This is a genomic window from Brevundimonas sp., assembly GCF_029945885.1.
In the GTDB taxonomy this organism is placed as follows: domain Bacteria; phylum Pseudomonadota; class Alphaproteobacteria; order Caulobacterales; family Caulobacteraceae; genus Brevundimonas.
The window spans coordinates 1-89,235 of record NZ_JAQSDK010000001.1 but is presented as its reverse complement, the minus strand read 5'-3'; the positions used below and the strand labels follow the sequence as shown (position 1 = coordinate 89,235).

Annotated in this window: 88 protein-coding genes and 1 pseudogene; 43 read left to right on the top strand and 46 right to left on the bottom strand. The window is 67.6% G+C overall.

From position 1 onward, the window contains the following. Nucleotides 1-1,335, top strand: a 1,335-nt coding sequence (locus PSV00_RS00440; RefSeq protein WP_300443516.1) for a gamma-glutamyltransferase family protein, incomplete at its 5' end; no start/stop codon positions are given. Between the two features lie 115 nt (nucleotides 1,336-1,450). On the opposite strand, the gene PSV00_RS00435 is transcribed toward PSV00_RS00440, so the two are convergent. Further along, nucleotides 1,451-2,458: a hypothetical protein gene (locus PSV00_RS00435; protein WP_300443513.1), complete on the bottom strand. Its 1,008-nt coding sequence runs from the start codon at nucleotides 2,456-2,458 to the stop codon at nucleotides 1,451-1,453. 47 nt (nucleotides 2,459-2,505) lie between these two features. Next, complete coding sequence (locus PSV00_RS00430) at nucleotides 2,506-3,450, bottom strand: Hsp33 family molecular chaperone (protein ID WP_300443510.1); 945 nt, start codon at nucleotides 3,448-3,450, stop codon at nucleotides 2,506-2,508. Nucleotides 3,451-3,583: 133 nt separating this feature from the next. On the opposite strand from PSV00_RS00430, the gene PSV00_RS00425 reads away from it, so the two are divergent. From PSV00_RS00425 to PSV00_RS00400, 7 genes and pseudogenes are all read left to right on the top strand, one after another. Continuing rightward, on the top strand, nucleotides 3,584-4,993 hold the full coding sequence (locus PSV00_RS00425) for an SDR family oxidoreductase (protein ID WP_300443507.1): 1,410 nt from the start codon (nucleotides 3,584-3,586) through the stop codon (nucleotides 4,991-4,993). Beyond that, nucleotides 4,878-5,570: pseudogene (locus PSV00_RS15285) on the top strand (HAD-IB family phosphatase); the annotation flags it as partial. The gene PSV00_RS00425 and the pseudogene PSV00_RS15285, both read left to right, overlap by 116 nt. A gap of 132 nt (nucleotides 5,571-5,702) precedes the next feature. Continuing rightward, nucleotides 5,703-6,932: a phosphoglycerate dehydrogenase gene (serA, locus tag PSV00_RS15280; RefSeq protein WP_366944624.1), complete on the top strand. Its 1,230-nt coding sequence runs from the start codon at nucleotides 5,703-5,705 to the stop codon at nucleotides 6,930-6,932. A 90-nt stretch (nucleotides 6,933-7,022) separates the two neighbouring features. Further along, complete coding sequence (locus PSV00_RS00415) at nucleotides 7,023-8,843, top strand: autotransporter domain-containing protein (RefSeq protein ID WP_300443502.1); 1,821 nt, start codon at nucleotides 7,023-7,025, stop codon at nucleotides 8,841-8,843. 219 nt (nucleotides 8,844-9,062) lie between these two features. Then, nucleotides 9,063-9,695, top strand: coding sequence for a M23 family metallopeptidase (locus PSV00_RS00410; RefSeq protein WP_300443499.1), 633 nt, complete (start codon nucleotides 9,063-9,065; stop codon nucleotides 9,693-9,695). Nucleotides 9,696-9,883: 188 nt separating this feature from the next. After that, nucleotides 9,884-10,846, top strand: a complete 963-nt coding sequence (locus PSV00_RS00405) for an ATP-binding cassette domain-containing protein (RefSeq protein ID WP_300443496.1) — start codon at nucleotides 9,884-9,886, stop codon at nucleotides 10,844-10,846. Next, the gene (locus PSV00_RS00400; RefSeq protein WP_300443493.1) at nucleotides 10,843-12,267 is read left to right on the top strand and encodes an ABC transporter permease; all 1,425 of its coding nucleotides are present in this window, start codon (nucleotides 10,843-10,845) and stop codon (nucleotides 12,265-12,267) included. Before PSV00_RS00405 ends, PSV00_RS00400 begins: the two co-directional genes overlap by 4 nt. Nucleotides 12,268-12,609: 342 nt before the next feature. On the opposite strand, the gene rpsU is transcribed toward PSV00_RS00400, so the two are convergent. Next, nucleotides 12,610-12,876 carry a 30S ribosomal protein S21 gene (gene rpsU / locus PSV00_RS00395; protein ID WP_201104539.1) on the bottom strand — a complete coding sequence of 89 codons (267 nt, stop codon included), beginning with the start codon at nucleotides 12,874-12,876 and terminating at the stop codon, nucleotides 12,610-12,612. 233 nt (nucleotides 12,877-13,109) lie between these two features. Between rpsU and PSV00_RS00390 the strand changes: the two genes are divergently transcribed. Continuing rightward, nucleotides 13,110-13,781: a COQ9 family protein gene (locus PSV00_RS00390; protein ID WP_300443490.1), complete on the top strand. Its 672-nt coding sequence runs from the start codon at nucleotides 13,110-13,112 to the stop codon at nucleotides 13,779-13,781. Between the two features lie 163 nt (nucleotides 13,782-13,944). Here PSV00_RS00390 and PSV00_RS00385 read toward each other — a convergent pair whose 3' ends face one another. Continuing rightward, nucleotides 13,945-15,018: a 5-(carboxyamino)imidazole ribonucleotide synthase gene (locus tag PSV00_RS00385; RefSeq protein WP_300443488.1), complete on the bottom strand. Its 1,074-nt coding sequence runs from the start codon at nucleotides 15,016-15,018 to the stop codon at nucleotides 13,945-13,947. Further along, nucleotides 15,019-15,507 (bottom strand): 5-(carboxyamino)imidazole ribonucleotide mutase, encoded by a 489-nt coding sequence (gene purE / locus PSV00_RS00380; RefSeq protein WP_300443485.1) that lies wholly within the window; start codon nucleotides 15,505-15,507, stop codon nucleotides 15,019-15,021. A gap of 193 nt (nucleotides 15,508-15,700) precedes the next feature. Between purE and PSV00_RS00375 the strand changes: the two genes are divergently transcribed. Next, the gene (locus PSV00_RS00375; protein ID WP_300443483.1) at nucleotides 15,701-16,264 is read left to right on the top strand and encodes a GGDEF domain-containing protein; all 564 of its coding nucleotides are present in this window, start codon (nucleotides 15,701-15,703) and stop codon (nucleotides 16,262-16,264) included. An 18-nt stretch (nucleotides 16,265-16,282) separates the two neighbouring features. Here PSV00_RS00375 and PSV00_RS00370 read toward each other — a convergent pair whose 3' ends face one another. The 3 genes from PSV00_RS00370 to PSV00_RS00360 are packed head-to-tail and all read right to left on the bottom strand — an operon-like array spanning nucleotide 16,283 to nucleotide 17,622. Beyond that, nucleotides 16,283-16,507 (bottom strand): DUF465 domain-containing protein, encoded by a 225-nt coding sequence (locus PSV00_RS00370; protein ID WP_300443481.1) that lies wholly within the window; start codon nucleotides 16,505-16,507, stop codon nucleotides 16,283-16,285. Between the two features lie 39 nt (nucleotides 16,508-16,546). Continuing rightward, the gene (locus PSV00_RS00365; protein ID WP_300443479.1) at nucleotides 16,547-17,011 is read right to left on the bottom strand and encodes a TIGR02444 family protein; all 465 of its coding nucleotides are present in this window, start codon (nucleotides 17,009-17,011) and stop codon (nucleotides 16,547-16,549) included. After that, nucleotides 17,008-17,622, bottom strand: a complete 615-nt coding sequence (locus tag PSV00_RS00360; protein WP_300443466.1) for a UbiX family flavin prenyltransferase — start codon at nucleotides 17,620-17,622, stop codon at nucleotides 17,008-17,010. Before PSV00_RS00360 ends, PSV00_RS00365 begins: the two co-directional genes overlap by 4 nt. A 115-nt stretch (nucleotides 17,623-17,737) precedes the next feature. Here PSV00_RS00360 and PSV00_RS00355 point away from each other — a divergent pair, with 115 nt between their 5' ends. Continuing rightward, nucleotides 17,738-17,911: a DUF465 domain-containing protein gene (locus tag PSV00_RS00355; RefSeq protein ID WP_300443464.1), complete on the top strand. Its 174-nt coding sequence runs from the start codon at nucleotides 17,738-17,740 to the stop codon at nucleotides 17,909-17,911. 88 nt (nucleotides 17,912-17,999) lie between these two features. Here PSV00_RS00355 and PSV00_RS00350 read toward each other — a convergent pair whose 3' ends face one another. After that, nucleotides 18,000-18,665 (bottom strand): cell cycle transcriptional regulator TrcR, encoded by a 666-nt coding sequence (locus PSV00_RS00350; RefSeq protein ID WP_300443462.1) that lies wholly within the window; start codon nucleotides 18,663-18,665, stop codon nucleotides 18,000-18,002. Between the two features lie 214 nt (nucleotides 18,666-18,879). Here PSV00_RS00350 and PSV00_RS00345 point away from each other — a divergent pair, with 214 nt between their 5' ends. Continuing rightward, nucleotides 18,880-19,494, top strand: coding sequence for a beta/gamma crystallin-related protein (locus PSV00_RS00345; RefSeq protein ID WP_300443459.1), 615 nt, complete (start codon nucleotides 18,880-18,882; stop codon nucleotides 19,492-19,494). A 12-nt stretch (nucleotides 19,495-19,506) separates the two neighbouring features. Here the strand turns inward: PSV00_RS00345 and PSV00_RS00340 are convergent, their stop codons facing one another. Then, nucleotides 19,507-20,481, bottom strand: a complete 975-nt coding sequence (locus tag PSV00_RS00340) for an NAD(P)H-quinone oxidoreductase (RefSeq protein WP_300443456.1) — start codon at nucleotides 20,479-20,481, stop codon at nucleotides 19,507-19,509. Nucleotides 20,482-20,562: 81 nt separating this feature from the next. Here PSV00_RS00340 and PSV00_RS00335 point away from each other — a divergent pair, with 81 nt between their 5' ends. Next, entirely contained in the window at nucleotides 20,563-20,769 is a 207-nt protein-coding gene (locus tag PSV00_RS00335) for a DUF1192 family protein (protein WP_300443453.1), read from the top strand. Nucleotides 20,770-20,857: 88 nt separating this feature from the next. Continuing rightward, nucleotides 20,858-21,391: a DUF1465 family protein gene (locus tag PSV00_RS00330; protein ID WP_300443450.1), complete on the top strand. Its 534-nt coding sequence runs from the start codon at nucleotides 20,858-20,860 to the stop codon at nucleotides 21,389-21,391. 150 nt (nucleotides 21,392-21,541) lie between these two features. On the opposite strand, the gene PSV00_RS00325 is transcribed toward PSV00_RS00330, so the two are convergent. The 3 genes from PSV00_RS00325 to rpmE all read right to left on the bottom strand — a co-directional run bounded on the left by PSV00_RS00325 (nucleotide 21,542) and on the right by rpmE (nucleotide 24,491). Next, nucleotides 21,542-22,276 carry a hypothetical protein gene (locus tag PSV00_RS00325; RefSeq protein ID WP_300443447.1) on the bottom strand — a complete coding sequence of 245 codons (735 nt, stop codon included), beginning with the start codon at nucleotides 22,274-22,276 and terminating at the stop codon, nucleotides 21,542-21,544. A gap of 293 nt (nucleotides 22,277-22,569) precedes the next feature. After that, complete coding sequence (locus PSV00_RS00320; RefSeq protein ID WP_300443445.1) at nucleotides 22,570-24,126, bottom strand: L,D-transpeptidase family protein; 1,557 nt, start codon at nucleotides 24,124-24,126, stop codon at nucleotides 22,570-22,572. 140 nt (nucleotides 24,127-24,266) lie between these two features. Beyond that, complete coding sequence (gene rpmE, locus PSV00_RS00315; RefSeq protein ID WP_300443442.1) at nucleotides 24,267-24,491, bottom strand: 50S ribosomal protein L31; 225 nt, start codon at nucleotides 24,489-24,491, stop codon at nucleotides 24,267-24,269. A 134-nt stretch (nucleotides 24,492-24,625) separates the two neighbouring features. On the opposite strand from rpmE, the gene PSV00_RS00310 reads away from it, so the two are divergent. Next, nucleotides 24,626-26,476 (top strand): ABC transporter transmembrane domain-containing protein, encoded by a 1,851-nt coding sequence (locus PSV00_RS00310; RefSeq protein WP_300443439.1) that lies wholly within the window; start codon nucleotides 24,626-24,628, stop codon nucleotides 26,474-26,476. Here the strand turns inward: PSV00_RS00310 and PSV00_RS00305 are convergent. From PSV00_RS00305 to PSV00_RS00285, 5 genes are all read right to left on the bottom strand, one after another. Further along, on the bottom strand, nucleotides 26,473-27,477 hold the full coding sequence (locus PSV00_RS00305; protein WP_300443436.1) for a glycerophosphodiester phosphodiesterase family protein: 1,005 nt from the start codon (nucleotides 27,475-27,477) through the stop codon (nucleotides 26,473-26,475). The genes PSV00_RS00310 and PSV00_RS00305 overlap by 4 nt on opposite strands. Nucleotides 27,478-27,532: 55 nt before the next feature. Further along, nucleotides 27,533-28,339: an inositol monophosphatase family protein gene (locus PSV00_RS00300; RefSeq protein ID WP_300443433.1), complete on the bottom strand. Its 807-nt coding sequence runs from the start codon at nucleotides 28,337-28,339 to the stop codon at nucleotides 27,533-27,535. 140 nt (nucleotides 28,340-28,479) lie between these two features. Further along, nucleotides 28,480-29,046 (bottom strand): elongation factor P, encoded by a 567-nt coding sequence (gene efp / locus PSV00_RS00295; RefSeq protein ID WP_300443430.1) that lies wholly within the window; start codon nucleotides 29,044-29,046, stop codon nucleotides 28,480-28,482. A 97-nt stretch (nucleotides 29,047-29,143) separates the two neighbouring features. Continuing rightward, on the bottom strand, nucleotides 29,144-29,386 hold the full coding sequence (locus PSV00_RS00290; protein ID WP_300443426.1) for a helix-turn-helix transcriptional regulator: 243 nt from the start codon (nucleotides 29,384-29,386) through the stop codon (nucleotides 29,144-29,146). Beyond that, nucleotides 29,386-29,886, bottom strand: coding sequence for a DUF2975 domain-containing protein (locus PSV00_RS00285; RefSeq protein ID WP_300443424.1), 501 nt, complete (start codon nucleotides 29,884-29,886; stop codon nucleotides 29,386-29,388). The genes PSV00_RS00290 and PSV00_RS00285 overlap by 1 nt, the downstream gene beginning before the upstream one ends. A gap of 92 nt (nucleotides 29,887-29,978) precedes the next feature. On the opposite strand from PSV00_RS00285, the gene PSV00_RS00280 reads away from it, so the two are divergent. Further along, nucleotides 29,979-30,917 carry an ABC transporter ATP-binding protein gene (locus tag PSV00_RS00280; RefSeq protein ID WP_300443421.1) on the top strand — a complete coding sequence of 313 codons (939 nt, stop codon included), beginning with the start codon at nucleotides 29,979-29,981 and terminating at the stop codon, nucleotides 30,915-30,917. After that, nucleotides 30,917-31,642 (top strand): ABC transporter permease, encoded by a 726-nt coding sequence (locus PSV00_RS00275; RefSeq protein ID WP_300443418.1) that lies wholly within the window; start codon nucleotides 30,917-30,919, stop codon nucleotides 31,640-31,642. Before PSV00_RS00280 ends, PSV00_RS00275 begins: the two co-directional genes overlap by 1 nt. A gap of 1 nt (nucleotide 31,643) precedes the next feature. On the opposite strand, the gene bfr is transcribed toward PSV00_RS00275, so the two are convergent. Both bfr and PSV00_RS00265 read right to left on the bottom strand, forming a co-directional pair. Continuing rightward, nucleotides 31,644-32,144, bottom strand: a complete 501-nt coding sequence (gene bfr / locus PSV00_RS00270) for a bacterioferritin (protein WP_300443415.1) — start codon at nucleotides 32,142-32,144, stop codon at nucleotides 31,644-31,646. A 13-nt stretch (nucleotides 32,145-32,157) separates the two neighbouring features. Beyond that, complete coding sequence (locus PSV00_RS00265; protein ID WP_300443412.1) at nucleotides 32,158-32,343, bottom strand: (2Fe-2S)-binding protein; 186 nt, start codon at nucleotides 32,341-32,343, stop codon at nucleotides 32,158-32,160. A gap of 121 nt (nucleotides 32,344-32,464) precedes the next feature. On the opposite strand from PSV00_RS00265, the gene thiE reads away from it, so the two are divergent. The 3 genes from thiE (at nucleotide 32,465) to PSV00_RS00250 (ending at nucleotide 35,826) form a co-directional block, all read left to right on the top strand. Next, nucleotides 32,465-33,124, top strand: a complete 660-nt coding sequence (thiE, locus tag PSV00_RS00260; protein ID WP_300443409.1) for a thiamine phosphate synthase — start codon at nucleotides 32,465-32,467, stop codon at nucleotides 33,122-33,124. A 69-nt stretch (nucleotides 33,125-33,193) separates the two neighbouring features. Then, nucleotides 33,194-34,879, top strand: a complete 1,686-nt coding sequence (locus PSV00_RS00255) for a sensor histidine kinase (protein WP_300443407.1) — start codon at nucleotides 33,194-33,196, stop codon at nucleotides 34,877-34,879. 68 nt (nucleotides 34,880-34,947) lie between these two features. Beyond that, nucleotides 34,948-35,826 (top strand): hypothetical protein, encoded by an 879-nt coding sequence (locus tag PSV00_RS00250; RefSeq protein WP_300443404.1) that lies wholly within the window; start codon nucleotides 34,948-34,950, stop codon nucleotides 35,824-35,826. A 233-nt stretch (nucleotides 35,827-36,059) separates the two neighbouring features. Here PSV00_RS00250 and PSV00_RS00245 read toward each other — a convergent pair whose 3' ends face one another. From PSV00_RS00245 to PSV00_RS00235, 3 genes are all read right to left on the bottom strand, one after another. Then, the gene (locus PSV00_RS00245) at nucleotides 36,060-36,560 is read right to left on the bottom strand and encodes a DUF6702 family protein (RefSeq protein WP_300443401.1); all 501 of its coding nucleotides are present in this window, start codon (nucleotides 36,558-36,560) and stop codon (nucleotides 36,060-36,062) included. Beyond that, entirely contained in the window at nucleotides 36,557-38,947 is a 2,391-nt protein-coding gene (locus PSV00_RS00240; RefSeq protein ID WP_300443398.1) for a M1 family metallopeptidase, read from the bottom strand. The genes PSV00_RS00245 and PSV00_RS00240 overlap by 4 nt, the downstream gene beginning before the upstream one ends. A gap of 153 nt (nucleotides 38,948-39,100) precedes the next feature. Then, nucleotides 39,101-40,291 carry an acetyl-CoA C-acyltransferase gene (locus tag PSV00_RS00235; protein ID WP_300443395.1) on the bottom strand — a complete coding sequence of 397 codons (1,191 nt, stop codon included), beginning with the start codon at nucleotides 40,289-40,291 and terminating at the stop codon, nucleotides 39,101-39,103. Between the two features lie 154 nt (nucleotides 40,292-40,445). On the opposite strand from PSV00_RS00235, the gene PSV00_RS00230 reads away from it, so the two are divergent. Beyond that, a complete protein-coding gene (locus tag PSV00_RS00230) occupies nucleotides 40,446-41,990 on the top strand; it encodes a CHASE domain-containing protein (protein WP_300443392.1) in 1,545 nt (514 codons plus the stop codon). Here the strand turns inward: PSV00_RS00230 and PSV00_RS00225 are convergent, their stop codons facing one another. After that, complete coding sequence (locus PSV00_RS00225; protein ID WP_300443389.1) at nucleotides 41,991-42,827, bottom strand: thioesterase family protein; 837 nt, start codon at nucleotides 42,825-42,827, stop codon at nucleotides 41,991-41,993. Between the two features lie 201 nt (nucleotides 42,828-43,028). Between PSV00_RS00225 and PSV00_RS00220 the strand changes: the two genes are divergently transcribed. Both PSV00_RS00220 and PSV00_RS00215 read left to right on the top strand, forming a co-directional pair. Beyond that, nucleotides 43,029-43,520: a helix-turn-helix domain-containing protein gene (locus PSV00_RS00220; protein WP_300443386.1), complete on the top strand. Its 492-nt coding sequence runs from the start codon at nucleotides 43,029-43,031 to the stop codon at nucleotides 43,518-43,520. Nucleotides 43,521-43,604: 84 nt separating this feature from the next. Next, nucleotides 43,605-44,753 (top strand): zinc-binding dehydrogenase, encoded by a 1,149-nt coding sequence (locus PSV00_RS00215; protein ID WP_300443383.1) that lies wholly within the window; start codon nucleotides 43,605-43,607, stop codon nucleotides 44,751-44,753. 49 nt (nucleotides 44,754-44,802) lie between these two features. Here PSV00_RS00215 and PSV00_RS00210 read toward each other — a convergent pair whose 3' ends face one another. From PSV00_RS00210 to PSV00_RS00180, 7 genes are all read right to left on the bottom strand, one after another. Next, complete coding sequence (locus tag PSV00_RS00210; RefSeq protein WP_300443380.1) at nucleotides 44,803-46,737, bottom strand: S9 family peptidase; 1,935 nt, start codon at nucleotides 46,735-46,737, stop codon at nucleotides 44,803-44,805. 90 nt (nucleotides 46,738-46,827) lie between these two features. Beyond that, nucleotides 46,828-47,403: a hemerythrin domain-containing protein gene (locus PSV00_RS00205; RefSeq protein WP_300443377.1), complete on the bottom strand. Its 576-nt coding sequence runs from the start codon at nucleotides 47,401-47,403 to the stop codon at nucleotides 46,828-46,830. Next, nucleotides 47,396-48,547, bottom strand: a complete 1,152-nt coding sequence (mnmA, locus tag PSV00_RS00200) for a tRNA 2-thiouridine(34) synthase MnmA (protein WP_300443522.1) — start codon at nucleotides 48,545-48,547, stop codon at nucleotides 47,396-47,398. The genes PSV00_RS00205 and mnmA overlap by 8 nt, the downstream gene beginning before the upstream one ends. 178 nt (nucleotides 48,548-48,725) lie before the next feature. Continuing rightward, nucleotides 48,726-49,010 (bottom strand): DUF1153 domain-containing protein, encoded by a 285-nt coding sequence (locus PSV00_RS00195; RefSeq protein ID WP_300443519.1) that lies wholly within the window; start codon nucleotides 49,008-49,010, stop codon nucleotides 48,726-48,728. Between the two features lie 174 nt (nucleotides 49,011-49,184). Continuing rightward, nucleotides 49,185-50,642 (bottom strand): flagellar hook protein FlgE, encoded by a 1,458-nt coding sequence (gene flgE / locus PSV00_RS00190; RefSeq protein ID WP_300443374.1) that lies wholly within the window; start codon nucleotides 50,640-50,642, stop codon nucleotides 49,185-49,187. Nucleotides 50,643-50,715: 73 nt separating this feature from the next. Further along, nucleotides 50,716-51,405: a flagellar hook capping FlgD N-terminal domain-containing protein gene (locus PSV00_RS00185; RefSeq protein ID WP_300443372.1), complete on the bottom strand. Its 690-nt coding sequence runs from the start codon at nucleotides 51,403-51,405 to the stop codon at nucleotides 50,716-50,718. A 3-nt stretch (nucleotides 51,406-51,408) separates the two neighbouring features. Continuing rightward, the gene (locus tag PSV00_RS00180; protein ID WP_300443369.1) at nucleotides 51,409-53,010 is read right to left on the bottom strand and encodes a flagellar hook-length control protein FliK; all 1,602 of its coding nucleotides are present in this window, start codon (nucleotides 53,008-53,010) and stop codon (nucleotides 51,409-51,411) included. 402 nt (nucleotides 53,011-53,412) lie between these two features. On the opposite strand from PSV00_RS00180, the gene flgK reads away from it, so the two are divergent. From flgK to PSV00_RS00150, 6 genes are all read left to right on the top strand, one after another. Continuing rightward, nucleotides 53,413-55,530 carry a flagellar hook-associated protein FlgK gene (gene flgK / locus PSV00_RS00175; protein ID WP_300443366.1) on the top strand — a complete coding sequence of 706 codons (2,118 nt, stop codon included), beginning with the start codon at nucleotides 53,413-53,415 and terminating at the stop codon, nucleotides 55,528-55,530. Further along, on the top strand, nucleotides 55,530-56,450 hold the full coding sequence (locus tag PSV00_RS00170) for a flagellin (protein WP_300443364.1): 921 nt from the start codon (nucleotides 55,530-55,532) through the stop codon (nucleotides 56,448-56,450). Before flgK ends, PSV00_RS00170 begins: the two co-directional genes overlap by 1 nt. Nucleotides 56,451-56,592: 142 nt before the next feature. Then, a complete protein-coding gene (locus PSV00_RS00165; protein ID WP_300443362.1) occupies nucleotides 56,593-57,708 on the top strand; it encodes an ABC transporter permease in 1,116 nt (371 codons plus the stop codon). A gap of 35 nt (nucleotides 57,709-57,743) precedes the next feature. Next, the gene (locus tag PSV00_RS00160; protein WP_300443360.1) at nucleotides 57,744-58,508 is read left to right on the top strand and encodes an ABC transporter ATP-binding protein; all 765 of its coding nucleotides are present in this window, start codon (nucleotides 57,744-57,746) and stop codon (nucleotides 58,506-58,508) included. Nucleotides 58,509-58,521: 13 nt separating this feature from the next. Next, nucleotides 58,522-59,460: an MlaD family protein gene (locus PSV00_RS00155; RefSeq protein ID WP_300443358.1), complete on the top strand. Its 939-nt coding sequence runs from the start codon at nucleotides 58,522-58,524 to the stop codon at nucleotides 59,458-59,460. Nucleotides 59,461-59,465: 5 nt separating this feature from the next. Further along, nucleotides 59,466-60,071, top strand: a complete 606-nt coding sequence (locus PSV00_RS00150) for an ABC-type transport auxiliary lipoprotein family protein (protein WP_300443356.1) — start codon at nucleotides 59,466-59,468, stop codon at nucleotides 60,069-60,071. Between the two features lie 17 nt (nucleotides 60,072-60,088). Here PSV00_RS00150 and PSV00_RS00145 read toward each other — a convergent pair whose 3' ends face one another. The 6 genes from PSV00_RS00145 to PSV00_RS00120 all read right to left on the bottom strand — a co-directional run bounded on the left by PSV00_RS00145 (nucleotide 60,089) and on the right by PSV00_RS00120 (nucleotide 65,173). Then, entirely contained in the window at nucleotides 60,089-60,931 is an 843-nt protein-coding gene (locus PSV00_RS00145; protein ID WP_300443353.1) for a hypothetical protein, read from the bottom strand. Nucleotides 60,932-60,972: 41 nt separating this feature from the next. Continuing rightward, nucleotides 60,973-61,632, bottom strand: coding sequence for a 3-oxoacid CoA-transferase subunit B (locus PSV00_RS00140; protein WP_300443350.1), 660 nt, complete (start codon nucleotides 61,630-61,632; stop codon nucleotides 60,973-60,975). Between the two features lie 72 nt (nucleotides 61,633-61,704). Beyond that, the gene (locus PSV00_RS00135; RefSeq protein ID WP_300443348.1) at nucleotides 61,705-62,079 is read right to left on the bottom strand and encodes a four helix bundle protein; all 375 of its coding nucleotides are present in this window, start codon (nucleotides 62,077-62,079) and stop codon (nucleotides 61,705-61,707) included. Between the two features lie 36 nt (nucleotides 62,080-62,115). Continuing rightward, the gene (locus PSV00_RS00130; protein ID WP_300443346.1) at nucleotides 62,116-62,820 is read right to left on the bottom strand and encodes a CoA transferase subunit A; all 705 of its coding nucleotides are present in this window, start codon (nucleotides 62,818-62,820) and stop codon (nucleotides 62,116-62,118) included. Nucleotides 62,821-63,008: 188 nt separating this feature from the next. Next, nucleotides 63,009-63,791 (bottom strand): DUF1365 family protein, encoded by a 783-nt coding sequence (locus PSV00_RS00125; RefSeq protein WP_300443343.1) that lies wholly within the window; start codon nucleotides 63,789-63,791, stop codon nucleotides 63,009-63,011. Beyond that, nucleotides 63,788-65,173, bottom strand: coding sequence for an FAD-dependent oxidoreductase (locus PSV00_RS00120; protein ID WP_300443341.1), 1,386 nt, complete (start codon nucleotides 65,171-65,173; stop codon nucleotides 63,788-63,790). Before PSV00_RS00120 ends, PSV00_RS00125 begins: the two co-directional genes overlap by 4 nt. A 178-nt stretch (nucleotides 65,174-65,351) precedes the next feature. Here PSV00_RS00120 and PSV00_RS00115 point away from each other — a divergent pair, with 178 nt between their 5' ends. From PSV00_RS00115 to PSV00_RS00065, 11 genes are all read left to right on the top strand, one after another. Next, a complete protein-coding gene (locus tag PSV00_RS00115) occupies nucleotides 65,352-66,389 on the top strand; it encodes a cyclopropane-fatty-acyl-phospholipid synthase family protein (RefSeq protein ID WP_300443339.1) in 1,038 nt (345 codons plus the stop codon). A 21-nt stretch (nucleotides 66,390-66,410) separates the two neighbouring features. After that, a complete protein-coding gene (locus PSV00_RS00110; protein ID WP_300443336.1) occupies nucleotides 66,411-66,824 on the top strand; it encodes a DUF2177 family protein in 414 nt (137 codons plus the stop codon). 130 nt (nucleotides 66,825-66,954) lie between these two features. Beyond that, nucleotides 66,955-67,881, top strand: coding sequence for a DUF459 domain-containing protein (locus PSV00_RS00105; RefSeq protein WP_300443333.1), 927 nt, complete (start codon nucleotides 66,955-66,957; stop codon nucleotides 67,879-67,881). A gap of 2 nt (nucleotides 67,882-67,883) precedes the next feature. After that, nucleotides 67,884-69,158 carry a GDSL-type esterase/lipase family protein gene (locus PSV00_RS00100; RefSeq protein WP_300443330.1) on the top strand — a complete coding sequence of 425 codons (1,275 nt, stop codon included), beginning with the start codon at nucleotides 67,884-67,886 and terminating at the stop codon, nucleotides 69,156-69,158. Beyond that, nucleotides 69,159-70,565 carry an MBOAT family protein gene (locus tag PSV00_RS00095; RefSeq protein ID WP_300443327.1) on the top strand — a complete coding sequence of 469 codons (1,407 nt, stop codon included), beginning with the start codon at nucleotides 69,159-69,161 and terminating at the stop codon, nucleotides 70,563-70,565. It abuts the gene before it with no gap. Nucleotides 70,566-70,580: 15 nt separating this feature from the next. Further along, the gene (locus PSV00_RS00090) at nucleotides 70,581-71,144 is read left to right on the top strand and encodes a hypothetical protein (protein ID WP_300443325.1); all 564 of its coding nucleotides are present in this window, start codon (nucleotides 70,581-70,583) and stop codon (nucleotides 71,142-71,144) included. 63 nt (nucleotides 71,145-71,207) lie between these two features. Next, the gene (locus PSV00_RS00085) at nucleotides 71,208-73,679 is read left to right on the top strand and encodes a prolyl oligopeptidase family serine peptidase (protein ID WP_300443321.1); all 2,472 of its coding nucleotides are present in this window, start codon (nucleotides 71,208-71,210) and stop codon (nucleotides 73,677-73,679) included. A 225-nt stretch (nucleotides 73,680-73,904) separates the two neighbouring features. Then, nucleotides 73,905-74,621: a flavodoxin family protein gene (locus PSV00_RS00080; RefSeq protein WP_300443318.1), complete on the top strand. Its 717-nt coding sequence runs from the start codon at nucleotides 73,905-73,907 to the stop codon at nucleotides 74,619-74,621. Between the two features lie 4 nt (nucleotides 74,622-74,625). Next, on the top strand, nucleotides 74,626-75,891 hold the full coding sequence (locus PSV00_RS00075) for a bifunctional alpha/beta hydrolase/OsmC family protein (protein WP_300443316.1): 1,266 nt from the start codon (nucleotides 74,626-74,628) through the stop codon (nucleotides 75,889-75,891). 104 nt (nucleotides 75,892-75,995) lie between these two features. Beyond that, nucleotides 75,996-76,535 (top strand): sigma-70 family RNA polymerase sigma factor, encoded by a 540-nt coding sequence (locus PSV00_RS00070; RefSeq protein WP_300443314.1) that lies wholly within the window; start codon nucleotides 75,996-75,998, stop codon nucleotides 76,533-76,535. Further along, nucleotides 76,525-77,166 (top strand): DUF1109 domain-containing protein, encoded by a 642-nt coding sequence (locus PSV00_RS00065; protein WP_300443312.1) that lies wholly within the window; start codon nucleotides 76,525-76,527, stop codon nucleotides 77,164-77,166. Before PSV00_RS00070 ends, PSV00_RS00065 begins: the two co-directional genes overlap by 11 nt. A gap of 6 nt (nucleotides 77,167-77,172) precedes the next feature. On the opposite strand, the gene PSV00_RS00060 is transcribed toward PSV00_RS00065, so the two are convergent. From PSV00_RS00060 to PSV00_RS00045, 4 genes are read right to left on the bottom strand one after another with little or no spacing between them, the layout of a single operon-like run. Next, nucleotides 77,173-77,646 carry a DoxX family protein gene (locus tag PSV00_RS00060; RefSeq protein ID WP_300443310.1) on the bottom strand — a complete coding sequence of 158 codons (474 nt, stop codon included), beginning with the start codon at nucleotides 77,644-77,646 and terminating at the stop codon, nucleotides 77,173-77,175. Next, on the bottom strand, nucleotides 77,639-78,412 hold the full coding sequence (locus PSV00_RS00055; protein ID WP_300443307.1) for a DNA-binding domain-containing protein: 774 nt from the start codon (nucleotides 78,410-78,412) through the stop codon (nucleotides 77,639-77,641). Before PSV00_RS00055 ends, PSV00_RS00060 begins: the two co-directional genes overlap by 8 nt. Beyond that, on the bottom strand, nucleotides 78,405-79,301 hold the full coding sequence (locus PSV00_RS00050) for a DUF692 domain-containing protein (RefSeq protein ID WP_300443304.1): 897 nt from the start codon (nucleotides 79,299-79,301) through the stop codon (nucleotides 78,405-78,407). Before PSV00_RS00050 ends, PSV00_RS00055 begins: the two co-directional genes overlap by 8 nt. Before the next feature lie 13 nt (nucleotides 79,302-79,314). Then, on the bottom strand, nucleotides 79,315-79,614 hold the full coding sequence (locus PSV00_RS00045) for a DUF2282 domain-containing protein (protein WP_300443301.1): 300 nt from the start codon (nucleotides 79,612-79,614) through the stop codon (nucleotides 79,315-79,317). A 386-nt stretch (nucleotides 79,615-80,000) separates the two neighbouring features. Here PSV00_RS00045 and PSV00_RS00040 point away from each other — a divergent pair, with 386 nt between their 5' ends. Further along, nucleotides 80,001-81,455 carry an integrase arm-type DNA-binding domain-containing protein gene (locus PSV00_RS00040; RefSeq protein WP_300443299.1) on the top strand — a complete coding sequence of 485 codons (1,455 nt, stop codon included), beginning with the start codon at nucleotides 80,001-80,003 and terminating at the stop codon, nucleotides 81,453-81,455. A 256-nt stretch (nucleotides 81,456-81,711) separates the two neighbouring features. Here PSV00_RS00040 and PSV00_RS00035 read toward each other — a convergent pair whose 3' ends face one another. From PSV00_RS00035 to PSV00_RS00025, 3 genes are read right to left on the bottom strand one after another with little or no spacing between them, the layout of a single operon-like run. Continuing rightward, complete coding sequence (locus PSV00_RS00035; protein WP_300443296.1) at nucleotides 81,712-82,692, bottom strand: hypothetical protein; 981 nt, start codon at nucleotides 82,690-82,692, stop codon at nucleotides 81,712-81,714. A gap of 16 nt (nucleotides 82,693-82,708) precedes the next feature. After that, on the bottom strand, nucleotides 82,709-85,276 hold the full coding sequence (locus PSV00_RS00030; protein WP_300443293.1) for a S8 family peptidase: 2,568 nt from the start codon (nucleotides 85,274-85,276) through the stop codon (nucleotides 82,709-82,711). A 56-nt stretch (nucleotides 85,277-85,332) separates the two neighbouring features. After that, nucleotides 85,333-86,352: an ATP-binding protein gene (locus tag PSV00_RS00025; protein ID WP_300443290.1), complete on the bottom strand. Its 1,020-nt coding sequence runs from the start codon at nucleotides 86,350-86,352 to the stop codon at nucleotides 85,333-85,335. Between the two features lie 393 nt (nucleotides 86,353-86,745). Here PSV00_RS00025 and PSV00_RS00020 point away from each other — a divergent pair, with 393 nt between their 5' ends. Together PSV00_RS00020 and PSV00_RS00015 are read left to right on the top strand one after the other, a co-directional pair. After that, complete coding sequence (locus tag PSV00_RS00020; RefSeq protein ID WP_300443287.1) at nucleotides 86,746-87,042, top strand: metalloregulator ArsR/SmtB family transcription factor; 297 nt, start codon at nucleotides 86,746-86,748, stop codon at nucleotides 87,040-87,042. A gap of 2 nt (nucleotides 87,043-87,044) precedes the next feature. Then, nucleotides 87,045-87,521 (top strand): SRPBCC family protein, encoded by a 477-nt coding sequence (locus PSV00_RS00015; protein ID WP_300443285.1) that lies wholly within the window; start codon nucleotides 87,045-87,047, stop codon nucleotides 87,519-87,521. A gap of 35 nt (nucleotides 87,522-87,556) precedes the next feature. On the opposite strand, the gene PSV00_RS00010 is transcribed toward PSV00_RS00015, so the two are convergent. Both PSV00_RS00010 and PSV00_RS00005 read right to left on the bottom strand, forming a co-directional pair. Further along, nucleotides 87,557-88,171 (bottom strand): class I SAM-dependent methyltransferase, encoded by a 615-nt coding sequence (locus PSV00_RS00010; protein WP_300443282.1) that lies wholly within the window; start codon nucleotides 88,169-88,171, stop codon nucleotides 87,557-87,559. Nucleotides 88,172-88,254: 83 nt separating this feature from the next. Further along, on the bottom strand, nucleotides 88,255-88,800 hold the full coding sequence (locus PSV00_RS00005) for a hypothetical protein (protein ID WP_300443279.1): 546 nt from the start codon (nucleotides 88,798-88,800) through the stop codon (nucleotides 88,255-88,257). Nucleotides 88,801-89,235: the final 435 nt, after the last annotated feature.

The following is an 89,235-nucleotide window of genomic DNA, read 5'->3' as shown; positions in this document are numbered from 1 at the left end:
GTGCCCGGCACGGTCGACGCCTGGTGGAGCGCGCACCAGCGCTACGGCAAGCTGCCGTGGAAGGACGTGCTGCTGCCCGTCGCCGAGCTGTGCGAGGAAGGGGTGCCCATGCCCCAGCTGATCGCCTGGTATCTGGAACGCAATATGGCGGGCTTTGACGCCTCGTCAGCGCTGATCGAGGAGAACGACAACCGCAAGAAGGTCTATGCCGCGATCGGCCGGACCCCGGCGGTCGGCGAGGTGTTCGCCAATCCGTATCTGGGGCGCACCCTGCGGCTGATCGCCGAGGGCGGGCGCGACGCCTTCTATGACGGGGTCATCGCCGACCATATCGAACGCTATTTCCGCCGCATCGGCGGCTGGATGACCCGGGCCGACATGGCCGCCCACCACACCGAATGGGTCGAGCCGATCCGCACCAACTACCGGGGTGTCGACGTCTATGGCCTGGGTCCCAATACCCAGGGCCTGTCGACCAACCAGATCCTGAACGTCTGCGAACAGTTCGACCTGAAGGGGATGGGGTTCCAGTCGGCCGCCTCGATCCACCATCAGGCCGAGGCCAAGCGGCTGGCCTTCGAGGACCGGGCCCGATGGTTCGCCGATGCCCGCTTCAGCGCGACGCCGGTCGACTGGCTGAACTCCAAGGCCTATGCCGCCGAACGGGCCCGGCTGATCCGGCCCGACCGGGTCATGGACCGGGTCTTCCCCGGCGATGCGCCGACCCAGGGCGACACCACCTATTTCAGCGTCGCCGACAGCGACGGCATGATGGTCAGCTGGATCCAGTCCAACTATCGCGGCATGGGCTCGGGTCTGGTCGCCGACGACGGTCAGGGCAATCCGCTCGGCTTCATGTTCCAGGACCGGGGCGAGCTGTTCGCCCTGACCGACGGCCATCCCAATATCTATGCGCCGGGCAAGCGGCCGTTCCACACCATCATCCCCGGGTTCGCCTGCAAGGGGGGCGAGCCGTGGATGGCCTTTGGCGTCATGGGCGGCGGCATGCAGCCCCAGGGCCAGGCCCAGATCATCATCAACATGGTCGACTATGGCCTCGATCCGCAGGAGGCCGGCGACAGCCCGCGCTGGCAGCATGAAGGCTCGTCCGAACCGACGGGCCAGCCGGCCGAGGGCGTCGGGACCCTGTTCCTTGAAACCGGTGTTCCCGCCGCGTCAAAGGCGCAACTCGAGGCCATGGGCTGGGTTCTGGGCGGCCCCAACGGCGGCTTCGGCGGCTACCAGAACGTGGTGCGTCAGGTGAACGCCAGCGGCCCCTGGACCTATGGCGCGGCGACCGAGATGCGCAAGGACGGGATCGCGCTGGCGTACTGAGCGGGGGGGACGACGGTCGACCTGGCCGGCCGCCGGACCTTCCCGGGCCACGGTTTCGAGACGACTTCGGGGCTGCACAAGGTCGTTCCGGCCACGGCCGTCAGCCGGTGGCCGGTCAGGGCCTGATGCGTTCCGGTGGAGTCCGGTCGGCCAATGCCCGGGCGATCAGCTGGTCGCCGGTCGCCGCCGGGGAGGCGAAGGCCTGCTCCGGCCAGTCCGGCATCAACCGGTCCAGCGCGAGCATCAGACCCAGTCCTTCGTCCTGGCTCCAGTGGCCGCCGCCGCCGCGCACGAAGGCTGTGGCGGCGTCCGGCAGCAGGCCGCCGCCCTGCGGGTCGGTCAGCCACATCCAGGCGGCCCAATTGCCGGTCCCCTCCAGCGTCAGGAAGACATCATCGGCCTCGCCATACAGGGCGTCGCCGCCGGTGAACCAGCGGGCGCGACGCTCCGCCATCTGTCGGAAGGCCGCGGCCAGGGCAGTACGCACGTCGCTCACGTCCGCGATCGACGCCGCCCTGTAGAACAGGTCCCGTTCGACCTCATAGGCGGGCCGATAGCCGGGTCGGTCACCAAAGCGGTCCTGGACCACATCGTCGTCGCTGTCTTCGGGCAGGCCACGCGCCAGAAGATCGTCGACCCGCGCGCCCAGACCGGCGGCCTGCTGGGTATGGGCGAACTCATGCATAAACACGACCATCGACAGGCGGTCGCCGTCGCGCGGTTCGGTGCGATCTGCCCGCCACAGCGACGGCAGGGCCATGATGAAGAACATCCCGCCGTCCGACGTCGGCGACGCGAAGGCCAGTCTCTGCGCTGGAACCGTCGCCCCGTCCGGAAGACTGATGCGGCCGTCATGCGGTGCGCCGAGGGCGCTGTAGCGCCGTGATCCCGCCTGGATGTCACCGTCCGGATCGGGTGTCAGCGTGTAGGCGCAGCGGGCATCAAACAGCGTGATGACCGGGGTGACGGGTCGGGAAATCCTCAGTCGCCGGTGATCAAGCGTGTCCCACGCCGAAAGTGCCTGCTCAGTCCAGGTCCGGGGCTCGCCGACGAAACGGCAGGGCGACGCGGCGGCGGGCGAAGCGGCTGTCAGGGCGGCGGAGAGGAGCAGGGCGGCGATCATGAAATCGCATTGGCGGACTCCCCCATGAACCTCAAGTGAACTTCTGTTCAGGAGAGCGCGGGGTCGGCGGCAGGGCCGTCAGCCGCGATCTCTGCCGGCTCCAGCTCATAGACGGTCGAGCAGTATTCGCAGGTGACGCGGATCTTGCCGTCATCCTCGATCATGTCGGCCAGTTCGGTCGGGTCGAAGGAGGCCAGGACCGAACCGATACGGTCCATCGAACAGCGACAGACGGCCTTCAGCGGGCGGGCGTCCTCGAGCCGGACGCCGTCCTCGTGGAACAGGCGGAACAGCAGGATTTCAGGCGTGACCGTGGGGTCGAGGAGTTCGTCGTCGGCCAGGGTCTGGAACAGGGCCCGGGAGCGGTCCCAGACCTCCTCGGTCGAGCCGCGGGCGTCGTCGGCGGCGATGATCTGGATCATGGCCCCGCCCGCGCGCCAGTGGGTTCCGGTGGCGTCGGTGACGGCACCGACGGCGAGCTTGACCCGGGTCGGAACCTGTTCGGACTGCTGGAAATAGTGTTCGGCGCACAGCGACAGGCTTTCGCCCTCGATCGGGGTGATGCCCTGGGTGCGTTCGAAATCGGGGCCGCGATCCAGAGTCATCACGAACAGGCCCTTGCCCAGCAGGGCCTGGGCCCCCGGGCGGGAGAAGCCGGTCGAGGCGGCGGCGACCGCGTCCGGATCAAAGCGGCAGAAGCCGCGCATGGTGCCGTCGGTGTCATAGTCGGCGACGACGAAACGCACCGGACCGTCGCCCTGGGCCTGGACGATCAGCCGGCCCTCGAATTTCAGGCTGGAACCGACGAGGGCGGCCAGGGCGCAGGCCTCGCCCAACAGGGCCGCGACGGGCTCCGGATAGATATGGGCGGACAGGATGGTGTCGACGGTCTCGCCCAGGCGCACCAGCCGACCACGCACCGGCCAGCCTTCGATCTGGAAGGCGGCGGCGATGTCGTCGACTGGAGTCGAATCGGGCGCGTGATCGGTCACGGAGGGTCCTCGCAGGCGGCGTGGGGGAAGCGATGCAAGATAGGCACCCGTCTCGCCGATAGTAAGGGGGACATGATACGGTGGAGGGCCGCCGGGGTCGTCCCGCTCCGGCCGAACCCGTCGAGGCCAGATCATGTCCGCGAAGCCGACCCTCAAGCCGCTTGATCAGCAGGCCGTGGTGATCACCGGAGCCACATCCGGCCTGGGTCTGGCCACGGCGCGCCGGGCGGCGAAGGCGGGAGCCTGTGTGTTTCTGGTTGCGCGCAGCGAGGCGGATCTGAAGGCCCTGTGCGAGTCGCTGCAGGCCGAGGGCGCGCGATGTGCCTATGCCGTGGCGGATGTGGCGGATTTCGACGCCCTGTCGGCGGCGGCCGACAAATGCCGGCGGCTGTTCGGCGGGTTCGACACCTGGGTCAACAATGCCGGGGTGTCGATCTTCGGCCCGATCCGCGAGACGACTCTCGAGGATCAGCGGCGCCTGTTCGAGACCAACTACTGGGGCGTGGTCAACGGTTCGATGGTGGCGGCGGACCATCTTCGGACCCGACCGGGCGGCGGGGTCATCATCAATGTCGGGTCGATCCTGTCCGATGCGCCGATGCCGGTCCAGGGCGTCTATTCGGCGTCAAAACATGCGGTGAAGGGGTTCACCAACGCCTTCCGGATGGAGCTGATGCGCGAGCAGACCCCGGTGATCGTCAGCCTGGTCAAGCCGGCCGCGATCGACACCCCCTATTCGCGCCACGCCCGGAACCTGACCGGACAGGCGGTCCACAATCCCCAGCCGGTCTATGCGACCCATGTCGTGGCCGACACCATCCTGTACTGCGCCACCCATCCGGTTCGCGAGATCACCGTCGGTGGGGGCGGGCGACTCATAGCCGCGTTCTACTCGGCCGTGCCGGGTCTGGCGGAACCTCTGTTCGCCCGGTTCGCTCCCAGTCTCATGCGGGACCGCGGTTCCGCCTATCAGCCGTATGAGGACGGGCTCCATGAGTCCGCCGATGACGGCCTCGAGGAAAAGGTTCACTATCCAATGGTTCGACAATTCAGTGTCCTGGCCGAAGTCCGCAAACATCCCGGCATCACGACGGCCGTCGTGGCGGTGCTGGCAGGGGTCGGACTCGCCACCCTGCTGCTGAACCAGCGCTCGGGACCGACCCGGTTCGAGACCCTGCGCGGCCGGATCGATCCGCGCGGCTGGCTCGACACCGGCGCGCTGCGGGATCAGTTCGATGACCTTGCCCGCAACATCCGGCAGGGTCTCGACGAGGCGGGCGAACGCGCCGGCGATCTGGGTGAGGATACCCGGGACAAGGCCGGCCGCTGGTATCGCGACGCACAACGCAGCTCGCGCAAATCACTCAAGCGAACCGGCAAGACGGCGCGGCGCTATGCCGACAAGGCGGGCGGCTACGCCCGCAGCCATGCCCGGGAGGGCGGGGCCCTGCTGGCCATCGCCACGATCGCCGCCGCCATCGGGGCCGTGGCGCTGGAATCCCGCCGCGCCAACGCCCCGACACGCAGTTCGACCCGCTACTGACCGCATAGGCCATTGCTGCAAGTGCGAAGGTGAGTCAGGTTGGGGCATGACCCACCGTCCGACCTTCGTGTTTGATTTCGACTCAACGCTTGTCGCGTTTGAGTCCCTTGATGAGCTGGCCGATCTGGCGCTCGACGGCAGCGCGGAGAGTGACCGGATCCGCGCCGATATTGCCCGGCTGACCAACCTGGCCATGACCGGGGAGATCGCCTTTGGCGAGGCCCTGCGACAACGGCTGGCCCTGCTGCCGCTAACCGCGACGCATGTCGCGGCCCTGGCCGAACGGTCGATTGATGCGATGACCCCGTCGATCGCCCGCAACCGCGACTTCTTCCGCAGCCATGCGGGCCGTATCGTCATCGTCTCCGGCGGTTTCCGCGAGATCATCGCCCCGGTGGCCGAGGCGCTCGGCGTGCCGGCAGATCGGGTTCTTGCCAATGACCTCGTCTATGATGCCGAGGGCCGGATGACGGGGGTCGACGACGCCAATCCGCTGGCCGGGGCCGGCGGCAAGGTGGAGGCCCTGACGGGGCTGGGCCTGACCGGGCCGGTGGTGATGGTCGGGGACGGCTGGACCGATTTCGAGGTTCGTCAGGGCGGGGTGGCCGACCGATTCTATGCCTTTACGGAAATTGTGCGGCGCGAGACCGTGGTCGCCGCCGCCGACGGCGAGGCCGGCTCGCTGGACGAGGTTCTGCACGCCGAGGGCATCGCCGGGCGCTGGTCCTATCCGCGCAACCGGATCCGCATGCTGCTGCTGGAGAATATCCACCCGGCAGCGGTCGAGCGTCTGGAAGAGGCCGGCTATTCGGTCGAGAGCCTGAAGGGGGCGCTGGACGAGGACACGCTGATCGCGCGACTGAAGGGGGTCCATGTTCTGGGCGTCCGCTCCAAGACCCAGGTCAGCGCCCGGGTGCTGGAGGCGGCGGATCGGCTGATGGCGGTGGCGGCCTTCTGCATCGGCACCAACCAGATCGATCTGGATGCCGCCGCTGACCATGGCGTGGCCGTGTTCAATGCGCCCTATTCGAATACGCGCTCGGTGGTGGAACTGGCCGTCGGCCTGATGATCGTGCTGATGCGGGACGTGGCTGACAAGAACGCGGCCATGCACCGGGGCGAATGGAACAAGTCGGCGACCGGCTCGCGCGAACTGCGCGGCAAGACCCTGGGCATCGTCGGCTACGGGGCCATCGGCTCGCAGTTGTCGGTGCTGGCCGAGGGGCTGGGCATGCGGGTCGTGTTCCACGACCTGACCGAGCGTCTGGCCCTGGGCAATGCGCGACGGATGCGGTCGCTGGGGGCTTTGCTGGCCGAGAGCGACGTGGTCAGCCTTCACGTCGATGGCCGGGCCGAGAATGCGGCCCTGATGGGGGCGGCCGAACTGGGCCGGATGAAGCCGGGGGCCCTGCTGCTGAACCTGTCACGGGGTCATGTGCTGGACGTCGGGGCCCTGGCCCAGGCGCTGGGATCGGGACGAATCGGCGGGGCGGCGGTCGATGTCTTCCCGGAGGAGCCCGCGACCAATGCCGAACCTTTCGACAGTCCGCTCAGAGGATTGTCGAATGTGATCCTGACGCCACACGTGGGCGGATCGACCGAGGAAGCCCAGGAGGCGATTGCCGAATTCGCGGCCGACCGGCTGCTGGGATACCTCAATCGTGGCGACACGACCTTCTGCGTCAACCTGCCCAATGTTCAGTTGTCGGAGGTGACCGGCGCGCACCGGATTCTCCATATACACCGGAACCAGCCGGGGGTTCTGGCCGACCTCAACAGGGCGCTGGCCGGTGCGGGGCTCAACATTCTCGGGCAACATCTGAAGACCGATGAGCGGACCGGCTATGTGATCACCGACGTCGATCGTGACTATGAGCCCCGTGCTCTTGAGGCGGTCAAAGAGGTCGTCGGAACGCTGAAGTTCCGCATGTTGCACTAGAAGCTTCCGTCGCGGCATCTTGCGCGAGGCTGAAAGCAGCGCAGAGTGGGCTCCAACGACCGCGTATCGACGGTTGAGGGAGGTTTTCTGATGTCTCGTTTCCTGAGTAGCGCTGCGCTCGCAGCTCTTACGGTCGCGGCCGCCTGTGCGGTGGCCGGTGCCGCCAGTGCCCAGAGCTATGGCCGACTGGTCGTGTTTGGCGACAGCCTGAGCGACAACGGCAACCTGTATGCCGCCACCGGCAATACGACGCCGACCTCGCCCCCCTATTACCTGGGTCGATTTTCGAACGGGCCGGTCTTCACCGAACTGCTGGGCTTCAACGCCGGCCGGTCGGCCCTCGGTGCCCCGGTGACCGGCAGCATCAACTATGCCTACGGCGGCGCACGTTCGGACAGTTCGGCCTTCCCGCCGGGGATGCGCAACCAGCTGCTGGCCTATACGGGCGGCGGCGGCACCTTCGGGTCCAATGATCTGGTCAGCATCCTGGGCGGGGCCAACAACCTGCTGCAGGGCGTTCCTGTCGCAGCGGTCGCCGTCAATCCGACCGGTACCCTGGGCGCGATGGCGATCAGCGCGGCGACCGACATCACCTTCATCACCAACAGTGTGGCCGCGGCCGGCGCGGGGACCATCCTGGTCTCCAATCTGCCCCGGCTGAGCGTGACGCCGCAGTTCAACCAGGGACCCGGCCTGCCGGCGGCGGCGCTGGCCGACTACGGCGCATCGACGTTCAACGGGGCGCTTCTGACCGGTCTGATGACCACGGCCGCGGCCAATCCGAACACCAACATCATCATGATGGACCTGTTCAAGGTCGGCAGTGTGATCACCGCCGATCCGGGAGCCTTCGGCCTGACCAATGTGCAGGACACCTGCTTCAACGGGTTGACGGTCTGCGCCTCGCCGGATTCGTATTTCTACTGGGATACGGTGCACCCGACGGCGGCAGGGCATCGTCTGCTGGCGGCCCTGTCGAACGACTATCTCTATTATGGCGACATCGGTGCCCAGTCGACGGTGCAGGGCGAGACCGCCTTCCGCCAGCGCGAGGACATGCTGGACCTGTCGAGCGAGGCCGTCTCGGGTCACGCGCCCTGGGAGGCCGGGACCCGGCTGATGTTCGGGGTTCTGACCGACAGCGTGAAGACCGACGCCCGCGGCTCCGTCGCCGAGACCGATGCTGACGGCTGGGGCGGACGCGTGGCCATCGATCATGTGTCCAGCGCGAACTGGCGCGTCGGCCTGGCCGGATCGTTCCGCACCACGGACGTCAAGGCCGGGGCGATGTCCTTCGACCAGCGCAGCTACGGCTTTGATGCCTATGCCGGCTGGCGGTCGGGCAATATGTTCGCCAACGCCAGCGCCGGCGCGGCGATCGAGAAGTTCGACAATATCGAGCGGCTCACCTCACTGGCGCCGATCGTCCATACGGGCGAGACCGACGGCGGCAGCCTGGGCGCACGCGTGCAGACCGGCATCTGGTACGACATGGGCGGTATCGCCATCTCGCCGCGCGTGGGAGTGACCTGGGTCAAGACCACGGTCAACGGCTATAACGAGACCGGCGCGGCCGCCGAATATGCCTATCAGGACCGCGTCCTGCAGGGCGTCAGTGGCGAGATCTCGCTGCGGGCCGAAGGTGGCGGTGAGGGCATGTCCTTCTACGTCGAGGGCGGCTATCGCGATGGTCTGTCGGAGAGCTTCGACCCGGTCCGGGTCGGGATCGCCGGCAATCCGGCCCAGATCCTGGACCGGGAGTTTGACGATCCGTTCGGCGGCTCCTTCCTGGCCTCGGCCGGGCTGGAAACCCACATGGGTCCGGTCAAGGTTTCGGCCGGCTATCGCGGGCGGTTCGGCGACAAGGCCGACAGCCACAGCGGGGCCCTGACCTTCAGCCTGCCGCTCTAGAGCAGACTGAACCATCAGACCGGGGGGCGCGTCACCGCAGGGTGGCGCGCCCTTCGCTTGTTCCACCCCTGCGACGACCTGACGCTGGCGACGCCCCAAAGTCGCCCCATGGAGTCTTAGAACGGCGGCCTTACCGGCGTCGTTCGCCCCGGTGCGCCGCAGGCGGACCCGACGACGTCCCATCCCGCTCCCTGAGCCGAAGCCGGAGACGTCGCCTCCATGCGAAGCCTGTTGCCGACCGCACGGTCGATTCTGATTCATACCGGCCAGACCGCCATCCTGGCCGGTATGGCTGTCCTGGCCATGGCCGCCGCCCCGGTGGGCGTGTCGGTGCAGGCGACCGAGGCCGCCGCCGTGTCCGCCGAGACCCCGGCCCGCCCGCCGCTGCGCGCCGTGGCCGAGCCTGCCGGGCCGGTAACCCGTCAACTGCTGTTCAGCGCCCCGGTGCGCGGCTATGGCGTCAACTCGCCCTACGGTCTGCGCAAACTGGCCGGAGAGGCGCGGGCCCGGGCCCACAAGGGGGTCGATATCGCCGCGCCCAAGGGGACCCGCGTGCAGGTGAGCGCCGAGGGCCGGGTGCTGCGCACCGGCTATGACGCCGGCGGCTTTGGCAATTTCATCGAGGTCAGCCACCCGAACGGCATGACCAGTCTCTATGGCCATCTGAGCCGGATCGATGTGGCCTCGGGTATGACGGTCGAGTCGGGTCAGCGCATCGGCCTGGTCGGCTCGACCGGCTATTCGACCGGTCCGCATCTGCATTTTCAGATCGAACGCAACGGCCGGATCGTCGATCCGTCGCGCGTCGTTGGACGGTCGTTCGACGTGGTGGTCAAGTCCGGCAAGGCCTGATCTCCCGGCGGGGATATCCCGGCAGCGCTGGATCGGTCCCTGAGACCCGAAGATCGTCGCTCCCCGGGGTCTCACCCCGCAGGAGCGGGGTGGGGCGCGAGCTGATCAATCATACGTTGTGGGTCCCTTTCAGGTAGCGAGACCGGCGCCGGGCTTGCTAGGTTGGCCGTCACGATCCGGGAGGCGACATGACGGCGGCACTGACACTCGACGGACTGAGCAAGCGATACGGCGATTTCCAGGCCGTGCGCGATCTCAGCTTCCAGGTCGAGAAGGGCACGATCTGCGGCTTCCTGGGCCCCAATGGCGCGGGCAAGACCTCGACCATCCGCATGATCCTGGGCCTGCAGTCGGCCAGTGCCGGACGGATCGACATCCTCGGCTCGAACGACGGCCGCAAGGTGCGCGACCGGATCGGGTTCCTGCCGGAGGAGCGCGGTCTCTACAAGAAGATGACGCCGGTCGAGGCTATCGCCTTCTTCGGCTCGCTGAAGGGGCTGCCGGCCAGCGAGGGTCGCCGTCGCGCCCGCGAGATGCTGGACGCCCAGGGGCTGGGCGAGTCCAAGCGCAAGAAGATGAAGGAGCTGTCCAAGGGCATGTCCCAGAAGGTTCAGCTGATCGCCGCCGTGGTGCATCGCCCCGAGTTCGTGATCCTGGACGAGCCCTTCTCGGGCCTCGATCCGGTCAACCAGCAGGGGCTGGAGAGCATTATCCGCGATCTGGCCGCCAACGGGGCCACCGTCCTGTTCTCGACCCATGTGATGCAGCACGCCGAACGGCTGTGCGACAAGGTCGTACTGATGGCCCGGGGTCAGAAGGCCTTCGAGGGCACGGTGACCGAGGCGCGGGCGACCTCGCGCCGGTTCCTGGAACTGGAGGGGAAGATCGCCCCGGAGCAGGCCGCCGCCCTGCCGGGCGTGGCCCATGTCGATACGGTTTCGGATCTGGACGGGGTGCGGGTGCTGAAGGCCCAGCTGTCGCCGGGCGGCCAGGGGCAGGAGGCGCTGAAGGCGGCCTTCCTCGGCGGTCTGGACGTGCGGCGGTTCGAACTGCGTGAGCCCAGCCTGCATGACGCCTTTATCGACCTGACCGGGGACCATCCCGACCAGGACCAGTCGGTGAAGGCCGCCCAGGCGGAGGTCGTTCGATGAAACGTATCCTGTTGATCGCGCGCCGCGAATACGGTGCCTATGCCCGCACGGTCGGCTTCTGGCTGTCGCTGCTGGCCTTTCCGCTGTTCGCCGTCCTGGGCGGCGGCATTCCGCTGCTGATCAAGTCGTCCGAGCCGGTCAATGAAGTGGTGCTGATCGAGGAGGGGCCGGCGGCGACCGGCCTGGCGTTGGCGGTGCGCGAGGCGCTGCAGGCCGATATCGATCGACGTTCGGCCCAGGCCGAGGAGGCTACCCAGGCCGCCCAGGCCATGGTCCCGACTGGTCCAGAGGCCGGAGCGGAGACCGCGGCGGCCAGTCCCATGCTGAACAGCGCGAGTTCCAGCGCCGTGGCGGCCCTGGGGCGATCGCGTATTCGCCTGGTCGACGCCCCCGCCGACATGGCCGCGGCCGCGCCGGGGTCCGATCAGGATGCGGTCGTGAAACGCTATCTGGGGGATGAGACTCCCAAGGCCGACCGGCTGGATGCGGTCGTCTTCCTGACCCGTGTCGATGGCCGCCCCGCTGCCCGGGTGTGGACGGCCGGCACGACCAACAGCACGGTCGAGAGCTTTGTGCGACGTTCTTTGCGCACGGCCAACAGCCGCCAGGTGTTCGAGGCCGCCGGCATCGACCCCGCCGTGGTGGCCGAGACCGAGCGGTTCGAGCCCGAGGTGATGGCCTTTTCGCCCAAATCGATCAGTGGCGGCGAGCTGTCGTTCCGGGACCGCGCCCCGGCCTTCATCGGTCTGGCCTCGGGCTTCATCCTGTGGTCGCTGATCATCACCGGAGCCTCGATCCTGCTGAACAGCGTGATGGAGGAGAAGTCGAACCGGATCCTCGAGGTCCTGCTGTCCTCGGCCTCGGCGACGGAGATCCTGACCGGCAAGGTGCTGGGCGTGGCCCTGCTGACGCTGACGGTGATGGCCGCCTGGGGCGGGATCGGCGCCGTCAGCCTGATATCCTTCGCCCCGGACCGGGCGGGCGACATCGGTCAGGTGCTGCTACACGGCGGGATGCTGGGCTATTTCGCGGCCTATATGGTCGGCGGTTATCTGATGTATGCGGTGCTGTTCGCCGCCATCGGGGCCTTCTGTGAGACGCCGCGCGACGCCCAGACCCTGATGGGGCCGATCATGATGATCCTGGTGGTGCCGATCCTGGTCATGCAGATGGCCCTGCAGACGCCCAATGCCCCGGTGGTCCAGATCCTGTCCTGGGTGCCATTCTTCACCCCCTTCCTGATGCTGGCCCGGATGCACAGCGCCCCGCCGATGATCGAGATCGTCGGCACCATGGCGGGTATGTTCGTCACTGCCCTGTTCATGGTCTGGGTCGCCGGTCGCGCCTTCCGTGCCGGAGCCCTGTCGGACATCAAGCTGAGCTGGAAGAGCTTCGTCGGGGCGGTGAAGGGCGGGCGGTAGGACCTCTTCGTCGTCGTCATCCTTCGGCGCTTCAGCGCCGCGACCGGAGGACCCAGCGGCACCGAAGGTGATCTGTTCAGCCAGGCTGTTCGCGACAGGGTCGCGCTCTCGCGCGCCGCTGGGTCCTCCGGTCTCGGCTACGCCTCGCCGTAGGATGACGACAGCGAAGAGTGAAGCGGTGGAGGGGCCCGATCGCGTCTGAAGCCGACAGCCCCGCCGTCTCGCCGGCTTTGCCGTCGATCCACCTCCCCATCGCTTCGCGACAGGGAGGAGACAATCGCACAAGGAAAAGGCCGCTCCGGTTGCCCGGGGCGGCCCTTGAAATCCTGGAGTGGCGTTCGCTTAAGAGCGGTTGCCGCCGCCGGCAGCACCGGGACCCGGCACGCGGGGCTTCGGAGGCGGCAGGAGGCCTTCGCGCTGCATACGCTTGCGCGCCAGCTTGCGGGCCCGACGGACAGCCTCGGCCTTTTGACGGGCGCGCTTCTCCGAAGGCTTCTCATAATGCACGTGGCGCTTCATTTCACGGAAGCTGCCTTCGCGTTGCATTTTCTTCTTGAGGGCTTTGAGCGCTTGATCGACGTTATTATCGCGAACGAAAATCTGTACCAGGGTTATCTCTCCTTTGACCGCCCGCCGCGTCCTTTCAAAGGGAGACGGGCAGACAAATAAAATCGTGCACCGCCGAGCATGGCCCACGGGTGAAGGCGGGCTGATACACGAGAGCCCCCCCCGTGTCCAGATCGTCGCGGCGGGAGATCGTGGCTCGCGAACCCCGCCCGGAAGGCCTATTCTGCGGGCTGGAGACCGTGATTTCACTCTAGTCGAAGGCCGTTGGGCGCGCCATGACCGCATCGCAGACCTTGCCCCCCGAGGGCGACTGGGCCGACCGGATGGAGCAGGCGGTGCTGGACTCCGCCGTCGCTCTGGCCCCGAAGCAGGGGTGGAATTCAGCGATGGTGCGGGCGGCCTGCGCCGCCGAGGGCCTGTCGCGGGGCGATGAGGAGCTTTTGCTGCCCAATGGGGCGCGCGATCTGGCGGTCCTGCTGTCGCGCCGTCATGACGCCCGGGCCCTGGCCGAGCTGGCCACGGTCGAGGCCCAATCCCTGAAGATGCGCGAGCGAATCGCCCGGGCCGTGTCGGCGCGGATGGAGGCGGGGGCCGCCGATCTTGAGGCCACGCGCCGCTGTGCCGCCTTCCTGGCCCTGCCGACCAATGCCGATCTGGGGCTGAAACTGGCGTGGGAGAGCGCCGACCACCTGTGGCACTGGGCCGGGGACACGGCGACGGACTGGAATCACTATTCCAAGCGCACCATCCTGTCGGGGATTCTCATCCCTGCGTTGACCCTGCGCTGGTTCGACGGACGCGAGGCGGCCGAGGCCTTTGTCGCCGCGCGGATCGAGAACGTCATGGCCTTCGAGAAATGGAAGGCGGGCAAGGATTTCGACGCCCCGATGAAGCGGGTGACGGAGATGCTGAGCCGGATGCGCTACGGGGCGAAGGTCGAAACCTGACCTTTCGTCATCCTCCGGCAAGCGGCGCAGCCGCGCAGACCGGGGGACCCAGCGGCGCCGAAGGCGAGACGGTGGAGGACGCAGCCGCGCTCGCGGCAGTTTCGCGCTCACGCGCGCCGCTGGGTCCCCCGGTCTCGCTGCGCTCGCCGGAGGATGACGACAGTTAAAGAGGCTTCACCCGGTTCACATGGGCCATCTTGCGGCCGGGGCGGGCCTCGGCCTTGCCGTACAGGTGCAGGCGGGCGTCGGGTTCGGCGGCCAGGGCCGGCCAGGCGTTGACGGCCTCGCCCAGCAGATTGGTCATCTCGACCCGGGCGTGGGCCGTGGTCGGGCCCAGCGGCCAGCCGGCGACGGCGCGGATATGCTGTTCGAACTGGTCGCAGACACAGCCATCCTGGGTCCAGTGGCCGGTGTTGTGCACGCGGGGGGCGATCTCGTTGACCAGCAGGGTTCCGTGTCCGAGGTCGAACAGCTCGATGCCGATGACCCCGACATAGTCGAGCCCTTCCAGCACGGCGGTGGCGATGGCGCGGGCGCGGGTGTCGGTCTTCGTATCGACCGCGGCCGGGGCCAGGGTGGTGGCCAGCACGCCGCCAGCATGGTGGTTCTGGCCCAGCGGATAGACGGCGATAGTGCCGTCGCGGCCGCGGGCGGCGATGATCGACAGTTCGCGGGTGAAGTCGGCCTTCGCCTCGAGGATGGCGGGGACCTCGCCGATGGCCTTCCAGGCGGCGGCGGCCTGTTTGGCGGTGCGGATCCAGGCCTGGCCCTTGCCGTCATAGCCGTCGCGGCGGGTCTTGAGCAGGGCGGGCAGGCCCAGGCGGGTCACGGCGGCAGTCAGGTCGTCGAGGCTGTCGACGGCGGCGAAATCGACCGTGGTGGCCCCGACGGCGTTGAGAAAGGTCTTTTCCACGACCCGGTCCTGGGCCGTGGACAGGGCGGTGGGGCCGGGCGCGACCAGGGCCCCGCCTCCGGCCAGGGTTTCGATAGAGGCGGCGGGGACGTTCTCGAACTCGAAGGTGACGACATCGCAGACCCGGCCCATGACGTTGAGGGCGGTGGGGTCGTCATAGGCGGCGACGATCTGGCCGCGCGAGACGCGCCCGGCGGGGCTGTTTTCCTGTGGATCGAGGATGACGACGTCGAAGCCCAGCCGCGCGGCGGCCTGGGACAGCATCCGGCCCAGCTGGCCGCCGCCGAGGATGCCGAGGGTGGAGCCGGGCGGAAGCGGGGCCACTCAGTCCTCGACCGTCTCGTGGACCGACTCGGTCAGGGCCTCGCGGTAGCCGGCGAGGCGACCGGCCAGGGTCTCGTCGGACAGGGCCAGGATCTGGGCGGCCAGGATGCCGGCATTGGTGGCCCCGGCCTCGCCGATGGCCAGGGTGGCCACGGGCACGCCGCCGGGCATCTGGACGATGGACAGCAGGCTGTCGAGGCCGCTGAGGGCTTTCGACTGGACCGGCACGCCCAGCACCGGCAGTTCGGTCATCGCGGCGGCCATACCGGGCAGGTGGGCGGCTCCACCGGCCCCGGCGATGATGACCTTGAAGCCCGCGGCCTGCGCCCCCGAGGCGAAGTCGAACAGGCGTTTGGGCGTACGATGGGCGCTGACGACCTTCGCCTCCCAGGCCACGCCGAGGCGGTCGAGGGTTTCGGCGGCGCGCTTCATCGTCGGCCAGTCCGAGCGGCTGCCCATGATGATCGCCACGGGCGGTGTCGTCGCCATATCGCCAAGCTCCCCCAGGCCCGCCGTGCGGCGTTCCTGACTATGGACTGGGGCGCAATCGGGTCCGATACCGGCTGGATCGCGCTCCGGGAAAGAGGCCGGTTACAGCACACGCGTTGCGCCCGCAACCGAGGGCAGTAGCATGGGGGTCCGACGCGACGGCTGAGTCGCGCCGCCGGGAGTTTTTCTGACCGTGAGCCAGACGGCCGCTATTGACCTGAATATCGAGATCGAACGCCTGCGCGCCGAGGTCGAGAGCCTGCGGGCGCGGGCCGAGGCGGCCGAGGCGGCGGCGGACACCGATGTACTGACCCCCGTCCTGAACCGGCGCGGCTTCATCGGGGCGATGAACCGGACCATGGCCTATTGCCAACGCCATGGCGTGCCGGCTGTGCTGCTGTATCTGGATCTGGACGGGTTCAAGCGGGTCAATGACGAGCTGGGCCACGCCGCGGGCGATGCCGCCCTGGTTCAGGTGGCCGAGTTGATGCTGACCAATCTGCGCGAATCGGACGCCGTTGGACGGCTGGGCGGCGACGAGTTCGGCCTGCTGATGCTGAACGCCGGGGTCGAGGAAGGCCGCGAGAAGGCCCTGAAGCTGTCGGCGGCGATGGACGATGAAGGCTTCACCTGGGAAGGCACCCGCGTCGCCCTGGGCGGCTCGTTCGGGGTGCGCGGCTGGACCGATCACAGCGATGCCGAGGTCTGGCTGGCCGAGGCCGACGCCGCCATGTGGGTGCGCAAGAAGGCGCGCTGAGCCCCGGTCGTCAGCCGGTCAGGCGATGATGTCAGGCAGGATGCGGTTCTCGACCTTGGCGATTTCGTCGCGAAGCAGGAGTTTCTTGCGCTTGAGGCGGGCAATCCGCAGCTGATCCGGAATCGGCAGCTGACCCAGGGCGTCGATCGAGGCGTCGAGGTCGGCGTGTTCGGTCTGCAGGGTCTTGAGCCGCGCCAGCAGGGCGAGCTGATCCTCGTTCAGATAGGGTAGGTCATCATTCATGGTTCGGCCCCGGCGTCGCTGCTTATAACCGAGGGCGGCTCAGGCCGGAAGCCGTTCGGCCAGACGTACCAGGGCCGCGCGTGGCGTCACCGCCCCCCAGGTCCGGGCGGCGGCGACCAGGGCGGTGATCGGTGGCTGTGGCGCGGCGTCCGGCGCGGGGGCCAGAGCCTCGAGCGCGGCCAGCAGATGGCGTTCGGCCGCCAATTCGATGGCCTTGACCTGGGTCCGGACGGCCTCGCGTGCCGGATCATCGATGTCCGGGATCGGGGCCCTGAGCGTGCGGCGTACGGCGCGCAGCGGGGCGACGGCGGCCAGGTCCCAGGCGCGGGCGGTATCGGCGGCGGCCTCGATCGTCTCCGCGTCCGGGCGGCGGCCGGTGGTGGCGGTCCAGGCGGCCCACAGCAGCAGGGGGACATTCTGTTCGTGGAGGTCCTGCAGGCCGAGGCAGGTCTCTGACACCCCCTCGGTGCCATAGGCGCGCACGGCCCAGTCCCACAGGGTCATGGCGCGGTCGGCCCCTTGAGACCGCCCCAGCGCCGCACCGCGGCCCAGTCGAGGCCGAACAGGTCCAGGGCGCGACCGACCGACTGGTCGACCATCTCGTCGATCGATGCCGGGCGGGCATAGAAGGCGGGCAGGGGCGGGGCGATGATGGCACCCATCTCGGCCAGGGCGGTCATGGTGCGCAGATGGCCAAGGTGCAGCGGGGTCTCGCGCACCATCAGCACCAGGGGGCGGCGCTCCTTGAGGGTCACGTCGGCGGCGCGGGTCAGCAGGGTCGAGGTCACGCCGGTGGCGATCTCGCCCATGGTGCGGACCGAACACGGGGCGATGATCATGCCCAGGGTCCGGAAGGAGCCCGAGGCAATGGTGGCCCCGACGTCGGTCAATTTGTGCACGACGGTGGCCCGGGCCAGCAGATCGTCGGGGCTGAGGTCGGTTTCCTGGGACAGGGTCAGCAGGGCTGCGCGGGTCACGACCAGATGACTTTCGACGCCGAGTTCAGCCAGGGCGTCGAGCGTCCGTGCGCCGTGAATCACGCCGGATGCGCCGGAAATCCCGACCACGATACGGGGCGGATGGCTGCGTATGGCTCCGTTCACATCTTCGGCCATTTTGGGGTCCAGGGTCTCCGTGTCCGGACGGTCGGCAGGGTCACCCATTTGTGATTCCACAGCCGCCTCCGTCAGGCGTTCATTGTGTGGTCCCTTAGACATGGAGGCGCAAGCCATGACCATTGAGGCTCGTATTCGCGAACTGGGAAACCGGCATCGTTCACTGGATGAGACGATCCAGCGGGAACGGATCCGACCGTCCGTGGACTCGTTGCAACTCAGGGAACTCAAGACGCGGAAATTGAAGCTCAAGGAACAGATTACCAGCCTGGAGGCGCGAACGGGCTAGGCTCCGCGTCTCCGGAAAACACAAACGGCCCCGGGAGCGATCCCGGGGCCGTCCTGTTTTGTCCTCCCCGATGGGGGAGGAACAAAGCCTAGTCCTTGGTGCCGAACACCGAGGCGGCGGTGGGCTCGGCCCCGCGACGCTCGCGCGCCTCGGGCACGAACTCGGGCTCGGCCGGTTCGGCCTCGACCGGCTGCATGGTGGCCCCGCCCTTCTTGGCGTCGTCCCTGGCCTTCTTGTCGGCGGCCTTCCTGACCAGTTCGTCGAGGGCCAGCTGGCCGACGAGGCCCAGGGTCACCGGATCGACCGGCTTGATGTTGGCGCTGTTCCAGTGGGTGCGGTTGCGCACGCTGTCGATGGTCGACTTGGTCGTGCCGAGCAGTTTGGAGATCTGGGCGTCGGTGACCTCGGGGTGGTTGCGCACGAACCAGGAGATGGCGTCCGGGCGGTCCTGACGGCGCGAGACCGGCGTGTATTTCGGGGCCGGCTTGTGGGCCTTCATCAGTTCGGCGTGGCGGCTGACCACGGCACTCATCCGATAGGTGTCGTCGGCCTGGGCACGGTCGAGTTCCTCGCGGCTCAGCTGGCCGTTGACGAGGGGGTCGGCCCCGCGGATGTCGCGGGCCACGTCGCCGTCGGCGATGCCGCGGACTTCGAGCGGGTGCAGGCCGCAGAAGTCAGCGATCTGGTCAAAGGAGAGGGAGGTGTTGTCCACCAGCCAGACCGCAGTGGCCTTGGGCATCAGGATTTCGGTCATGAACGTAGTCCGGTTCTTGTCTGGTCAGCCCGGTCGCCGGGCTCTGGATACGACGGCGCCCGGCCTTTCGACCGGGCGTGCATCGTCACGATATAGGCTGTTTCGCGGGAAAAGAAAATGAAGACCGTCAGCGCCATACAGCCAAGGTTCATCTGCGGCGACCGATGCTGGCCCTAACGGCGCGATCCGCAGCCGCAATCAGATGGAGGGACCCATGTTGATCACCAGCCTCGCCGCCCTGGCGGCCCTGACGACCGCGCCCCAGCAGGCCGCGCCGCATGATTATCAGGAGCCGCAGCGCGTTTCGCCGCGCGGCAGCTACAGCCGCAGCTGCAGCGGCGACTACGTCAACCAGGGCCGGCTGTATGCCGACTGCCGGGACACGCGCGGCAATGTGCGCGGGACGTCGATCGAGCTGAACCGCTGTTCCAGCCATGACATCGGCAATGACAACGGCCTGCTGGTCTGCGGCCCGGTTCGCGGCCAGTACGAGGACCGGCGCGGCGATAATGGCCGTGGCCGTGGCGATCGCTGGGACGATCGCAATGACCGCAACTATCGCGGTGGCCGCAGTTCGATCACCGTCTATCGGGATGCCGATTTCCGCGGGGCCTCCTACAGCTTCGACGGCGAGGTCGTGAATCTCGGCAATACCCAGTTCAACGACGTCATCAGCTCGATGCGGTTCCGTGGCGAATGGGAGGTCTGCACCGACGCCTACTTCCGTGGCCAGTGCCAGACCTTCAGCGACGACGTTCGCAATCTGGGCCGGTGGGGCATCAATGACCGGATCTCGTCGATGCGTCCGCTCCGCCGCGACCGCCGCTGACCCCTGTCGGCACTAGCCGATCGTCAGCACCACCTTGCCGACGTGCTCGCCCGCCTCCAGCCGGAGGTGGGCGAGGGCGGCCTCGGCGAGGGGGAAGACCGCCTCGACCGGCGGGCGCACGGCCCCGGCGGCGACCCAGGGCCAGGCCACGGCCTCAACCGCGGCTATGAGCCTTGCCTTCTCGTCGGCGGGACGGGCCCGCAGGGTTGAGCCGGTCAGGACGATCCGCTTCATCATCACGCGCGCCAGATCGATCTCGGCCCGGTTGCCCGACAGGGTGGCGATCACCACCCAGCGCCCGAATGGCTTCAGCGCCTCGAGGTTGAGGGCGGCATAGTCGGCCCCGACCATGTCCAGAACCACATCGGCCCCGCCGAAGCCGGCGATGGCGGCGGCCATGTCATCGGTCGTGGCGTCGAGGCTGAGGTCGGCCCCAAGGGCCCGGGCGGCGGCGGCCTTGGCTGATCCGCGCGAGGTGGCGATAACGCGGGCCCCGGCGGCCCGGGCCATCTGGATGGCGGTGACGCCGATGCCGCTGGTCGCGCCGTGCACCAGCAGGGTCTCGCCCGCCTTCAGGCCGCCCGACTCGAACACATTGGTAAAGACGGTGCAGACGGTCTCGGGCAGGGCTGCGGCCGCGATCCAGTCCAGTCCATCGGGGACGGGCAGGGCGTGGCGCGCATCGACCACCGCATATTCGGCATAGCCGCCGCCGCCCAGCAGGGCGCAGAGGCGATCGTCGAGCGCCCAGCGCGACACGCCGTCACCGATCTGGTCGACCTCGCCCGCGACCTCGAGGCCAAGGATGTCCGAGGCCCCGGGCGGGGCCGGGTAGCGGCCGAGCCGCTGCAGGATGTCGGGACGATTGACCCCGGCGGCGCGGACGCGAATGCGGATCTGGCCCGGTCCGGCAACCGGTTCGGGCCGGTCCGTCATGACCAGGGCCGTCGCGGGGCCTGATCCGCCGGTGATTTCCACTGCCTTCATCCGAAACATCCCGCTCTTGCAATCGTCTGTGTCCAGGCGTTCAGATAGGGCTTCGCGCGGTCCATAGCCAAGGAGGCGACGATGACTCTGGAAGACCTTGAGCCCCGGCCGCAGCGCGGGGCGGCCCTGACGGCGCTGGCGCGCGAGGATCTGGACCTGTTCTCGGTCGAGGAACTGGGCGAGCGGGTCGAGGCGCTGGAGGCGGAGATCGCCCGGGCCCGCGCGGCCATGGACGGCAAGTCCTCACGCAAGAGCGCCGCCGACGCGCTGTTCAACTTCCGCTCGTAGCCGGGCGTGGCCCGTGGCATGACGATTGCTGGTCTGACATTGATGGCCCCGATATGGGCCGACAGTGATACGGACGCCTGTGCTTTCCATGAGTGTATTTGAGTTGATGGCCAGCGACGACAACATCCTTTCCACCTCGGGCCGCAGCCGCGCTGCGGTTGTCGACGGTTTCGCGCGCTCGGAACTGTTCGACCGGACGTTCCGTGAAGGGATGGAGCTGGTCGAGGAAACCGCCGCCTATCTGGACGGTGACGGCCGCCGCGAATCCAAGATGCTGTCGCGGGCCGTGGCCCTGGCCTATGCGGGCGAGAGCATGAAGCTGACCACCCGGCTGATGCAGATTGCGTCCTGGCTGCTGATCCAGCGCGCCGTGCGCGAGGGCGACATGGCCTCGGAAGCCGCGTGTGAGCCGCGCTACCGGCTGAACGAACCCAAGGCCGAGATCGACCCGACCCATCCCGAACTGCCGATCGCCCTGGTCGAATATCTGGTCCGGGCCGAGAAACTGTTCGGCCGGGTCCTGTACCTGGACCGCCGCATGTATCTGGACGGTCCCGAGGAAGAGGCCGAGAATCCCGTGCTGAGCCAGATGGGCAAGCTGGAAGCGGCGTTCAGGCTTTAGGGGGCGGGACGGCATCAGGCCTTCAGCTGACCTCTTCCACCATCCCGAGACAGACTGTCCCCTGATCAGCTCGCTCAGCCCCGGAGCGGGATCATTCTGTCTGGTGATGGAGGCGAAATCGGCTGGGCATCGGCCATGACGGCCGGCCGGCTACATCGGCGGGGTCACGCCGTCCTTGCCCATCGCCACAAAGCCGGCAGACGTCGTCCCCTGCGGTATAACGGCGTACACCTTCTGTCCAACCGCCAAGGAAGGCCTTTCGGTCGGTTCGAAACGCACGATCGGCGTTCCCTCGGGAATAGTGACGTTTGCCGTGCCGCCCTCGTAGGAGATGGTCAGCATACGGCCACCGGACGACGCTTCACTGCCGGCAACCGTGCCGTTGGTCATGGCGCTCTGGGCCTGGACGGTCCCGTTGGTCATCGCGCTCTGGCTCGCGACCGTGCCGTTGGTCATCGCACTCGACACGACCGGGCCGCCACCGCGTGATGCGACAACGCCGGGTACGTCCCACGCATAGTGACCCTCGCCGGCGCCGCGCATCGATTCAGGAAAGATCACCAACTCCAGCGCACGAAGCGCCGTCTTCGGACCCGTTGTTGCGGTCCCGACGAAATCGCCGTCCTGGAGGGTCGAAAGGCTGGACGCTACAACCCAGACAAAACGCGTTGTCGCCGCAACCGGCACGGCGACCGTTCGGCCATCCCAGGTCTGAACCGTCAGCGAACCGTCTGTCACGGACTGGACTGTGCCGCGCACCCGCACGGTGCTGTTGGTCGCGTCGGCGACCTCGACAGCGGGGCTTGTCGGCTCCGGGGCAGAGCATGCCGCGAGCATCGCCAGCACGGTGGAGACAAGGGCCAGGTTTCTAATCGGTGTCATCATGCATCCGTTCGTCGGAGAGGGTCGGCGTTCGACACCGGGGCCGTTAGGATAATGCACCTTCGTGGCGGTGCCGCCCTGTTCCGGCGTCTGCGACGAATGGTCCACGATCCTGTGCCGTGCGCCGGCAGCGAACCCGACCCAGGCAAACCGGCGGCGTTTCCCGGCGCTGATCAGGGTCGCGCGGGCGTAGTCGGCAGAACGGGCCTTTCCTTGAGGGATAGCGCCGGGGTCAAATGCCGCTCGCTACCCATTGCGGACGTTTGGCCGTGTCGGCGCAGTCGGGAAATGCGTACCTACGGCCCGACGTCGGTGGCGACGCGGGCACCGTCATCGACCGGCCGGGGCAGGCTGACGGCGATACCGAGAGCCTCGGCCAGCTTGTCGTCGCGGCCGTAGACATCCTCGCGGAAGGCGACGCGGCCCTGACCGTCGACGAAGGCGGTCCAGTACAGCAGGCGCACGCTGATTTCGCGGCCGGTCTGGATGCGCTGGGTCTCGCGGCTGTCCTGGGCGGCGTCGAACTCGGCCAGTTTCTCGGGATCCGGTGACAGCAGCAGGCGGGCGAACTCGACCGCGCCCTGGACGCGGACGCAGCCGTGGCTGCGCTGGCGCATCGACAGGTTAAAGGCCGATTTGGACGGGGTGTCGTGCAGGAAGATGGCGTAGCTGTCGCGCAGCTCGAACTTCACATAGCCGAGGGCGGCCGTCGGTCCGGCGCGCTGGATCACCGTGCCGTTGGAAATATACATGTTGTTGGCGGCCAGATAGCCGGGGCCGCGCGGCAGGATCTCGTTGCGGGCGATCGAGGCCGGGACATACCAGGGCGGATTCGCCACGACGGAGGCGAACGGCTTTTCGAGACTGGGGGTCTGGTTGGCCGGTGAGCCGACAACCACGCGGTTGGAGTGAACCGGCTTGCCGTCCTTCCAGTAGACCATGATGGCGGCGGCGGTGTTGACCTCGATCCGCTCGGGCGCGAGGTCGCGGGCGAGCCAGCGGCGGCGCTCGAGGTTAAGGGCGATCTGGCGGGCGCGATCCTCTGCCGAGGCCGACAGGGAGCGCTGGGTGCCGGCACCGATGCGGGCGTCGGAGGCCAGGCCGTGACGGGTCTGGAAGCTGCGCACAGCGGTCTGGAGCTCGGGACCGTAGAAGGTTCCGGCCAGGGTCAGGCGGGTGCCGGCGGCGGCGTCGAGGTCGCCCTCGGCCACCAGGCGGCGGATCAGGGGCTGGATGCGTGGATCGCTGGTATCGGGCTCGATGGTCGGGCCGGCGGCGAACAGGGGCCAGCCGCCCCCGTCACGAATCAGGCGGCGATAGCGGACATAGCCGGCGGACAGATTGGCATAGCCAATGTCGGTCGGGGCCAGGCCCTCATACCAGTCGACCAGGGTGTTGCGGGTGATGGAGTCGGCCAGGCCGGTGGGCAGGTCGATGCGATTTTTCTGCATCTCCCACAGGTCCTCGACCGTCTCGGGGCGGATACGCCCTTCGGACAGGACCCGGGCATAGCCGAGGGCCGCGACCGTGGTGCGCATCTCGGTCGCGGCGGGATCGACGGCCAGGGCGGGAAAGTTGAAAAAGTCAGTCTGGGACAGGCCGTGACGCTCGGCCCGGCTGGCGGCGGTCTGCAGGGCGCGCAGGCGGTCGGCGTTCCAGACCGGACGCCAGCCGGTCAGCTCGTAGAAGGCGCGGACGTCGCCCTGGAAAGCGGCAGGCAGCCGGGCCAGCTGATCGTTGAAATTGTCATAGAAGGCATTCGCGCCCGGGTCGCGGACCTGTGCCGTCGCGGCGGTCGACGCCGTGGTCAGGGCCGCAGCGGCCACGCCAAATCCCAATTGCCTTCGGTTCATCTCGGTCGCTCTTGCTCAGCCGCGCGGTGGACAGGGTGTCCTCGCCCCGGCCGAACGCCCCCATGGTATCGGCGTTCCGGACAAACAAAAAGCGCCGGTCCTGCGACCGGCGCTTTTCGTGGCCCTGAAGCCTCAGTCGACTACTTCTTGATGAAGCCGCCGAACTTGTTGTTGAAGCGCGAAACGCGACCGCCGCGGTCCAGCAGGTGGGCGTTGCCGCCGGTCCAGGCCGGGTGGGTCGAGGGATCGATGTCCAGGTTCAGCGTCGCGCCTTCCTTCTGATAGGTCGAGCGCGTCTGGTAGGACGTGCCGTCAGTCATCACCACGGTGATGAAATGGTAGTCGGGGTGCGTGTCCGCTTTCATGGTCGTCGTCCGGTCTCTGCGCGATGACGATGCCGACCGTCGGTGCGCGTCAATGAGAAAACCCGCCGAAGGCTCCGGCGGGAAGAAGGGGCGGCGTTTACACCGGGGGGCGTTCCGGGGCAAGAGGCGGGCGCATGACCCAGTCTCCGCCGCCCATCGCCCCGTCGTTTGAAGCCGAGGGGCGTCCCGGTGCCGGTGCCCTGCTGGTCGAGCAGATGGGCGAGGCCGGGGCCAAGCGGGCCAAGGCTCGCAGCGTGCGGCCGCTGGGGCGGTTGCTGCCCTATCTGATGCGGCACAAGGCCCATGCGGCGATCGCCGTCTTCTGGCTGCTGTTGTCGACCGCCGCCTCCCTGGCCCTGACAGGGACCGCGCGCGGGGCGATCGACAACGGTTTTGATCAGGGCGGTCGCGACCTGAACCTTTGGTTCCTGGTGCTGGGAGCCAACGCCCTGTTCCTGGGGCTGGCCACGGCGATCCGCTATTTCTACGTCACCAAGACCGGGGAACGGGTCATCGCCGACCTGCGCACCGGCCTGTTCGACCGAATCCTGACACTGGATCCGTCCTTCTATGCGCGGATGCGCACCGGCGAGGTGCTGTCGCGGTTGACCACGGATATCGCCCTGGTCGAGACCCTGCTGACGACCTCGGTCTCCTTTGCCCTCCGTAATGCCCTGACCATGATCGGCGGGGTGATCCTGCTGTCGGTGGTCAGTCTGAAGCTGACCGGGCTGGTGCTGCTGACCGTGCCCTTCCTTCTGGGGCCGTTGTTCCTGTTCGGGCGGCGGGTGCGCAAGCTGACTGTCCGCGCCCAGGACGAGTTCGCGGGGGCCGTGGGCTTCGCCGGCGAGAGCGTCGACGCGATCGAGACGGTCCAGGCCTTCGGCCGCGAAGCCAGCGCCATCGAACGGTTCGGCGCGGCGGTTGAGCGGGCCTTCGCCGTGTCGCTGGTGCGGATCAAGGCCAGGGCTTTGATGACGGCGATGATCATCGTGGTGATGTTCGGCGGCGTGACCCTGGTGTTGTGGCTGGGGGCCCAGGACGTGATCGGCGGGCGGATGACGCCGGGGGCCCTGCTGCAGTTCGTGCTGCTTTCGGTCTTTGTGGCCGGGGCCGTGGGCGCGCTGGGCGAGAGCTGGGGCGATGTGCAGAAGGCGGCCGGGGCCATGGAGCGGATCGACGAACTGATGCGCGCCACGCCGGGCATCGCCGCTCCGGCCTCGCCGCGCGCCTTGCCGGAGCCGCCGCGCGGCGAGGTGTCGATGTCGGCGATTGATTTCGCCTATCCGGGCCGCCCCGACCTGGCGGCGCTGAAAGGGTTCAGCCTGACGGTACGCCCCGGCGAGACCGTGGCCCTGGTCGGGCCGTCGGGGGCGGGCAAGAGCACCGTCTTCCGTCTGTTGCTGCGCTTCTATGATCCGCAGGCCGGTGTGGTCTCGGTCGACGGGGTGGATGTGCGCGAGGCCGACCCGGTGGCCGTGCGCCGCCGCTTCGCCTGGGTGTCGCAGGAAGCGCCGTTGTTCTCGGGCTCGGCGCTGGAGAATATCCGTTTCGGTCGTGAGGCGGCGACCGAGGACGAGGTGCGGGCCGTGGCCGACAAGGCCCAGGCCCTGGGCTTTATCGACGCCCTGCCGGAGGGCTTCGACACGCCGCTGGGCGAACGCGGCAAGAGCCTGTCCGGTGGGCAGCGCCAGCGGCTGGCCATCGCCCGGGCCCTGGTGCGCAATGCCCCGATCCTGCTGCTGGACGAGGCGACCAGCGCCCTGGACGCCGGCAATGAACAGCTGGTGCAGGCGGCGCTGGACGCGGCCATGGAGGAGCGCACCACCCTGGTCATCGCCCACCGACTGGCCACGGTGTTGCGCGCCGACCGGATCGTGGTGATGGAGGACGGGGCCGTGGTTGACGAGGGCACCCATGCCGAGCTGATCGCCCGCGGTGGCCTGTATGCCCGTCTGGCCGAGCTGCAGTTCCGCGCTGATTAGCGGGCGACGGCCACGGCGGCGGCGGGAAAGTCGCTGAAGGCGGCGTCGAGGCCGAAGTCGCGGAAGGCCGTCAGCCAGGCCGTCAGGTCGGCGGCCCCCGGCGGCAGGAATTGCGCCTCGGCGCGGAAGGTCCAGGCGGCGACCTTGAGGCCCGCGGCATGGGCATCGGCGATCAGGGCGGTCTGCGGGCGGTCCAGATCAGGCGCGATCATCGCCGCCTCGACCCCGATCCAGCCGGCATAGGTCGCCACGGTCGTCAGGCCCGCCGGCGTGGCCATGGCCGCATAGGTCAGGTCCGGTCGGTCGACCGGGCCGTCGGCGACGCTCATCAGCTGCAGCCGGGGGGCGTCGATCCGGGCGGCAAGCCGTTTCAGCGGGCCGACCTCGAAACACTGGATCAGGATTGGGGCGTCGGCCCCGGTCAGGCCGTTGGCCTCCAGCACGGCGACGAAGGCGTCCTCCATCGGCAGGCCGGCGGCGGCGAAATGCGACGGATGCTTCAGTTCGGGCGCGACGCCGATCACGCGACCCGTCCGCTCCGTGCCCGCCCGGGCGATATCGATGACCTGCTGGAAGGTCAGGATCGACCCGGTCCCGTCGTAGGCGGTATTGGCCGGGCGCACGGCGGGCAGGCGTTCGCGGGCGCGCAGGGTCTGCAGTTCGGCGAGGGTGAAGTCCTCGGTGAACCAGCCGGTGACCACCTGACCGTCGACGGTGCGGCGGGTCTGACGATCGGCGAATTCGGGATGGGCGGCGACGTCGGTGGTTTCGCCGATCTCGTTCTCGTGGCGGACGATCAGGACGCCGTCGCGGGACATGACCAGGTCAGGCTCGATGACGTCGGCCCCCTGGTCGATGGCCAGGTCATAGGCGGCGCGCGTGTGTTCGGGGCGTTCGCCGGACGCCCCGCGGTGGGCGATGACCTGGAGGAGAGGTGCGGGAGTCGGCAAGGCGGCGGGTCCGGCAAGAATGGCGAGGGCCGACAGGATGATCTGAAACATGGGCCCAGGGTAGAGGTTCTGGACGACGGTGTGATGACCGTCGTTTGCGCCGGGATCAGGTCGCCTGGAGGATCTTGCGCAGCTGCGGATGGATCTCGCTGTTGGAGGCGATGATCTGTTTGCCGTTCATCGGGTCACCGTCGATGTCGATGGACGAGACGATGCCGCCCGCCTCGGTGACGAACAGGATGCCGGCGGCCACGTCCCAGCGCTGCAGGTTGCGCTCATAATAGGCGTCGAACCGTCCGGCGGCGACCCAGGCCAGGTCCAGCGCCGAGGAGCCGAGGCGGCGGATGCCGGCGACGCGCTGGCCGACCGCGTGGATGTCCTTGATCGACTGGGCGTGGCCCGTCTTGCCGATGAAGGGCAGGCCGGTGGCGATCAGGCTTTCGCTCATGTCGCGACGGCCCGAACAGCGGATACGCTGGTCGTTCAGATAGCAGCCCTTGCCCTTTTCGGCCCAGAACAGCTCGTTGGCGACGGGGTTGTAGGTGACGCCGGCGACGATCTCTGAGGTGCCGTCCGGCGCGCGCCGCTCCAGCCCGACCGTGATGGCGAAATGGGGGATGGCGTGCATGAAATTGGTGGTGCCGTCGATCGGATCGACAACCCAGGTATGGCTCTTGTCGGTGCCGTCCATCATGCCGCGTTCCTCACCCAGGAAGCCGTAGCCGGGGCGGGCCTTCATCAGCAGTTCGTAGAGGGTGTCCTCGGCCTTGATGTCGGCGGCGGTGACGAAATCACCGGGGCCCTTGCGCGAGATCTGCAACTGCGAGACCTCGCCGAAATCGCGCAGCATCGGGCGGGCGGTCTTGCGGACCGCGTCCAGCATGACGGAAACGAGGGCGGAGGCGAGAGCCATGGGGGAATCTCCTGGTCCGCAGCTCCTGAAAAGGCGTGTTGCCCGGAGGTGCGGAGAAGTTCAAGGGGTAGGGATTAGGGCTTAGGGCTTAGGGCTTAGGAAGCAGGCGGTTCTAAGCCCTAAGCCCTAATTTCCAAGCCCTAGTCAGCGCGGCGGACGTATTCGCCGGTCGCGGTGTCGACGATGATCTTCTCGCCCACGCCCATATAGGGCGGGATCATGATGCGCACGCCATTGTTGGCGATGGCCGGCTTGTAGGAGGACGAGGCGGTCTGGCCCTTCACCGTGGGTTCGGTCTCGACGACTTCCAGATTGACCTGGTCGGGCAGGGACAGGCCGATGGGCCGATCCTCGTGCATCTCGATCGTCACCTTCATGCCGTCCTGCAGATAGGCGATGCGATCCTCGCCGACCCAGTCCTTCTGCAGTTCGATCTGCTCGTAGTTCGTGTCGTCCATGAACACGAGGGCGTCGCCCTGCTCGTACAGATAGGAGAACTCCTTCTGTTCCAGCGTGACGCGTTCGACCTTGTCTTCCGAACGGAAGCGTTCGTTCAGCTTGTTGCCGGTCTCGAGGTTCTTGGCCTCGACGTTGGCGAAGGCCCCGCCCTTGCCGGGCTTGACGTGGCTGGCCTTGGTCACGACCCACAGGCCGCCGTTGTGCTGCAGGACCATGCCGGGCTTGATGGTGTTGCCGTTGATTTTCATCGGTGTCTCGGAAGGAATTGGGCGCAGCCTGCGACGGCGCGCGAACGGGCGCAGTCCGTAGAGGATGCGGTGCCATCCGGCAAGGTGGCGGCCCGGATCAGCCTGGATCGTCGTCCGGCACGGCCAGATCGGCCGGGTCCAGGTCATAGTCCAACAGGTCGCCGGGGCGGCAGCCGAGGGCGGCGCACAGACGGGCCAGGGTGCTGAAGCGGATGCCCTTGACCTTGCCCGAACGGAACAGCGACAGCTGGGTCTCGCTGAGGCCGATCTCGGCCGCCAGGTCCCGGGCCTTCAGTCCCTTCTTCACGATCAGGGCGTCGAGGGTTACGCGGACCGGCATCAGACCATCTCGTCCAGCTCGGCCTGGATGTGGCCGGCCTGTTCGACGACGCCCGCCAGCAGGAACAGGGCCCCACCGATCATGCCCAGGGTCATGCCCGGAACATCGAAATAAACCCAGCCGCCGCGTCCCCCCTCGATGATCCGGATCAGGTTGGTGATGCCGAAGACGCTGAGCAGGCCGCCGACCCCCAGCGACAGGCCAACCCGGCGCAGGGCGCTGACCAGGGTCGGCTGGATCAGGCGGCCTTTCGCCAGCTGGCCCATGGCCGAGCCGATCGACCAGACGGCGAACAGATAGAAGAGGGTGGGCAGGGTCCGGATGACCTCCGTCCGCCATAGCGACGGCGTTCCGGCATAGTCGCCCCGGGCCATCAGAATACCGGGGGCCACCCCATACATCAGCAACAGCAGGGCTCCGACGCTGACCACCATGAAGACGGCCAGCCAGCGGAATTGCCTGCACATGGTGCGGAAACGGGTCAGGTCGGTCCGGCTCATGCGGCGCTCCAAATCTGTCTTTTCTTTAATCTTGACTTAAAGACCGGTCGTTTGCAACTTTATCTAAGAGTTAAACAAAACGAGCCTGGATCATGAAGGTCGCCATCGAGACAGAGGGTCTGACCCGTCGCTTCGGCCGACACCTGGCGGTCGACGCCGTGTCAATGTCGGTCCCGGACAGGGCCGTCTACGGCTTCCTCGGACGCAATGGGGCAGGGAAGACGACGACGCTGAAGATGCTGTTGGGCCTGATCCGACCCAGCGCCGGGACGGCCCGGATCACCGGCATCGATGTGCGGCGCGATCGCATCGGCGCGGCGCGGAGGGTGGGCGCGCTGCTGGAGGCGCATGGCTTCTACGGCAATCTGACCGGTCGGGAGAATCTGGCGCTGACCCGGACCCTGCTGGGCCTGCCGGCCGCGGAGATCGACCGGGTGCTGGAGGTGGTCGAGATGACCGATGTCGCCCGTCGGCGGGTGTCGGACTATTCCCTGGGCATGCGCCAGAGGCTGGGGCTGGCGCGGGCCCTGCTGGGGGCACCGTCGGTGCTGGTGCTGGACGAGCCGACCAACGGGCTGGACCCGGACGGCATCGCCGATATGCGGCGGTTCCTGAAGGCCCTGCCGGAGCGCACCGGGGCGACCGTTCTGCTATCCAGCCATCTGCTGGGCGAGATCGAACAGACCGCCAGCCATATCGGCATCCTCCATGAGGGGCGGCTGGTGCTGGAGGGGCCGCTGGCGCGGCTGAAGGCCGACCTGGCTCCTGAAATCGCGCTGCGGGTCGATGATGCGGCGCGGGCTGCGGCGGTGCTGCGCGGTCATGATCTGACCCTGTCGGAACAGGGCGGGGAACTGGTGGCGCAGCTGCGACGCGGCGACGACCATGACCGCGCCTGCGCCGGACTGAACCGCGCCCTTGTGGAGGCCGGGGTGGCGGTGTTCGCCATCGGGCCCCGGGCCCGCTCGCTGGAAGGCATCTATCGTCAGGTGTCGGCCGTGGATCCCGCCCGTCTCAAGGAGACCGTCTGATGCTGGCCGTCCTGTCCGTTGAACTGCGCAAGCTGAACCGGTCGCTGGCCCTGGTGCTGGCGTTGGCCGCCCCGTCCTTGATCGGAATTTTCATCTTCTTCAACATGCTGCGCGGGGCGGAGGCCCAGCCCTGGGACCGTCTGCTGATGGGCTCAACCGGGATCTGGGCCTTCTTCATGTTGCCGATGAGCGTGACCGCCCTGACGGCCCTGGTCGCCAATATGGAGCACGGGCCGCGGTCCTGGGATCATCTGCGGGCCCTGCCGTTGCCGCGCTGGCAGATCTATGCAGCCAAGGCGGTCTGCGTTCTGGGGCTGGTGGCGGTGATGAGCCTGCTGAATCTGCTCCTCACCATCGGGGCGGTATCGGTTGCGGCGGCGATCAAGCCTGCGCTGGCCCCGACCGGGACGCTGGATGTTGGCGGCAGTCTGGTGCTGTGGGGCAAGGTCTGGCTGGCCGGTCTGCTGATGGTGGCCCTGCAGTTCTGGACCGCCCTGCGGTTCGCCAGCTTCGTGCCGGCCCTGGTGCTTGGGATCGGCGGGACCTTCTTCTCGGTGGTGGCCACGGCGGCGAAACAGGGCGTGTTCTTCCCCTGGCAGATGCCGGTCAACATGCTGGCGACCGACAGCTGGCGGGTGACCACCGCCCTGAGTCTGGGCGGTGGTCTGGGGCTGGTGGTGCTGATCCTGGCGGTGGCCCATCTCGGCCGGCGCGAGGTGCTGTAGATCAGTTGCCGGTGGCGCTGCGGTCGGGGGCGATCTCGGTCATGGCGGACTGCAGATAGTTGGGCTCGCCCAGCTGTTCGATCAGTTTGAACTGGGCCTCGAGGAAGTCGATATGCTCCTCGGTGTCGGCGAGGATCTCGGTCAGGATCTGGCGGCTGATGTAGTCGGCCCCGGCCTCGCACTGGGCGATACCGTCGATCAGGGTCTTGCGACCGCCCAGTTCCAGCTGCAGGTCGGCCCCGAGGCATTCGATCGCGGCCTCGCCGATCTTCAGCTTGTGCAGGTCCTGCATATTGGGCAGGCCGTCGAGGAACAGCACCCGCTTGATCAGCTTGTCGGCGTGTTTCATCTCGCCGATCGATTCGTCGTAGATGACCTGGCCGAGGTGTTTCAGACCCCAGCTCTCGAACATGCGGGCGTGCAGGAAATACTGGTTCACCGCCGTCAGCTCGTTGGTCAGCACCGCATTGAGGGTGCGAATGATCGCGGGGTCGCCCTTCATGGTCTTCGCCTTGCTATTCGGCGGCCAGAGCGAACGCCTGTCGGCTGTCCTGAATCATCTGCCGCATCTCGCAAACACATTTAGCACACTGGGCGGCGCACTGGTTGCTGGCGAAGATTTCGCGCGGCCGGGTCGCCCCGGCCTCGATGGCGAAGGCGACGTCACGCTGGCGCAGGCCGTTGCAGTTGCAGACATACACGGAAGGCGATTCCCGTCGGGTGTTGATAATGGTTCTCTATAGCACCAATACAAGCGACTGCAAATCGTTCGCATTGTTGACCGGGCGTTGACGTGCGCGCCTGATTGTCCCAGCGAGAGCCATGGCCCGCACCCCCCCGATCCCGCCCCGTCCGCCCTGTCGCCTGTATCTGATCACGCCGCCGGCCATCCCGGACCTCGACGCCTTTGCGCGCGATCTGGAGGCGGCGCTGGACGCCGGCGAGGTGGCGGCGCTGCAGATCCGGCTCAAGGAGGCCGATGATGCGACCGTGCTGGCGGCGGTGGCGGCGCTGAAACCGGTTGCCCAGGCGCGGGGCGTGGCCGTGATTCTCAATGATCGACCGGACCTGGCGGCCTGTTCCGGCTGTGACGGCGTCCATCTGGGCCAGTCTGACGCCTCCGTGGCCGAGGCTCGCCGGTTGATGGGCCCGGAGGCCATGATCGGCGTGACCTGTCACGACAGTCGCGAACTGGCGATGGAGGCGGCCGAGGCGGGGGCGGACTATGTCGCCTTCGGGGCCTTCTTCCCGACCGCGACCAAGGCGACGACCCATCGTCCCGAACCGGAGGTTCTGACGATCTGGCAGGAGACGGTCGAGATTCCCTGCGTGGCGATCGGTGGGATCACCGCGGCCAATGCCGCAGACCTGGCGCGGGCGGGGGCGGATTTCGTGGCGGTCAGCGCCGCGGTCTGGAGTCATCCGCAGGGACCGGGAGCGGCCGTGGCGGAGATCGTCGCCGTCCTGACGGTGAATCCCTGAATTTCAGGGGATATTAGTGAAGCCTGTGCATGGCTACAGGCTGAATTTGGTGTGCCGAGACCTGACCCGATGACTGCGAGCCCTGCGGACCCGTCCGCTGACCCTGTCCGAAAGGAGCCGGTTGCCGCCCGCACGGCCCGCGCCGGACGGAGCAGCGCGGCCGCCTTTTTCAACGAGCCGCTGGCCCCGGTTATCGCCGCCGTCGGGGTGGTTATCCTCGTGGTGCTGGCCATCGAGTTCTCGCGCTCGGCCGGTCTGGTCGCCGCCCTTTGGGGGGCCGGGGGGCTGGCGGTCGTGGTCTGGCTGCGCAATGCCCGCGGCCCGATGTACGACCTGTGTTTCGGCAGTCTGATCGCGGTCGGGGTGCTGGTCGGGGAATTCCTCGCCGGTAATCCAACGTCGCTGGCGATCATGTTCACCGCGGCCAATATGATCGAGATCGTCGGGGCCGTTCTGCTGGCCCGGCGGTTCGCCCCGAGCCTGAATCTGTCCAGCGTTGAGGGGACCGGCCGGTTCCTGCTCAGCGCCGCCGTCCTGGCCCCGATTCCGGCCGGACTGTTTACCTCGGCCTTTCTGAGTGTGCTGAACGGGGCCGATTTCGCCTATTCGTTCGGCACATGGTGGCTGGGACACGCGATGGGAATCGCCGTCATCGGTGCCTTCGGCCTGGCCGTGACCCGTCGCAATCTGGCGATGATCGCCCGGCCGATGAAACTGCTGGAGACGGTTCTCCTGTTGGCGCTGCTGACCGCCGTCAGCACCGCCATCTTCTCGCGGCTGAGCCTGCCGCTGGGGTTTGTCGTCCTGCCGATCCTGCTGGTCATCGCCGTGCGGTTGCGGGTTCTGGGGCTGACGGCAGCGCTGCTGATCGTCACCATCCTGGCGGTCGGCGGCAGTATGGCGGGTTTCGGCCCCTATGCCGTGCGCTTCCAGGGCGCGGATCGCGCCCTGATGGCGCAGATGCTGGTGCTTCTGGGCTATCTGCCCGTGCTTCTGGTCGCCTCGCTGCTGGAGGAGCGCGACCGGCTGGCCGATCGTGCCCGGGCGGGTCAGGCCCGCGCCGAACGGGCCTCGGAGGCCAAGTCACGGCTGCTGGCCAATGTGGCCCATGAGGTCAAAAGCCCGGTCGGGGGCATCATCGGCATCGGCGAGCTGTGGCAGACCGGGCAACTGGGTCCGATCACCCCGATCCAGGCCGAGATGGCCGAGATGCTGGTCAAGACCGCGCGTCAGGTCGAGGCCCTGTCCCATGACCTGCTGGATGTGGCCCGGGCCGAGTCCGGCGCGGTCAAGGTCGAGCTGCGCCCCACCGATGTGCGTGGGGTGATGGAGGATGTGCGCCGGGCCGTGGCGCTGCGGCCGGAGTCCCGTGACCTGAAGCTGGAGCTGGTGTGTCTGGGCGACGGGTTGGTGGCCCTGGCCGATTCCCAACGTCTGGCCCAGGTGGTGGCCAACCTGGCCTCGAACGCGGTCAAATACGGAGCCTCGGGCGGGTCGATCGTCTTCCGGGCCAGCCGGGTCGATCACGTCGTCCGCATCGAGATCATCGACAAGGGACCCGGCCTGTCGGCTGATAAACAGGCGCAGTTGTTCGAGCCGTTCAACCGGCTGGGGCTCGAGCGAACCACGGTCGAGGGGCATGGCATCGGTCTGGCCCTGGCCAAGCGGCTGACCGAACTGCAGGGCGGCACCATCGGGGTGATTTCTCAAACCGGTGAGGGGGCCACCTTCTGGATCGAACTGCCCGCGGCCTGATCCGGCCAGGGACGGCCAGCTGGCCTCGAGGTCTTGTGATCGCCCCGATCCGGAGCGATGGTCCGGATATGAAAATTCCCAGCTCCGCCGCCATCCTGCTGCTGCTCGCCACGCCGGTCGCCGCCCAGAGCCCGCCGTTGACCCAGGCACCGTCAGCCACCGACCTGACCCGGGCGCTGAACGGCGGCCCGCCCTTCGTCGCCCCGACACCCGCCCCGACACCCGCCCCGACACCCGCCCCGACGCCAGTCCCGACGCCAGTCCCGGCACCCGCCCCGACGCCAGTCCCGGCACCGGCACCGGTCAGGGGCCCTGCGCCGACACCGACGCTCGTCCCGGCTCCGGCACCGGCACCGGTCAGGGGCCCTGCGCCGACACCGACGCTCGTCCCGGCTCCGGCTCCGGCACCGGTCAGGGGCCCTGCGCCGACACCGACGCTCGTCCCGGCTCCGGCTCCGGCACCGGTCAGGACACCTGCGCCGACATCGACGCCGGAAGCGCGACCGGCTCCGGTGGCAACGGTCCCTGTGATCGCACCCGTCGCCCCGGTCGTTGCAAGGCCGGAACCGGTGGGCCCGGCCTATCGTCCGCTGGACGCGACGGCCCGTGCGGCCCTGCCGTTCCGCCTCGACCTGCCCGAGGGGTTCGATCTCGATACCGGTCGGCCGGGGCCGGACTTCACCATCTATTCGGTGCGGCGCGGGACCACGCCGTTCGTGATGATCTATGCCGGTCCGGCGTCGCAATTCCCGATCTATGACGGCCAGTTGGCCGAAGTAGCGGGTCGTGCCTCCGTCGTCGTCACCGAGGCGGACGGGCGGCATGCGATGGAGCATCTGTTCCAGCGGGCCACTGCGCCTCGGGAAATCCATGTCTGGGTCGCCAGCCTGGAGGGGGCTGACCGGGCCCTGGCCGAGCGGATCGCCCAGTCGGTGGATCTGCGCTAGGCGGGGGTTCCGTTTGCGGGCTTGCCGGATCGGCCACCGCCTGCAATCCTGCGACTCATTCGCATTTGCGGGAGTCGTCAATGATCCTTCTGGTCACAGGTTGCCGCGCCATTGCCCGGCTGATGGCCCCGGAGGCACGGCCGCGACCGGCGGGTCCGGCGGCCTGCCCGTCGCGCAACACGAGTGTCAGCAACCTCAAGCCCGGGCCTACCGGGCCGGGCTGACCGCCGGGTTCAGGGCTGGAGCCGGACGCTGCGGGCCGCGTCGCCGGGCCGGAAGACCAGGCTGCGGGTCACGCCGGCGGAACGGATATTGACCTGCTGTTCCTGGTCGTCGTGGACGCCGGGGAAGAAGTCGAGGTCGACCGTGATCTGATGCGCGCTGCTCCCAGGCGGAACCTGTCCGGCGAAACGGATCCGGATATTGTCGCCGGCCAGGTCAGTGGCAGTGCGCGTCAGCGCCACGGTTCGACCGTCGATGTCGAGGCGGAAGCGCGCGGCCAGATGATCCTCGAGTGCCGCAACCGCGGCCGGATCGTCGAGACTGGGCTGGGCCCCGGGGGCGATGGAGACCAGGGCCGGCTCGACGTCATGAGCGGCGAAGCGGTGCTCGACCCGGACCGCGCCCGAAACCCCGTCGATCTCGACGACGGTCAGGCCGTCATGGCCGCGATGGGCCAGGGCCGGGGTCGCCATACCCAGGACCAGAAGGGCGCTCAGCAGCAGGCGTTTCATCGGCGGCTGGACCGGGTCGCGGTCGAGTCCGGGCTGACCTCGACGTCGGAATCGCGCATGCGGTTCTCGCCGGCCGGACGCTCGCCCGACAGGCGCAGCGACTGCTGGTCGATGCGGCGCGGATAGGCGTTGTTGGCGCGGTCGGCGTCGGCGGTCTCCCACAGGGGGTCGATCTCGGCCCCGGTCAGGGTCTTCGACGACACATGCTGCCAGACGACCTGGCGGCTGTTGCGACGCCAGATCTCGGCCGGGATGCGGATCGTCTCGTCCGAGCCGTCGCTGTAGGTCAGCTTCAGGATCACCGGCATCACCAGGCCGCCGACGTTGGTGAAGGTGAAGCGGTAGATGTTGTCGTCGAAGCCCTGGGCGGCGCGGCGGTCGGCGTCGGCGCGGGCGGCGGCGGTGGCGGCCTCGCGGCGTTGGGCCGCGGTGACGGTGAAGCGATCGGTCTCGTTGTAGAAGTCACGCACGGCCGGATCGCGTTCGATCACCGTCTCGATGCCGCGGTTGCCGGTCACGGTGGTCGGGACCGGTTCGCCGGCGAAACGCTCACGGTCGGCGCGGGCCCGGGCCTCGGGATCGGCCGGGGCGAGGCGGACGGCGGTGACACCGTCCAGAGAGATGTCGACGTGGTCCGTCGAATAGAACCAGCCGCGCCAGAACCAGTCCAGGTCGACACCCGAACTCTCCTCCATGGTGCGGAAGAAGTCATAGGGGGTCGGGCGTTTGAAGGCCCAGCGCTGCGAATATTCGCGGAAGGCGCGGTCGAACAGGTCGCGGCCCAGCACGGTCTCGCGCAGGATCACCAGGGCGGTGGCCGGCTTGGCATAGGCGTTGTTGCCGAACTGCAGCAGGCTGTCGGACTGGGTCATGACCGGGACCTGGTCCTCGGAGACCATGTATTCGACGATGTCGCGCGGCTCACCGCGCGAGGGGAAGTCGGGATCCCAGAGCTTTTGCGCCTCGTACTGAAGGAAGCTGTTCAGCCCCTCGTCCATCCAGGTCCACTGGCGTTCGTCGGAGTTGACGATCATCGGGAAATAGAAATGGCCGACCTCGTGGATGACCACGCCGATCAGGCCGTTCTTGGCGCGTTCGGTATAGGTCAGCCGGCCGTCGTCACCGCGCACGGGCCGGGGCCCGTTGAAGGTGATCATCGGATATTCCATGCCGCCGACGGGGCCGTTGACCGACTGGGCCGTGGGGTAGGGGTAGATGATGGCGAACTGGTTGTAGACGTCGATGGTGTGGGCGATGGCCCGGGTCGAATAGGTGTCCCACAGCGGGCGGGCCTCCTTCGGATAGAAGGACATGGCCATGACCACCGGGTGGTCGGCGCTGTCCTGATCCACGCCCATCGCGTCCCAGACGAATTTGCGCGAACTGGCCCAGCCGAAGTCGCGCACATTGTCGGCGGTGAAACGCCAGGTGCGGGTGCCCGAACGGGCCGGGCGGGCCTCGGCGGCGGCGGCCTCGGCCGGGGTAACGACATAGACCGGGGCGTCGGCGGTGCGGGCCCGGGCCAGGCGCTCGCGCTGGGCGGCGGTCAGGATGTCCGGATTGGCCAGTTCGCCGGTGGCCGAGACCTGGTGGTCGGCGGGCACGGTGATGGAGACGTCATAGTCGCCGAACTCGAGGGTGAACTCGCCCGAGCCGAGGAACTGGGCGTTGTGCCAGCCCTCATAGTCGGAATAGACGGCCAGGCGCGGGAACCACTGGGCCGCCAGAAAGATGCAGTTGCCGTCCTCGTCCGGTTTGGTGAAACACTCGTAGCCGCTGCGGCCGCCGACCACATTGGTCTCGGGCAGGGGCAGGGTGAAGCTCATCGTGAAGGTGAAGGCCTCGCCGGTCGCCAGCGGTTGCGGCAGTTCCAGCCGCAGCATGGAATCGACGATGGTGAAGGGCACGGCCCGGCCGTCGGGGCCGGTGATCGTCAGGTCGTTGAAGCCGCCTTCCCAGTCCTGGAACCGCTGCACCCGCAACACCTCGCTGACGCTGACGGTGTCGGAATTGGTGTAGGTTCGGCTGCGTTCGGCCAGGGAGTCGCGGCGGTAGTTCTGCTGATCCAGCAGCAGCCACAGATAGCCGAGGGCGTCGGGCGAGTTGTTGAGATAGGTGACCTGTTCTGTGCCGGTCAGGGTGCGGCGCGTCTCGTCCAGCGACACGTCGATGTCGTAGTCGACCTGCTGCTGCCAGTAGCGGTGGCCGGGCGCGCCCGAGGCGTTGCGGTAGTCGGTGGGGGTGGGCCAGTCCTCGCCCTCGAACTGGCGGAACTTGTCCTCGAACGTGCCGGTCGACTGGTCGACCGGCCCGACGCTCTGTTGCGCCAGGGCCGTGGTCGTGCCCGCCAGGCCGGCCATTACCGCCAGTACCAGTCCTGTACGCATCCGCATCCGAAACACCGTCTGTTACCTGAAAACCCGGGGCAACCTTAACGGGGGGCGAATCCTGCGCAAGCGGCGGAACGTTACGTCTGTGTAATCCAGCCACGCTGCCCTGACCGCGGCCCTGCCGGGGGCAGCTTCGCGGCGCGGGTGGGTTCAGACAAGCTCCACTGCGATCGCTGTGGCTTCACCACCGCCGATGCACAGGGAGGCCATGCCCTTCTTGCCGCCGCTCGCCTGCAGGGCCGACAGCAGGGTGGCGATGATGCGCGCGCCGGAGGCCCCGATCGGATGGCCCAGGGCCGTGGCCCCGCCGTTCACGTTCAGCTTGTCGTGCGGGATGTTCAGTTCCTGCATGGCGATCATGGCCACGACGGCGAAGGCCTCGTTGACTTCCCACAGGTCGACGTCCTCGACCGACCAGCCGGCCTTCTTCAGGGCCTTCTGCATCGCCGGAACCGGGGCGGTGGTGAACAGGCCCGGCTCATGGGCATGGGCGGCATGGGCGACGATCCGGGCGACGACCGGCAGGCCGAGGGTTTTCGCCGTCGACTCGCGCATCATCACCAGGGCGGCGGCCCCGTCCGAGATCGAGGAGGCGTTGGCGGCGGTGATGGTGCCGTCCTTGGCGAAGGCGGGTTTCAGGGTCGGAATCCTGGACGGGTCGGCCTTGCCCGGCTGTTCGTCGATGCTGACGGTCTCGCTGCCCTTGCGGGTCTTGACCTCGACCGGGGTGATCTCGGCCTTGAAGGCCCCGCTTTCGATGGCGGCGCGGGCGCGGGTCAGGCTTTCGATCGCATAGGCGTCCTGGGCCTCGCGCGTGAACTGGTACTGGCCGGCGGCGTCCTCGGCGAAGGCCCCCATCAGCTTGCCGGGCTCATAAGCGTCCTCGAGACCGTCGAGGAACATGCTGTCGGAGATGACGTCGTGGCCGATCCGGGCCCCGCCACGGTGTTTGGCCATGACGTAGGGGGCACCGGTCATCGACTCCATGCCGCCGGCGACGATCACCCGGGCCGTGCCGGCCAGCAGGGCGTCATGGGCCATCATCGTGGCCTGCATGCCCGAGCCGCACATCTTGTTGACCGTCGTGGCCTCGACATGGAGGCCGAGGCCGGCCCCGATCGCGGCCTGACGGGCCGGGGCCTGGCCGAGACCGGCGGGCAGGACGCAGCCCATGAAGATCTGTTCGATCTTCGCCGGGTCGATTCCGGCCCGTTCGACCGCCGCCCTGACCGCAGCCGCGCCCAGGTCGGTGGCCTTGACCCCGGACAGGGCCCCCTGGAAGGCCCCCATCGGCGTGCGGGCAAAGGCGCAGATGACGACGGGATCGGTGGGCGTGGGCATGGGGGCTCCTGACGATGCGGACCGCTGCGGCGTAGCGCCTGGCCCACGCTCCGGCAAGCGACGCGGATTGTGGTGCGGGTTTCTTTTAATGGTGCTGTAGACTTAGGAGTCAGGGAGAGCATCGCAAGTGGCGTCAGGCGTGCGAAAAATTCGAATGACGCAGGCCGTGTGGGTGGCGCTGCTCGGTATCGCCCTGACCCTGGTCGTGGCCGTCTGGGCGGAACGCGTTGCTTTCGGCCGGCAGAATGAAGGTTTCGAACGCCAGGCTGACGGCGTCCAGTCTGCGGTTGAGGGGCGGTTCGACACCTATGTCGCCCTGCTTCGTGCGACCGTGGGACTGTTTGCTGCCAGCGATGAGGTCACACCCGTTGAGTTTCAGAATTTCATCGCGTCACTGGACCTGATCGAGCGATATCCGGGCGTACAGGGCATCGGGTATGCGGCCTGGCTCGACAGTCCCGGTGCCCGGGCGGAGGTCCGGCGTGATCTGCCCGTCGGGACCCGGCTATGGCCGGACACGGCCAGTGGCGAGAGTGCCATCGTTTTTCTGCAGCCGCTGGACCGGCGCAACCTGGCGGCGCTGGGGTATGATATGTACTCGGAGCCAATCCGTCGCGAGGCCATGCGACGCGCGCGGACACTGGACGTTCCCGCCAGCACTTCGGCCGTGACCCTGGTTCAGGAGATGGATACGGACAGGCAGCCCGGTTTCCTGGTCTATCTGCCGCTATCCCGCGCCGACGGAGTCTTCCAGGGATGGATCTATGCGCCGTTCCGGGCCCGGGATTTCTTCGACGGGGTTTTCGCTGCAGAAGCCGGTCCGGAGATCCGGAACGTTACCGTCCGGGAGGGCGGAGCCGATGGAACCGTGCTGTGGCCTGCCCGGCCGGTATCGCCCGCGGGGGCCGGGTTTTCGACCGTTCGGGAGGTCAGTTTCGGCGGTCAGACCTGGCGGCTGGAAATGTCCGCGCCCAGAGGGCTGGGTCAGAGCGGAGTGCCGATCGCGATCCTGATGATCGGGCTGTTCCTCACCGCCCTGCTGAGCCTGGCGTGGCACTGGCAGGATCGCCTGCTGGAAGCGGCCCAACGGGCCAGGACGCGCTCGGACCTGTTGCTGAAGGAGGTGAACCATCGCGCGGCCAACAGCCTGCAACTGGTCGCCTCTTTCGTCTATCTGCAAGCCCAGGCGGTGACGGATCCCAAGGCGAGGGCGGCACTGGTCGCGACCCGGGCGCGAATTCTGGCCGTGTCCCGTGTGCACCAGCGGCTCTACACGGATGACTCCGTCGATGGGGTCGAGCTCAAGGCCTATATCGAGACCCTCACCGAGGGTCTGGCCGATGCCTTTGAGGCGGGCGGCCGTCGGCTGGAGGTAGAGGCGGTTGAGGTCCGTACCGATACGGACCGCGCGATCTCGGTCGGGGTGGTGCTGGTCGAACTGGTCAGCAATGCCGCCAAATATGCCTATCCGCCCGACCACCCGGGTGACATCCGGGTGCGCCTTCGCCGCGAGGATCAGACATTGTGGCTCGAGGTCGAGGACGACGGGGCCGGTTTCGATCCGGCGACCAAGGCCAAGGGGTCGGGGCTGGGGATGAAGGTCGTCCATGCCATGGTGACCAAGCTCGCCGGTGAACTTTTGGTCGAGCCGCTGTCGCCCGGCGTGCGGGTATCCGTGGTCTTTTCTATCGCCGGGTGATCAGCGCGCCGGCATCAATTTGCGCCGCTGTCGCACCAGGGCCAGGGGTCGGCCGTCGGGGGCGTAGGCGATCCCGTCCTCGACCGCCCAGCCGCCGCCCACATCCATCGTGCGGAACTCAAAAAAGGCCCAGCCGTCCGGCGAGGTGTCCGGCGTCAGGTCGCCGAACAGGTCGGCCCGCAGGTCAACGCTGGCCGAGATGACCGGCGGGGCGGGCAGGGCAGTCCAGTAGGTCGGATAGATCCCGTCCAGCAGGAACAGCAGCCGGGCCTCGTCCAGCGGACGGCCGTCGCGGGTGCGCATCCAGAGCCGCAGGACCGGAGCCTCCGGCGGGTTCTGGCCGAACAGGCGCGGACCGGACTCGAACCGGTGCTCGACATGACGGGAAAACCAGGGGCCGAACCGGGCGTCCAGCGGGGTGGTCTCGATCTGGTCGAGCGGGACCGCGGCGGCGACAAGCGGGACCAGTTCCGGGCCGGGAACGTCACGCCCGAAGGTGGCCAGGGCCTGCAGGGCCGGGCGATCCGGCTGGCCGGCGGCGACCATCGCATAGGCGATATTGCGCCCGCCCCGCAGCAGGGTCGGCACGAAGGTGACGGGCGCGAACCGGGCCGCGGCCAGATACTGGACGGTCAGGCTGCGCAGGGGGGTCTCGAGGTCGAGCCCCTGTCGTGCCGCGGTCCCGGCCAGGGCCGCCATCAGGCCGCCGAACGGCGCGCCCTTTTCCGGCGGCATCGCCTGGGGCGCATTGGAGAAGGCCCCGCTGAGCTGCGCGATCAGACCCTTGTCGCCATCGGGGGTCAGGGTCAGGGCCTGGGTCAGGGTCTGGTCGGTCATGGGATCCGCGGGCCGGGTGAACGAAAGGCGGGCGGAAGGCCGGTGCCGGACCGGCAGGCTTCCGCCCGAAGTCGAGGGATACAGGAAACGCCGTCGATGTCGGAACAGCGAAAGCGAGTCCGTAGCCAAAAGATACTGACTTAGTGGGTTTAGATTGGCAACCCTCTTGCCAAAAGGATGACGCGGGGTCACTTTCACGCCATGGGCCGTACCGCAGACTATTCCCGACAGAGCTGTTCCATCGCCGCGACGCTGGAGGTGATCGGCGATCCGTGGACGCTGCTGGTGATCCGCGACGCCTTCCAGGGCGTCAGCCGTTTCGAACAGTGGCAGGAGCGGCTGGGCGTGGCCCGCAACGTTCTGGCCTCGCGGCTCAAGACCCTGGTCCAGCACGGGGTGCTGGAGCCGAAACTCTATTCCGAACGCCCGCCGCGTAATGAGTATGTGCTGACCGCGCGCGGCAAGGATCTCTACGCCGTACTGGTGACCCTGCACGCCTGGGGCAACAAACACGTCTATGGTGACACCGACTCCGGCATCGACATGATTCACAAGGCTTGCGGCCAGTCGCTGGACCCCAAGATCGCCTGCGGCTGCTGCGGCGAAATCGTCAAACCGCGCGACGTCATCCTGACCCGGGTCGAGAACTGCGCCACCGTGGGTGACGTCATGCCCCGTGAAGACGCCGCCTGATCACGACCTGATCACGCCTGACCGGTTCCGGCCGGTTTCATCATCCCGACCACCCTGCCGGTTTGTCCCGGCCAAGGAGCTTCCATGACCAATTCCGTCCCGACCCACGGCCTTCAGCTGCGCAGCCTCGTCCGCAAATCCGGTGAGCTGGAACTGTCGCTCGCCAGGGTCGAGGTCGTTGCTCCGGGACCGGACGAGGTGGTGGTCCGAATCGAGGCGGCTCCGATCAACCCCTCCGACCTGGCCCTGCTGGTCGGGGCGGCTGACATGAGCACGGCGACGATGTCGGGCCCGGCCGGCAATCCGGTGACCACGGCCCAGATCCCGGCCGCGGGCATGCGGGCCATGGGCGGGCGCCTTGATGAGTCGATGACCGTCGGCAATGAGGGCGCGGGTACGGTGATCGCCGCCGGCAGTTCGGAAGCGGCCCAGGGCCTGATGGGCCGGACCGTCGCCCTGTTCGGCGGCTCGATGTTCGGCCAGTACCGCACGGTGGGTGCCAATACCTGCCTGCCGCTGCCGGCCGATACGACGGCTGCCGAGGGGGCGTCCTGCTTCGTCAATCCGCTGACCAGCCTGTGCATGGTCGAGACCATGCGGCTGGAAGGGCATACGGCCCTTGTGCATACGGCGGCGGCGTCGAACCTCGGCCAGATGCTGAACAAGGTCTGCCAGGCCGATCGCATCGAACTGGTCAATATCGTGCGCAGCGAGGCCCAGGCCGAGATCCTGCGCGGCCTCGGCGCGAAGCACATCTGTGACTCGACCAGCCCGACCTTCATGGCCGATCTGATCGCGGCCCTGGTCGAGACCGGGGCGACCCTGGCCTTTGACGCCATCGGCGGCGGCACCCTGGCCGGCCAGATCCTGACGGCGATGGAGGTGGCGGCCAACAAGACGGCCACGACCTACAGCCGCTACGGCTCCACCGTGCACAAACAGGTCTATATCTACGGGATGCTGGACACCGGACCGACGGTTCTGAACCGCGCCTTCGGCATGAGCTGGGGCGTCGGCGGCTGGCTTCTGCCGCCCTGCCTGGCGCGGATTGGCGGGGAGCGGGCCCAGGCCCTGCGCCAGCGCGTCGCCGCCGAGCTGAAGACCACCTTCGCCAGCCACTATGTGGCGGAAATCTCGCTGGCCGACACGCTGAACCCCGAGATCATCGCCCGCTACAACAAGCGGGCCACCGGCGAGAAATACCTGATCAACCCGAGCCTCGACGCCGGCTGAGGAACGCGGAACGACCGGGCAGCCCGTAGCTGCCCGGTCGGCCTGATGCCTATTTGCGCACGTAGCGGTCGAGGAAGGTCAGATAGGCCTCCTGGGCCGTGATGCGGTTGTCGCGGCGCTGGAAGCCGTGGCCCTCGTCCGGGAACAGGACGTATTCCACGGGCACGCTGTTGGCGCGGACGGCAGCGACCAGTTCGTCACTCTCGACCTGCAGGACCCGCGGGTCATTGGCCCCCTGGACCACCAGCATCGGGCGGCGGATATTGGCGGCGTGGAACAGCGGCGAGATCCGGCGGTGACGTTCGGCATCGGTCGCCGGATCGCCCATCTCGTCGAAGAGGGCATCGCGCTGCGGACCCCACCAGGCCGGAATGGATTCCAGCGTGCGCACCCAGTTGGTGACGCCGAAGATGTTGACACCGGCCTCGAAGGCCTCGGGATGGAAGGCCAGGGCCGCAGCGGTCATGTATCCTCCGTAGGAACCGCCCATCACCGCCACCTGGTCGTCGGCCACCCAGTCCTGGTCGCGCAGCCACTGTCCGGCGTCGACAATGTCCTGCAGGTCGGACTCGCCGTGGGCGCGGTCGTCCATGTGGAAGAAGGTCTTGCCATAGCCGGACGAGCCCCGGTTGTTGGCCGCCAGCACGGTATAGCCATGGTTCACCAGATGCTGGATCATCGGCGAGTAGCCGCGGGTGCTCTGGCCGCCCGGACCGCCATGAACCAGCACGATCGCCGGGCCTGGATTGGCCGCGGAGGCCCCGCGCGGTCGGTAGAGGACGCCCGGGATGATGGTTCCGTCGGAGGCGGCGTAGCGGACGATGCTTGCCTCGACCAGATCGGCCTCGTTGATGTCAGGGTTGAGGGCCGTCACCAGTCGCCGGGCCTGCCCTGTCGTCAGATCGGCGGTGTAGACGTCGTTCGGCGATGTATCGGATGAGACGGTGAAGGCGATGCGGGTCTCGTCGGCGTTGAAACGCACCTGGCCGAGGTTGCCGGCCGGCAGGCCGGAAAGACGGACCGGCTGGCCCGTGCGGGTATCAAGCAGCGTCAGTTCGGTCGAGGCGTCCGCGTTCAGCGCCGAGACCCGATAGCGTCCCGACGGCGACCAGCTGACGAACTGCACGTCCCAGTCTGCCTGGATGAGCGGAGCCTTGGCCCCGGTCGTCAGGTCATGGGTCCAGGCCTGGTTGAACTCGCCATGTTCGTCCGTGCCATAGATCAGCTGGCGGCTGTCGGGGCTGAAGGCATAGGTGCCGTGGGCGACAGCGCCCTCATGGGCCGTGATCAGGCGCGGCTCACCGTCGCCCTGAAGGTCGACCAGATAGACATCGCTGTCGGCGCTGGTGTTGGGCTTGTCGATGGCCAGCCAGCGCCCGTCCGGCGAGATGTCGGCGATGAACATGCCGGGGTTCTGAAACACCAGCCGGCTTTCATAGGTGTCGGCATCATAGGCGTAGAGGTCAAAAACCTCCGGGTCGCGGAGGTTGGACGTCACGTAGAAGACATCGCGCGCGGCGCTCCAGCCCAGCAGGTCGGCCTTGACGTTTTCGCCCGGGGTCAGGTCGCGGACAGTCCCGTCCAGCTCCCGGACATAGACGTGGGTCAGTTCGCTGCCGCCGCCGCCGCTGTCGGCCGCCAGCAGGACGCGGTCGTCGCCGGGGAAATAGCTCAGGCCCCTCGTGGCCACGGTCGTTGATGTGCTGAGCGGTACGGGAGTGCCGCCGGCGACCGACAGGGCCCAGGCGTTGAATACCCCCGTCTCGTCGCTGCTGATCAGGATCGACTGGCCGTCCGCGGAGAAGCCCAATCCTGCGGGACTGGACATGCCGTAGTTCCGGGTCTGGTAGAATTCGGCGGCCGTATAAGTGCGAAGGGTCGCGGCGTCGGCGGAAACGGCGGTCGGCGCGGGAGTCTGGGCCAGGACCCCGGGAGCGGCGGCCATGAGGGCGAGGACGGAGACGAGGCAGACGGTCGGGCGCATGGCGGATCCTTGCTGGATGAATGTCCATGGATGAGGCGTCATCCCATCACAACGGATGCGACCTGTCGGCAATTTAATGTTCGGTGGGGGTCAGCCGGCCAGTGGATCACCGCGCAGGGCGATCAGGGGGATGACGATGTCCTCCTCGTCGTCGAGGTGGCGCAGCAGGGGCGGGGCGATGACGTCGAGGACGTCCGCCAGCCGGTCGGCGTGGTCAGCAGCGTCGGACGCGCCGCCGCTGATCGCCTGGTGGAAGCCCATACCGGCCTGGAACAGGGTTTCCAGATGGGCGTGGATGGCGTTGTGGTCGCGGTCCAGCAGGTCGAGGCCGGGTACGATGCGCGGCTCAACCGCTCGCATGGCCGGAAAATAGTGGCCGGTCTCGATCCGGTGATGACCGTCCAGATGCTGGAGGAAGGCCTGCAGGGCCGGAATCAGGGCCTGGTGCAGGCTGTTGAGGTCGACCGTTCGGTCGCGCCACTGTCCCGCCAGAGTGGTCATATGGGCCTGATGATTGCGGAACCCGGCGTGCATCTGCAGCCAGTGGGCCGCCGTCGGGTGCAGGGCCGTGGTCCAGCGGTCGCGTGGGAAGGCATCACGCAGATACAGAAGGTCAGTCGGCAGGCCGGTGCGGTTGGCCAGCGTCGGACCGGCTGCCTCAGACAACGGCGGTGGTGGTCTGGATGAAGCCGCCACCCAGCAGGCGATCGGGATCGGCCGGATCATAGAGGGCGCAGGCCTGTCCGGGGGCCACGCCTTCCTCGCCCTCGGCAAAGAGGACCGAAATCACACCGTCGACCAGGGCCAGTCGCGCCGGGGACGGCGGACGGGTCGAGCGCACCCGGGCCAGGACCGGGGCCCCGGCCTCGGCGGCGGCCTCGATCGTTGGCTCGTCGCCCAGCCAGTTGGTCTCGTCCAGCGTCAGGGCGGCGGTCAGCAGGGCTTCGCGCGGGCCGACGATGACGCGGCGGTTGTCGGGATCCAGCTTTGTCACGAACAGGGGTTCACCCACGGCGACGTTCAGGCCGCGGCGCTGGCCGATCGTATAGTCGGTGATACCGGCGTGGCTGCCCAGCACCCGGCCGTCCATATGCACGATCTCGCCGGCCTCGCGGCCCTGGGGGCGCAGGCGGTCGATCAGGGTGCGATAGTCGCCCGAGGGCACGAAACAGATGTCCTGGCTGTCCGGCTTGGCCGCGATCTTCAGGCCCAGTTCGGCGGCGACGCCGCGTACCTGGGGTTTTTCGAGATCGGCGAGGGGGAAGCGCAGATAGTCGAGCTGGGCTGGTGTGGTGGCGAACAGGAAATAGGACTGGTCACGCGAATGGTCGATGGCCTTGCGCATCTGGGCGTAGCCGCCCGGGCCGACCGCGCGGCGCACATAGTGGCCGGTGGCCATGGCCTCGGCCCCGAGGTCGCGGGCGACATCGAGCAGGTCGCGGAATTTGACCGTCTGATTGCAGCGGATGCAGGGCACTGGCGTCTGGCCGCGCAGATAGGAGTCGGCGAACTGGTCGATCACGGCGTCGCGGAAGCGGCTTTCGTAATCCAGCACATAGTGGGGGATGCCGAGGCTCTCGGCCGCCAGACGGGCGTCGTGAATGTCCTGGCCGGCGCAGCAGGCCCCCTTCTTCTTCAGGGCCGCCCCGTGGTCGTAGAGCTGCAGGGTGACGCCGACCACGTCATAGCCCGCCTTGTGCAGCAGGGCCGCGACAACGGTGGAGTCGACGCCGCCCGACATCGCCGCGACGACGCGGGCACCGACCGGCAGGCCGACGGCCGCGCGCGCGGCCGCGATCGCCCCGTCCATGTCGGCGGGGGCGAAGGTCGGGATCGGGCAGGCGGGCTCAAGCAAAGTCATGGGCCCCATTTAGGGGGAAAGCGGTGCGAATTCGAGGCCGGGCTGTGAACCGGCCCTGAAACGACAACGACCGCCCCCGTTTCCGGGAGCGGCCGCTGCCTTCGGGGGGAAGAAATTCGGGCGGGGGCTAGCCCCGATAGTGCTGGATCCGCGTGGTGCGCAGCCCCTGCATGCCCCATTTGTCGATTGCCTTCTGCCAGGCGAGGAATTCCTCGGCCGTCAGACGGTATTGAGTCAGGGCATCATCAAGGCTGAGCAGCCCGCCGCGCACAGCGGCAACCACTTCGGCCTTGCGCCGGATCACCCACCGGTCGGTGGATGGCGGCGGAAGATCACCGAGAGTCAGGGGCGTACCCGTTGGTCCGACCACGTATTGTTCGCCTTTGCTGTTAAGGCGTCGCTCTTGCAGCATGGGCTTAAGCCTCATTCACCAATCACCATCTGAGGTGTGAATGTAGCCCGGCTCAGCTAAAGGCCGTTTAAGGGGCGTGGTGAAGGAAAGAATAAAATCCATTCCTGCGCCGACGTCAGTAAGGCCAAAGGTAAAGCGACGATTCATTGAACCTAACGATCAGTTACTTGCGGATCAGCGTTTGATGCTGATCAGCTCGGCGAGCATCTCGTCGGCGGTGGTGATGATCTTGGACGAGGCGGAATAGGCCCTCTGGGTGGTGATCAGGCCGGTGAATTCCGCTGACAGATCAACCGTCGAGGCTTCCAGCTGCGAGGCCCCGATCAGGCCCGCGCCGCCGCTGCCGGCCCCCTTGAGGTTGAACGTGCCGGAGCCCTGGGTCACGCGGAAGGCGTTGCCGCTGACTTCGGACAGGCTGTCGGGACTGGTGAAGGTGGCCAGGGCGACCAGGGCGATCTGACGGGTCACGCCGTTGTCGAAGATGGCGGTGACATAACCCTTCTCGTCGATCTTGATTTCCGACAGGTTGCCGAAGGCCGTGCCGTTGGTCAGCGTGGCCTGGACCACCGAGGCGCTGTCGTACTGGGTCAGGCCGCCGGCGGCGTTGGCGAGTTCGAAGGCCACGCTCTGGTTGTCGATACCCAGGCTGGAGGCCCAGTTGAACTCACCGGCGGCCGGCGCGGCCCCGTCCGAGGCTCCGAAATTCAGCGCTGCCACGGTCGGGTCCGCGAACAGGGCCTCGCCCGGGGCCATGGCCAGCATGGCGGTGACGTCGAGGCGACCGTCCTGGGTGAAGGCGACGAGGCCCGACTTGAGCTGACCGTTCGAAAGACCCGCCCCGGTGACGACGTCGCCGGCGGGGATGGCGCGGATTTCAGCGTACCACTGGTTCGGCACGGAGCTCTTCAGGAACGAGAGCGCGAGTGTTCTCTGACCGCCCTTGGAGTCGGAGACCGGAATGGTCAGCTCGAAATCGGGTTTCACGCCGGTTCCGGTGTCAGGATCCCACATGGCCATGGAGTTGGTGGCCGGATCATAGGCGTTGGGCCCCGGGACCGCGAGCGCGGCGTCCGAGGCGGCGATGGAGACCGGCTGGCTGGAGCGCAGGTTGGCGTTCAGCTCGATGCGGGTCGTGGCCTCGGCCGTACCGCCGACCGAGCCGACGTTGATGGTCTTGAGGCGGTTCAGGTCAGAGGGGTCGAGGTTCAGGTTGCCTTCGCTGTCGATGGGCCAGCCCTGGAGATACAGGCCGGCCGTGTTTTTCAGGAAGCCGTGGTTGTCGACCCGGAACGCGCCGGCGCGGGTGAACAGGCGGGTGTCGGCGGGCGTCAGGTCTTCGGCCTTTTCCGTGACGACGAAGAAGCCCTGGCCGGCGATGCCGAGGTCGGTCGAGGAGGTGGTGCGCTGCAGCTGGCCGTTCTGACTGGTGAAATGGCGGGCGCTGGCCAGGACGCCACCGGCCGAATAGCCGGCCCCGGCGCTCTGGGTGTTGACCACGGTGGCAAACTCGCCGGACGTCCGTTTGTAGCCGACCGTGTTCACGTTCGCGATGTTCTGCGAGATGGCCGCCAGCGCGGCGGCATTGGCAGTCAGGCCGGACACGCCGGCCAGCAGGGCGCTGTTGATACTCATGACTTGGAACTCCCGGGAGTAACGATTTCGATGGATTGAGGGGAAGGGCGTGTCGCGCCGGAAACGGATCGGCTCATGCTGTGCCGACCGGCGTGGTGGTGGTCGCGCGTTCCTGCAGCGCGATTACCGTGGACAGCGGCAGGATGGAGTTGCCGACTGTCAGATAGGGTTCGCCATTGTAGAGCTCGACGCCGGTGATACGGCCACGAATCAGGGTCTGGCTTTCGATGGTCTCGTCGGCACCGGTCTTGGCCGTTACCTTGAGGGTGTAGACGCCGCCGTCGGCCAGCTGGCCGCCGGCGCTGGTCTTGCCGTCCCAGGTGAAGTCATGGGTGCCCTCGGTGCGGTCCGGTGCCGGTCCACTCCAGACAACCCGGCCGCCGCCGTCGAGGACCTCCAGGTCGGCGGTCGCGGCATCGGCGGCCAGTTCATAGCTCCAGGTCGCCTGACCGCCGTCCAGCTTCATCGCCGACCAGGCCGCGGTGGTATCCTTGCCGATGTAGTTGGCGGCCCCGGACAGCCCGCCACTTTGCTGGGCTGACAACAGGCTGGTGAGCAGATCGTTGGTCAGCAGTTGCTGCTCGACACCCGACATCTGGGTGAGCTGGCTGGTGAACTGGTTGGAGTCCACCGGCGACAGCGGGTCCTGGTTCTTCAACTGGGCGGTCAGCAGGCTGAGAAACGTCTCGAAATTGGTCGCCATGGCGGTGCGACCGGCGGTCGTCCGGTCGGTGGCTGTGGCGGTGGTGACGGCGTCAACCATCGGTCAGACCTTCATATCGACGCGGTCAGGCGTCAGGGACAGGGACATCCAGCGCGGTGCCGTAACCGGGGCTGCGGCGTCGGTTTCATCGGACAGGCGCGAGGCGGCGGCGAAGGCGCGCCCCTGGCGGCGGTCAAAGGCCTCGCCGGAGGAACGGTCGCGGTCGGTGAACTGGAAGGCGTCGTCAGCCAGATGGAAGCCGGCGTCCTCGAGCTGGCGACGCAGCTCGTCGACGCGGCCCTTCATGTCGAGGGCGGCGGCCGGATTGTCGAAGGCGAGCCGGGCGGCGAGGCGGCCGTGCTCGTCGATATCCAGGCTGACGTCGACCCGTCCCAGTTCATCGGGGGTCAGGGCCATTTCGAACCGGGTCGAACGGGCATCCATCCGGCGGATGATCTGGGCCGCCATCTGGGCGGTGGCCTCAACCGCGGCGTTGGACAGGTTGGACAGGGAATGGGTCTGTGATGCCGTGCCGGCCTGGGTGGCGGTGGCAGGGAGGGTTTCAGCTGGTGCCTGGTCGACCGGTGCCTTTACCGTGGCGTCGTCGATGGCCGGAACCGGGACCGGCACAGCGGCGGCGGTTCCGGCCGGCGGCCGGTCCGACAGGGACGGGGGCGTGGCTGCGGTAGCGGACGGGGTCGCCTCAACGACCGGTGGAGCGGGGGGCGTGGAGGTGGCCGTGGCCGGAGCCGCAACCGAGGTCCGCTCCCCGGTCGAGGTCGTCGCCCGCATGCTGTTCGACACAGGCGCGTTGCGGTCGGTGGCGGGGCGTAGTGGCGGTGGCGGCGCGACGGCCGGTGCGAGGGCGGCGGCGGCCAGGGCGGCTGCCTTGGTCGCGCCGGATGTCACGGCCGGGTTGGCCGGCTCGGCCGTCGTCGGGGTGTCGGTTTGGGTGCCGGGCAGGATCTGGCGGCCACCGTCCTTGCCGATGGCCGGATTAATGACAGGCGTCGGGTCGGCACCGGGCAAGACCTGCGGATTGCCGCTCTTGTCCGTCGTCCCCGGAAGGACCTGGGGCACATCGGCTCCCTTGCCGGATGCGACCTGTCCGGTGGTTCCCCCGCCGATCTCACTGCTGCCGACGGTGCCGGGCAGGACCTGGGGCGTATCCGCCCCCTTGTTGTTCCGGACCGGAGGCGCGGGAGCCTCGACGTCGGCCTCGACCGTCACGGGCGGCGCGCCGGGCAGGATCTGGGGCTGGTCTACGCCCTTGTCCGCCGGGGCGGCCGGCAGGACCTGGGCCTCATCGTGCTTCGCGGCTTTGACGGATACGGAAGGGTGTGGGGTTTCGGCAGCGGCCGATGCGGCCGCAGCCGCGCCGGCCGCATCGGATGCCGTCGTTTCCGCGTCGAGGCTGCTGTCTTCGGCGGCGGCCAGGGCAGAATCGATCGCTGTCGAGAGGGCGGTCGGGCGGGGGGCTGCGGCCGCGACGCGGATTAGGACAGTTTCGCTCCTGCCGACCGAACCCGGCCGTTCAGAGTCGATCGCCATCGCTTCGCCGAGCATCCGGTCGAAACCGGAGTCTCCACGGGCGTCGGATGCCGCCGGGGCGGCAACCGGCACGGCGGCCGGTGCGACGATGGAGAGGAGACGGTCAGCGGACATGGGTCGCCAGTACAACGGTTACGTCGGCGCCTGCTGCGCCCAAAGGTTCAGTCGGTGGGTCGCAAGTCGCGGGCCACGTCGACAAATCCCGATAATGTGCTGAATTCCCTCGAAAATGATCTATCGATACCGTCTGGCCGCAGGCTCGACCACGGTCGAATCTTGCCGCGCCCTGACGTTTTTTGCCCGGCTGCCGCCAGCCATGGCCCTGACGCGAACGGGTGGAGGGTAACTGGCCCGGGCCTTGCGCTCCCTTCCGGGTATGAAGGCGCTAAAAATCGTGATGCCCCGCATATTCAATGAACTAGCCGGATCGCTGATCGATCGGGCCGGGCAAAAAACGCACGTCAGCTGGCAGGGATTGCCGGGCGACGCGGCGGTCACGTCGTCGGGAGTGGTCTGATGTCGCTGAATGCCATCATGAATACGGCCTCGTCGGGCCTGACCGCAGCCCAGGTGCAGCTGCGGGTCGTCTCGGACAATGTTTCCAACGTCAACACGCCCGGCTATGTGCGCAAGATCGCCGACCAGGTGGCCGTCACCAACCAGGGGATCGGCGCGGGCGTCGATGTGGCCCGCATTCGTCTGGCCACGGATCGGTTTCTGCAGGCCGCGAGCCTGAACTCGGGATCGGAGGCGGCACGCCAGGGCGTGCGCTATGAACTGTATGACCGGATCCAGTCCCTGTTCGGCGATCCCGGCAATGCGGGCTTCTTCTCCCAGGTCGACGACATCTTCTCGGCCTTCGCTGCCGGGGCCGAGGATCCGGTGTCGTCGCCGCGCCGCCAGGAGGCCCTGTTCAAGGTCCAGGCGGTGTTCGACGAGGCCGGTCGCATCGCCGGCCAGATCCAGTCCGTGCGCGAGGACGCCGACGGCCGCATCCAGAGCGCGGTGGAAACCGGCAATGCCCTGCTGGAGCAGATCGAGGCGCTGAACGTCGAGATTTCGCGGGCCGCCGCGGTGTCCGGCGACTCCTCGGGGGCCGAGACTGCCCAGGCGGCCCTGATCACCCAGCTGTCGTCCCTGATGGACGTGCGCGTGTCGGTCCGGGCGGTCGGCGGGGTGTCAATCCGCACCGGCAGCGGCGTTCTGCTGGCCGGTCAGGGGCGGGCGACGCTGGAATACGGTCGTGCCGGATCGGTCAATGCCGAGTCGGCCTTCAACGAGATCTGGGTCACCGAGCCAGGCGGCGAAAAACGCCCCCTGATGGAAAGCGTCACCTCCGGCGAGATCAAGGGTCTGGTCGAGCTTCGCGATACCGAGGCTCCCGAGACGGCCGCGCGGTTGGGCGAGTTGATGACGCGGATCGCCGATGAGTTGAACCGCGCCCACAATGCCAACAGTGCGGTGCCGCCGCCCTCGACCCTGACGGGTCGCAATGTCGGCCAGTCGCTGGCTACGGCCGTGGCCGGCTTTACCGGCAATACGACCATCGCCGTGACCAATGCCGCCGGAGTTATCCAGGCGCGCGCCGACATCGTCTTCTCGGGCGCGACCATGACGATCAACGGGTCTGCGGCGACCCCGGCGAATTTCCTGACCGTGCTGAATACTGAACTGGGTGGCGCGGCCACGGCCAGCTTCAACGGGGGTGTTCTGAGCCTCGCGGCCACCAGCCCGAACGGCATCGCCATCGCCGATGATGCGACCACGCCCGGTACCAAGGCCGGTCGCGGCTTCTCACACTATTTCGGGCTCAACGATCTGGTCTCGAGCGGCCGGGTGGCCCTGTACGACACGGGTCTGACGTCGGCGTCGCTGCACGGGTTCACCGCGGGGGAGACGGTATCGTTCCGCTTCATCGACGCGAATGGTTCCAAGATGCGGGACCTGACGGTGACCGTCCCGGGCGGGACCGGAACGGTCGCCGAGCTGCTGACGGCCTTGAACGACCCGGCGACGGGCGTCGGTCGCTACGGCAGCTTTAGCCTGGACCCGACCAGCGGTGCCCTGACCTTCAAGGGACTGGGCAGTCCGCCACCGACGATGTCGGTGGTCAATGACAAGACGACCCAGGTGCCGTCCGGCGTATCCCTGACCGAACTGTTCGGGATCGGTAGCGGGGTCCGGGCCTCGCGCGCAGACGGGTTCTCGTTGCGCACCGACATCAACCGCGACCCGTCGAAACTGGCACTGGCACAGCTGAATCTGGCGGCCGCGCCGGGGACGGCCGCCCTGGCGACCGGCGACGGCCGCGGCGCGCTGTTGCTGGCCGACGCGGGCCAGAGGGCCGCGCAGTTCGCGGCTGCGGGCAGTTCGTCCGGCGGCTCGATCAGTGTTTCGCGTTACACCTCCGAACTGGCCGGTGAAATCGGCGGGCGGGCGAAACTGTCAAAGAGCCGGTCGGACAGTGCTTCGGCCCTCCAGAGCGAGGCTGCCGCTCGCCAGGTCGCCTACGAGGGCGTCAATCTTGACGAGGAACTGGTGCTGATGACGACCTATCAGCAAGCCTTTAACGCCTCGGCGCGCCTGATCCAGGCCGTCAAGGATATGTATGACGTTCTGCTGGGGATGGTGTGATGACCAGGGTTTCGACCGCCGGAAACTACCATTCAGCCCTGGCGGAGCTGATGAACACCCAGGTTCGCGCCCAGGAGGCACAGACCCGGATCTCGACGCAGAAGGTGGCCACGGACCTGACCGGGTTCGGGCGCACGTCGGAAACCCTGACGGCCCTGAAGTCGATGCAGAGCCGTATCCAGGGTTTCATCAGCACGGGCGAGACCGTATCGGCACGATTGGGTTCCCAGGATCTGGCCTTCGGCCGGATCGCGGATGGTGCCGGCGGTGCCCGACAGGCCATCGCCGACGCCCTGGCGGCCGGTCGAATCGACGGTCTCATGCAGCAGTTGCAGAATGAGTTTCAGGTCAGCCAGGACGGGTTGAATACCAAACACCAGGGCCGTTATGTCTTCGCGGGGGGCAATGTCGAGGCAGTTCCGGTCGTGTCCATGACTCTGGCAGACCTGGCGGCGGCCCCCAGTGTTGCGGACAGTTTCGCCAACGACAGCCTGAAACAGGCCTCGCGACTGGACGAGGGCACGCGGATGGAAACCAGCTTCCTGGCCAATGAGATCGGCACCGACCTGTTCCAGATATTCCGTGACATCCAGACCTATCACGGCAGCACGCCCATCACCGATCCGATGAGCGACGCGACCCGGGATTTTCTGACCACCCAGCTGGCGCGGTTCGACCAGGCCCGGACGTCGATCACGGACATGGCCGCGCGCAACGGGGCCATGCAGAACCGCGTCGACGGGATCCTCAAGTCACAGGGCGAGCAAAAGGCCTCGCTGGATGAACTTCTGTCGACCAAGACGGATGCGGACATGGCCCAGGCGATCACTGATCTGCAGCTGTCCCAGGTGGCGATCCAGGCCTCGGCCCAGGTCATCAGCCAGCTGAGTCAGGTCTCCCTGCTCAACTATCTGAACTGAGCCACCCGGCCAGACCGTTGCGAAAACGCCCGTGGCAGACGCAATCGGGGGGCGTGGCGGAACGGTGACGCCCGACGACTGTTCACACTCCGCTCCAGGCGAAGTGCATGGGCAAAGCAGGGCGCGCCGTTTAGTGAGAACCATGGTCAGCGCGGATTTCCAGATCGAGGACGACGAGGGGGGGCTGGTGCTCCACCTCAGCGGCGACTGGACCACGGCCGGTCTGGGGCGCACCACACGCCGGCTGGCGACGGCCCTGAAGGACCGGACGCCGACGCGCCTGGACCTGAACGAAATGGGCCGGTTCGATACCGCCGGGGCCCTGTCGCTGGTTCAGGCGTCCGCAGAGGTGCTGCCCGCGGCAGTCTGGGCCGCGCGGCCGGAAGCCGGGCGCATCTATGCGATGGTCGAGCGGCTGGAGCGTGAAAGCGTCGAGCCGCGCAAGCGGGCCGATGCTTTTACCCGGTCCTTTGCCAAGGTTGGACGCGGGATCGAGGACATCGGTCATGAGGCGGTCATGTCGCTGGCCTTCCTCGGTCGGTTGATGGTCGCCGCCGGGGCGGCCCTGTCCAACCCCGGCCGAATCCGCTGGCCCGCCTGGTTCAGCCAGGCCGAGCGATCCGGGCTGGATGCCCTGCCAATCATTGCGACAACCAATTTCTTCGTCGGGGCTGTGATCGCCTTCCTCGGCGCGGACCTGCTGACCCAGTTCGGGGCCGGGGTCTTCACCGTGCAGCTGATCGGTGTTTCGGTGTTGCGCGAGTTCGCCGTGGTCATCACCGCTGTCCTGCTGGCCGGCCGGTCGGCCTCGTCCTTCGCCGCCGAGATCGGCGCGATGCGGATGAACCAGGAAATCGACGCCATGCAGGTCATGGGGGTCAATCCGTTCCAGGCCCTGGTCATTCCCCGGCTGGCGGCCATGCTGTTGATGCTGCCGATCCTGACCTTCGTCGGCATGGTCTCGGGCCTGTTCGGTGGCATGCTGGTCACCTGGGCCCAGCTGGACCTGGGTCCGGCCTTCTTCATCCAGCGGATCGCCGACACCCCGGACGTCGGCCGGCATATGGGCGTGGCGATGATCAAGGCTCCGGTGTTCGCGATCGTTGTGGCGGCGATCGGCTGTCGCCAGGGCATGTCGGTGGAGGGGGATGTCGAGTCCCTGGGACGCCGGGTCACGGCGGCCGTTGTTCAGGCCATCTTCGCCATCATCCTGCTGGACGCCGTCTTCGCCCTGATCTTCCTGGAGCTGAACTGGTGACCGCGCCGATTCACCCCTTCGCCCATGTCGAGCCGGTGCCCGAGGTCCTGATCGAGGTCCGCGGGCTGCTGAGCCAGTTCGGCGAGCGGGTCATTCACGAGAATCTCGACCTCGATGTGGTCAAGGGTGAGGTGCTGGGTATCGTCGGTGGTTCTGGATCGGGAAAAACGGTGCTGCTCAACAGCATTATCGGGCTCAAGGAGCCCAACGGCGGCACTATCCGTATCTTTGGCCATGACATCACTGAGATGACCAAGGGCCAGGCTGCAGATATCGAGCAGCGGACCGGCACGTTGTTCCAGCAGGGGGCCCTGTTTTCGTCGCTGACCGTACTGGAGAACGTAGCCTCGCCGCTGGTCGAGCATACGCGTCTGCCGAAGGATATGATCCGCGAATTGGCGGAGATGAAGATCGCCATGGCGGGTCTCGGTCCGGAAGCTCACCATCTGAAGCCGGCGGAACTGTCGGGCGGGATGCGCAAGCGGGTCGGGCTGGCGCGGGCCCTGGCCCTTGACCCCGAGATCCTGTTCCTGGACGAACCGACGGCGGGGCTTGACCCTATCGGTGCCGCGGCCTTCGACGCCCTGATCCGGAACCTTTCGGACGATCTGGGGCTGACCGTCTTCATGATCACCCACGATCTCGATAGCCTTTACGCCATCTGTGACAAGGTGGCAGTGCTGGCCGACAAGCGAGTGATAGAAAAGGCGACGGTGGCGGAGCTGGAACGGTCCGATCATCCCTGGATCAAAGAATACTTCCTTGGGCCGCGCGGACGCGCCGCCACGAAAGCCGCCTGAGGAGAGCGGAGCGATGGAACGAGACGCCCACTACGCCGCCGTCGGCATTGCCACGATCGCCCTGCTGGCGGCGCTGGCGGTGTTCGCCATCTGGCTTGCCCGCCTTCAGTTTAACAATGACTACGACGTCTATGACATCGTCTTCTACGGCCCCGTCCGGGGGCTGTCGGAAGGCGGCGACGTCAATTTTAACGGGATCCGAGTCGGTGAAGTCACCGACCTGCATCTGGATACCAAGAACAGTGAAGAGGTGATCGCGCGTATCCGTATCGACGCCACCACGCCGGTGCGGGTGACCTCGCGCGCCCAGCTCGAGCCGCAGGGCATTACCGGATTGAACTATATCCAGATCACGGCCGGAGCCCCGAGCAGCGCCTTGCTGAAGGCCCAGTACCCGGACAATGTCGTGCCGGTGCTGCAGAGCCAGCCGTCGCCGATCGCCGAGCTGCTGTCGGGCTCCGGCACGGTCCTGGCCCAGACGGTTGACGCCCTGAACCGGATCAATCGGGTCCTGTCTGATGACAACATCCGGTCCTTCTCGACCAGTATGAAGAATGTCGAATCCCTGACCACCGAGCTGGAAGCCCGCAAGGGGATGATCGAGCAGCTGGAGCAGTCGCTGATCAAGGCCAATGCGGCGATCGACGAATACCAGCAGCTGGGGGCCAGCCTGCGGGCTCTGGTCGACGGCGACGGTCGCGCGGCCGTGGGCAATATCAACCAGGCCGCAGCGGACGCCCGCACGGCCCTGGCCTCGATCAATCGGACCGCCAACAATCTGGAAGGTCCGCTGAACGACGTGGCCAGCGAGGGCGTGCCGCAGCTGATGCAGGCGATCCAGGGCCTCGAGGACGCCACGGACTCCCTGCAGGGCCTGATCGACGAGGTCCGCGCCAGTCCGCGCGACTTCATCGGGCGTCCCCCCTCCACCGAAATCGAGGTCCGGCCATGATCGGCATGTTTGTTCGTCTGTCGGCCGTCACGGCCGCGGTTGCGGTCCTGGGGGGCTGTTCGCTGCTGGCGACGCCGGACCCGGTGCAACTCTACCGGTTCGGTGCCGGGGCCGAGGTTGGCAACGGTCCGGTTCTGGCCGAGCCGATCCAGGTGGCCCTGCGCAGGATTGAATTTCCGGATGCCTCCAAGGGCGATCGGATGCTGGGCATCACCGGGACGGAGGCGGCCTATATCGCCGGGGCCCGCTGGGTCTCTCCGGCCGAGGACCTGTATGCCCAGAGCCTGCAGGAGAGCTTCCTGTCCCAGGCCTCCCGGGTGCGGCTGATCGGCCGTCGCGAGCTGACCCCGACAACGCGGACGCTGGACATCGACGTCCGCACCTTCGAGGCCCGTTATGAGCAGGCCGGAACCGTGCCCCTGATCGTGATCTCGGCGACGGCCCGTATGCTGCGCCTGCCGGAGCGGACGGTGGTATCGGAGCGGACCTTCACCGTATCCCAGCCGGCGTCCGAGAACCGTGTGTCCAGCATTGTCGCGGCCTTTGATATCGCCTCACGCGACCTGAACACCCTGATCGTCGACTGGACGGAAGTCACCGCCGCCCGCTGAACCGGTCGAAAGCCCGGCTAGAGGGGGCGGCGCAGCGCCTCGATCCGCGCCGCGATCTCGGCCCGTCGGGTTCGCGCCGTGTCCAGTTCCGTCAGGGCGGCCTCGATGCCGGCCAGAAGGGCATTGCGGGTCCGGGCCAGTCGCGTCTGGTCCGGTCGCACCCGTTTGGGTCTGCGTCCGGCCAGGCCCAGCCCGTCCTTCCAGTCCTCGGCCCAGGCGTCGATGCCGGCGCGGCACGCGGCGAGGCTGTCGGCGAGTCGGACATCGGTATTCTGGACACTCCGGATCAGGGGCAGGGTGCGCAGGGCCGCCTGTCGACCGGCCGTCAGGGTAGACCCGCGCCGGTGCAGCGGTGTCGGCTCGGCGTCCGCGGCAACCGGGGCGAGCCGGGCAAAGACGGCGCTGAGATGGGTGTCCAGCTCACCGACGGCCTCGCGCAGATCCTTCCAGACACTGTCCAGGGTGCCGTTGCGCTGGGTCACGCCCTCGATGCGGTCGGTCATGTCCCGGGCCACGTCGGCGAGGCCGGTCATGGCGCTGGCAAAGCGGGCGCGAAAGCGTTTGAGACGGCGTCCACGACTGTCGAACAGCCCGCCCAGGCCGGTGCGGGGCTCCAGCCCGGCGGGGGCGAGGTCCTCGATGACCGAGCGGGCGTGGGTCAGCTGGGCCACCGCCTCTGTCAGGTCGCCGGTGCGTACCGCGCCCAGGGCCCGCTCCAGCCGGTCGAGGGCAGCGGCGCGGGCCGCCTCGGCAAAGGACTCCGGCGGGTCGGTGTCGAGCACCGCAGCGGCCGCAGCGACGCGCGCGGGATCAGGCAGGGGCGCGCCGCCCGTAATGCGGTAGGAACCGTCAGCCGCCATCGTCACCCTCCCTCATCCGGTTTGATCGCCGGTCCGAAGGACTATGCCAGCGACTTCAGGTTTTCGGAAATCGTGTAGGTCGCCTCGGTCTTCGTCGCGACCTCGTCCAGCGTCACGCCCTCGGCCAGTTCGACCAGTTCCAGGCCCTTGCCGTCCGGCTTGACGTCGAACACGCACAGGTCGGTGATGATGCGGCTGACCACGCCCGTGCCGGTCAGGGGCAGGGTGCAGGCCTTCAGGACCTTGGACTGGCCGTGCTTGTTGGCGTGATCCATGACGACGACGACGCGTTTGACGCCGGCGACCAGGTCCATGGCCCCGCCCATGCCCTTCACCAGCTTGCCGGGGATCATCCAGTTGGCGATGTCGCCGTTCTCGGCCACTTCCATGGCCCCGAGGATCGACAGGTTGATATGGCCGCCGCGGATCATGGCGAAACTGTCGGCCGAGCTGAAATAGGCCGACTCCGGGATTTCGGTGATCGTCTGCTTGCCGGCGTTGATCAGGTCGGCGTCGACCTCGTCCTCATAGGGGAAGGGCCCCATGCCCAGCATGCCGTTCTCGGACTGGAGGGTGACCTCCATGCCGCGCGGGATGTAGTTGGCCACCAGGGTCGGGATGCCGATGCCGAGGTTGACGTAGAAGCCGTCCTGCAGCTCGTGCGCGGCGCGTTCGGCCAGTTGTTCGCGGGTACGGGGCATGGGGGTTATCCGGGTTTGGGGAATGGGGGGCGGGTGTGGGGGATGGGGTGTGGGGTGTGGTGTGTGAAAGGGTCAGGCGTCTTTCGCTCTGAGAGAGCGGATCAGAGCGCCGAGGCCGCGCCCGAGTTGATCACAGCGCCTGAGGACCGGTTCGATGTCACTCTTCGGCGCGCAATCGACTTCGGCAGCGATGATCAAATGTGACTCCAGCTCCTTCAACGATCCCTGCGAGATCATAAGGTGTCTGACATAGTCCTTTCGGGTGCCCCGGCCGTATCCCTCCGCGACATCGGCGGGAACGGAGACCGCCGAACGCCTGATCTGTGATGTCAGACCAAACTGCTCGTCCTTCGGAAAGGCACGGGTGATGAGATAGCAGGATTTCACCAGCGCGATCCCGTCGCGCCAGATCGTCAGCTCACGGTAGGACGAAAGCGGCTCTTTCATACCCTAAACCCCACACCCGACACCCCACACCCCTGTTCAGACAGCCTCCCTTTGCCGCACGGTGCGCTGTTCGATGCGCTTCTCGGACTCGGTCAGCACGATGCGGTCGATATAGATGCCGGGCGTATGGATGTGATCCGGGTCAAACGAGCCGGTCGGGACGATATGTTCGACCTCGACCACGGTGACCTTGCCGGCCGTGGCCATCATCGGATTGAAATTGCGGGCCGTCTTGCGGAACTGGAGATTGCCGCGGCCATCGGCCTTCCAGGCCTTGATGATGGCCAGATCGGCGACGAGGCCGGTCTCCATCACATAGTCCCGACCGTTGAAATTACGCACTTCCTTGCCTTCGGCGACCAGGGTGCCGACGCCGGTGGCGGTGAAGAAGGCGGGGATGCCCGCGCCGCCGGCGCGGATACGCTCGGCCAGGGTGCCCTGGGGGTTGAATTCCAGCTGCAGTTCCCCGGCCAGATACTGGCGCTCGAACTCCTTGTTCTCACCGACGTAGGACGAGATCATCTTGGCGATCTGCCGCGTCTCCAGCAGCTGACCGAGGCCAAAGCCGTCGACGCCGGCATTATTGGAGATGACGGTCAGGTTTTTGGTGCCGGAATCACGCAGGGCGGCGATCAGTTTCTCGGGGATGCCGCACAGGCCGAAACCGCCGGACATGACGGACATACCGTCGAAGGTCAGGCCCTCGAGAGCGGACGCCGCGTCGGGAAAGATCTTCCGCATCGCTTCCTCATATTTTCACCGCCCGATGAATATCGGCGGCCGTTGTCCGTCCGTAACGCGGCAGACGGTCCGGAGCAAGGCGGGCCGGTCGCGAAAAAACAGGGTCCACTGGGTCCACTGAGTCCACTGGGTCCACATCGGGCCGGTCGGTTCGGGCCGATCCCCCGCGACTGTAGCGGGGGCCCGCGTCAGTCGCGGGCGTGGCCCACGGTCACCGGCTGTTTCGGCGGCGCGTCGCGATGACGGTAGCGGGCCCCCTTGAGCATCATCTTCGCCGCCTCCCAGTGGATGCCGAGGGTGACCTTCCAGGTCAGCAGGGGGTGGGTCACGAAGGCGCGCAGCAACTGGCCGTCGGTCAGGGGGCGGCGCGCACCGGCGAAGCTGGCGGTCAGGATCGGGGTGTCGCCGCGGCGGACGGCGACGACCACGGACACGCCCTCGGCCGGGGGGCGGACCGTGAAATCATAGGTCAGGTCCATGTCCATGAAGGGCGAGACGAAGAAGGTCTTGTCGGCCGTCTGGCGAACCGGACCCGGCGTGTCGACCGGCCGGGCCACCAGATAGCTGTGACGTTCGCCGAAGGTATTGGTGACCTCGTACAGCAGGGCGGCCAGGGCCCCGTCGGGCCGGTGGCAGAAATAGACGCTGATCGGGTTGAAGCCGTAGCCGAGGATGCGCGGCATGGTCAGCAGGCGGATAGGGCCGCCGTCGAGGTCGATCCCGGCCGCTTCCAGATGGGTCTCGACCTGCCGGCGCAGCGGCGTGTCCGAGCGGTCGCCGTGGTCGGCGGCGCGCCAGCTCATCAGGCCGAACCGGCCGCGACCCAGCAGGCGCAGGCGGGACCGGCGCGTCTCGACGTGGTCGAGATCCAGCAGCAGCATGAAGACCCGGTAGCCGAGGGTGTGGTCGATGGTCCGCACCCGGGCATGATCGACCCGGCCGACATAGAGGGCGCTGGTGTCCGCCGTCACGCCACCTGGTCCAGCGGTCGGCTCATCGCGGGGGAGAGACCGGCCGGAGTCTGAAGGGGGATGCGGCCGCTCTCGTTGGCGACGGTCCAGGGACGGCGGACGCCGCCCAGCTGTTCGGCCACGGCCAGACCGGCCTGGAGTCCGTCCTCATGGAAACCCGAGCCGAACCAGGCCCCGGCGAACCAGACATTGCGGCGCCCCTGCAGCGACCAGAGCTCGGCCTGGGCGGTTACGGCAGCGGAGTCGAACACCGGGTGCTCATAGTCCCATTCGCCGATGACCAGACCGGGTTCGGGTTCACGCGCCGGGTTGAGGCTGACGAACAGGGGCGGTCCGGGCAGGCTCTGCAGCTCATTCATCCAGTAGGTGACACCGCCTTCACCGGCGCGATCGGAATAGCCGAGATGGGTCCAGGCGGCCCAGGCCTTGCGCCGTTTCGGCATCAGGCCGGTGTCGCGGTGCAGGATCACCCGGTTCGGCCGGTAGGGGATGGCCCCCAGCAGGCGGCGATCGTCGGCCGAGGGGGCGTCCAGCAAACGCAGGGCCTGGTCGGAATGGGTGGCGATGACCACGGCATCGAACCGTTCCAGCCGGCCGTCGTCGAAGCGGATCGCCGCCCCGTCGAGGCCGCGAACGACCCCGGCGATGCCGGCCCCGGTCACGACCCGGCCGCGGAAGGCGTCGGCCAGGCGGCGGACATATTCGCGACTGCCGCCGTCGACGGTGCGCCAGGTCGGCTTCAGGTCCAGCTTGAGCAGGTTGTGGTTCATGTAGAAGCGGATGAAGGAGGCGGCGGGATAGCCGGCCATCTGCCCCATGGAACAGGACCAGATCGCGGCCGCCTGGGGCAGCAGATGGGCCTCGCGGAACAAGGGGCCGTAGCCGCCCTGGGTCAGATAGGCGTCCAGTGTCATGCCGCTGAGTTCCAGCGCCGGCAGGTCGCGCGGGGCCTGTTTCTGGAAACGCAGCAGATCGCCGATCATGCGCCAGAATTTTGGGCTGGCGTAGTTGCGCTTCTGCGCAAACAGGGCCCCCAGGCCGTGGCTGGAATATTCGAAGGCCCCATCGTCGATGGAGACGGCGAAGGACATATGCGCCGGCTTGGTCGGCACGCCGAGATGCTCGAACAGGGCGGTCAGATTGGGATAGTTGGCCTCGTTATAGACGATGAAGCCGGTGTCGACGGCGACGGGCCCGGCCGGGCTGGGGGCATCGACCGTGCTGGAATGCCCGCCGAGGCGGTCGGCGGCCTCGAACAGGGTCACGTCATGGGTTTCGGACAGCAGCCAGGCCGCCGACAGGCCCGAGATGCCGGAGCCGATCACAGCAATTCGCTTTCCCGGCGCGGCGGGCAGGGTTTCGGCGACGAGGTGGGGGCTCATGAGGACTCCGTGGGGATCAGATCCTCAGCTACGGGGCCGCGGCCGACATGGATGTCATCCATCCGGCCTTTGGCTGCGTATTTGCCAGGGTTCGACCTGTGCAACGGTGGAGTCCCCCGGGACGTTCCTCAGGATCGGGCGATCGTGCCATGTCCTTGACCCTCATTCCGGAACGCCCATGTCCCTCGCCAACGCCGCCATTCGCAAACTGCAGGATGCGCCCTTTCCGGACTTTGTCGCCCGCCCGGCGATCGACAGCCTGGTTACCGAGGCGCGGCGGCGACTGGATCGGGACGGGCCCCATGACGAGTCCGCCTTCGCCGGGGCCATGGCGTTGCGGGCCATCGCCGAACATACGACAGCGGCCAATGAGCAGCACTATGAGCTGCCGCCCGAATTCTTCGAGATCTGCCTGGGCAGCCGGTTGAAATATTCCTGCTGTCTGTACCCCGACGCGGGGACGACGCTGGACGAGGCTGAGGTCGCCGCCCTGGCGGAGACCTGCGCCCACGCCGACCTGGCCGACGGCCAGACCATTCTGGAACTGGGCTGCGGCTGGGGCTCGCTGAGTCTGTGGATGGCCGAACACTATCCGCGGTCGCGCATCACCGCCGTCTCCAACAGTCACGGGCAGCGCGGCCATATCGAGGCCCAGGCGGCGGCGCGGGGCCTGACCAACCTGACCGTGATCACCTGCGACATGAACGATTTTGACCCGCAACCGGCCGGGCAGGGGCGGTTCGACCGCATCGTCTCGGTCGAGATGTTTGAACATATGGCCAATTGGCGGACCCTGCTGGAACGCGCCCGGGGCTGGCTGAAGCCGGACGGGCGGATGTTCATCCACGTCTTCACCCACCGCGACGCCCCCTACCGCTTCGACCACACCGACAGTGGCGACTTCATCGCCCAGCATTTCTTTACCGGCGGCATCATGCCCAGCCGGGGCCTGATCCGGCAGTTTCCCGACCTGTTCGCGGTCGAGGCGGAATGGCTGTGGAGCGGCACCCACTACCAGCGGACGGCCAATGACTGGCTGGCCAATATGGATGCCAATGCCGACCGGGTGATGGAGCTGATGCAGGCGACCTACGGCAATGACGCGAGTCTGTGGCGGCGGCGCTGGCGGCGGTTTTATCTGGCCACGGCCGGATTGTTCGGCAATGACGATGGCCGGACATGGGCCGTCAGCCACTATCGTCTCAAGCCGGCCTGACCGGTGTCCAGGAGGACCAGAATGATCCGCTTTATCCTTGCCTATCTCGGCGCGGGCGTCAGTTTCGCCGCCATCGATGCCGTCTGGCTGACGACGATGACCGACCGCTTCTACAAGCCCCTGCTCGGGCCGCTGCTGGCGCCCGAACCGGACCTCAAGGTGGCGGTGATCTTCTATCTGGTGTCGATCTTCGGCACGGTCTTCCTGGCCGTGCTGCCGGCCCTGAAGGCCGGATCGTGGCGTCGGGCGACGCTGAACGGAGCCGTTCTCGGCTTTGTCGCCTACGCCACCTATGACCTGACCAACCAGGCCACCCTGGTGCAGTGGTCGACCCAGTTGACCATCGTCGACCTGTGCTGGGGGACGGTGCTGACGGCGGTTTCGGCCACCGGCGGCTATTTCCTCGCCCGTCTGGCCGGTCCCGGAAAGGCCTGAAACGGCGGGGTCCATTAACCTTTTTGTTCGCTCGCGAGGGGCAGGCGGTGGCGGTCGCGCGTCAATGCGGTAGAACCGACGTCCGTAGGATGGCTTAACCACGCCATCGGTCGAATGTCGGGGGACAGGCGTGCGTGCAGGCATCAATGCTTTGACGGTGGCCTTTGTGGTCGGCGTGCTGGCCGGGCTGATCCTCACGCCCGACGGCCGCGCCTGGCTGCGCCATCCGACACTGATGCTGGGCGGTGCCGCCAATGCCTCGGCCCCGGCCGCCGTCCCGGTCGAGGCCGCGCCCGCCGTTCCGGTCCCGGTCGTGGCGGCCCGGCCGGCCGTGACACCGCTGACGACGCGAATGGCCCGGGGACAGCTGAGGATCGGCGTGTTCGGCGACTCCATGGCCGACGGGCTGTGGGCCGCCCTGTACCGGGACCTCAACACTGAACCCGGCGTCTCGGTCACCAAATTCAGCGAGGTTTCGACCGGCCTGTCGCGCTACGACTATGTCGACATCCAGGCCAAGACCGCCCGCCAGCTGGACGAGCATCCGGTCGACGTGGCCGTGGTCCTGTTCGGGACCAATGACGCCCAGGGCATCAGCCTCGACGGCCAGGTGCATCCGTTCGGCACCGACGGCTGGAAGGCCGCCTATGCCAAACGCGTCGATGATCTGGTGGGCCTGCTGCGCAGCCGCGACATCGCCGTCTACTGGGTGGGCCTGCCGCGGATGAAGCGCGAGAGCTTCGACGCCAGGATGACCCTGATCAACGCGGTGGTGGCCGAGCGGATGGCGGCACTGGACGTGCCCTATATCGACACCGTGCCCCTGACCGCCAACGACGCCGGTGGCTATGAGGCCTATCTGCCGACCGAGACCGGCCGCCGCACCCTGATGCGGGCCAATGACGGAATTCACATGTCGATGGCCGGCTATCTGCGGATGGGCGACCCGGTGGCGGCGACCCTGAAACACGACGCCGGACTGGACAGGCCCCGGCCCCAGGCGGCGAGCCCGGGTCCGGCGTCTGCGGCGACCCCAGCCGTTTCACCCGCCGCCTGAGGATGAGGACCGGCTCCGCCCTGTCGGCGGCCGTCCTGGCCCTGGCCCTCGCAGGCCCTGCTGTGGCCCAGTCCCCCTATGCACCACAGACCGTTCCCGATGTGGGCCTGTCCGCCTGTCCCGGCGGCCTTTGCCAGGCCGGGGCGCTGGAAGGGCTGTTCGAGGCGCTGGCCGCCACCGAGGCCGGACAGCGGGATCGAGCCGTCCATATCCTGCAGATCGGCGACAGCCATACGGCCGGGGACCGGATCACCGGGGCCCTGCGGGCGCGGCTGCAGGCCCGGTTCGGCAATGCCGGCCGGGGCGTCCTGCCGCCGGGCATCCCCTATGACGGCTATGGCCCGATGCAGGTGCAGGTCGAGGCGCGCGACTGGGCGATGACCCAGGAACCGCTGGTGCCGGTCGGGGGCTACAGCCGGGTGGGAGTCGGTCTGGCCGGGGTGCAGGCGATCCGCTACGGTGCCGATCCGGCCCTGACCCTGACGCCGGAGCCGGGGGGAAGGCCGCGGGTTCTGGGCCTGTGTGGCCGGGCCGGGCCGGACGTGGGCGCGATCCGCTACCGGACAACCGGCGACGAGGGGGTCGCCGGCTTTGCCGCACCCGAGGCCGGTCCGGTGTGTCGCGAGATTGATCTGCCCCTGGCGGCCGGGACCATCGCCCTGTCGCCGGTCGGTCCGGGTGTCACGCTGTCCGACCTGTGGCTGGCGACCGGCGGGCCGGGGGTGATCGTCTCCAACCTCGGTGTCGTCGGGGCGACGCTGCGCGATCTGGCGGCCCGCGACGAGGCGGTGACGGCGACCGAGCTGGCCTACTGGCGGCCGCAGCTGATCGTCCTGGCCTTCGGCACCAATGAGGGGTTCGACGACGGACTGGACCCGGTGGCCTGGGAGACCCTGCTGCGGGGTCAGGTCGGGCGGATGCGGCGGCTGGCCCCGGCGGCGTCGCTGCTGCTGCTGGGGGCACCGGACGCGATCCGGACCGGAGACGCCGGGGGCTGCAGCGCCGACGGCCTGCGCCGGCCGCCGCCGTCGCTGGCGGTGGTCCGCGATGTGCAGCGCCGGGTGGCCGCCGACATGGGTGTGGCGTTCTGGGACTGGCACGGGCGAATGGGCGGCGACTGTTCAGCGGATCGACTGGCCCTTCTGGCCGAGCCCTTCATGCGCGGCGACCGGGTGCATTTCACCTCGGTCGGGGCCGACTGGATCGGGGGCGTGTTCGCCGGCGACCTGATGGCGGCCTTCGACGGCTGGAAACCAGCGACGGGACGGATCGACTAGATGCTGTTCCCGACCCTCGCCTTCGGCGTCTTCTTCCTGTTCGTCTATTTCACCAGCTGGTCGCTGGATCGCGAGAACGGGCGGCGCAAGCTGTTCCTGCTGCTGGCCAGCTGGTTCTTCTATGCCCAGTGGGACTGGCGGTTCGTCGGCCTGCTGATCCTGAGCGCGGTACTGAACTGGGGCGTGGCCGCGGCGATCGCCCGCAGCGACGACGACCGGCGACGCAAATGGCTGGTCGGGCTGGGGGTCGCGTTCAACCTGCTGGTGCTGGGATTCTTCAAATACTACGGCTTCTTCATCGAACAGGCGGGCGAGCTGCTGAGCCAGGTCGGCTGGGGCCGGGACCTGCCCTTGCTGCAGGTGATCCTGCCGGTGGGGATCAGCTTCTTCACCTTCCAGGGCATCAGCTATGTCGTCGATGTGCATCGGCGCAAGACGCCGGTGGCGCGCTCGCTGCTGGATGTGATGCTGCTGATGAGCTTCTTCCCGCATCTGGTGGCGGGGCCGATCGTGCGGGCCTCGGATCTGTTGCCGCAGTTCGACCGGACGCCGCGGCTGACGCGGGAGATGGCGACCCACGGCCTGCTGCTGATCGTCTGGGGCCTGTTCAAGAAGACGGTGATCGCCTCGGAACTGTCGGTGCGGCTGGTCGATCCGGTGTTTTTCGATCCCAGCGCCTACGGATCACTGGACATGATCGCCGCCGTCTATGGCTATGCGGTTCAGATCTATTGCGACTTCTCGGCCTATTCGGACATGGCGATCGGGATCGCCGCCCTGCTGGGCTATTCCTTCCCGCGCAATTTCGACCAGCCGTACCGGGCCGGGTCGATGCAGTCGTTCTGGCGGCGCTGGCACATCAGCCTGTCCAGCTGGCTGCGCGACTATCTGTATGTGCCGCTGGGGGGCGGACGTAAGGGGCTGGTCTCGTCGAGCCTCAACGTCTTCATCACCATGGTGCTGGGCGGGCTGTGGCATGGCGCGGCCTGGACCTTCCTGGCCTGGGGGGCGCTGCACGGCGGGGTCCAGGTGGTCGAGCGGATCGGCCGGGCCGCCTTTGGCGACCGGCGGGTGATCCATCCCATCCTGGGGGTGCTGATCACCTTCCATATCGTCTGCCTGGGGTGGATCCTGTTCCGGGCCGAGAATTTCGAGCTCGCCATGCAGGTGCTGACGGGTCTGGGTCGCTGGTGGCAGCCGACGGTTATGCTGACGCCGCTGCTGCTGACCCTGATCGTCGGTGGTCTGGCCATGCACTGGCTGCCGCCGCGCGCGATCGAGGGGATGGCCGAACGGCTGAAGACGGCCCCGTCCCTGACCCTGGCGTTGTTGCTGGGCGTGGCCTTCCTGCTGGTCGAGGCCGTCCGTCCGGACGGCGTCGCCCCCTTCATCTATTTCCAGTTCTGAGGCGTTGGCGAGATCATGACCGACGATCACGACCCCCACGACGAGAGCCGGCCCGATCCCTTTCCCGTGCCGGACCCGGACTCGCCCTTTCCGCCTCTGGAACAGGGACGCACGGCCTGGGAGCAGCCCGGACCGGACGCCGAGGCGACCGTGGGCGAAACCGACCCTGTGCCGACCGACCCCGCCAGTGACTGGAACGCCGGGGCCGACGCCCACGACCTGCCGACGCTGGAGCACCGGCTCAGTGCCCTGCACCGGTTCGCCTTTCCCCCGGCCCCGCCGCTGGATGATGAAGGCGTAGCCGCGCGTGACCGGCGCTGGACGAGCCGTACCCTGGTGCTGCTGACCCTGTTCATGCTGGTCTTCAACGCGGCCTCGCTGCAGAACTGGTCGGCGCAGCAGGCCCCGGGCTGGATGTCCTCGACGGTGCAGCAACTGTCCGACGTCTGGGCTGAACAGGTCGCGCAGCTGGGCGCGGACCAGCCGCGCGCCGCGATCCGCGAGACCTATGAGACGGCGCGGGACCAGCGCTTTATCGGTCAGCCTGCAGACGCCGGGTCGACCCCCGCCACGCCTTGACCGATCCGCGAACCTGTTCATAGCTGGTCGGGCCAGCGCGTGCCGGCGACGGGGGATCAGACGATGCGTAAGCGACTCCTGAAACAGGCTCTGCCTGTGGTTGTCCTGTTGCTGTCGGTGCCGGGACTGGCGCTGGCACAGACGGCGGATGGCCTGACCTATCAGCAGCCACCGGCTCCGATTGCCGACATCCTCGACACCCGGCCGACACCGCTGCCCAGTCTGAGTCCGGACCGAGGGACGCTGGCGCTGTTCGAACGCTCCAACCTGCCGTCCATCGCTGAACTGGCCGAGCCGATGCTGCGCCTGGCCGGCTATCGCATCAATCCGCGCAACAACGGTCCGGCCAACAGCCGGGTCACCTGGCTGACGGGACTGAGCTTCCAGCCCGTCGCAGGCGGCGCGGCGCGCCCGGTGGCCCTGCCGGCCGGGACCCGGTTCACCTCGCCCGACTGGTCGCCGGACGGCCGGTTCGTGGCATTGCTGGTCGATCACCCGACCGGCCTGGAGTTGTGGGTCGCCGATGTGGCCACCGCCCGCGCGCGGCGTCTGACCGGGGCGACGGTCAACGCCACCATGGGGTCGGGGATGGAATGGCTGCCGGACAGTTCGGGACTGGTGGTCGAGACGGTGCCCGCCGGACGCGGGGGCGCCCCCGATGTCAGCCGCCCGCCGTCGGGACCGACGGTCGAGGAAAGCATGGCGCGCGCGGCACCCGTCCGGACCTATCAGGACCTGTTGGGCAATGCCGGTGACGAGGCGTTGTTCGATCACTATTTCACCTCCCAGCTGGTGCATGTGCCGCTGCAGGGTGCGATCCGGACGATCGGCGCACCGGGCGTAATCCTCGGGGCCTCGGTGTCACCGGACGGTCGCTATCTGCTGCAGACCGTGGCCCGGCGTCCCTACAGTTATGTGGTGCCGGCGGCCCTGTTCCCCGCTGATGTGGTGGTCACAGACATGAGCGGCCGGGTCGTGCACCGGGTCGCCGATCTGCCGCTGCGCGATGACATTCCTTCACCGTTTGATGCTGTGGCGACGGGCCCCCGGTCGGTTCAGTGGCGCGCCGACGCTCCGGCGACCCTGGCCTGGACCGAGGCCCAGGACGGCGGCGACCCGCGCACTGCCGCCGAGGTGCGGGACCGCGTCTTCACCCTGGCCGCGCCGTTCACGACGCCTGCCGTTCCGCTGATCGATCTGGCGGAGCGCTACGCCGGAATCACCTGGGGCCGGCAGGACGTGGCCCTGGTCTACAGCCGCTGGTTCAATACGCGGCACGAGACCCGGTATCTGGTCGATCCGTCGCACCCGGGACAGGCGCGGGTGCTGCTGGAACGCAATTACCAGGACCGCTATAATGATCCGGGCGCGGCGGCGACCGAGCCGAACGCCGCGGGGCGACCGGTCATCCAGTTCACCGCCGGCGGCACGAAAGTCCTGATCGAGGGCGGCGGGGCGACCCGGGCCGGACAATATCCGTTCCTCGGGACGCTGGATCTGGCCAGCGGGCAGACCGAGCGGCTGTGGACCTCGGCCAACGGGGAATACGAGACCATCGTCGGCTTCCTCGATGATGACGGCAGACGGCTGGTGACCCGCCGCGAGACCCGGCTGGACCCGCCCAACCTGTATGTGCGCGACCTCGATGGAGCCGCCCCGTCGGCCCTGACCGCCTTTCCCGACCCCGCACCGCAACTGGCGGGAGTCAGCCAGCAGCTGATCACCTACAGCCGTGACGACGGGGTGCAGCTGTCGGGAACCCTGTATCTGCCGGCCGGCTACGACAAGGATCGGGACGGGCCGCTGCCGCTGGTGATGTGGGCCTATCCGGCCGAGTTCACCGACGCGGCCGTGGCCGGGCAGGTCGTCGACACCGCCAACCGCTTTGTTCGACCCGGTGGGTCCAGCCACCTGTTTCTGCTGACCCAGGGCTATGCCGTACTGGACAATCCCTCGATGCCGATCATTGGCCGCGACGGGGCCGAGCCCAACGACACCTATATCGAACAACTGACCGCCAACGCTCGGGCGGCGGTTGAGGCGGTGGTGGCGCTGGGCGTGGCCGACCGCGACCGGCTGGCGATCGGCGGGCACAGCTACGGCGCGTTCATGACCGCCAATCTGCTGGCGCATACGGACCTGTTCCGCACCGGCATCGCCCGCTCGGGTGCCTATAACCGCACCCTGACGCCGTTCGGGTTCCAGTCGGAGCAGCGCACCTACTGGCAGGCGACGGAGACCTATACGGAGATGTCGCCTTTCACCTATGCGGACCGGGTCAATGAGCCGATCCTGCTGATCCACGGCGAGGCCGACGACAATTCCGGCACCTATCCGATCCAGTCGGAGCGGTTCTATGCGGCGCTGAAGGGGCAGGGGGCGACGGTGCGCTATGTCGTGCTGCCGCTGGAGGCCCACGGCTATCGGGCCCGGGAATCGGTCGGCCACACCCTGTGGGAGATGACCCGCTGGCTGAACCTCTATGTCCGGGATGCGCCGCCGCGCGTCGGAGGGCCTGCGGCCGACGGGACCTAGGCTCACCACCAGGTCGAAACCGAAAATCCCGGGTCGGGTGGACGGGCGCGCCGCCCGCCCGGGATCGGGACGGCCGCATCGCGGATTGAGCCACAGGCCGAACGCCGGATTTCGGCGCATGGCAGGCCTGACGATGGCTGTCTCCGGTCGCCACGGGACCGGGGCGGCGTCTGGGGCGTTACCCTGTCCCGCCCATTGCGACCCCAGCCCGACAGGAGGCCGATCATGACGACCCATGACGATCTGAGCGCCGTCTTCATCAACACCAGTCTGAAACGCTCCAGCGAAACCTCGCACACCCAGACGCTGATGGACGTGGCCATCGCCATCATGGAGGCCCAGGGGGTGAAGACCACGACCCTGCGCGCCGCCGATCTGGATATCCCGCCCGGCGTCCAGCCCGACATGACCGAACACGGCTGGGACAGCGACGGCTGGCCGGCGGTTCAGAAACAGGTGATGGCGGCGGATATCCTGGTCATCGGCACGCCGATCTGGCTGGGCGACAAGTCGTCGATCTGCACCCGGGTGATCGAGCGGCTGTACGGCTGGTCCGGCCAGCTGAACGACAAGGGCCAGTGGGCCTATTATGGCCGGGTCGGCGGCTGCATCGTCACCGGCAATGAGGACGGCATCAAACACTGCGCCATGAGTATCCTCTATTCGTTACAGCACCTCGGCTATGTCATCCCGCCCCAGGCCGACGCCGGCTGGATCGGCGAGGCCGGTCCGGGGCCGTCCTATGGCGACGACGACAAGTCCGGGGGCAAGGTCGGGCTGGACAATGAATTCACCCAGCGCAACACCACTTTCATGGCGTGGAACCTGATACATATGGCCCGTATGCTGAAGGACGCCGGGGGCATACCGGCCCACGGCAACCAGAAGGCCGCCTGGGACAGGGGCGAGCGCTTCGACCATCCCAATCCGGAGTACCGCTGAGCCCATGACCCATTCGACCTTCGACTTCGAGAACGCCGCCGGACGGCAGTTGTCGGGGGTTCTGGAGCGGGGCGACGGGCCGGTCCGGGCCTGGGCGGTGTTCGCCCACTGTTTCACCTGCGACAAGACCTCGCTGGCGGCGACGCGGGTCAGCCGGGCCCTGGCCGGGCAGGGGATCGGCGTGCTGCGTTTCGACTTCACCGGCCTGGGCGAGAGCGAGGGCGAGTTCGGACGGGGCCTGTCCGGTGATGTCCAGGATGTCGTCTGCGCCGCGCAGGCGATGGCCGCCGCCGGCCTGACGCCACAACTGCTGGTCGGTCACAGTTTCGGCGGGGCCGCCGTGCTGGCGGCGGCCGGATCGCTGGAGTCGGTCAAGGCCGTGGCCGTGATCGGGGCTCCGTTCGACGCCGAACATGTTCTGACTCATGTGGGGCCGGCGCTGGACGATGTGGCCCATGGGCGACGGGTGCCGGTCGAGATCGGCGGGCGCGCCTTTGAACTGGGGGCCGACTTCGTCGAGGACCTTCGTTCGCATAACCAGGCGGCGCGGATCGCCAGCCTGGGACGGGCGCTGCTGGTCCTGCATTCTCCGGTCGACGAAATCGTCTCGATCGATAACGCCTCGGGCATTTTTCTGGCCGCGCGCCATCCCAAGAGTTTCGTGTCGCTGGATCAGGCCAACCACCTGCTGACCCGGCAGGTCGATTCCGACTATGCGGCGGCGATGATCGTCGCCTGGGCCGGTCGTTATATCGACTCCGTTGCAAATGCCGTCGAACCGCCCCTGCAGGGGGTGAGGGTCGAGGAGACCGGAGCCGGAAAATTCCAGGTGCGGGTGGTCACGCCTTCAACCACCTTCCTCGCCGACGAACCGGCCAGCGTCGGCGGCCTGGATTCAGGGCCGACCCCCTATGAGCTGCTGAGCGCCGGCCTGGGGGCCTGCACCGCGATGACCTGCCGCCTCTATGCCGAGCGCAAGGGCTGGCCGCTGGAACGGGTGGTGGTCGAGGTCGGTCATACGGCCAGGACGGCGTCTGGGCCCGACCGGTTCCTGCGCAAGATCGCCTTCCAGGGCGACCTGGACGAGGCCCAGCATGTGCGGCTGCTGGAAATCGCCGACCGCTGCCCGGTGCACCGCACCCTGACCGAGAGCGCCACGGTCGAGACCCAACGCCTGCCTGATGATCGACCCGATGCGGGGGTGAAAACCTGCGTCGAGGATCATCTCCATCGCATGGAGGCCGTCTGCGCTGATGGGGACGACGGGTGACAAGCGGAGGCGGCGAGGGCTAGATCAGTCCCGAGGCGTCGCCTCGGCCCCGAGGGTGGGCCGGTCCTGTAACGAATGGCGCGCCCGGCCGAATAGGAGGCCGTGTGAAGACTCTGGAAGCACGGCTGAAACCGCTGATGATCGCGGGGCTCGATGGCGAGGCCGCGCAATGGCGCGTGTTCCTCACCGTGCTGAGACCGGCTCTGCATGCCTATTTCCAACGTCGCCAATTCCATGGCGACGCCGATGTTGAGGATCTGGTGCAAGACGCGCTTCTGGCCATTCATTCCAAGCGGGAAACCTGGCGGCGCGCGGACCCCGTGACCTCATGGTGTTTCACGATCGCCCGCTACAAACTGATCGATCACCTGCGCAAGACCGGTCGGGCGCGTCTGGTTCCGCTGGTCGATGACATCCCCGCCGATGACAATGATGTCGAAGAGGGCGCGGTGCGTCAGGATCTGGAGCGGCTGCTGGCGACGGCACCGGCGCGGCAACGCACCCTGATCCGCGACGTCCGGATCGAGGGGTACAGCCTGGCCGAGGCCGGCGAGCGGGCCGGGATGACCGAGGGGGCCGCCAAGGTGAGTCTGCATCGGGCGATGAAGGCCCTGATGAAGCGGGTGGGCGATCATGAACACTGACAAACTGATCGAGTCCCTGGCCGGGGAGGTCCGGCCCATCCCCGCCGGTCGTGCGGCCGGACGGCTGGGGCTGTGCGCGGGTGCGGCCCTGCTGACCGCTGGCCTTGTCGTGTGGCTGACGCTGGGCTTCCGGCCCGACCTGGCAGCGATGGCGGGCGACCCGATGTTCCTGATGCGACAGATCTATGTGCTGTCGATCGCCGGACTGGCCAGTCTGCTGCTGTTGCGGCTGGGCCAGCCGGGGGCTCCGGTCCGACTTCCCCTGGTCGGTCTGGCCGTCGTGGCGTTCGGGGTCGTTCTGGCCGTCCTCGTCGAACAGGCGGGGCTGTCGGGCCCGGCCCGGGGCGCGGCCTGGCTGGGCCATTCATGGACGACCTGCACGATCCGGGTCGTCGGGGTCAGCCTGGTCGCTATCCCCTTCATTGTCTTTGCCGCACGCCGGTTGGCACCGCAGTCGCCGACGCGGGCCGGGTTCGTCGCCGGCCTGGTCGCGGGCGGGGTCGCGGCCAGCGCCTACGGCTTCTACTGTGAGGAGGTCACGGCCTCATTCATGGCCAGCTGGTACACGCTCGGAATCCTGATCTCCGGTGCAATCGGAGCCCTGACGGGGCGGGTCCTGCTGCGCTGGTAGGCGCGTTCAGGCGATCCTGAACAGGCGATCCAGGCTGACGGTGCCGGCCCCGTGGCGGACCAGATAAAGCAGCAGGCCGGCCCAGGTCAGATGGGTCGCCCAGGCCCCGGGATAGACGAAGGTCTGGATCACCAGGGTCATGCCCAGCAGGGCCAGGGCCGACAATCGCGTCATCAGCCCAAGCACCAGCAGGAGCGGGAACAGGTGTTCGGACCATGTGGCCAGATGGGCGGCGATGTCGCCGGGGATCAGGGGGACCCGGTATTCCTCGGCAAACAGATAGTAGGTGCCATCGGTAATGTGCAGCAGCCCGTCGACCTTGGTTCGGCCTGACAGGAAAAACACCGCGGCGATGCCCAGCCGCACGACCAGGGACAGAAGCCAGGCCGGGACCAGCCGTTCGAACAGGCGGGCGCAGCGGCCCGACAGGGCCGCGACGGTGGTGGGCGGGGTCGGGGCCGGTGTGTCGGACTCAGTCATGGGGCAGGGGTTCCGTTGGCAGTTGCGACAGGGCCCCCATTGCCAGCAGGCCGGCGAACAGGGTGCCGAGGTCGAGGCCGGGGTCGGGGACAAAGGCGTCCCGGGCGGCGTCGCCCAGGGTCGCGCCCCGGCGGCAGGCCGTGAGAAAGGTCCATTGCGGGCGTGACAGCCTGTGCCAGGTCACGACTGCGGCCGGCCGGACGATCAGCAGGCCTTCGGGTCGCTCTTCCCAGATCGCCCCGGTCGCGTCGCCGTCGGCGCGATTGGCGCTCCAGACGGTCGGCACGGTCCAGTCGAACCAGAACAGCTGGGCCGAGGGGTGCAGGCCGGCCCGGGCCTTGAACAGCCGGGCTGGTGACAGGGGGGCCGTGTCCCGGCCCGACAGGGGGACGGCGTCCGGTGCCCGATGGGCCCGGCTCCAGGCAAGATCGAGTCGGGCGACGGGAGCCAGAAAGGGCAGGCCCAGCGCCGGCGGGAAGGTCGCCAGCCAGTCGGGGAAGGCTGTGCCGTAGTCGTCCAGAACGGGGTCGGTCGGGGGTGCGGTGCCGGCGAAGGTCAGGGCGGCCTGGCGGAACCAGTCGACACCGACCAGCCGCTCGACCGTGGGGAACTGGCCGGCCAGGGCGTCAGCCCGGGCCTTGGCCACGGTGTTGCGATAGACCGCCAGGCCCGGCCGGCCCGATCCGTCGGCGGGCAGCCAGCGGTCCAGTGCCCCGTCGTCACCGGCCAGCATGGCGTCAAAGGCGGTCTCGAACGGCTCAGACATGGTCCGGGCTCCGTGTCTTCGCCAGCAGGATCGCGGCGCGATCACGCTCCACCATCAGGTCGGGGAACGGCGGCACATTGCCGTCGCGCTCGATCAGGGTCGGCCGCGGGCCGATCCGGTCCAGGGCATGGGCGTAGAGCGCCCAGACCGACTCGGCGACAGGGGCGTCATGACTGTCGATCAGCAGGGTCTGGCCGTGTTGGGGGTCGGGCGTGTGACCGGCGAGGTGAATTTCGCCCACGGCCGCGGCGGGCAGGGCGTCGATATAGGCCCGGGCGTCGGTGCCCATGTTGTTGGCGGTGACGTGGACATTGTTGACGTCGAGCAGCAGGCCGCAGCCCGTGGCGGCGACCAGTTCGGACAGCAGCTCCGTCTCGCTCATCTCATGACCCTGAAGGTCGAGATACAGGGACGGGTTCTCGATCAGTACCTGCCGGCCCAGGGCGTCCTGGGTAAGGGCGACATTGTCGGCGATGCGCTGCAGTCGCGCGCGGGTGCGCGGGAAGGGCAGCAGGTCAGGGTGGTAGGTGGTCTCATGGCGGGACCAGGCCAGATGTTCCGAGACGGCGAAGGGCTGGTAGCGGTCGACCAGGCTGCGCAGGCGCGCCAGATGGTCGGGATCGGGGGGGGCGAAACCCGCCAGGGACAGGCCGACGCCATGGAGCGACAGCGGCCTGTCCCGGCGGATCGCCTCGAGCCAGGCGAGCCGGGGTCCGCCGGACACCATATAATTCTCGGCGTGAACCTCGAACCACAGACCGGTCGCCGACGCCGCCAGGGCATCGTCATAGTGCCGGGCCTTCAGGCCCAGGCCGGCGGTTGGCCCGTCGTGGCCGGGGGGCGGCGGGACGGGCTCAACCGGGGGCGCGGCGACCGGCTGCGGGGTCATCGAGAGGTCAGGCTCAGCGCGAGACGGGCGTCAGGGATCCGTTGCCAGCGGGCGTGCGGATCGCGGTGCAGGTACCGGCCGGGACCAGTTTCCAGGCATTGCCCTGGTAGTCACGCGCCGAGGTGCCGGCGCAGGTGGTGCCCGGACCGGCGGCGCAGTCATTCTTGCCGGCGAGGGCGACGCCGTAGCATTTCTCCATCGCCGGGGCGGTGGCCTGGCCGCCGGCATGACCGGTCTGGGCATGGGCAAGGCCGGCTCCGGCGACGAGGGCCAGGGCGGTGGCGCCGGCGACGGACAGATGGGTACGGGTCATAGGGGGCTCCTTGGGATGGTGCGGTCGTCTTGACCGGACCCACACCCATTCGTCGGCACCGGTCCGAGGTTACAGTGGCGCTTCAGAAAATTGTCGGCACATCCATTCGGACGGCCAGACCCGGGCGGACGATGGTGGGTGATGCAGGGTTCGAACCTGCGACCCGCTGATTAAGAGAACCCGTTCCCGGGTTTTCCGATTGCCGCCGAACACCGCCGGGCGTGCGATCCAACCAATTGAAGTCATTGACATTTTTCGTGTCGCTGCGCACCGTTTCGCACGTTTTCGCAGGCGCCCGATGCTGACTTCCGCAGAAGAGTTCACCGTTCTAACGCCGTTCTAAAGGCCCCCGAAAGCACCGTTCTAATGGCCAAAAAGTTAGCAACATGCCGGATCTCAGACTGCCCCTCACGGACAAGAATCTGATCGGCCTCCCGTTCGCTCGAACGGGTCAATATCGAGCCCGGGACACGGATCTGGGCGGCTTCTTCGTGCTCATCGGAAGCCAGACCAAGAGCTTCATGATCCAGGCTGATCTGCGCCTGGACGGCGTCCGGCACAGTGTCCGGATGAAGGTCGCGGAAGTCGGAGAATTATCATCCCGGGACGCTCGCGCGAAGGCCAAGGCGCTGCTCGGGCGGATCGCCGACGGCGACGATCCCCGGCCGCCCCGCAAAGCGCCGCCCAGCCTGCCCGAGCCGTCCACGCACATTCCGACCTTGCGGGAAGCCTGGGGGCGTTTTCGGGTGTCCCACCTGGAGCGCAAGGGGCGCAGTGGAGCCACCGTCCGCATCTACAAGGACCATTTAGAACGGTTGTTTGCGGACTGGCTGGACTGGCCACTGTCCAAAATCGGCGATGAACCGCGGCTGCTGGCCGATCGACATGACCAGATCTCGAAAGATAACGGACCGGCCATCGCCAACGGCGCGATGCGCAGCTTCCGGGCCGTCTACAACCATGCGCGCAAGACCTGCCGTGCGCTCCCTGCGGAGAACCCATCGCTCGCGATCGACTGGAACCCGGAGAAGCGAAAGGACACCGCCATGGGGGTGGCGGACCTGCCGGCCTGGTTCGCGCAGCTGGCGCAGATCCCCAATCCGATCCGGCGCGAGTTCCACCTGCTGATGCTGCTGTCCGGTTGCCGGCCCGAGGCGCTCAAGAACGTCCGCGTCGAAGACCTGAACCTGCGCGAGCGGCTGATGCATATCCGCAGCCCGAAGGGCGGGACCGACAAGGCCTTCGACATCCCCCTGTCGCGGGCCATGCTGGAGTGCATCTTCCGCCTCCGTCGCATCGGGCCGGTCATCTATCCGCAGAGCGGACAGGTCTGGCTCTTCCCGAGCGACAGTCCGAGCGGCCACATGGAGGAGCACAAGGAGAAGCGCACCGTCCTCAGCCATTGGGGCAACGATCTGCGCCAGACCTATCGGACCCTGGCGCAGGCGGCGGAGATTTCGGAGGTCGATATGCACCTGCTGATGAACCACGCGCTCCCCGGCGTGAACCCCGGCTACATCACCCGCTCCAAGCTGATGCGGGACCACCTGAGGAGCGCGCAGGAGAAGCTCTCGGTGTTCCTGCTGGGCGGGATCGTCGGGCGGGGGAAGACGGCGCCTCCAGACCTGACCCGTTGGCTGAACAGCACTAGTCGGACCCTGCTGGACGATCTGATGGCGGTGGATCCGGACGTGGCTCGCCTGAAGGCGGGGCCCCGGGCGGCGATGCGAAGACTGGAAGTGCAGGCGGCCCGCGTCGCCGTTCATGCGCTGCCGGGTGTGCTGATCGATGCGCCCAGCCGACGGCCTCGACGACAGGCGGCGGGACACGGCCGGTCGTGACTCGATGCCGTCTTGCCCAATCTCCCCTCGTCGCAGACCAGGCGCTGGCCTCCCAGTTTTCATCGGCTCCAGATCGCAGCACCGAGCGCGGCCAACGCGGTCAATAGGCTGACGAGGTCAGTCACGACCGGTATCCAGTTTCGGGTTTTGCGTTTCATGGGACGGGTCCTTCCTCCAAGGACTCTTGCCCCACAGCGACGTGGCGGGGAGGGGGCGACCATCGCTAACCCCCTCCAATCTTTTGGGCTTAGCGGTGCTAACCCCCCTCGGACGCCGCTGCCCTCGCCTGGGCGACCGCGCCGGGGTGCGGTCGATAGCCACCACGCTCCACTTTCTGGAAGTAGGGGGCGATACCTTTCTCGATGGACCTGATATCGACCAAGCCGCGAAGCGCGGCGACCTTCTCGGCACACTTCCGGCGGTTGATGTCCGGCGTCTCGGCGATGACCAGGAGTGCAATCCGGCGGGTTTCCTCACCGCCCTTGCGAGACTTTCTGGCGTTCCGCCGATTGCTGTCGAGAATCTCCGCATGTCGGGCCGCCAGCGGCAAGACGTGTTCGCGCGCTTCCGCGCGACCCATCAGATAGCCGAACACCGCCGCCGCCTCTTCGACGTGCTCGCCCTCAGCCGCCCAAAGCGCATCGAGCGCTTTGCGATAGAGGGGGTCGATATCCGTTGCGATCTTCGGCCAATCCTTGGGGGAGTCGGCGAGGGTGATGTCCTCGATGTCTTCGATCCCGATCGCCGTGCAAAGGCGTGCATAGAGTGCCCGCCGCGCAAACAGATAGTTGCCGCGAGCGAGAGGCGTCATCACATCGGCAACGCCCCGGAACTCCCAAGCCTGGCCAACAGCCCTCTGCCGTCCCGAGGGGCGCCGCACCACGAGATGGGCCCACCGGCTCTCTTGATGGTGCGGATGATCGAGGCTGCCATGGTCAGCTTTGACCGGCAGGCTCTGGACCCGGTCGATCAGTAAGGTGTCGCCCTCGAGAACCTCCGCCGTATCGCCACGATTGTCTTGGATCCGACGCTCGATGTCGTCGCTCCACGGGAACAGAAGACGCGGAGTGTGGGTCTCAAGATGATGCGGCGACCCGATCAGCGCCGTCGGCTGCCACGCGTTGCGATCCAGGTCGGGATGGCGGAGATCGAAATGGACGCCCTCGATCTCCATGGCTTCGTTGTCGCGACAGGCGTGGGCGAGGAGGTACGCCCGATACAGAGGATCATAGGCCATGGTTCGCTCCAGGCGCTCAGCCGATTAGCGTCTCGATCTCCTTCTCGATCACCAACGCCTGGACCTCGCTGTAAAGATCCACTTCGGAGGCGGGCGCCGAGATCGAGATCGCCAGGGCGTAACGCCCCTTGTCGCTCCGGCGTTGTTGGCCGAGGTGAGACTTCCACCACCCGCCGACCGGATGCACCGCGATCAGATCGTGATGCGCCAGCTCCGACGCCTTGCCGCGCCAGAGATCGCAGTGCAGCGACCCAGCCTGCACCGCTTTGGGGCCCAGCAGCCAGCATGACCGTTCGCCCGGCGCGTCCTCGTCGTCGAGGCCGCCTTCAAGCGCCGCGATCTGGGCCTCGTCTTGAAGCCGGCTCAGTCGGCCCTTGAACTGGAGGTCGGTCTCGCTGCGCTTCTTCATCGCGAAGCGGAGGCCGAACGAGCGATAGGTCTCTGGCCGGGTGGCGGCCTTGCCGCTCAGATTGGGTTCGACGAAATAGGACAGGGTGACCCGCATGATGACGGACTGGTCGCCGAGTGCGGCCAAGGCGGCATGAGGCCAAGGCAGGTCGTAGAAGTGGACCTCGTTGAAGACGGCGCCTTGGTTGTTGGCGCCCGCCGCATAGGGCTGGATCTCGGCTTGGGCGATAAGCGTCAGTTCATTGCGCGCCGAGCGCGTCGCGATGTCGAAGTCCGGCGTGCCGTAGCCGACGCGGCGCAGGAGCTGCTGAATGTCGCCCTTGCTGATCGTCGTGCGCCAACTGGCGCCGCGGCCAATCAACTGGCGGCGGATCGGCTCGGGCCATCGCGCGGCGTGCACCATCAGCGCGCGATAGGTCTCGGGCCAGAGTCCGGGAACCTCCGCCTTTAGCCGACCGAGGAAATGACTACCGACGGCGACCGCGGCGCTCGTGGCCCAGAAGGGCGCGAGGGGCTCGTTGCCGACGTCCCGGCCGGCGGCCAGCAGCGAAAGGGCCGGATGCCAGTCGCACCAGTCCGCAGCGTCGACGGTCATGTTGCCGGCCTCGAACAGAACCTCAGGCTTCATCGGCAAAAGGTCGGTCGGAAGTCCCACGGTGTCCGTGCTGTAGGGACTGACCGTGTTGGCCTCGGCGATCGGCCGGAGACCGGCGGCGCCGGCATCCACGGTCGTCTTCCCTGTGATCCCGCCGACGGTGAGGGCGTTCCAAGCCTGGGCCGGATCCTCGATCCGCGCGCCGGCCTCGATCTCGCCCCGCGAGCCGCCGATCACATTGCCCGCCGCGATGAGAACCAGGCGCTTGGGCGTCTGCGCGGCGGCGACCCCGCGAGGGCGTTCGCCGACCATGGACCCGGCGGCGGCCTGGTCGATTGCGCCGCTCCAGCTGGACGGCCGCGTCGGTGGATTCCGGGCCGTGGAGGAGGCTAGGCAGAACGATCGATCCAGACCTGGCCGGTCGATCTCGATCAGCGAGATGGCGGCTTGGGTCACAGACCCATAGCTGTGGACATCCGTGGGAACTGCGCCCGGTGGCGCCAGCAGTTTGACCGACTCCACGCCGTGGCTGAGCTGTACGACCCGGAGGTCGTTCATAGGGATTTCGAGATCACCAAAAAGCGACAGGCTCGCCAGCCCGGTCCCGTGGCCTGTATCTCCCGCATGATCGTCCGAGCCCCATCGGGCGTCGACGGCCGTGGCGTGAACCAGGCCGGGCGCGATCAGGGGGTGGGCTGCCGATACGCCCGTGTCCAGGATGCAGATCGTCGGCGCATCGGCAGAGGGCGCCAGGGTGCGCGCGGCGAGATCGGCGACGAAATCATGCTGATTGGCCGGCCCCGCCTTGAGCGTCAGGAACGGCTCGATGGTGCCGACCGACCGGCGCACCTCGGCGACCGCGCCCGGGATGCGGTTGAGGAAGGCGCGCAACGCGCCGGCCGCGCCGTGGACGAACGCTACCTCGACGTCGGGGAATTTGAGGGTGTCGGCATGGACGTCAAAGTTGGCGTTGCGCGCTTGGCTCCGAACGCCTTCGACCTTGCCGTCCCGCACCCACAGTTCCCACCAGTCGGAGGCGGGGTCGAGCGGATCGTGGTCGCCGACGAACAGATCGTCGGCGCTCGCCGCTGCGAAATTCTCGATCCGCTCGAACTGATCGAGATAAGGCCGCTCTCGATTGCCCAGGTTTTGCGCGCCGTATGCGCCAATCCGCTGTTCGAGGGCCGGACGCGCCGCATCCGGCACGAAGACGACCGCCACCTCAGATCGGTCGTCGAGGCGTGTCGTCCTCAGGACCACGAGGTCTTGGGCGGGCAGCTCGAAGGTGGCGGGCACCTTGGCCGGGCCCTGCCGGTCGGTCGCGGGCGCGCGCGTCTCGACGGAGACGATAGCGCCCGGCCGCAGGCCTGCTAGGGCGATTCGAGGATCGGGGCCCTGCAGAGGGAGGGCCGGGAGGGCCGCCGCCAGACGATCCAGCAGATGCTGTCCATGGGCGACATAGTCGTCCCGTTGGGGCGTCCTGGTCTGACGTGTGGCCGGATAGGTATAGGGGCCGGTCTCGCGAAACGCGTCGATCGTCAGATGGGCGAGGTCGTGGCGGCTGAAGTCTTCGACGGCCATCGGCTATCCGGCGTTGCTGATTCGATGATCATCGTCGGTTGTATCGATTGCGCAATCTACGAATGGAAGCGCGCGCCGACCGCCCGCCGCTCCTGAAGAACGGTCCGCACCAGATCCAACGAAACCTTGGTCTGGCCGTCAAGGATGGCATCCTTCACGGCCGAGTCAGCAGCCCGCACGACCTCGGCCTGGCTGAGCCCTTCAAGGTCCGGCTCCAGTGCCTTCAGCGCCTTGGCGTCCAGCTTGAACTTTCTGAGGCGGGCCACGAGCAGCGCCTTGGCCTCGACGATCGAAGGCAGGCCGTACTCGACGACCTCGTCGAACCGTCGGGCTAGGGCCCGATCGAGGATTTCGACATGGTTGGTCGCGGCGATGATGATGCTGTCGGTCTGGTTCGGCTCTTCCATGAAGGCCAACACCGAGTTGAGGACGCGGCGCATCTCGCCGACGTCATTGGGATCGCCGCGTCGCGCGCCGATCGCGTCAAACTCGTCGAGCAGATAAACGCCGCGGGTCTGGGCAGCTTGGTCGAAAATCAGCCGAATCTTTGAGGCGGTCTCGCCCATATAGCGGCTGAAGATCGACTCCAGCTTGACCGTGAAGAGCGGCAGGCGCAGCTCGCCGGCCAAGGCGGCGGAGGTCATGGTCTTGCCGGTCCCTGGAGGGCCGATCAGCAGGAGATGGGTCGAAGGCCGCTGGCCATGGTCGCGCAAGGCTGCGCGCTCGCGCTGCTGACGGACGATTCGCTGAAGGCGAGCGTCCATCTCCTGCGACAGCACCATGCTGGCGAGCGTCGTCTTCGGATAGCTGCTGGCGACGATGGACTGCAGTTCACCGCGTGGACGCGCCAGGGGAATAGGGGAGGCGGTTGCGTGCTGCCGAGGACCAGCGCTCCGCATACCCTGGACGGCCTTCTTCAAGGCTTCGGCGTCGGCCGGGCGTCCGGCGCGGGCTTCGGCCGCCGCCGCCGCCAAGGCGATGGACAGGAGACGTTCCTCATCACCGGCCGCATGAGAGTCCAGGAGGTCGAGGATGTGCTGAACAGACATACGACTTCCCTCCCTTCTGCGGACCATACCGACTCGGATTTAACCAAGTCTTCCCGTTCGGCGCGAGCCGGATATCCAGCCCACTTAGCACTTCTTGACGCGTCGTCGCGGCGGAAGTCGGACTACGCAATGGGATCCCTTAGGACTCGGCCAAAGCAGCAACGAGAACAAAATAGCAACATCAGCGACCGAACTCCAGTCTGAAACGGTCCGTCAAGGTTCAGGAGGTGTGACGACTCAATCATCGTCAAGTCCTAAGCGTCTGCGGTCACCCGTGTCCGATTTGGGGGGCTAAACCGATCTCGGCTCATGGCGCGCCCAGACCAAGCGCGGCGCCCTCGCAGCCACACATCCGAGACGGAGCCTGTTCTCGAATTTATCCGTTAGGAATCACTTACGGTAAGTGATGCATGACCATTCATGGATGGATGGAGCGCACTTGCCGACCCCACGCGGCGAACAATCCTTGAACTGGTCGCGGTGCATCCGCGCCACGTGCAGGAGTTGGCGGATCGCCTCCCTGTCAGTCGGCCGGCGGTGTCCCAGCACCTCAAGCTGCTGAAGGAGGCGGGCCTGGTCGTCGACCAGGCGGTCGGCACAAGACGGCTCTACCGCGCCAACCCTGCGGGTCTCGCCGCGTTGCGCGCGCAGCTCGACCGATTCTGGGGTCAGACCCTCATAAATCTCAAACAGCAGGCCGAGGCAGAGGACCAATAGCCATGAGTGCAGATACCGTTGACACATCCGTCCGCACGGAGATCACCCTCGAGGTTCCGCTCGAACGCGCCTTCAGGGTGTTCACCGAGCGCTTCGATCATATCAAGCCGCCCGAGCACAACATGCTGGCCGTCGACATCGCGCAGTCGGTTTTCGAGCCGCAGGTCGGCGGCCGCATCTACGACCGGGGCGTCGACGGTAGCGAGTGTCAGTGGGGCCGGGTGCTGACCTACGACCCGCCGACCCGCCTCGTCTTCTCGTGGGACATCAGCCCGCGCTGGCAGATCGAGACAGATCTGGCGCGCTCAAGCGAGGTGCAGGTTCGTTTCATCGCCGAGGGCGAGCGACGGACAAGAGTAGAGCTGGAGCACCGTCATCTCGACCGGCACGGCGAAGGCTGGCAGGGCCTCGCCGCCGGTGTCCGGGGCGATCAAGGCTGGCCGCTCTACCTGCAACGGCTCGCCGAAGTGTCACGCTAAGGCACCGCACCGCCACTGGGAGGGAACCGAACGTCTCACTCCATCCGGCAGAAGCAATACATGAACTGCTGAGGCGTGCCCCAAGGCGTCTCGTGCAACTCCGTGACGCTGTCCAGGAGACGGAATTTCGGCCCAAACTCGCCGTGAAGGTGTTCGGCGTCGTAGCGGACGACGTCCAGTCCGCTGCACGTCTCCGGACCCTCTGGCCCGAACGTAGCGACAATCACATGGCCGCCGCGCCTGACCGCGTGGGCGACCTGCCGAACATATGCGGCTCTGTCGTCTGCGCTCGTCAGGAAATGGAACACGGCCCGGTCGTGCCAAACATCGTAGCGAGCCGCTTCCAGCTCGACTGCCGTTATGTTGCCGGTGATCCAATGCACGGCGGCGGCGTTCGTGCCCAGCCGGGCCTTCGCCACGTCAATCGCTGCCGGGGAGATGTCGAGCACCGTGACGTCGCTGTAGCCGTGCACGACGAGATCATCGACCAGCGTTGCCTCCCCGCCGCCCACGTCAATGACCGCGCTGCCGGCGTCCGGCGCAGCGTCTGCAATGAGCCGCAGCGAAACCTCCAAGTGGGGCCGATACCAGCTTACGTCGTCCACCGCCTTGGTCTGATAGACGTTTTCCCAATGCGCCTGGGTAGTCATCGTCGCGACTCCTGAACCAAGTTCGAAAGCTAGGGATTTGCCCGTCCGAACGCCACAGGGCGTCGCCGTCGCCGCATTCGGCCTTAGGCCGGAGGGGCGATGACCAGTGCGGCGATCGGGAGCCGGCCCGACATCGGGCGACGCGTCCGAATCTCGGCGTGAACCGATCTCAGCTCGAGCGCGAAGGGTTTGTGCAGGTCGGGCGCGCTCGCGCTCGGCAGAGGCAGGGTCGTCGGAACGAAGTCGATCACCACCGAGTCCGAGCGCCGCGGCGCCAACGGCAGGGCCAGGAACCCACCCGCCTGGACGGGAACCAGCCGCAAGCGCCGTTGGCCCTGCCGGTCGTCCTGGATCAGCGTGAGCACGGCCTGCTCAAAGTCGATCCGGCACGACGCCGTCGCCCGTTCGACACTGCGGTGGATGGTCAGCCGGATCCGGAACTGGTCGAGCGTCGAAACGCCGAACTCCGCCGACGCCGCCGCTGTGAGAATGGAAACGCCCGGTCGCTCGCGGAGCCACCGCGGGATCGACCAGAGCGGTCTCGCCGTCCACGGACCCGGGACGCGCGCCCGAACGCGGTCGAGGGCCTGGCCCGTCAGGCCGGGGGCGGAGTGGAAGGTCAGGGACATCCTCGAGAGCCCAGTGGGCAGGTCATGTGCCGACGCCCCAACTAAGTCAGAGGCCAGCCCGCGACGAAAAGCGTTCATGCGGTAACCAACACGCGAATGGAAGACTGATCGACCGTCGCCAGCGCCGCTCCGCCCCCAACCTGACGAACCTCTCATCCTGCTCATCTCCGCGCCCGTGGCGCGGAGGTGTTTCGCACGTCTAGCCACTTGAAAAAGGACATGGAAGGGCTCCGCCCTCGCGCAGGCCAGGGTGAAGCGGCTCCGCCGCCGGACCGGCCGGTCTCCCCGACCTTCCGCGCCGGCGATCATGATCATCATCATCATGGACATCAGGCTTGTGCAGGCCGGGCGATCCCCCTCCGGCCGGTCCGCCCTGGCCTTTGCTACCCCGGTCTCGCCGACGGGCAGGGTTTCAGGCGCGCAGTTCGCGTGCCT

Excerpts from the sequence above, each read along its gene's own strand:
- PSV00_RS00145 (WP_300443353.1), bottom strand. The coding sequence starts at position 60,931 with ATGGCGGCTGACGGTTCCTACCGCATTACGGGCGGCGCGCCCCTGCCT.
- PSV00_RS00355 (WP_300443464.1), top strand. The coding sequence starts at position 17,738 with ATGACCATTGAGGCTCGTATTCGCGAACTGGGAAACCGGCATCGTTCA.
- PSV00_RS00155 (WP_300443358.1), top strand. The coding sequence starts at position 58,522 with ATGGAACGAGACGCCCACTACGCCGCCGTCGGCATTGCCACGATCGCC.
- PSV00_RS00245 (WP_300443401.1), bottom strand. The coding sequence starts at position 36,560 with ATGAAACGCCTGCTGCTGAGCGCCCTTCTGGTCCTGGGTATGGCGACC.
- purE (WP_300443485.1), bottom strand. The coding sequence starts at position 15,507 with ATGGCGACGACACCGCCCGTGGCGATCATCATGGGCAGCCGCTCGGAC.
- PSV00_RS00035 (WP_300443296.1), bottom strand. The coding sequence starts at position 82,692 with ATGGCCTATGATCCTCTGTATCGGGCGTACCTCCTCGCCCACGCCTGT.
- PSV00_RS00095 (WP_300443327.1), top strand. The coding sequence starts at position 69,159 with ATGCTGTTCCCGACCCTCGCCTTCGGCGTCTTCTTCCTGTTCGTCTAT.
- PSV00_RS00215 (WP_300443383.1), top strand. The coding sequence starts at position 43,605 with ATGACCAATTCCGTCCCGACCCACGGCCTTCAGCTGCGCAGCCTCGTC.
- PSV00_RS00165 (WP_300443362.1), top strand. The coding sequence starts at position 56,593 with ATGGTCAGCGCGGATTTCCAGATCGAGGACGACGAGGGGGGGCTGGTG.
- PSV00_RS00100 (WP_300443330.1), top strand. The coding sequence starts at position 67,884 with ATGAGGACCGGCTCCGCCCTGTCGGCGGCCGTCCTGGCCCTGGCCCTC.
- PSV00_RS00195 (WP_300443519.1), bottom strand. The coding sequence starts at position 49,010 with ATGCTGCAAGAGCGACGCCTTAACAGCAAAGGCGAACAATACGTGGTC.
- PSV00_RS00045 (WP_300443301.1), bottom strand. The coding sequence starts at position 79,614 with ATGACCCGTACCCATCTGTCCGTCGCCGGCGCCACCGCCCTGGCCCTC.
- PSV00_RS00120 (WP_300443341.1), bottom strand. The coding sequence starts at position 65,173 with ATGAGCCCCCACCTCGTCGCCGAAACCCTGCCCGCCGCGCCGGGAAAG.
- PSV00_RS00335 (WP_300443453.1), top strand. The coding sequence starts at position 20,563 with ATGACTCTGGAAGACCTTGAGCCCCGGCCGCAGCGCGGGGCGGCCCTG.
- PSV00_RS00345 (WP_300443459.1), top strand. The coding sequence starts at position 18,880 with ATGTTGATCACCAGCCTCGCCGCCCTGGCGGCCCTGACGACCGCGCCC.
- PSV00_RS00350 (WP_300443462.1), bottom strand. The coding sequence starts at position 18,665 with ATGACCGAAATCCTGATGCCCAAGGCCACTGCGGTCTGGCTGGTGGAC.
- PSV00_RS00170 (WP_300443364.1), top strand. The coding sequence starts at position 55,530 with ATGACCAGGGTTTCGACCGCCGGAAACTACCATTCAGCCCTGGCGGAG.
- PSV00_RS00410 (WP_300443499.1), top strand. The coding sequence starts at position 9,063 with ATGCGAAGCCTGTTGCCGACCGCACGGTCGATTCTGATTCATACCGGC.
- PSV00_RS00185 (WP_300443372.1), bottom strand. The coding sequence starts at position 51,405 with ATGGTTGACGCCGTCACCACCGCCACAGCCACCGACCGGACGACCGCC.
- PSV00_RS00050 (WP_300443304.1), bottom strand. The coding sequence starts at position 79,301 with ATGACCCCGCAGCCGGTCGCCGCGCCCCCGGTTGAGCCCGTCCCGCCG.
- PSV00_RS00400 (WP_300443493.1), top strand. The coding sequence starts at position 10,843 with ATGAAACGTATCCTGTTGATCGCGCGCCGCGAATACGGTGCCTATGCC.
- PSV00_RS00025 (WP_300443290.1), bottom strand. The coding sequence starts at position 86,352 with ATGGTCCGCAGAAGGGAGGGAAGTCGTATGTCTGTTCAGCACATCCTC.
- PSV00_RS00325 (WP_300443447.1), bottom strand. The coding sequence starts at position 22,276 with ATGATGACACCGATTAGAAACCTGGCCCTTGTCTCCACCGTGCTGGCG.
- PSV00_RS00390 (WP_300443490.1), top strand. The coding sequence starts at position 13,110 with ATGACCGCATCGCAGACCTTGCCCCCCGAGGGCGACTGGGCCGACCGG.
- PSV00_RS00090 (WP_300443325.1), top strand. The coding sequence starts at position 70,581 with ATGACCGACGATCACGACCCCCACGACGAGAGCCGGCCCGATCCCTTT.
- PSV00_RS00275 (WP_300443418.1), top strand. The coding sequence starts at position 30,917 with ATGCTGGCCGTCCTGTCCGTTGAACTGCGCAAGCTGAACCGGTCGCTG.
- PSV00_RS00010 (WP_300443282.1), bottom strand. The coding sequence starts at position 88,171 with ATGACTACCCAGGCGCATTGGGAAAACGTCTATCAGACCAAGGCGGTG.
- PSV00_RS00235 (WP_300443395.1), bottom strand. The coding sequence starts at position 40,291 with ATGCCCACGCCCACCGATCCCGTCGTCATCTGCGCCTTTGCCCGCACG.
- efp (WP_300443430.1), bottom strand. The coding sequence starts at position 29,046 with ATGAAAATCAACGGCAACACCATCAAGCCCGGCATGGTCCTGCAGCAC.
- PSV00_RS00225 (WP_300443389.1), bottom strand. The coding sequence starts at position 42,827 with ATGACCGACCAGACCCTGACCCAGGCCCTGACCCTGACCCCCGATGGC.
- PSV00_RS00320 (WP_300443445.1), bottom strand. The coding sequence starts at position 24,126 with ATGAACCGAAGGCAATTGGGATTTGGCGTGGCCGCTGCGGCCCTGACC.
- PSV00_RS00300 (WP_300443433.1), bottom strand. The coding sequence starts at position 28,339 with ATGGCTCTCGCCTCCGCCCTCGTTTCCGTCATGCTGGACGCGGTCCGC.
- PSV00_RS00180 (WP_300443369.1), bottom strand. The coding sequence starts at position 53,010 with ATGTCCGCTGACCGTCTCCTCTCCATCGTCGCACCGGCCGCCGTGCCG.
- PSV00_RS00370 (WP_300443481.1), bottom strand. The coding sequence starts at position 16,507 with ATGAATGATGACCTACCCTATCTGAACGAGGATCAGCTCGCCCTGCTG.
- PSV00_RS00255 (WP_300443407.1), top strand. The coding sequence starts at position 33,194 with ATGACTGCGAGCCCTGCGGACCCGTCCGCTGACCCTGTCCGAAAGGAG.
- PSV00_RS00150 (WP_300443356.1), top strand. The coding sequence starts at position 59,466 with ATGTTTGTTCGTCTGTCGGCCGTCACGGCCGCGGTTGCGGTCCTGGGG.
- mnmA (WP_300443522.1), bottom strand. The coding sequence starts at position 48,547 with ATGGACGGGGCGATCGCGGCCGCGCGCGCGGCCGTCGGCCTGCCGGTC.
- PSV00_RS00405 (WP_300443496.1), top strand. The coding sequence starts at position 9,884 with ATGACGGCGGCACTGACACTCGACGGACTGAGCAAGCGATACGGCGAT.
- PSV00_RS00115 (WP_300443339.1), top strand. The coding sequence starts at position 65,352 with ATGTCCCTCGCCAACGCCGCCATTCGCAAACTGCAGGATGCGCCCTTT.
- PSV00_RS00285 (WP_300443424.1), bottom strand. The coding sequence starts at position 29,886 with ATGAGCCGGACCGACCTGACCCGTTTCCGCACCATGTGCAGGCAATTC.
- PSV00_RS00340 (WP_300443456.1), bottom strand. The coding sequence starts at position 20,481 with ATGAAGGCAGTGGAAATCACCGGCGGATCAGGCCCCGCGACGGCCCTG.
- PSV00_RS00140 (WP_300443350.1), bottom strand. The coding sequence starts at position 61,632 with ATGCCCCGTACCCGCGAACAACTGGCCGAACGCGCCGCGCACGAGCTG.
- PSV00_RS00360 (WP_300443466.1), bottom strand. The coding sequence starts at position 17,622 with ATGGCCGAAGATGTGAACGGAGCCATACGCAGCCATCCGCCCCGTATC.
- PSV00_RS00435 (WP_300443513.1), bottom strand. The coding sequence starts at position 2,458 with ATGATCGCCGCCCTGCTCCTCTCCGCCGCCCTGACAGCCGCTTCGCCC.
- PSV00_RS00305 (WP_300443436.1), bottom strand. The coding sequence starts at position 27,477 with ATGTTTCAGATCATCCTGTCGGCCCTCGCCATTCTTGCCGGACCCGCC.
- PSV00_RS00240 (WP_300443398.1), bottom strand. The coding sequence starts at position 38,947 with ATGCGTACAGGACTGGTACTGGCGGTAATGGCCGGCCTGGCGGGCACG.
- PSV00_RS00080 (WP_300443318.1), top strand. The coding sequence starts at position 73,905 with ATGACGACCCATGACGATCTGAGCGCCGTCTTCATCAACACCAGTCTG.
- PSV00_RS00220 (WP_300443386.1), top strand. The coding sequence starts at position 43,029 with ATGGGCCGTACCGCAGACTATTCCCGACAGAGCTGTTCCATCGCCGCG.
- rpmE (WP_300443442.1), bottom strand. The coding sequence starts at position 24,491 with ATGAAAGCGGACACGCACCCCGACTACCATTTCATCACCGTGGTGATG.
- thiE (WP_300443409.1), top strand. The coding sequence starts at position 32,465 with ATGGCCCGCACCCCCCCGATCCCGCCCCGTCCGCCCTGTCGCCTGTAT.
- PSV00_RS00030 (WP_300443293.1), bottom strand. The coding sequence starts at position 85,276 with ATGGCCGTCGAAGACTTCAGCCGCCACGACCTCGCCCATCTGACGATC.
- PSV00_RS00415 (WP_300443502.1), top strand. The coding sequence starts at position 7,023 with ATGTCTCGTTTCCTGAGTAGCGCTGCGCTCGCAGCTCTTACGGTCGCG.
- PSV00_RS00075 (WP_300443316.1), top strand. The coding sequence starts at position 74,626 with ATGACCCATTCGACCTTCGACTTCGAGAACGCCGCCGGACGGCAGTTG.
- PSV00_RS00230 (WP_300443392.1), top strand. The coding sequence starts at position 40,446 with ATGACGCAGGCCGTGTGGGTGGCGCTGCTCGGTATCGCCCTGACCCTG.
- PSV00_RS00020 (WP_300443287.1), top strand. The coding sequence starts at position 86,746 with ATGGATGGATGGAGCGCACTTGCCGACCCCACGCGGCGAACAATCCTT.
- PSV00_RS00290 (WP_300443426.1), bottom strand. The coding sequence starts at position 29,386 with ATGCCGGTCCGCGTAACCCTCGACGCCCTGATCGTGAAGAAGGGACTG.
- PSV00_RS00060 (WP_300443310.1), bottom strand. The coding sequence starts at position 77,646 with ATGACTGAGTCCGACACACCGGCCCCGACCCCGCCCACCACCGTCGCG.
- PSV00_RS00365 (WP_300443479.1), bottom strand. The coding sequence starts at position 17,011 with ATGACCCTGTGGGACTGGGCCGTGCGCGCCTATGGCACCGAGGGGGTG.
- PSV00_RS00210 (WP_300443380.1), bottom strand. The coding sequence starts at position 46,737 with ATGCGCCCGACCGTCTGCCTCGTCTCCGTCCTCGCCCTCATGGCCGCC.
- PSV00_RS00425 (WP_300443507.1), top strand. The coding sequence starts at position 3,584 with ATGTCCGCGAAGCCGACCCTCAAGCCGCTTGATCAGCAGGCCGTGGTG.
- PSV00_RS00040 (WP_300443299.1), top strand. The coding sequence starts at position 80,001 with ATGCCGGATCTCAGACTGCCCCTCACGGACAAGAATCTGATCGGCCTC.
- flgE (WP_300443374.1), bottom strand. The coding sequence starts at position 50,642 with ATGAGTATCAACAGCGCCCTGCTGGCCGGCGTGTCCGGCCTGACTGCC.
- PSV00_RS00250 (WP_300443404.1), top strand. The coding sequence starts at position 34,948 with ATGAAAATTCCCAGCTCCGCCGCCATCCTGCTGCTGCTCGCCACGCCG.
- PSV00_RS00015 (WP_300443285.1), top strand. The coding sequence starts at position 87,045 with ATGAGTGCAGATACCGTTGACACATCCGTCCGCACGGAGATCACCCTC.
- PSV00_RS00055 (WP_300443307.1), bottom strand. The coding sequence starts at position 78,412 with ATGTCTGAGCCGTTCGAGACCGCCTTTGACGCCATGCTGGCCGGTGAC.
- PSV00_RS00310 (WP_300443439.1), top strand. The coding sequence starts at position 24,626 with ATGACCCAGTCTCCGCCGCCCATCGCCCCGTCGTTTGAAGCCGAGGGG.
- PSV00_RS00130 (WP_300443346.1), bottom strand. The coding sequence starts at position 62,820 with ATGCGGAAGATCTTTCCCGACGCGGCGTCCGCTCTCGAGGGCCTGACC.
- PSV00_RS00005 (WP_300443279.1), bottom strand. The coding sequence starts at position 88,800 with ATGTCCCTGACCTTCCACTCCGCCCCCGGCCTGACGGGCCAGGCCCTC.
- PSV00_RS00330 (WP_300443450.1), top strand. The coding sequence starts at position 20,858 with ATGAGTGTATTTGAGTTGATGGCCAGCGACGACAACATCCTTTCCACC.
- PSV00_RS00280 (WP_300443421.1), top strand. The coding sequence starts at position 29,979 with ATGAAGGTCGCCATCGAGACAGAGGGTCTGACCCGTCGCTTCGGCCGA.
- flgK (WP_300443366.1), top strand. The coding sequence starts at position 53,413 with ATGTCGCTGAATGCCATCATGAATACGGCCTCGTCGGGCCTGACCGCA.
- PSV00_RS00065 (WP_300443312.1), top strand. The coding sequence starts at position 76,525 with ATGAACACTGACAAACTGATCGAGTCCCTGGCCGGGGAGGTCCGGCCC.
- PSV00_RS00135 (WP_300443348.1), bottom strand. The coding sequence starts at position 62,079 with ATGAAAGAGCCGCTTTCGTCCTACCGTGAGCTGACGATCTGGCGCGAC.
- PSV00_RS00085 (WP_300443321.1), top strand. The coding sequence starts at position 71,208 with ATGCGTAAGCGACTCCTGAAACAGGCTCTGCCTGTGGTTGTCCTGTTG.
- PSV00_RS00110 (WP_300443336.1), top strand. The coding sequence starts at position 66,411 with ATGATCCGCTTTATCCTTGCCTATCTCGGCGCGGGCGTCAGTTTCGCC.
- bfr (WP_300443415.1), bottom strand. The coding sequence starts at position 32,144 with ATGAAGGGCGACCCCGCGATCATTCGCACCCTCAATGCGGTGCTGACC.